The sequence below is a fragment of the Curtobacterium sp. AC273 genome (assembly GCF_979253735.1).
Map to the genome: position 1 here is coordinate 1 of NZ_CEEDDU010000011.1, position 111425 is coordinate 111425.

At 72.1% G+C, this 111425-nt stretch carries 107 protein-coding genes and 30 pseudogenes (1 of these 137 running past the window's edge); 80 read left to right on the forward strand and 57 right to left on the reverse strand.

Translation table 11 applies throughout. From position 1 onward, the window contains the following. Positions 1–170 precede the first annotated feature (170 nt). From ACZ8AI_RS18265 to ACZ8AI_RS18275, 3 genes are all read right to left on the reverse strand, one after another. Complete coding sequence (locus tag ACZ8AI_RS18265; protein WP_464859341.1) at positions 171–299, reverse strand: hypothetical protein; 129 nt, start codon at positions 297–299, stop codon at positions 171–173. Between the two features lie 316 nt (positions 300–615). Then, positions 616–771 carry a hypothetical protein gene (locus tag ACZ8AI_RS18270; RefSeq protein WP_464859342.1) on the reverse strand — a complete coding sequence of 52 codons (156 nt, stop codon included), beginning with the start codon at positions 769–771 and terminating at the stop codon, positions 616–618. 233 nt (positions 772–1004) lie between these two features. Further along, complete coding sequence (locus ACZ8AI_RS18275) at positions 1005–1205, reverse strand: hypothetical protein (protein ID WP_464859343.1); 201 nt, start codon at positions 1203–1205, stop codon at positions 1005–1007. On the opposite strand from ACZ8AI_RS18275, the gene ACZ8AI_RS18280 reads away from it, so the two are divergent. From ACZ8AI_RS18280 to ACZ8AI_RS18320, 9 genes and pseudogenes are all read left to right on the forward strand, one after another. Next, positions 1198–1428, forward strand: coding sequence for a hypothetical protein (locus tag ACZ8AI_RS18280; protein WP_464859344.1), 231 nt, complete (start codon positions 1198–1200; stop codon positions 1426–1428). The genes ACZ8AI_RS18275 and ACZ8AI_RS18280 overlap by 8 nt on opposite strands. Positions 1429–2035: 607 nt before the next feature. Next, positions 2036–2161, forward strand: coding sequence for a hypothetical protein (locus ACZ8AI_RS18285; RefSeq protein ID WP_464859345.1), 126 nt, complete (start codon positions 2036–2038; stop codon positions 2159–2161). Between the two features lie 389 nt (positions 2162–2550). Next, positions 2551–3132: an ABC transporter permease gene (locus ACZ8AI_RS18290; RefSeq protein WP_464859346.1), complete on the forward strand. Its 582-nt coding sequence runs from the start codon at positions 2551–2553 to the stop codon at positions 3130–3132. Beyond that, positions 3054–3917 carry an ABC transporter permease gene (locus ACZ8AI_RS18295; protein ID WP_464859347.1) on the forward strand — a complete coding sequence of 288 codons (864 nt, stop codon included), beginning with the start codon at positions 3054–3056 and terminating at the stop codon, positions 3915–3917. The genes ACZ8AI_RS18290 and ACZ8AI_RS18295 overlap by 79 nt, the downstream gene beginning before the upstream one ends. After that, positions 3917–4855, forward strand: coding sequence for an ABC transporter substrate-binding protein (locus ACZ8AI_RS18300; protein WP_071294076.1), 939 nt, complete (start codon positions 3917–3919; stop codon positions 4853–4855). The genes ACZ8AI_RS18295 and ACZ8AI_RS18300 overlap by 1 nt, the downstream gene beginning before the upstream one ends. An 81-nt stretch (positions 4856–4936) precedes the next feature. Next, complete coding sequence (locus ACZ8AI_RS18305) at positions 4937–5218, forward strand: YrhK family protein (protein ID WP_464859348.1); 282 nt, start codon at positions 4937–4939, stop codon at positions 5216–5218. A 20-nt stretch (positions 5219–5238) separates the two neighbouring features. Beyond that, complete coding sequence (locus tag ACZ8AI_RS18310) at positions 5239–5709, forward strand: CBS domain-containing protein (protein WP_464859349.1); 471 nt, start codon at positions 5239–5241, stop codon at positions 5707–5709. A gap of 2 nt (positions 5710–5711) precedes the next feature. Further along, positions 5712–6683: pseudogene (locus ACZ8AI_RS18315) on the forward strand (sodium:proton antiporter); the annotation flags it as partial. A gap of 61 nt (positions 6684–6744) precedes the next feature. Further along, a pseudogene (locus ACZ8AI_RS18320) lies at positions 6745–6936 on the forward strand (hypothetical protein); the annotation flags it as partial. A 98-nt stretch (positions 6937–7034) separates the two neighbouring features. Here the strand turns inward: ACZ8AI_RS18320 and ACZ8AI_RS18325 are convergent. Both ACZ8AI_RS18325 and ACZ8AI_RS18330 read right to left on the reverse strand, forming a co-directional pair. Beyond that, positions 7035–7556 carry a substrate-binding domain-containing protein gene (locus ACZ8AI_RS18325; RefSeq protein ID WP_464859350.1) on the reverse strand — a complete coding sequence of 174 codons (522 nt, stop codon included), beginning with the start codon at positions 7554–7556 and terminating at the stop codon, positions 7035–7037. Then, positions 7439–8029, reverse strand: coding sequence for a LacI family DNA-binding transcriptional regulator (locus ACZ8AI_RS18330; RefSeq protein ID WP_464859351.1), 591 nt, complete (start codon positions 8027–8029; stop codon positions 7439–7441). Before ACZ8AI_RS18330 ends, ACZ8AI_RS18325 begins: the two co-directional genes overlap by 118 nt. Positions 8030–8315: 286 nt before the next feature. Here ACZ8AI_RS18330 and ACZ8AI_RS18335 point away from each other — a divergent pair, with 286 nt between their 5' ends. The 6 genes and pseudogenes from ACZ8AI_RS18335 (at position 8316) to ACZ8AI_RS18360 (ending at position 11325) form a co-directional block, all read left to right on the forward strand. Beyond that, a complete protein-coding gene (locus ACZ8AI_RS18335; protein WP_464859352.1) occupies positions 8316–8927 on the forward strand; it encodes an alpha-L-fucosidase in 612 nt (203 codons plus the stop codon). Beyond that, on the forward strand, positions 8924–9532 hold the full coding sequence (locus ACZ8AI_RS18340) for an alpha-L-fucosidase (protein WP_464859353.1): 609 nt from the start codon (positions 8924–8926) through the stop codon (positions 9530–9532). The genes ACZ8AI_RS18335 and ACZ8AI_RS18340 overlap by 4 nt, the downstream gene beginning before the upstream one ends. A 131-nt stretch (positions 9533–9663) precedes the next feature. Next, entirely contained in the window at positions 9664–9819 is a 156-nt protein-coding gene (locus ACZ8AI_RS18345; protein WP_464859354.1) for a hypothetical protein, read from the forward strand. A gap of 141 nt (positions 9820–9960) precedes the next feature. Next, a pseudogene (locus tag ACZ8AI_RS18350) lies at positions 9961–10047 on the forward strand (aldo/keto reductase); the annotation flags it as partial. A gap of 55 nt (positions 10048–10102) precedes the next feature. Further along, positions 10103–10915 (forward strand): aldo/keto reductase family protein, encoded by an 813-nt coding sequence (locus ACZ8AI_RS18355; protein WP_464859355.1) that lies wholly within the window; start codon positions 10103–10105, stop codon positions 10913–10915. After that, positions 10912–11325 carry an RbsD/FucU domain-containing protein gene (locus ACZ8AI_RS18360; RefSeq protein WP_464859468.1) on the forward strand — a complete coding sequence of 138 codons (414 nt, stop codon included), beginning with the start codon at positions 10912–10914 and terminating at the stop codon, positions 11323–11325. Before ACZ8AI_RS18355 ends, ACZ8AI_RS18360 begins: the two co-directional genes overlap by 4 nt. A 207-nt stretch (positions 11326–11532) precedes the next feature. Here the strand turns inward: ACZ8AI_RS18360 and ACZ8AI_RS18365 are convergent, their stop codons facing one another. Beyond that, entirely contained in the window at positions 11533–11997 is a 465-nt protein-coding gene (locus ACZ8AI_RS18365; protein WP_464859356.1) for a hypothetical protein, read from the reverse strand. A 559-nt stretch (positions 11998–12556) separates the two neighbouring features. Beyond that, the gene (locus tag ACZ8AI_RS18370; RefSeq protein WP_464859357.1) at positions 12557–12997 is read right to left on the reverse strand and encodes a hypothetical protein; all 441 of its coding nucleotides are present in this window, start codon (positions 12995–12997) and stop codon (positions 12557–12559) included. A 4-nt stretch (positions 12998–13001) separates the two neighbouring features. On the opposite strand from ACZ8AI_RS18370, the gene ACZ8AI_RS18375 reads away from it, so the two are divergent. The 6 genes and pseudogenes from ACZ8AI_RS18375 (at position 13002) to ACZ8AI_RS18400 (ending at position 15607) form a co-directional block, all read left to right on the forward strand. Further along, entirely contained in the window at positions 13002–13424 is a 423-nt protein-coding gene (locus ACZ8AI_RS18375; protein WP_464859358.1) for a hypothetical protein, read from the forward strand. 624 nt (positions 13425–14048) lie between these two features. Further along, positions 14049–14216, forward strand: coding sequence for a helix-turn-helix domain-containing protein (locus ACZ8AI_RS18380; RefSeq protein ID WP_464859359.1), 168 nt, complete (start codon positions 14049–14051; stop codon positions 14214–14216). Beyond that, positions 14213–14803, forward strand: coding sequence for an MmyB family transcriptional regulator (locus tag ACZ8AI_RS18385; RefSeq protein WP_464859360.1), 591 nt, complete (start codon positions 14213–14215; stop codon positions 14801–14803). The genes ACZ8AI_RS18380 and ACZ8AI_RS18385 overlap by 4 nt, the downstream gene beginning before the upstream one ends. A gap of 85 nt (positions 14804–14888) precedes the next feature. Next, positions 14889–15086, forward strand: a complete 198-nt coding sequence (locus tag ACZ8AI_RS18390; RefSeq protein ID WP_464859361.1) for a helix-turn-helix domain-containing protein — start codon at positions 14889–14891, stop codon at positions 15084–15086. Between the two features lie 139 nt (positions 15087–15225). Then, positions 15226–15288: pseudogene (locus tag ACZ8AI_RS18395) on the forward strand (hypothetical protein); the annotation flags it as partial. Between the two features lie 25 nt (positions 15289–15313). After that, on the forward strand, positions 15314–15607 hold the full coding sequence (locus ACZ8AI_RS18400) for a hypothetical protein (protein ID WP_464859362.1): 294 nt from the start codon (positions 15314–15316) through the stop codon (positions 15605–15607). 313 nt (positions 15608–15920) lie between these two features. Here the strand turns inward: ACZ8AI_RS18400 and ACZ8AI_RS18405 are convergent, their stop codons facing one another. From ACZ8AI_RS18405 to ACZ8AI_RS18415, 3 genes are all read right to left on the reverse strand, one after another. After that, on the reverse strand, positions 15921–16223 hold the full coding sequence (locus tag ACZ8AI_RS18405) for a hypothetical protein (RefSeq protein ID WP_464859363.1): 303 nt from the start codon (positions 16221–16223) through the stop codon (positions 15921–15923). Positions 16224–16584: 361 nt separating this feature from the next. Continuing rightward, the gene (locus tag ACZ8AI_RS18410; RefSeq protein WP_464859364.1) at positions 16585–16875 is read right to left on the reverse strand and encodes a hypothetical protein; all 291 of its coding nucleotides are present in this window, start codon (positions 16873–16875) and stop codon (positions 16585–16587) included. Further along, positions 16844–17890, reverse strand: coding sequence for an aquaporin (locus ACZ8AI_RS18415; protein WP_464859365.1), 1047 nt, complete (start codon positions 17888–17890; stop codon positions 16844–16846). The genes ACZ8AI_RS18410 and ACZ8AI_RS18415 overlap by 32 nt, the downstream gene beginning before the upstream one ends. Before the next feature lie 237 nt (positions 17891–18127). Between ACZ8AI_RS18415 and ACZ8AI_RS18420 the strand changes: the two are divergent. The 6 genes and pseudogenes from ACZ8AI_RS18420 to ACZ8AI_RS18445 form a co-directional block, all read left to right on the forward strand. After that, positions 18128–18520 (forward strand): annotated as a pseudogene (locus ACZ8AI_RS18420) (thiamine pyrophosphate-binding protein); the annotation flags it as partial. 28 nt (positions 18521–18548) lie between these two features. Beyond that, complete coding sequence (alsS, locus tag ACZ8AI_RS18425; RefSeq protein ID WP_464859366.1) at positions 18549–19850, forward strand: acetolactate synthase AlsS; 1302 nt, start codon at positions 18549–18551, stop codon at positions 19848–19850. Further along, a pseudogene (locus ACZ8AI_RS18430) lies at positions 19847–20071 on the forward strand (acetolactate decarboxylase); the annotation flags it as partial. The gene alsS and the pseudogene ACZ8AI_RS18430, both read left to right, overlap by 4 nt. 7 nt (positions 20072–20078) lie before the next feature. Next, a pseudogene (locus ACZ8AI_RS18435) lies at positions 20079–20222 on the forward strand (hypothetical protein); the annotation flags it as partial. A gap of 25 nt (positions 20223–20247) precedes the next feature. Beyond that, a pseudogene (locus tag ACZ8AI_RS18440) lies at positions 20248–20598 on the forward strand (acetolactate decarboxylase); the annotation flags it as partial. Beyond that, positions 20595–21071 (forward strand): lipocalin-like domain-containing protein, encoded by a 477-nt coding sequence (locus tag ACZ8AI_RS18445; protein WP_464859367.1) that lies wholly within the window; start codon positions 20595–20597, stop codon positions 21069–21071. The pseudogene ACZ8AI_RS18440 and the gene ACZ8AI_RS18445, both read left to right, overlap by 4 nt. Positions 21072–21081: 10 nt before the next feature. Here the strand turns inward: ACZ8AI_RS18445 and ACZ8AI_RS18450 are convergent, their stop codons facing one another. From ACZ8AI_RS18450 to ACZ8AI_RS18495, 10 genes are all read right to left on the reverse strand, one after another. Beyond that, complete coding sequence (locus tag ACZ8AI_RS18450) at positions 21082–21570, reverse strand: TetR-like C-terminal domain-containing protein (protein ID WP_464859368.1); 489 nt, start codon at positions 21568–21570, stop codon at positions 21082–21084. A 2-nt stretch (positions 21571–21572) separates the two neighbouring features. After that, positions 21573–22499 carry an alpha/beta fold hydrolase gene (locus ACZ8AI_RS18455; RefSeq protein WP_464859369.1) on the reverse strand — a complete coding sequence of 309 codons (927 nt, stop codon included), beginning with the start codon at positions 22497–22499 and terminating at the stop codon, positions 21573–21575. Positions 22500–22564: 65 nt separating this feature from the next. Then, on the reverse strand, positions 22565–23101 hold the full coding sequence (locus ACZ8AI_RS18460) for a pyridoxine/pyridoxamine 5'-phosphate oxidase (protein ID WP_464859370.1): 537 nt from the start codon (positions 23099–23101) through the stop codon (positions 22565–22567). 27 nt (positions 23102–23128) lie between these two features. Next, positions 23129–23929: a creatininase family protein gene (locus ACZ8AI_RS18465; RefSeq protein ID WP_464859371.1), complete on the reverse strand. Its 801-nt coding sequence runs from the start codon at positions 23927–23929 to the stop codon at positions 23129–23131. Continuing rightward, entirely contained in the window at positions 23926–25167 is a 1242-nt protein-coding gene (locus tag ACZ8AI_RS18470) for an FAD-binding oxidoreductase (RefSeq protein WP_464859372.1), read from the reverse strand. Before ACZ8AI_RS18470 ends, ACZ8AI_RS18465 begins: the two co-directional genes overlap by 4 nt. A gap of 224 nt (positions 25168–25391) precedes the next feature. Beyond that, on the reverse strand, positions 25392–26426 hold the full coding sequence (locus ACZ8AI_RS18475; RefSeq protein WP_464859373.1) for a hypothetical protein: 1035 nt from the start codon (positions 26424–26426) through the stop codon (positions 25392–25394). A 219-nt stretch (positions 26427–26645) separates the two neighbouring features. Then, positions 26646–27608: an ABC transporter permease gene (locus ACZ8AI_RS18480; protein ID WP_464859374.1), complete on the reverse strand. Its 963-nt coding sequence runs from the start codon at positions 27606–27608 to the stop codon at positions 26646–26648. Next, positions 27608–28375 (reverse strand): ABC transporter ATP-binding protein, encoded by a 768-nt coding sequence (locus ACZ8AI_RS18485; RefSeq protein WP_071294063.1) that lies wholly within the window; start codon positions 28373–28375, stop codon positions 27608–27610. The genes ACZ8AI_RS18480 and ACZ8AI_RS18485 overlap by 1 nt, the downstream gene beginning before the upstream one ends. Before the next feature lie 35 nt (positions 28376–28410). After that, positions 28411–28785: a hypothetical protein gene (locus tag ACZ8AI_RS18490; protein ID WP_464859375.1), complete on the reverse strand. Its 375-nt coding sequence runs from the start codon at positions 28783–28785 to the stop codon at positions 28411–28413. After that, positions 28686–29420, reverse strand: a complete 735-nt coding sequence (locus ACZ8AI_RS18495) for an amidohydrolase family protein (RefSeq protein WP_464859376.1) — start codon at positions 29418–29420, stop codon at positions 28686–28688. Before ACZ8AI_RS18495 ends, ACZ8AI_RS18490 begins: the two co-directional genes overlap by 100 nt. A 97-nt stretch (positions 29421–29517) precedes the next feature. On the opposite strand from ACZ8AI_RS18495, the gene ACZ8AI_RS18500 reads away from it, so the two are divergent. The 3 genes from ACZ8AI_RS18500 (at position 29518) to ACZ8AI_RS18510 (ending at position 31454) form a co-directional block, all read left to right on the forward strand. After that, entirely contained in the window at positions 29518–29700 is a 183-nt protein-coding gene (locus tag ACZ8AI_RS18500; protein WP_464859377.1) for a hypothetical protein, read from the forward strand. A gap of 162 nt (positions 29701–29862) precedes the next feature. Beyond that, positions 29863–30477 carry a helix-turn-helix domain-containing protein gene (locus ACZ8AI_RS18505; RefSeq protein WP_464859378.1) on the forward strand — a complete coding sequence of 205 codons (615 nt, stop codon included), beginning with the start codon at positions 29863–29865 and terminating at the stop codon, positions 30475–30477. Beyond that, the gene (locus tag ACZ8AI_RS18510; RefSeq protein ID WP_464859379.1) at positions 30474–31454 is read left to right on the forward strand and encodes a PDR/VanB family oxidoreductase; all 981 of its coding nucleotides are present in this window, start codon (positions 30474–30476) and stop codon (positions 31452–31454) included. The genes ACZ8AI_RS18505 and ACZ8AI_RS18510 overlap by 4 nt, the downstream gene beginning before the upstream one ends. A gap of 67 nt (positions 31455–31521) precedes the next feature. On the opposite strand, the gene ACZ8AI_RS18515 is transcribed toward ACZ8AI_RS18510, so the two are convergent. After that, on the reverse strand, positions 31522–32919 hold the full coding sequence (locus ACZ8AI_RS18515; RefSeq protein WP_464859380.1) for an amidohydrolase family protein: 1398 nt from the start codon (positions 32917–32919) through the stop codon (positions 31522–31524). Between the two features lie 122 nt (positions 32920–33041). On the opposite strand from ACZ8AI_RS18515, the gene ACZ8AI_RS18520 reads away from it, so the two are divergent. Continuing rightward, entirely contained in the window at positions 33042–34283 is a 1242-nt protein-coding gene (locus ACZ8AI_RS18520) for an amidohydrolase family protein (protein ID WP_464859381.1), read from the forward strand. A 272-nt stretch (positions 34284–34555) separates the two neighbouring features. Here the strand turns inward: ACZ8AI_RS18520 and ACZ8AI_RS18525 are convergent, their stop codons facing one another. Genes ACZ8AI_RS18525 through ACZ8AI_RS18535 form a run of 3 tightly spaced genes read right to left on the reverse strand, consistent with a single transcriptional unit; the run spans position 34556 to position 39146 of the window. Further along, the gene (locus ACZ8AI_RS18525; protein ID WP_464859382.1) at positions 34556–35554 is read right to left on the reverse strand and encodes an XdhC family protein; all 999 of its coding nucleotides are present in this window, start codon (positions 35552–35554) and stop codon (positions 34556–34558) included. After that, the gene (locus ACZ8AI_RS18530; protein WP_464859383.1) at positions 35554–38331 is read right to left on the reverse strand and encodes a molybdopterin-dependent oxidoreductase; all 2778 of its coding nucleotides are present in this window, start codon (positions 38329–38331) and stop codon (positions 35554–35556) included. The genes ACZ8AI_RS18525 and ACZ8AI_RS18530 overlap by 1 nt, the downstream gene beginning before the upstream one ends. Continuing rightward, positions 38328–39146 carry an FAD binding domain-containing protein gene (locus tag ACZ8AI_RS18535; RefSeq protein ID WP_464859384.1) on the reverse strand — a complete coding sequence of 273 codons (819 nt, stop codon included), beginning with the start codon at positions 39144–39146 and terminating at the stop codon, positions 38328–38330. The genes ACZ8AI_RS18530 and ACZ8AI_RS18535 overlap by 4 nt, the downstream gene beginning before the upstream one ends. Positions 39147–39429: 283 nt before the next feature. On the opposite strand from ACZ8AI_RS18535, the gene pucL reads away from it, so the two are divergent. Next, the gene (gene pucL / locus ACZ8AI_RS18540; RefSeq protein ID WP_464859385.1) at positions 39430–40386 is read left to right on the forward strand and encodes a factor-independent urate hydroxylase; all 957 of its coding nucleotides are present in this window, start codon (positions 39430–39432) and stop codon (positions 40384–40386) included. Then, positions 40383–41000: a nucleotidyltransferase family protein gene (locus ACZ8AI_RS18545; protein ID WP_464859386.1), complete on the forward strand. Its 618-nt coding sequence runs from the start codon at positions 40383–40385 to the stop codon at positions 40998–41000. The genes pucL and ACZ8AI_RS18545 overlap by 4 nt, the downstream gene beginning before the upstream one ends. Here ACZ8AI_RS18545 and ACZ8AI_RS18550 read toward each other — a convergent pair. Both ACZ8AI_RS18550 and ACZ8AI_RS18555 read right to left on the reverse strand, forming a co-directional pair. Next, a complete protein-coding gene (locus ACZ8AI_RS18550; protein WP_464859387.1) occupies positions 40989–41321 on the reverse strand; it encodes a hypothetical protein in 333 nt (110 codons plus the stop codon). The genes ACZ8AI_RS18545 and ACZ8AI_RS18550 overlap by 12 nt on opposite strands. 36 nt (positions 41322–41357) lie before the next feature. After that, on the reverse strand, positions 41358–41960 hold the full coding sequence (locus tag ACZ8AI_RS18555; protein ID WP_464859388.1) for a TetR/AcrR family transcriptional regulator: 603 nt from the start codon (positions 41958–41960) through the stop codon (positions 41358–41360). A 119-nt stretch (positions 41961–42079) separates the two neighbouring features. Between ACZ8AI_RS18555 and ACZ8AI_RS18560 the strand changes: the two are divergent. After that, positions 42080–43026 (forward strand): annotated as a pseudogene (locus ACZ8AI_RS18560) (NADP-dependent oxidoreductase); the annotation flags it as partial. Between the two features lies 1 nt (position 43027). Continuing rightward, positions 43028–43273: a hypothetical protein gene (locus ACZ8AI_RS18565; RefSeq protein ID WP_464859389.1), complete on the forward strand. Its 246-nt coding sequence runs from the start codon at positions 43028–43030 to the stop codon at positions 43271–43273. An 85-nt stretch (positions 43274–43358) separates the two neighbouring features. Here ACZ8AI_RS18565 and ACZ8AI_RS18570 read toward each other — a convergent pair whose 3' ends face one another. Next, entirely contained in the window at positions 43359–44288 is a 930-nt protein-coding gene (locus ACZ8AI_RS18570; protein ID WP_464859390.1) for an NADP-dependent oxidoreductase, read from the reverse strand. Positions 44289–44384: 96 nt separating this feature from the next. On the opposite strand from ACZ8AI_RS18570, the gene ACZ8AI_RS18575 reads away from it, so the two are divergent. The 4 genes from ACZ8AI_RS18575 (at position 44385) to ACZ8AI_RS18590 (ending at position 48313) form a co-directional block, all read left to right on the forward strand. Beyond that, positions 44385–44975, forward strand: a complete 591-nt coding sequence (locus tag ACZ8AI_RS18575; protein ID WP_464859391.1) for a serine hydrolase — start codon at positions 44385–44387, stop codon at positions 44973–44975. A 59-nt stretch (positions 44976–45034) separates the two neighbouring features. Continuing rightward, positions 45035–45289 carry a hypothetical protein gene (locus ACZ8AI_RS18580; RefSeq protein WP_464859392.1) on the forward strand — a complete coding sequence of 85 codons (255 nt, stop codon included), beginning with the start codon at positions 45035–45037 and terminating at the stop codon, positions 45287–45289. Positions 45290–45405: 116 nt separating this feature from the next. Next, positions 45406–47373: a potassium transporter Kup gene (locus ACZ8AI_RS18585; RefSeq protein ID WP_464859393.1), complete on the forward strand. Its 1968-nt coding sequence runs from the start codon at positions 45406–45408 to the stop codon at positions 47371–47373. A gap of 91 nt (positions 47374–47464) precedes the next feature. Beyond that, the gene (locus tag ACZ8AI_RS18590; protein ID WP_464859394.1) at positions 47465–48313 is read left to right on the forward strand and encodes a glycoside hydrolase family 16 protein; all 849 of its coding nucleotides are present in this window, start codon (positions 47465–47467) and stop codon (positions 48311–48313) included. 676 nt (positions 48314–48989) lie between these two features. Here ACZ8AI_RS18590 and ACZ8AI_RS18595 read toward each other — a convergent pair. After that, the gene (locus ACZ8AI_RS18595) at positions 48990–49292 is read right to left on the reverse strand and encodes a hypothetical protein (RefSeq protein WP_464859395.1); all 303 of its coding nucleotides are present in this window, start codon (positions 49290–49292) and stop codon (positions 48990–48992) included. Between ACZ8AI_RS18595 and ACZ8AI_RS18600 the strand changes: the two genes are divergently transcribed. Then, the gene (locus ACZ8AI_RS18600) at positions 49282–49965 is read left to right on the forward strand and encodes a glycoside hydrolase family 16 protein (RefSeq protein ID WP_464859396.1); all 684 of its coding nucleotides are present in this window, start codon (positions 49282–49284) and stop codon (positions 49963–49965) included. The two genes, ACZ8AI_RS18595 and ACZ8AI_RS18600, sit on opposite strands and share 11 nt — an antisense overlap. Before the next feature lie 79 nt (positions 49966–50044). Here the strand turns inward: ACZ8AI_RS18600 and ACZ8AI_RS18605 are convergent, their stop codons facing one another. From ACZ8AI_RS18605 to ACZ8AI_RS18615, 3 genes are all read right to left on the reverse strand, one after another. Then, positions 50045–50923, reverse strand: coding sequence for a DUF808 domain-containing protein (locus ACZ8AI_RS18605; RefSeq protein WP_464859397.1), 879 nt, complete (start codon positions 50921–50923; stop codon positions 50045–50047). A gap of 123 nt (positions 50924–51046) precedes the next feature. Beyond that, entirely contained in the window at positions 51047–51598 is a 552-nt protein-coding gene (locus ACZ8AI_RS18610; RefSeq protein ID WP_464859398.1) for a GNAT family N-acetyltransferase, read from the reverse strand. Beyond that, positions 51598–52035 (reverse strand): VOC family protein, encoded by a 438-nt coding sequence (locus ACZ8AI_RS18615; protein WP_071294043.1) that lies wholly within the window; start codon positions 52033–52035, stop codon positions 51598–51600. Before ACZ8AI_RS18615 ends, ACZ8AI_RS18610 begins: the two co-directional genes overlap by 1 nt. A 51-nt stretch (positions 52036–52086) precedes the next feature. Here ACZ8AI_RS18615 and ACZ8AI_RS18620 point away from each other — a divergent pair, with 51 nt between their 5' ends. After that, positions 52087–52356 (forward strand): hypothetical protein, encoded by a 270-nt coding sequence (locus ACZ8AI_RS18620; protein WP_071294042.1) that lies wholly within the window; start codon positions 52087–52089, stop codon positions 52354–52356. On the opposite strand, the gene ACZ8AI_RS18625 is transcribed toward ACZ8AI_RS18620, so the two are convergent. From ACZ8AI_RS18625 to ACZ8AI_RS18635, 3 genes are read right to left on the reverse strand one after another with little or no spacing between them, the layout of a single operon-like run. After that, positions 52320–52784: a VOC family protein gene (locus ACZ8AI_RS18625; protein ID WP_464859399.1), complete on the reverse strand. Its 465-nt coding sequence runs from the start codon at positions 52782–52784 to the stop codon at positions 52320–52322. The genes ACZ8AI_RS18620 and ACZ8AI_RS18625 overlap by 37 nt on opposite strands. Before the next feature lie 43 nt (positions 52785–52827). Continuing rightward, a complete protein-coding gene (locus ACZ8AI_RS18630) occupies positions 52828–53118 on the reverse strand; it encodes an acyl-CoA-like ligand-binding transcription factor (protein ID WP_464859400.1) in 291 nt (96 codons plus the stop codon). Beyond that, positions 53007–53405, reverse strand: coding sequence for a TetR family transcriptional regulator (locus ACZ8AI_RS18635; protein ID WP_464859401.1), 399 nt, complete (start codon positions 53403–53405; stop codon positions 53007–53009). Before ACZ8AI_RS18635 ends, ACZ8AI_RS18630 begins: the two co-directional genes overlap by 112 nt. Before the next feature lie 68 nt (positions 53406–53473). Here ACZ8AI_RS18635 and ACZ8AI_RS18640 point away from each other — a divergent pair, with 68 nt between their 5' ends. Continuing rightward, entirely contained in the window at positions 53474–54241 is a 768-nt protein-coding gene (locus ACZ8AI_RS18640; protein WP_464859402.1) for an SDR family NAD(P)-dependent oxidoreductase, read from the forward strand. A gap of 29 nt (positions 54242–54270) precedes the next feature. On the opposite strand, the gene ACZ8AI_RS18645 is transcribed toward ACZ8AI_RS18640, so the two are convergent. Next, positions 54271–54837, reverse strand: a complete 567-nt coding sequence (locus tag ACZ8AI_RS18645) for a TetR/AcrR family transcriptional regulator (protein WP_464859403.1) — start codon at positions 54835–54837, stop codon at positions 54271–54273. 94 nt (positions 54838–54931) lie between these two features. Between ACZ8AI_RS18645 and ACZ8AI_RS18650 the strand changes: the two genes are divergently transcribed. Beyond that, positions 54932–55792: an SDR family NAD(P)-dependent oxidoreductase gene (locus tag ACZ8AI_RS18650; RefSeq protein ID WP_464859404.1), complete on the forward strand. Its 861-nt coding sequence runs from the start codon at positions 54932–54934 to the stop codon at positions 55790–55792. A gap of 159 nt (positions 55793–55951) precedes the next feature. On the opposite strand, the gene ACZ8AI_RS18655 is transcribed toward ACZ8AI_RS18650, so the two are convergent. The 4 genes and pseudogenes from ACZ8AI_RS18655 to ACZ8AI_RS18670 form a co-directional block, all read right to left on the reverse strand. Continuing rightward, a complete protein-coding gene (locus ACZ8AI_RS18655) occupies positions 55952–57145 on the reverse strand; it encodes a hypothetical protein (RefSeq protein WP_464859405.1) in 1194 nt (397 codons plus the stop codon). Beyond that, a complete protein-coding gene (locus ACZ8AI_RS18660) occupies positions 57142–57534 on the reverse strand; it encodes a hypothetical protein (RefSeq protein ID WP_464859406.1) in 393 nt (130 codons plus the stop codon). The genes ACZ8AI_RS18655 and ACZ8AI_RS18660 overlap by 4 nt, the downstream gene beginning before the upstream one ends. A gap of 231 nt (positions 57535–57765) precedes the next feature. After that, positions 57766–58356 (reverse strand): TetR/AcrR family transcriptional regulator, encoded by a 591-nt coding sequence (locus tag ACZ8AI_RS18665; RefSeq protein ID WP_464859407.1) that lies wholly within the window; start codon positions 58354–58356, stop codon positions 57766–57768. A 78-nt stretch (positions 58357–58434) separates the two neighbouring features. Continuing rightward, a pseudogene (locus ACZ8AI_RS18670) lies at positions 58435–60610 on the reverse strand (MDR family MFS transporter). Positions 60611–60705: 95 nt separating this feature from the next. Between ACZ8AI_RS18670 and ACZ8AI_RS18675 the strand changes: the two are divergent. From ACZ8AI_RS18675 to ACZ8AI_RS18690, 4 genes and pseudogenes are all read left to right on the forward strand, one after another. After that, a pseudogene (locus ACZ8AI_RS18675) lies at positions 60706–60972 on the forward strand (MarR family transcriptional regulator); the annotation flags it as partial. A 64-nt stretch (positions 60973–61036) separates the two neighbouring features. Beyond that, on the forward strand, positions 61037–61174 hold the full coding sequence (locus ACZ8AI_RS18680; protein ID WP_464859408.1) for a hypothetical protein: 138 nt from the start codon (positions 61037–61039) through the stop codon (positions 61172–61174). A gap of 57 nt (positions 61175–61231) precedes the next feature. Next, positions 61232–63035, forward strand: a pseudogene (locus ACZ8AI_RS18685) (DEAD/DEAH box helicase). A 217-nt stretch (positions 63036–63252) separates the two neighbouring features. Continuing rightward, a complete protein-coding gene (locus tag ACZ8AI_RS18690; protein ID WP_464859409.1) occupies positions 63253–64569 on the forward strand; it encodes a fibronectin type III domain-containing protein in 1317 nt (438 codons plus the stop codon). On the opposite strand, the gene ACZ8AI_RS18695 is transcribed toward ACZ8AI_RS18690, so the two are convergent. Both ACZ8AI_RS18695 and ACZ8AI_RS18700 read right to left on the reverse strand, forming a co-directional pair. Further along, positions 64552–65010 carry a Rossmann-fold NAD(P)-binding domain-containing protein gene (locus tag ACZ8AI_RS18695; protein WP_464859410.1) on the reverse strand — a complete coding sequence of 153 codons (459 nt, stop codon included), beginning with the start codon at positions 65008–65010 and terminating at the stop codon, positions 64552–64554. The genes ACZ8AI_RS18690 and ACZ8AI_RS18695 overlap by 18 nt on opposite strands. Beyond that, on the reverse strand, positions 65007–65561 hold the full coding sequence (locus ACZ8AI_RS18700) for an NAD-binding protein (RefSeq protein WP_464859411.1): 555 nt from the start codon (positions 65559–65561) through the stop codon (positions 65007–65009). Before ACZ8AI_RS18700 ends, ACZ8AI_RS18695 begins: the two co-directional genes overlap by 4 nt. Between ACZ8AI_RS18700 and ACZ8AI_RS18705 the strand changes: the two are divergent. The 5 genes and pseudogenes from ACZ8AI_RS18705 to ACZ8AI_RS18725 form a co-directional block, all read left to right on the forward strand. After that, positions 65560–65826 (forward strand): annotated as a pseudogene (locus ACZ8AI_RS18705) (hypothetical protein); the annotation flags it as partial. The gene ACZ8AI_RS18700 and the pseudogene ACZ8AI_RS18705 sit on opposite strands and share 2 nt — an antisense overlap. Positions 65827–65829: 3 nt before the next feature. Continuing rightward, positions 65830–66441: a TetR/AcrR family transcriptional regulator gene (locus ACZ8AI_RS18710; protein ID WP_464859469.1), complete on the forward strand. Its 612-nt coding sequence runs from the start codon at positions 65830–65832 to the stop codon at positions 66439–66441. Positions 66442–66827: 386 nt separating this feature from the next. Next, positions 66828–68782 (forward strand): annotated as a pseudogene (locus ACZ8AI_RS18715) (glycosyltransferase). Continuing rightward, positions 68779–69192, forward strand: coding sequence for an ATP-binding protein (locus ACZ8AI_RS18720; RefSeq protein ID WP_464859412.1), 414 nt, complete (start codon positions 68779–68781; stop codon positions 69190–69192). The pseudogene ACZ8AI_RS18715 and the gene ACZ8AI_RS18720 overlap by 4 nt, the downstream one beginning before the upstream one ends. After that, positions 69180–71711: an OpgC family protein gene (locus tag ACZ8AI_RS18725; RefSeq protein WP_464859413.1), complete on the forward strand. Its 2532-nt coding sequence runs from the start codon at positions 69180–69182 to the stop codon at positions 71709–71711. The genes ACZ8AI_RS18720 and ACZ8AI_RS18725 overlap by 13 nt, the downstream gene beginning before the upstream one ends. Positions 71712–71788: 77 nt before the next feature. Here ACZ8AI_RS18725 and ACZ8AI_RS18730 read toward each other — a convergent pair whose 3' ends face one another. The 7 genes and pseudogenes from ACZ8AI_RS18730 to ACZ8AI_RS18760 all read right to left on the reverse strand — a co-directional run. Further along, positions 71789–72895: a Gfo/Idh/MocA family protein gene (locus ACZ8AI_RS18730; RefSeq protein ID WP_464859414.1), complete on the reverse strand. Its 1107-nt coding sequence runs from the start codon at positions 72893–72895 to the stop codon at positions 71789–71791. A gap of 5 nt (positions 72896–72900) precedes the next feature. Next, a complete protein-coding gene (locus ACZ8AI_RS18735) occupies positions 72901–73695 on the reverse strand; it encodes a ThuA domain-containing protein (protein ID WP_464859415.1) in 795 nt (264 codons plus the stop codon). 47 nt (positions 73696–73742) lie between these two features. After that, positions 73743–74632: pseudogene (locus ACZ8AI_RS18740) on the reverse strand (carbohydrate ABC transporter permease). Next, positions 74629–75490: pseudogene (locus tag ACZ8AI_RS18745) on the reverse strand (carbohydrate ABC transporter permease). The pseudogenes ACZ8AI_RS18740 and ACZ8AI_RS18745 overlap by 4 nt, the downstream one beginning before the upstream one ends. Positions 75491–75649: 159 nt before the next feature. Next, positions 75650–75805, reverse strand: coding sequence for a hypothetical protein (locus ACZ8AI_RS18750; RefSeq protein ID WP_464859482.1), 156 nt, complete (start codon positions 75803–75805; stop codon positions 75650–75652). 69 nt (positions 75806–75874) lie between these two features. Next, positions 75875–76171 (reverse strand): annotated as a pseudogene (locus tag ACZ8AI_RS18755) (extracellular solute-binding protein); the annotation flags it as partial. Between the two features lie 121 nt (positions 76172–76292). Further along, a pseudogene (locus ACZ8AI_RS18760) lies at positions 76293–77045 on the reverse strand (ABC transporter substrate-binding protein); the annotation flags it as partial. A 7-nt stretch (positions 77046–77052) separates the two neighbouring features. On the opposite strand from ACZ8AI_RS18760, the pseudogene ACZ8AI_RS18765 reads away from it, so the two are divergent. The 9 genes and pseudogenes from ACZ8AI_RS18765 to ACZ8AI_RS18805 form a co-directional block, all read left to right on the forward strand. Next, positions 77053–77127 (forward strand): annotated as a pseudogene (locus ACZ8AI_RS18765) (LacI family DNA-binding transcriptional regulator); the annotation flags it as partial. A 388-nt stretch (positions 77128–77515) separates the two neighbouring features. Further along, positions 77516–78064 carry a substrate-binding domain-containing protein gene (locus ACZ8AI_RS18770; protein ID WP_464859470.1) on the forward strand — a complete coding sequence of 183 codons (549 nt, stop codon included), beginning with the start codon at positions 77516–77518 and terminating at the stop codon, positions 78062–78064. A 258-nt stretch (positions 78065–78322) separates the two neighbouring features. Then, a complete protein-coding gene (locus tag ACZ8AI_RS18775; protein WP_464859416.1) occupies positions 78323–79600 on the forward strand; it encodes an ABC transporter substrate-binding protein in 1278 nt (425 codons plus the stop codon). Next, positions 79597–80568, forward strand: coding sequence for a carbohydrate ABC transporter permease (locus ACZ8AI_RS18780; protein WP_301567034.1), 972 nt, complete (start codon positions 79597–79599; stop codon positions 80566–80568). The genes ACZ8AI_RS18775 and ACZ8AI_RS18780 overlap by 4 nt, the downstream gene beginning before the upstream one ends. Continuing rightward, the gene (locus ACZ8AI_RS18785) at positions 80568–81416 is read left to right on the forward strand and encodes a carbohydrate ABC transporter permease (protein WP_464859417.1); all 849 of its coding nucleotides are present in this window, start codon (positions 80568–80570) and stop codon (positions 81414–81416) included. Before ACZ8AI_RS18780 ends, ACZ8AI_RS18785 begins: the two co-directional genes overlap by 1 nt. A 125-nt stretch (positions 81417–81541) precedes the next feature. Next, on the forward strand, positions 81542–82237 hold the full coding sequence (locus tag ACZ8AI_RS18790) for a SipW-dependent-type signal peptide-containing protein (RefSeq protein WP_464859418.1): 696 nt from the start codon (positions 81542–81544) through the stop codon (positions 82235–82237). Between the two features lie 312 nt (positions 82238–82549). Next, positions 82550–82804, forward strand: a complete 255-nt coding sequence (locus tag ACZ8AI_RS18795) for a hypothetical protein (RefSeq protein WP_464859419.1) — start codon at positions 82550–82552, stop codon at positions 82802–82804. Further along, complete coding sequence (locus tag ACZ8AI_RS18800; RefSeq protein ID WP_464859420.1) at positions 82801–83532, forward strand: hypothetical protein; 732 nt, start codon at positions 82801–82803, stop codon at positions 83530–83532. Before ACZ8AI_RS18795 ends, ACZ8AI_RS18800 begins: the two co-directional genes overlap by 4 nt. Further along, a complete protein-coding gene (locus tag ACZ8AI_RS18805) occupies positions 83529–85337 on the forward strand; it encodes a choice-of-anchor G family protein (RefSeq protein WP_464859421.1) in 1809 nt (602 codons plus the stop codon). Before ACZ8AI_RS18800 ends, ACZ8AI_RS18805 begins: the two co-directional genes overlap by 4 nt. Positions 85338–85368: 31 nt before the next feature. Here ACZ8AI_RS18805 and ACZ8AI_RS18810 read toward each other — a convergent pair whose 3' ends face one another. Together ACZ8AI_RS18810 and ACZ8AI_RS18815 are read right to left on the reverse strand one after the other, a co-directional pair. Next, positions 85369–85524: a hypothetical protein gene (locus ACZ8AI_RS18810; protein WP_175477517.1), complete on the reverse strand. Its 156-nt coding sequence runs from the start codon at positions 85522–85524 to the stop codon at positions 85369–85371. A 159-nt stretch (positions 85525–85683) separates the two neighbouring features. Then, on the reverse strand, positions 85684–86130 hold the full coding sequence (locus ACZ8AI_RS18815) for a MarR family winged helix-turn-helix transcriptional regulator (RefSeq protein WP_139199962.1): 447 nt from the start codon (positions 86128–86130) through the stop codon (positions 85684–85686). 514 nt (positions 86131–86644) lie between these two features. On the opposite strand from ACZ8AI_RS18815, the gene ACZ8AI_RS18820 reads away from it, so the two are divergent. Continuing rightward, positions 86645–87235 carry a helix-turn-helix transcriptional regulator gene (locus tag ACZ8AI_RS18820; RefSeq protein WP_464859422.1) on the forward strand — a complete coding sequence of 197 codons (591 nt, stop codon included), beginning with the start codon at positions 86645–86647 and terminating at the stop codon, positions 87233–87235. A gap of 45 nt (positions 87236–87280) precedes the next feature. Here the strand turns inward: ACZ8AI_RS18820 and ACZ8AI_RS18825 are convergent. Continuing rightward, positions 87281–88319, reverse strand: a pseudogene (locus tag ACZ8AI_RS18825) (LacI family DNA-binding transcriptional regulator). A gap of 147 nt (positions 88320–88466) precedes the next feature. Between ACZ8AI_RS18825 and ACZ8AI_RS18830 the strand changes: the two are divergent. The 4 genes and pseudogenes from ACZ8AI_RS18830 to ACZ8AI_RS18845 all read left to right on the forward strand — a co-directional run bounded on the left by ACZ8AI_RS18830 (position 88467) and on the right by ACZ8AI_RS18845 (position 94187). Then, positions 88467–89768 carry an ABC transporter substrate-binding protein gene (locus ACZ8AI_RS18830; protein ID WP_464859423.1) on the forward strand — a complete coding sequence of 434 codons (1302 nt, stop codon included), beginning with the start codon at positions 88467–88469 and terminating at the stop codon, positions 89766–89768. Positions 89769–89886: 118 nt separating this feature from the next. Further along, on the forward strand, positions 89887–90792 hold the full coding sequence (locus ACZ8AI_RS18835; RefSeq protein WP_464859471.1) for a carbohydrate ABC transporter permease: 906 nt from the start codon (positions 89887–89889) through the stop codon (positions 90790–90792). Next, entirely contained in the window at positions 90792–91673 is an 882-nt protein-coding gene (locus tag ACZ8AI_RS18840) for a carbohydrate ABC transporter permease (protein WP_464859424.1), read from the forward strand. The genes ACZ8AI_RS18835 and ACZ8AI_RS18840 overlap by 1 nt, the downstream gene beginning before the upstream one ends. A gap of 107 nt (positions 91674–91780) precedes the next feature. Next, a pseudogene (locus tag ACZ8AI_RS18845) lies at positions 91781–94187 on the forward strand (beta-xylosidase/alpha-l-arabinosidase). A gap of 85 nt (positions 94188–94272) precedes the next feature. Here ACZ8AI_RS18845 and ACZ8AI_RS18850 read toward each other — a convergent pair. Continuing rightward, a complete protein-coding gene (locus tag ACZ8AI_RS18850; protein ID WP_464859425.1) occupies positions 94273–94521 on the reverse strand; it encodes a hypothetical protein in 249 nt (82 codons plus the stop codon). Positions 94522–94632: 111 nt separating this feature from the next. On the opposite strand from ACZ8AI_RS18850, the gene ACZ8AI_RS18855 reads away from it, so the two are divergent. Continuing rightward, the gene (locus ACZ8AI_RS18855; RefSeq protein WP_464859426.1) at positions 94633–95205 is read left to right on the forward strand and encodes a GAF domain-containing protein; all 573 of its coding nucleotides are present in this window, start codon (positions 94633–94635) and stop codon (positions 95203–95205) included. Continuing rightward, positions 95202–95360, forward strand: coding sequence for an ANTAR domain-containing protein (locus ACZ8AI_RS18860; protein WP_464859427.1), 159 nt, complete (start codon positions 95202–95204; stop codon positions 95358–95360). Before ACZ8AI_RS18855 ends, ACZ8AI_RS18860 begins: the two co-directional genes overlap by 4 nt. Here the strand turns inward: ACZ8AI_RS18860 and ACZ8AI_RS18865 are convergent. Further along, positions 95357–96163 (reverse strand): SDR family NAD(P)-dependent oxidoreductase, encoded by an 807-nt coding sequence (locus ACZ8AI_RS18865; RefSeq protein WP_464859428.1) that lies wholly within the window; start codon positions 96161–96163, stop codon positions 95357–95359. The two genes, ACZ8AI_RS18860 and ACZ8AI_RS18865, sit on opposite strands and share 4 nt — an antisense overlap. 88 nt (positions 96164–96251) lie before the next feature. Between ACZ8AI_RS18865 and ACZ8AI_RS18870 the strand changes: the two genes are divergently transcribed. Both ACZ8AI_RS18870 and ACZ8AI_RS18875 read left to right on the forward strand, forming a co-directional pair. After that, positions 96252–96737, forward strand: a complete 486-nt coding sequence (locus ACZ8AI_RS18870) for a MarR family winged helix-turn-helix transcriptional regulator (protein ID WP_464859429.1) — start codon at positions 96252–96254, stop codon at positions 96735–96737. A gap of 19 nt (positions 96738–96756) precedes the next feature. Further along, entirely contained in the window at positions 96757–97095 is a 339-nt protein-coding gene (locus ACZ8AI_RS18875; RefSeq protein WP_464859430.1) for a hypothetical protein, read from the forward strand. A gap of 106 nt (positions 97096–97201) precedes the next feature. Here the strand turns inward: ACZ8AI_RS18875 and ACZ8AI_RS18880 are convergent, their stop codons facing one another. The 4 genes and pseudogenes from ACZ8AI_RS18880 to xylA form a co-directional block, all read right to left on the reverse strand. Beyond that, positions 97202–98320, reverse strand: coding sequence for a VanZ family protein (locus ACZ8AI_RS18880; protein ID WP_464859431.1), 1119 nt, complete (start codon positions 98318–98320; stop codon positions 97202–97204). 299 nt (positions 98321–98619) lie between these two features. Further along, positions 98620–99607 (reverse strand): annotated as a pseudogene (locus ACZ8AI_RS18885) (acetylxylan esterase). Positions 99608–99721: 114 nt separating this feature from the next. After that, a pseudogene (gene xylB / locus ACZ8AI_RS18890) lies at positions 99722–101195 on the reverse strand (xylulokinase). Next, positions 101182–102376, reverse strand: a pseudogene (xylA, locus tag ACZ8AI_RS18895) (xylose isomerase). The pseudogenes xylB and xylA overlap by 14 nt, the downstream one beginning before the upstream one ends. Positions 102377–102500: 124 nt before the next feature. On the opposite strand from xylA, the pseudogene ACZ8AI_RS18900 reads away from it, so the two are divergent. The 10 genes and pseudogenes from ACZ8AI_RS18900 to glmU form a co-directional block, all read left to right on the forward strand. Further along, positions 102501–103642, forward strand: a pseudogene (locus ACZ8AI_RS18900) (Gfo/Idh/MocA family protein); the annotation flags it as partial. A 9-nt stretch (positions 103643–103651) separates the two neighbouring features. Continuing rightward, a complete protein-coding gene (locus ACZ8AI_RS18905) occupies positions 103652–104359 on the forward strand; it encodes a ThuA domain-containing protein (RefSeq protein ID WP_464859472.1) in 708 nt (235 codons plus the stop codon). Next, entirely contained in the window at positions 104344–105477 is a 1134-nt protein-coding gene (locus tag ACZ8AI_RS18910) for a Gfo/Idh/MocA family protein (RefSeq protein ID WP_464859432.1), read from the forward strand. The genes ACZ8AI_RS18905 and ACZ8AI_RS18910 overlap by 16 nt, the downstream gene beginning before the upstream one ends. After that, positions 105474–106523: a sugar phosphate isomerase/epimerase family protein gene (locus tag ACZ8AI_RS18915; protein ID WP_464859433.1), complete on the forward strand. Its 1050-nt coding sequence runs from the start codon at positions 105474–105476 to the stop codon at positions 106521–106523. The genes ACZ8AI_RS18910 and ACZ8AI_RS18915 overlap by 4 nt, the downstream gene beginning before the upstream one ends. 53 nt (positions 106524–106576) lie before the next feature. Next, positions 106577–106648: pseudogene (locus ACZ8AI_RS18920) on the forward strand (hypothetical protein); the annotation flags it as partial. A 391-nt stretch (positions 106649–107039) separates the two neighbouring features. Beyond that, positions 107040–107627, forward strand: a pseudogene (locus ACZ8AI_RS18925) (ROK family protein); the annotation flags it as partial. A 279-nt stretch (positions 107628–107906) separates the two neighbouring features. Beyond that, a pseudogene (locus tag ACZ8AI_RS18930) lies at positions 107907–108929 on the forward strand (NAD(P)-dependent alcohol dehydrogenase); the annotation flags it as partial. Positions 108930–109211: 282 nt separating this feature from the next. After that, positions 109212–109631 (forward strand): annotated as a pseudogene (locus tag ACZ8AI_RS18935) (MFS transporter); the annotation flags it as partial. Then, complete coding sequence (locus tag ACZ8AI_RS18940; RefSeq protein WP_464859434.1) at positions 109622–110512, forward strand: MFS transporter; 891 nt, start codon at positions 109622–109624, stop codon at positions 110510–110512. The pseudogene ACZ8AI_RS18935 and the gene ACZ8AI_RS18940, both read left to right, overlap by 10 nt. Positions 110513–110736: 224 nt before the next feature. Next, positions 110737–111425, forward strand: a pseudogene (gene glmU, locus ACZ8AI_RS18945) (bifunctional UDP-N-acetylglucosamine diphosphorylase/glucosamine-1-phosphate N-acetyltransferase GlmU); it runs 741 nt beyond the window's last position.

The following is a 111425-nucleotide window of genomic DNA, read 5'->3' on the forward strand; positions in this document are numbered from 1 at the left end:
CCGGCGTTGATGAACTGATCGCCTCCCCTGCGGGAGGACGACCATGGGGATTCCTGCCGACGCGGCGGCGAGGACCGTTCCTGGTCTCCACCCGCGGGTCACGACGACGTCGACACTTCCGGGAGGAGGTCCGCGAGGGCGGAACGCCCGAAGGAGACGCTCGGCGCGTCTCAACTGGGCGCGGAGAGTTGGACCCCGAGGGTGACGACTACGTCGAGATCGAGGGGCGCCAGGCTCGAGATGATGGCGCCGGTGACGAGCCTGGAGCCGCGGAACACCGTTCCGAGCGTGACGAGCACGGTCGGCCGGTCCTGCTCCGTGGGCGAGGCCGAGGCCCCCTGACCGAGGCCGCCGTCGCGGCGCCGGCTCGGCGCGGTACGCCAGCGTCACGGGTCCGGGCTGCCAGCCCTGGGCCTGGAACGAGGCCGGTGCGGGGTCGACGAGGGCGTCGGTGGCCGTGGTAGACCGCGCTCGGCGTACCGCGAGGCTGCGAGGTCGATCATCGGTGCACTGAACTCCGCCGGGGAGTTCCGGGCCGAAGCCGACCATGGCGAAGGGCACGCCCAGGGCCGCCGCGACGATGGGCCCGGACCTGGTCGGCCGCTTCTACGACGATCAGGTCCGGCTGCCGTCACGTGCCGCGGCGACGCTCTCCTCGTAGGCGAGATCGACGTGCGCGCCGGCGAAGAAGTCGGCCACGGTCTGCGGCTGGGGACTGTTGATGGGGTCGGCCCCGGGGTGGTTGACGGCGATCTGGGCGGCGATCGCCATCGGGTCCGGGCCCGCGCCGAGGAATGGCCGACCCCGGGGAGTCTCCGCGTGGATCGGGCCCTCCATCGCGGAGCTGGTGAGGGACCACGGCCGTTGTGCTCCTGGCGTGCTGCTGCCCGGGCGAACGGGACGAGTGGAAGGAGGTGTCCGAAGGCAGGTACCCGTAGAAGCATGATGCGCATGGTGGTTCCTCTCAAATTGATAAGAAGAGACCCTATCACGAATAGCCAACATCAGTACGACGAAACTGCGAAGATCGATAGGATCAGCCATGCCCTCCCGCAGCTACCGATCACCCGTCCGCCAAGACGCCGCACTGCGAACTCGCGGTGCGCCTGCTGGATGCCGCGGAACAGTCCTTCGCCGAGCACGGGCACGCGCGCACGGTCCGGATTGCCGGTGCTCGCGAAGTCCGCGGGGGTGGCGGTGAACACCGTCTACACGAGCGTCGGCGGGAAGCCCGAGCTGGTCCGGGCGATCGTCGATCGCTGTGTCGACCACCCGGTCGTGCAGTCCGCCCTGGCCGACCTCGACGACTCCCTGCCGACCGCGGATCGACTCCTCGTCGACCTGGTCGCGGGGGTGCGGTCGTCGTACGAGGTCACACTGCGGCCTGCGCTGGTCGTCATCGACGCTGCGGGGATGATCCCGGGCTGATCACTGCCCTCGACGCGATGACGGCGCCCTTCCACGCTCGTCTCCGTCATGTGGCGGCTCGGTGGATCGACCCGCTCCGGGTCGTCCGCGGCGGTGGATGCGGTGTTCGAGCGGCTCTGGTTCTTCCTCGGGTACGGCAGCGGGGCACGCTGGCCGCCTTCGCCTGGTCGTGGGAGGAGCGCGAGCGATGGGTTGCCCAGCAGTTGGGGGTCGCGCTCGCGGAACTCCGGCCGGCTCGCTCGCAATGAGGCGCCGATTCGCTTGCGCTGTCGTTCATTGGAGGTACTATCCAATGAATAGCTCGACATTCACTCCATCGGAGTGATGGAGCACACCCGAGGAGCAGTCATGCCCACCAACGAACTCGAGACCGCTTTGACGGTCTTCCGTGTCCTCGAGACCGGGGACCGAGACCTGGCCCACGCCACCGCGGCGCCGAGCTTCACGAACCGCGAAGCGACGGTCGCACCGCTCGCGTGCTCGATCGAGGGCCCTCGCGGACTGCTCGCTTCGAGCGCCTGGATGCGGATCTCGCCTTCGACGGACCTGCGGTTCCCCGTACCTCGACGCCGCGTTCGAGGACGGTGTGGCGTGGGTGCGTCTCCGGATGCAGGGCGTCCACCGCCGACCCTTCGTCCAGTACCGGGACGGTGTCGCCGAGCGAGGTCCTGCCGGCGACCGGTCGGGCATCGACTTCGAACAGATCCACATGCTGCACGTGTCGGGTCAGTGACGCTGCCACGAGGCCGTCAGGGACGACGTGACGATGCTCGGGCAGCTCGGCGCGTTCCCCCGGCTCCGGCGATGGTGTTGCGACTCATCGGCGCGAGACTGAGCGGCAGCGCAGGGCGCGCCGGCCGGGAGGTCGCTGCGGCGGCGGAGGCAGCAGCCGCCTGATCGCCGAAGCCGTCCGGTCAGGACCGCCCTGCACGGTTATCCTGATGGCGAGGCAGCGGTCCTTCAGGACGCACGAACCCCACCCGCGGGCTGTCCGACGAGGATTGGGATGCCGACCTGAACTGGATCTTCGCGAACTTCGGGCTCATCTGAGCCTCACCGTCACCCACACGGCGCTCGCCGCGGTGCCCGTCGTCCTCGGGTTCGTCATCGCGGTCCTGCTGGGTGGCGAACCGCTGGCAGGCGGTCCGGTCGGTCATCGTCGGCGGCGGCAGTCTGCTGTACACGATCCCGTCGTTGCCGCTCTTCGTGATCCTGCCGTACCTGCTCGGCACCCGGATCACGGATCCCGTGAACATCGTCGTCGGGCTCTCCGTCTACGCGGTCGCGATCATGGTGCGGCTGGCGACGGACGCGTTCGCCGCCGTCCCGGCGGACGTCGTCGACTCGGCCACCTCGGTGGGCTTCTCCGCGTGGACGCGGTTCTGGTCGGTCGAGTTCCCGCTGGCCGGTCCCGTCCTGCTCGCAGGCATGCGGGTCGTCTCGGCGAGCACCGTCGCCCTGGTCTCGGTGGGGGCCCTGGTCGGCTCCGCGAACATCGGGTTCCTGTTCACGGACGGCCGACAGCGGCAGTTCCTCGAGGAGATCCTCGTCGGGGTGGTGGCGAGCCTCGTCATCGCACTGGTCTTCGACACCGTCCTGGTGGTCATCGGACGCCTGCTGATGCCGTGGTCGCGTCGGACCTCGCGGCGGGTGCGCCGGTCGCGACGACGAGCGGCGTTGACGACGATCGAGCGGGGAGCCTGACCGTGCAGTACTTCCTCAGCGCCGTCGCGTGGCTCTTCGACCCGGCGAACTACCGCCCCGGACTTCCAGACGCCGCTCCCGATCCAGGACCGGATCGGCGAGCACCTGCTCTACACGTTCATCTCGGTCGCCCTGGCCGCCCTCATCGCGCTCCCACTGGGCCTGTACATCGGTCACACCGGGCGCGGGCGGAGTTTCGTCATCGCCTTCACCGGCTCGATGCGCGCGCGCTGCCGACCCTGGGTCTGCTCGGCACCCTCTTCGTCATCATCGGGATGACCGTGCCGTTCACGCAGACCGCCTTCATCGCGTCCATCATCGCGTTCGTCGTCCTGGCGATCCCCTCGATCCTCGCCGGGGCGTACGCGGGGGTGGAGTCCGTGGACCCGCAGACGGTGGACGCCGCTCGCTCGGTCGGGATGACGGAGCTGCAGATCCTCTTCAAGGTCGAGGTCCTGCTCTCGCTGTCGCTCATCATCGGTGGGATCCGAGCGTCCGTCCTGCAGGTCATCGCGACGGTCGTGATCGCGTCGTACATCTCGCTCGGCGGGCTCGGCGCGATCATCTCGACCGGCATCAGCCTGAACGACAACGACCTCATCCTCGGCGGGGCGCTGCTCGTGACGGTGCTCGCCCTGGTGATCGACGGGCTCTTCGCGCTCGCACAGCGACTCACCCGACGCGGCGGAGCCCGACCGGCCCGCCGCACACGCACAAACGTCCGCGCGCTGCCACTCCGGCGCCGCGCGGTGACGGTCATGCCCGTCGACGAAAGGGACCACTGATGTTCACAGCAGGCACCACAACCCGCATCCTCGCGGGCGCGATGGCGATCGGGGCGATCGTGGCGCTCTCCGGGTGTTCCACCTCTGACCCCACCGGAGCGACCTCGGACAAGGGCGACGGATCGGGCAGCACGCCGATCGTCGTCGGTTCGTTCAACTTCCCGGAGAGCGAGATCCTCGGCAACATGTACGCGCTGGCGCTCAAGGACGCCGGGTTCGAGGTGACGACCAAGTTCAACCTCGGCCCTCGACAGACCACGATCCCCGCGCTCAAGGACGGCTCGATCAACCTCATGCCGGAGTACAACGGCAACCTGCTGTTCTTCTACGACACCAAGGCCAGCGCGAAGACGACCGAGGACGTCGACGCCGCGTTGAAGACCGAGATCCCGAAGGACTTCCAGGTCCTGGAGCCGTCGCCGGCCGAGGACAAGGACGCCTACGTGGTCACCCAGGCGGAGGCGAAGAAGAACGGCCTCGAGTCGATCTCCGACCTGTCGAAGATCGAGCCGTTCACACTCGGCGCCAACCCGCAGTTCGGCACCCTTCCCTACGGCATCCCCGGTCTCAAGTCGACCTACGGCGTCGACAAGGTCACGTTCAAGTCGATCGAGGACTACGGCGGACCGGACACGGTCAAGGCGCTCGTCGACGACACGGTGCAGGTGGCCGACATCTACACGACGTCGCCCGACCTCGTGACGAAGAAGCTGCAGGTGCTGAAGGACCCGAAGAACCTGATCGCGGCGCAGAACATCCTGCCGTTCCTGAACAAGGACATCTACAGCGCCAAGCTCGCCTCGGTGCTGAACAAGATCTCCGCGAAGCTGACGACCGACGACCTCATCGCGCTGCGCAACCGGGTCGAGGGCAGTGAGAAGGCCCAGGCCACGACGGCTGCGAAGGACTGGCTGACCAAGGAGGGGCTGCTGAAGTAGCCCCCGCGACACGTGCCGGCGGGCGCGGCGGCGGGTTCCTCGCCGCCGCGCCGGTCAGGTGCCCGGTGGTTGGATGGATCCGTGGGTCACGGTCAGGACATCGAGTTGCGCGTCGGCCGCGAAGAACTCCGCATCAGGGGTGTCTACGAGACGATCAGCATCGTCAACGACGTGATGGTGGCGCTGTGGTTCGTGATCGGGAGCGTCCTCTTCTTCTCCGACGACACGACCACGGCCGGCACGTGGCTCTTCCTGATCGGCAGCGTGCAGTTGCTCATCCGTCCGGTGATCAGACTCTCGCGCCGCATCCACCTCGGGAGGATCGGCGCCGGCCGTCCGGCTGACTCGTCGCGCGACTTCTGAGCCCGTCCGAAAGGAGTTCCGTGCACGCCTCCGACATCGCCGTGTCGCTGACCGTCGTCGACCGGTCCACCCCGGCCCTCGACGCGATCCGCCTGATCGCCGAACAGGACCTCATCGGACTCGTCGTCGCCGAGGCGGACGGTCATCCGTCCTCGGTCGTGTCGAGCGTCGACCTCACCCGGTTCATGGTGCCGGGGTACCTCCTCGACGACCTGTCCCTGACGAACACCGTCGGGGACACCGGGGTGGACGACCTCGCGCAGACGCTCGACGGACGGACCATCGGGGACCTGGTCGACGACGAGACGGTCGCCGCGCGAGCGGTCCTGGTGGTGCCGCCGGGAGCCGGGCTGGTCGAGATCGCCGCCCGGATGGTGGACGCGAGGACGCAGGTGGCTCTCGTCGACGACCCCGCGCGGGACACGCCGGTGTTCGTGACGCTCCCGGGTCTCCTCGACGCCGTGGTCGAACACTGGGACGCTCACCGGTGACGGTGCAGATCGTCCTGGCGGTCGCGGTCTTCGTCGCCGCGTACGTGTTCATCGCCACCGAGAAGCTCCCGCGCGTGCTCGTCGCACTCGGGGGCGCTGCGGCGATGGTCCTCATCGGTGCGACCGACGACGCGGCGATCTTCTTCTCGGAGGACACCGGGATCGACTGGAACGTCGTCTTCCTGCTCCTCGGGATGATGATCATCGTGGGGATCCTGCGCCAGACCGGGCTCTTCGAGTACCTCGCGATCGGGGCATCGAAGCTCGCCAAGGGCAGACCGTTCCGCATCATGGTCATGCTCATCGTCATCACGGCGGTGCTGTCGGCGTTCCTCGACAACGTGACCACGATCCTCCTGGTCGCACCCGTCTCGTTGCTCGTCGCCCAGCGCCTCGGCAAGTCGCCGGTGCCGTTCCTGCTCGCCGAGGTGTTCGCGTCGAACATCGGCGGCACCGCGACCCTGATCGGCGACCCGCCGAACCTGATCATCGGCAGCCGGGGGGACATCGGGTTCAACGAGTTCCTCACCGAACTCGCACCGATCATCGTGGTCCTCATCGCAGTGCTCGTCGGGCTCTGCCGAGTGCTGTTCCGGTCGACGTTCTCCTACGACGCCGAACGGGCCGAACGGGTGATGGCCCTCGACGAACGCGAGGCGATCCGCGACCCCGGCCTGCTCATCCGGTCGCTGGTCGTCGTCGGTCTCGTCCTCGTGGGGTTCGTCACGTCGACGTTCACGGGTCTGGAACCGGCGCTCGTCGCCCTGCTCGGGGCCGGACTCCTGGTGCTCCTCGCCCGGCTGGAACGCAAGCGGGTCTTCGGGGACGTCGAGTGGGAGACGCTGCTCTTCTTCGCCGGGCTGTTCATCATGGTCGGGTCACTGGTGAACCTCGGCGTCATCGAGGCGATCGGAGAGGCCGCCAAGGGGGCGGTGGGAGACGACTACTTCGGGGCGTCCATCGTGCTGCTGTTCGGGTCTGCGCTGTTCCTCGGGCATCGTCGACAACATCCCCTTCGTCGCGACCCTCGCGCCCTTGACGAACGACATCGTGCAGTCCGGCGGCGCGGATGCACGTCCGCTCTGGTGGGCGTTGGCACTCGGTGCGGATCTCGGCGGCAACCTCACGGCTGTCGGCGCGAGCGCGAACGTCGTCATGATCGGCATCGCGAAGCGCAACGGCCACCACATCTCGTTCTGGGAGTTCACGAAGTACGGGATCGTGGTCACGGCAGTCACCGTCGGTCTCTGCTTCCCGTACCTCTGGCTCGGTACTTCTCCTGATCGGAGTGGGCTGCCGCCCGGACTCCCGCGCCCGGGAGCGCGTCACTCCTCGAGCCGTCGGACCGACGCGCCGGGGATGAGTCGTGCGTCGAGGTACTCGACCTCCGGTGCGGGCCGATCTCCCGCCAGCTCGATGTGGTCGGCGATCCGACGTGCGGCCTGCCTCGCGATCTCGCGGGTCGGCTGCACGATGACGGTCAGTTTCGGGACGAGCGCCTGGGCGAGTTCCCGGCTGTCGAACCCGACCACCGAGATGTCCTGCCCGATGCGAAGACCCGAGTCGTTCACGGCGGTCACCGCGCCGAGGGTGAGTTCGTAGTTCGTCGCGAAGAGCCCGGTCGGCCGCGGCCACGCTGCGAGGAGCTCCTGGGTGGCGCGATGGCCGGCTTCGACCGTCAGTGGTCCGAGGCGCTCCAGTGCCGGATCGACCTCGACCCCCTGGGACGTCAGCGCCCGCTCGAACCCCTCGGTGCGCAGACGCATCGAGGCGATCTCCGGGTCGCCACCGACCAGTCCGATCCGGCGGTGGCCGTGGTCGAGGAGGTGCCGAGCCCTTGAGTGCACCCGCCGCTGCGTTGTCGAGGAAGACACCGTCGGCTCGGACGTCCTCGATGGGCCAGTCCACCATCACCACGGGCACGCGTTCCGCCAGCGCGCAGCGCGGGCACGTCGTGCGGTGGGGTGACCGCGACGATCCCGTCCACCATCCGGTCCATCAGCAGGTCGACCGCGTCGTCGCCCGGGTCAGGGCTGGCCGCCACGATGACGCTGATACCGCGCGGGCGCAGGGCTTCTTCCACGCCCGCGATGATCGTCAGGTGGAAGTCGTTGTCGAGCGCGGGGAGCAGGACGCCGACGGTCCGCGACCGCCGCGATCGCAGCATCCGGGCGTGCTGGTTGGGTCGGAAGTCGAGCGCGTTCGCCGCGGCTTCGATGGCCACTCGGTTCGCGTCGAGGACGTTCCGCCCGTTGTAGTACTTGGAGATCGTGGCGAGCGAGAGCCCGGTGGCCCGCTGGATGTCCTTGTACGTCGCCACAGCCCCGTCTTCTCGCTCGTACGGCCGCGGAGGTCTGCGAGTCGTGCCTGTCAGCCTAACGCAGGGGGATGCGAAACGATTAGCGCCGGTTGATCTCCCATTGACTCCTGGGGTCGGCCTCGTAGCCTTCCTGCACGGCGTAACGTTTCGCTCCAGAACTCGTTCGCTCAGCGACAACTGGTGGCCGCGGTCGGCGCGGGCGCCTTCGGTGGCCGTTGCGGCCCGACGGACGGAGACCCGTGCACCTCGAACCGCTCGACCCCTCGGCGCCCCGGCACCGGTCGAGGTGTCGGACAACCGTTCGGCGCTCGCGATGGTCGACGCCGTCATCGCAGCCGGACCGTACGACGCCACCTGGGACTCGCTCTCCCGGTACCGGGTGCCCCGGTGGTACCGGGACGCCAAGTTCGGCATCTTCCTGCACTGGGGGGCGTTCTCCGTGCCGGCGTTCGGCAACGAGTGGTACCCGCGCACGATGTACCGGCGCGCGGGTACCCGGCGTTCGAGCACCACCTCGCGAGCCTGCTACCGGCACGACCGCTTCGGCTACAAGGACTTCCTCCCGCACTTCCGGATGGAGCGCTTCGATCCGGACGAGTGGGTCGCGCTCTTCAGGCGTGCCGGTGCGCAGTTCGTGGTGCCGGTCGCGGAGCACCACGACGGCTACGCGATGTACGACACCGCACGGTCGCGCTGGAAGGTGTCCGAAGTTGGCCCCGAGCGTGACGTGATGGGAGACCCTCCTGGCGGCGGTCGACCGGTCCTGGTTGGTGTCCGGCGCGTCGACACACCGGGCCGAGCACTGGTTCTTCATGAACGGGGGGAGCGGAGTTCGACTCCGACGTCCGGGACCCTGCGTACGCGGACCTGTACGGCCCGGCACTCCGCAAGGAGATGAACCCTACCGAACGGTTCCTGGAGGACTGGCTCCTGCGCACGGTCGAGATCATCGACGCCTACCGGCCCCAGGTGCTCTACTTCGACACCGGCATCGAGGAACCGTCGTTCGAGCCGTACATCCGACGACTCGCGGCCTACTACTACAACCGGGCGGCGGAGTGGGGGCGCGAGGTCGTAATCAACGCCAAGTGGGACGCATTCCGACCCGGTTCCGCGGTGCTGGACATCGAGCGCGGCACCATGGGCGGTATCCGACCCGACGTCTGGCAGAACGACACATCGGTCTCGCGGACGTCGTGGAGCTGGGTGGACGGGCACGACTACAAGGACGCTTCCGAACTCATCCAGGAGCTCGTCGACGTGGTCGCGAAGAACGGGAACCTGTTCCTGAACATCGGTCCACGCCCCGACGGGACCATCCCCGAGGAAGAGGTCGCCTTGCTGGAGGCCGTCGGCGACTGGTTGCCGTGCATGGCGAGGCGGTCTACGGCTCCAGTCCCTGGGTCGTGTTCGGTGAGGGGCCCACGGCTCCGACTGCCGGGTCGTTCACGGACGCTGCCGCGGTCGCCTACACCGAGGCGGACATCCGCTTCACCCGGATGACCGAAGTCGGTCGACTCACGTGTACGCCATCGGGCTCGTCCGTCCGGAGGACGGCCGCATGCGGATCCGCAGCTTCGGCACGGGCAGCCGGCTCGTCGACCGTCCGATCGTCGACGTGGGGGTCCTGGTCGGTGGCGCCGCCGGAGTGGACCCGCACCGCGGACCACCTCGAGGTCGTGCTGCCCGACTTCGAGCTGGCAGGACCCGGTGGGCAGGTCGTGCGGATCGAGTTGGCGCCGGAGGTCGCGGCCGAGCGCATCGACTTCTTCCACGGCCTGAACATCTAGCCCGACGTCCCGAACCCGACTGAACTGGAGAACCCAGATGATCACCACCGACAGCGTGCCGACCCGGCGACTCTCGAGCGGAGCGGTGATGCCGGCCATCGGGTGGGGACCTTCGGCTCCGACCACTACAGCGCGGCAGACGTGGCGGCCGCGGTCGGCGGCGCGATCCGGGCCGGGTACCGCCTGATCGACTGTGCATCCGTGTACGGCAACGAGGCGGAGGTCGGCGCCGCCCTCCGATCGGCGATCGACGGTGGGGTGCCCCGCGACGACCTCTTCGTCGATGTCGAAGGTCTGGAACGACGCCCACGAACCGGATGCCGCGGTCGCGTCGGTGCGCCGGTCGCTCCGCGATCTCCGTCTCGACGTGCTCGACGCGGTGTTCGTGCACTGGCCGTTCCCGAACCACCACGCACCGTTCGCCGACGCCGCCGACCGCGATCCGGATGCTCGCCCGTACGTCCACGAGGAGTACATGGCACTCTGGCGTGCCCTCGAGGGCCTCGTCGACGAGGGAGTCGTGCGGCACCTCGGGACGTCGAACGTCACCATCCCCAAGCTCACCAGGATCCTCGCCGACGCCCGGATCCCTCCGGCGCTGAACGAGATGGAACTGCACCCGTGCTTCCAGCAGCCCGAGCTCTTCCGGTTCTGTCTCGACCACGACGTCCAGCCGGTGGGCTACTCACCCCTCGGCTCACCGTCGCGACCCGAACGCGACCGCATCGACTCGGACGTGTCCGACATGGAGCACCCCGTCGTGGTGTCGATCGCCCGCGCCCACGGGGTCCACCCCGCGTTGGTCTGCCTGAAGTGGGCTGTCCAGCGCGGACAGGTCCCGATCCCGTTCTCCGTGAAGGAACCGCAGTTCGTCGCCAACCTGCGCGCCGTGACGGAGGACCCGCTCACGCCCGCCGAACTCGAGGCGCTGCGGTCGGCCGAACGGAACAACCGCCTGATCAAGGGGCAGGTGTTCCTGTGGGCGGGTGCCGCCAGCTGGCTCGAGCTGTGGGACGTCGACGGCACGATCCCCAGTCGGGAGGGCTACGCCGCGGATCGCGCGTCCGGACGGGCCACGGCGGAGGCGACGGCATGATCACCGGTCCGCTGGTCCATCCTCCGCTCCTCGAGGCGCTCGCCTCGTCGGGCCACGGTTTCGAGGTGCTCATCGCCGACGGCAACCCCGTACCTGACCGCCGTCGGCCCCGGCGTCCGCCTCATCCACCTGAACCTGCGTCCCGGCCTGCTCGACGTCACATCCGTGCTCGACGCCGTGCTCACCGTCGTGAACATCGAGTCGGCGACCGTCATGCAGACCCCGGAGGGGGTCTCCGCGCCGGTGCAGGACGACTACGCGCGCGGAGGCTGGGCGAGGACGTCCCCGTGGGCAAGGTCGATCGCTTCGCGTTCTACGACCAGGTGCGCGGCCCGGACGTGGGCGTCGTCATCGCCACGGGGGACGAACGGCTGTACGGCAACCTGCTGCTCACCGTCGGACTGCGCTGACCGACGCGACGACCGCGCGGCCCCACTCCTCGGGACGGGTGCGGAGGCGGACTGGAGGCGCGTGGCGGCCCCGCACCCGCGCCTCCAGTCCGCCCCGGACCAGGATCGCGGTGACCCGCCTGGCGGCGGTGAGGAGTGCCTCCTGGGTCGGGGTCTCGCCCGGTCGACGTCCTCTGGTCAGTGATCACCGCGGTCGAGGCGCTCCTGTCAACGCCGCGCGCCACTCGCGGAGAACCCGGTCTCGTTCTCGGCGTCGAGCAGCTGCAGCGCTCGGGCGAAGTCCTCGCGGGCGGAGGACGGGCGGTCCAGTGCCACGAGCGTGTCGCCGCGGTCGCGCAGCCCGAGGGTGTGGCCGAGGTTCCACCCGGTGGCGGACGCCAGCTCGATCGCCTCGTCGGCGGCGTGGAGGATCGGCAGGTCGCCGAGTGTCCGTCGCAGCCGCGCGACGTTGAGCAGCGCCGAGGCGAGCGCGAACCAGGCGACCGAGCCGCCGTCCCGCCGGTGCACTGCACGTGCACGCTCGAGGACACGGTGCCCGGTCTCGAGCGCCGCGTCGTCGTCGCCGACCCGCTCGAGGACGATCGTCACGAGGTTCTCGGCCTGCGCCCGCCCCTGCTCGTCGCCACTCTCCGTGAACGCGGCGACGGCACCGTGGACGATCTCGAGGGGCACCGGGTGCTCCGCCGTCCAGCTGTGACGCCGCCCAGGCCTCGTAGACGAGTGCCCATCCCTCCTGTGTCCGGTCCCCGGCCGCGATCGCTGCGGACCGGGCACGCCTGGCGACGGCGATGGCTGCTCGCTCGTCGCCGCGTTCGCGGGAGCTCGGTACCGCGACGTACCCGAGGTGCACGGCTTCGAGTCGGCGGTCGCCGAGTCGTTGCGCGGACGCTGTGGAGGTCGCGAACAGGTCGCGCCAGTGGCCCCACTGCGACCAGAGGTCGGAGTACCAGTGCAGCGCATCCGCGACGTCGAGCACGATCGTGTCCTCGCCCGCCGCTGCCGCCCCGCGGAACGCGGCCACCAGAGCGGCCACTCACGCTCGATCCAGGCACGTGCGGTGGCGGCGTCCGGGAATCCGCTGCGTCCGTGCCCTGCCGGAGTGGGTCGCGGTCCGGCTCGAACCAGGCGCCGGCACGCTCGAGGAGCGCGAGCAGTCGGCGTCGGAGTCGAGCCGGTGCGCCGCCTCGAGTCCGGACCCGCGGCGCGGGGTGCTGCAGGGCGTAGAGGGTGATCAGGTCGTGCAGCCGGAACCGGTCGCCGCGGAGCGGTTCGAGCAGCCCGAGGTCAGCCAGCGTGTCGAGGCCGTCCTGCGCCGTGTCGACGTCGACGTCCGCCGCCGCGGCCGCGACCCCGGAGTCGAAGTCGTGCCCGTCGGTGACCGCCACCGCTGGAACAGTGCGGCGGTCGCGGCGTCGAGGCCCCGGTACGACAGCTCGAACGCCGCCTCGACCGCGAGGTCACCGGCGACGAGGTCGTGGAGTCGACGCTCCTCGGACCGCAGACCGGCGCTGACGTCCTCCACCGTGCGGTCCGCGTCGGCGGCGACCCGGTTGGCGGCGATGCGGAGGGCGAGCGGGACGTGGTCGCAGAGCCGGGCGAGCTCGACGAGTCGGCGCCGTCGCGCTGGGCGGCCGGGATGATGTCGTGAGCAGCTGCACGCTCTCGTCGACACCGAGGTGCCCGACGGACAGGTGTCCGGCCCCGCTGAGTCCGCTGAGCACCCGACGCGAGGTCACGACGACGTGGCCACGGACATCCGGGGTGACCACGGGCCGGACCTGCGCCTCGGACCCGGCGTTGTCGAGGACCACGAGTGGTTGCCGTTCGGCGGCGACCTCCCGCCAGAGCGCGGCGAGGGCATCGGCGGACTCCGGCATCGTCCCGTCGACCGTCGTGGTCTGTCGCAGCAGGGACCGCAGGACCTCGACGGACGTCAGGGGGTCCTGTCCGAGCCCGTCGAGATGGACGAAGACGACTGCGCGTTCGGTCCGCCGTGCGGCCTCGAGGGCGACGGACGTCTTGCCCGATCCCCGGGGAACCGGACACGAGGACTGTCTGTGGGTCCTGGCCGGTGTCGAGGAGCGCCGCGAGCCGCGTGAGCTCGACGTCGCGGCCGGTGAAGTCGGAGACCGGCAGGGGCGTGACCGTCGCGGGCCCGCCCGGCCGCGGTCTGCTTGCGGGCGCTGTCCCGGACGGCGGCGAGCAACCGGTCGCGTCCCGCCGCGTCGAGGCTGAGTGCCGCCGCCAGGGCGAGGACTGTGTGCCGTCGGGGCACCGTGCCGATCCCCGTTCGATGTCACTGATCGCGCGGGGGCTCACGGCGGATCGATCTGCGAGGACTGGATCGTCAGTCCCTGGTCGAGTCGCGTCCGCCGGACCAGATCGGGCAGGGGGGAGGGTGCCGGGTGTCGGGTGCACGGTCGAAGCCTCCCAGGTGCTCTGTGCGGCCGCCAGCCCCGGTACGACCCGCGTGCTCGGTTTGGCCGCCAGCCCCGGTGCGACCCGCGTGCTCGCGAGGGGGCTTCCGGACACCGCGCCGCCGATTCCGCATGGTCTCCGCATGGCGACACGCCGGAGCCACGCGGTGCAATCAGGGGACCCGGGCCGGACCGGGGAACGACGACGGAGGGGCGCGATGCGGAGCGGAGCGGCGTTCGGCGAGTACCTCTGGAGCCCGACGCGCCCTCGTCCAGCCCGAGCAGGTCGGACTCGACCGCGACCCGATGCGCAAGGTCCCCGGCCTCCGGCGCGCCGAGGTCGCAACGGTCGCCGGCATCAGCGCCGAGTACTACCTCCGGTTGGAGCAGGGGCGCGGCCACGTCCCCTCGGACGCCGTGCTCGTGCACTCGCGCGCGCACTCGTCCTCGACGGCGCGTCGACGGCGTTCATGATCGACCTGGCCCACGGCGAGGTCCGACGGAAGGGCGCCGGCGTCGTGGACGAGTCCGTGCGAGCGCTGCTGGCCGAGTGGCGCCACCTTCCGGTGCTCGTGCGGGATCGGAACCACGACGTGCTCGAGGTGAACCAGCTCGCGGCGGCGCTCGGCGGGGTGCCGAGCGCCGGTCGGGGCAACCTGGTCGTGGACGTCTTCACGGAACGTGCCCGGGAGGCCTGGCACGGCGACTGGGCGGCGACCGCCGAGCGCAGCGTCGCGGCCCTCCGGCTCTCCAGCGACCCGGACGATCCACGGCTGCGGGAGATCGTCGGAACGCTGTCGACCCGCGACGACGACTTCCGGCGCCTCTGGGCGCGGTACGACACGGTGCCGTGGCCGAGCGGGCGCTCCCGCCACGTCGTCGAACCGATCGGCGCCGTCGAACTCGCGTGCCAGGAGTTCGACGTCCCCGGCTCCGGCGTCACCCTGCGCGTCTTCTGGGCGGACCCGGGCTCAGCGGACTCGGCGGCGCTCGCCTACCTGGCCAGCACGGTCGGTGGGCGCGCCGACGTCCGCCGGACCGACGGCGTCCCGTCGGCCTGACCTCGGGGACGAGCGGCGGCCAGCGGGACCGACGGAGCGCCGGTGTCGTTTTGCCGGGCCACGGTCGACGTGCCACCCTCGGTCCATGGCCCCCAGCCCGGAACGGACGTCGGTCGGCGACCTCGTGCGGCGTGCCCGCCTGGCCGCGGGGCTCACGCTCGAGGACCTGGCCGAGCGGGCCGACGTCAGCGCCCGCGCCCTCAGCGACGTCGAGCGCGGGGTGAGCCTGACCCGCGCCGCCGCACGTCGGGGCGGTCGTCGAGGCACTCGCGCTCCCCGATGAAGCCCGCGACGAGCTACTGGCAGCGGCGCGTCCCGTCGAGGACCCGGTCGTACCGGACACCCGCTTCCTGACCACGCCGCCGCCGTCCCTGGGCGACTTCACCGGACGTGACGACGAACTCCGGGCGATCGAGGACCACCTGGCGGCGGTCGGTCCCGGCGCTTCCGTGCTCGTGCACGGCGCACCCGGCATGGGGAAGACGTCGACCGCCCTCGAGGTCGTCCGGCGTGCGGACCGGCAGGCGGTCTTCGTGGACCTCGACGGCCTCGCCGCGCGACCACTCTCCCGCGCCGCAGGTCCTGCAGGCGCTGGTCGCGCAGGTCGGCGGTGCCGCGGCCCCGCGGACGCTCGCCGCGGCGGCCGCCGCGTGGCAGCGTCTCGCCACGGCACACCGACCCGTGGTGCTCCTCGACGATGCGGCGTCGGACGACCAGGTGTCCGCCGTGCTCGTCCCCGAGGGCGCCACCGTGCTGGTGACCTCGCGACGTGCGCTCCCGCTCCACCCGGGATGCGCCGGGTGACCCTCGACCCGCTCGCCGGGCAGGACGGCGTCCGGCTGCTCGAACGCATCGTCCCCGTGGGACAGCGTTCGCGTGGGGAACGTGGACGAGCTCGCGCGACTCTGTGCGCGGAACCCGCTGGCGCTGCGCGTCGCGGGGAACCGGCTGCTCGCCCGGCCCGCCTGGGACGTCGAGGACGCGGTCGTCCGACTCCGGGACGGGGACCGGCGCCGGGGTCTGGTGGCGGGGGACCTGGCGGTCGCGGCGGCGTTCGCGCTCTCGTACGACGGACTCGGCGCGGCGACCGCACGGGTGTTCCGCGCCGTCTCGGTGATCACGAGCGGCGACTTCGACGCCCGAGCTGCGGCTGCCGCTGCGGACGTCCCGGTGCTCGACGCGCAGGACGCCCTCGACGAACTGGTGGACCTCGGTCTCGTCGAGCGTCGTCCAGGACGACCGTCACCGGCTGCACGACCTCATCCGGATCTTCGCCCTGGAACGGCTCCGGCAGGGAGCTGCGGACGCCGAGGCGCTGGCGACGGATCGGCTCCGGTCGTGGTTGCTCATGATGCTCGAGCGTGCCGGGGCGTGGTTCGAGCCCGACCGAGACGGCGGCGAGGCCGGGGGACGACGGCATCGGGCTGCCGGACGCGGAGGCGCGCGCGCGCGTGGATCGAACGCGAGTGGCGCCACTGGTGGTGGGCCTTCAGGCGACCGCGGCTGCCGGAGACGACGCCACGGTGGTCGGCGTCGCCGACTCCCTGCACTGGTTCTCGGACCGCTGGTCGGACTGGGGACGCTGGCGCGACCTGTTCGCGCTGTCGGTCGCCGCCGCTCGGGCGCTCGGCGACGCCCGTCTCGAGGGCGTGCACCTCGGGTACCTCGCGTGGGCCGAGCTGGTCGAGCGAGCCGACGAAGCGGCGGCCGTCCGTGCGGCGCGCGTCGGGACGGGCGGCACGTGCAGCCGGCGACCGATCCGTGCAGGGATGGGCGCTCTTCTACGAGGCGTGGGCCCGCTCGAACGGCGGCGACCACGAGGCGGCCGGGTTCCACTGGCCGAGGCGGCGTCGGTCTTCACCGAGATCGACGACGTGGACGGCCGACGACAGGCGACGCTGCTGCTCGCCGTCGTCGTCGGTCGGCTCGGCGACACCGCCGTCGCCGCAGCGGCGTTCGACGCGATCGAGCGCGACGCGCGGGAGCGATCCGCCGCGGATCCCGACGACCAACTCGCCCGGGTGGACGTCGTGAACGCGCTCAGCCTCCGGACCGATTTCCTGCTCGAGCACGCACAGTGGGCGGCGGCCGTCGTCGAGGCGCGGACCGGACGCACCGCGAAGCAGCGCGACTCGACTGGCGCGTCGGGGAGGCCGTCGCGCTCCGGCGCCGCGGTGACGCGCTCGCCGCCTTGGACGACGCGGTCGGCGCACGCGCTGCGTTCCAGGGCGCGATCGACGCGCTCCGGGGGACCCGGGCGACGTCCGGCCCGAGGTCCTCGACGGTCTCGCCGAGCGCCTCGCCGCAGTGGGCGGGGCGATCGCCGTCCCACCTGACGCGGTCTCGTCCGACGCGGTCGAGCGCCCGTGCGAGGCTCCGACCACCAGGGCGCCCAGCGCGGGGGCCACGAGCGACAGCCACAGCTGCGCGACGGCGGTCAGGCCGCCGAAGACCGCGGTCGATCAGACGCGCCGGGTTGAACGACCCGTTGGACACCGGGATCGCGAGCAACGCGACCGCGGTCAGGGTCAGACCGATCACCAGCGGCGTGACCACGGTGGCGCGGCGGGTCGCGGTGAGCACGACCGCGACGAACGCCCCGGTCGTGATCGCCTCGACGGAGAACGCCGACCAGATCCCGAAGCCGCCCGGCGACAGCGGCCCCCACCCCGTCGACGCGAAGCCGGACGCCGACAGCGCGGCGAACCGTCCGCTCGTGACGGCGACGAGGGCGATCGCACCACCGCCGGCGACGGCACCGACGGCCTGCGCGACGACGTACGGCGGGACGTCCCGCCAGCGGAAGCGTCCGGCGGTCGCCATGCCGACGGTCACCGCGGGGTTGAAGTGCCCACCCGACACCGGGCCGAACACGCTCGCGCCCACGAACACGCTGATGCCGAGCGCCAGGGCCACCCCGACGAACCCCGAACCGAGGTGGACGTCGCGGAACCCGGTGTCGAACAGCGCGGTACCGGCGACCGCCAGCACGAGGAACGCGGTCCCCGCGGCCTCGGCGAGCAGCCGGCGCCCGAGGTCCGTCCGTCGGCGCTCGTCGGTGTCCCTGGTGCTCGTCGGCTCCGCCATGTGTCCGCTCCTCCGTCCGCGGCCGGAACGGCCGCCTGGTCCGAGCGTCCCGATGACGGCCGGTCCCGGGCTTGCGTCGATTGACCCGACCGGCCGTTCCCCCCGTCGGATCGAGTCGCGCTGACGCTCTCCCCGCGCCGGTCGGTCTGCTGCGATGGGCGTCCGGAGCAGCAGGGCACCCGCGTCCGGGCAGCACCGATCCTCGACACGAACCCACCGACGAGAGGCACCCGCACCATGACCGACCAGGCAACCCAGACCGCGGCGACCACTGCGGTGCAGCACCACATCGACCCCCACCGGAGCGCCGACCAGGTCATCGCCGCGCTGACCGAAGCCGGCGTGCAGTACGTCTTCGGGATCCCGGGCGCGAAGGTCGACGCGGTCTTCGACGCGTTCAACGACGGCGGACCGGAGCTCATCGTCTGCCGCCACGAGCAGAACGCGGCGTTCATGGCCGCGGCCGTCGGCCGGCTCACCGGCACCCCCGGCGTGGTGCTCGTCACCTCGGGGCCGGGCACGACCAACCTCGCAACGGGGCTCCTCACCGCCACCACCGAGCAGGACCCGGTCGTCGCGCTCGCCGGCGCGGTCCAGCTGTCCGACCGCCTCAAGCGCACGCACCAGTCGATGGACGCCGCCGCGTTCCTCGACGACGGTGACGAAGTCGACCACGGAGTCCACCGATCCGGACGACGTCCGAGAAGCCGTCGCCAACGCGTTCCGTGCGGCGTCCACCGAGCCCAAGGGCGCCGCCGCCGTGGTCCTGTCGGCCAGCGTGCTGGCTGCGGCGGCGACGCCGCTGCCGTCGGGACGACCCGCGAACCCCACGCCGACGCTCGGACCCGCGCCGGCGGACGAGATCGCCCGCGCCGCCGAGCTGATCCGGAACGCGGAACGGCCGGTGCTCCTCGTCGGGCTCCGCGGCTCCGACCCGGAGAGCGTCCGCGCCCTGCGGGCCGTGATCGCCGACACCGAGCTGCCCGTCGTCGAGACCTTCCAGGCCGCCGGGCTCGTCTCCCGCGAGCTCGAGGACCACTACCTCGGCCGCGTCGGGCTCTTCAAGAACCAGCCGGCCGACCTCGCCCTCAACGAGTCGGACCTGATCATCGCGGTCGGGTACGACGCCGTCGAGTACGACCCGGTGATCTGGAACTCGGAGGTGGACCGCCCCGTCATCCACATCGACACCGTCCCGGCCGCCTACGACCGCCACTACCGTCCGGCGCTCGAGCTGCGCGGCGGCATCGCGGCGACGATCGACGCGCTCCTGCCCGCGGTGTCCGGGCTGACGCTGTCGGACGACGCGAGGAACCGTGCGGCCGAGCACCGCCACCAGCTCGCGGCGATCGACGACCACGCGCGGACGGCGGAGGCCGCACCCGGCCTGGTCGACCCGGCGCGACTGGTCCTGACCCTGCGGGACGTGCTGGACGACGACGCCACCGTCGCGTGCGACATGGGCTCGAACTACATCTTCATGGCGCGCCACTTCCGCGTCTACGAACCGCGGCACCTGCTCTTCTCCAACGGCCAGCAGACGCTCGGCGTCGCACTGCCCTGGGCGATGGCGGCCGCGCTCCTCCGGCCGGGCACGCACATCGTCTCGGTGGCCGGCGACGGCGGGTTCCTCTTCTCCGCGCAGGAGCTCGAGACGGCGAACCGCCTCGGCCTCTCGCTCACCCAGATCATCATGCAGGACAACGCCTACAACATGGTCGCGTTCCAGGAGGAGCTGAAGTACGGCCGGACTTCCGGGATCGAGCTCGGCGACTACGACACCGTCGCCCTCGCCGAGGCCTTCGGTGGGACCGGACGCCGGGTGTCGACGCTCGCCGACTTCGAGACCGCGTTGCGCGCATCGCTCGACGAGCCGGGGATCTCCATCATCGACGTCGCGGTCGACTACAGCCGCAACGCCGACATCGCCGCGCACCTGGATGCGGACTCCATCGAATGACCACGCCATCGCAGCCCACCCACCGGGTGGACGACTCGGACGACTACACCGTGTACCAGACCTCGACGATCTCGGCCCTCCTCGCGGGGGTCTACGACGGGGACGTGACGGTGGCGCAGCTCCTCGAGCACGGTGACTTCGGACTGGGCACCTTCAACCACCTCGACGGCGAGATGGTCGTCGTGGACGGCGTCTGCTACCACCTGCGCGACGACGGCAGCGTGACCGATCGCCGCGGGGACGGACCGCACGCCGTTCGCGGCCGTCACCCGTTTCCACGCCACGACCAGCATCACGATCAGCGAGCCCTGCACCCTCGCCGCGCTGACCGGACGCGTCGACGCGGCGGTGCGCAGCGCGAACGTGCCCCTCGCCGTGCGGATCGACCGGGACCTTCTCCACCATCCGGACCCGGACGGTGGGGGAGCAGCACGAGCCCTACCCGCCGCTCGTCGAAGCGGCCGCCGGGGAAGCGGTCAACACCCTGCACGACGCCACCGGGACGGTCGCCGGCTTCCGGACGCCCCAGTTCGAGCAGGCGATCGCCGTCGCGGGCTACCACCTGCACTTCGTCGACGACGCTCGTCGGCACGGTGGTCACGTGCTCGACCTGGAGGTGCGGTCGGCGCAGGTCCGCATCTCGCCGGTGACCGAGATGCGCCTCGCCGTTCCGGACGACGCCGCGTTCCTCGGCGCGGACATCGACGTCGACCAGATCGGCCAGCAGGAACGGCAGGCAGAGGGATGACGCAGTCGACGGACGACACCACCACCGGCATCACGGTCGCGGACCTGATCGGCTCGTGGACCCTCGTCAGCGCGACGCAGACCTTCGACGACGGCGAGCAGGTGCCGGAGTTCGGGCCGAACGCCGACGGGTACATCATCTACACCGACGACGGCTCCGTCTCCGCGACCCTCGGCGACGCGTCCCGCCCACGAAGCGGCGCCACCGACCCGCAACGGGCGACCGACCCGCAGCTCGCCGCCATGGCGCAGCGGTTCATCGCCTACGCGGGGCCGTTCACGCTCGACGAGCGCACCGGCACGGTGACCCACCACATCGTGACGTCGCTCTTCACCGACTGGCAGGCCGGCGAGCAGCGACGACGGGTCCGGATCGAGAACGGGCTCCTCCACGAGGCGGGGACACCCCGGGAGGCACCGGACGGACGCCGCTTCACCGTCGAGCTGCGCTGGCGCCGCGTCGCGGCCGGATGAGGCCCGCGCCTCACCGTCGCGCGGCGGAGCGGAACCCCCGGTCGAGGAAGTCGACCATCCAGGTGAAGCTCGTGTCGACGTCGGTCCCCATCTGGAACCCGTCGGACGCCTCGAGGGTGGCGAAGCCGTGCAGGACGCTGCGGAGCATCCGGAGCGCGTGCACCTCGTCCGCCGGGTCGAGCGAGTAGGCCCGCAGCACGGCCGCGAACGACGCCATGGTCCGGTCGAGCGCCACGGTCAGCGGGTCGTCCTCGTCGGCCGGCCGGACCCCGGTCGTGGCGTCGTACCGGCCGGGGTGCTGCTGGACGTACCGGCGGACGGTCTGCGCCGCGGCCTCGAGGGCGTCTCGTCCCGCGCGACCCTGCATGGCGTCGCGCAGCTCGTCCCCGAGCTCGGTGGCGGCGAGGACCGCGACGCGTCGGACGAGGTCGGGCAGCCCGTCGACGTGCTTGTAGAGGGACAGGGCCTTCACGCCCAGTCGCTCGGCGACGAGGCTCATGGTCAGCTGCGCGAGCCGATCTCGTCGGCCAGCGCGGCGGCGGCCTCGGTGACGACCGCCGGGTCGAGTCCGGCCCTAGGCACGCTGGTCCCCGGCGACCGTGGGCAGCGTGCGCCCGAGGAAGGGGAGCAGCAGGGCGAGGACCTCGGTCGGCGCCTCGGTGTGCGGGTAGTGGCCGACGCCGTCGAGCACGGCGAGTTCGCCGAGTCCGTCGGGCAGGTCGGCGAGGATGCGCTCGCCCTCGGCACGCGGGTCCGCCCAGTCGGGGTCGGCGCTGCCCTCGACGACGAGGACCGGGCAGCGCACGTCACCGAGGCGTGCGCCGGCGTCGGCGGGGAGGTCTTCGTCATTGCGCGGAGTGCCGCCATCCGCTCGGGCTGCTGGAGTGTGCGCTCGATGCGCCCGCGTTCCTCGGCCCAGTCCGCCGGCTTCGTCGGGATCGCGAGGTCCAGGTAGGCGAGCCAGCCCGGCAGGCTGCCGGTCGTCATGAGCTTGAGGAGCTGCAGCGTCCCCGCGCGGTGGGTGCGGTTGCGGAGCAGGCCGACGAGGTCGAGGGACTGCTTCCGGGTGAACGGTGCGAGTTCGACGATGCCGACGACGTCGTCGGGAGCGGTCGCGGCGGCGATCGTGGCGGCCCCGCCGCTGATGGACTGTCCGACGACGACCGCCGGGCCGCCCAGGTGCCGGACGAGCGCGACGAGGTCGCCGGCGATGTCGGCGCGTTCGTAGCCCGCCCACCCGGTGCTCGAGTCACCCGCTCCGCGGATGTCGACGTTCGTGACGCGGTAGCCCGCGGCGACGAGCTCGGGGACGATGAACCGGTACGCGTGCCGGCTGTCGCCCATCCCGTGGGCGAGGACGACGAGCGGCCCCGTCCCGGTCAGGTCGTACGCGATCGTCCCTGCACCGGTGTCGAAGTGTTCGAGCATGGCTGCCTCCTTGGCTAATGCCTGTAGCCAAAAGCTACACCGCATAGCCAGAAGGTGTCAAGCAGTCAGCCAGGCCAGTGCTCCAGCCGCCAGCCGCCGTCCGCCTCGGGGTCGCGGGAGAACGCCTGGCGGTTGCTCGGCCCCTCGGCGTCGCCCTGCCAGAAGAGCATCCGCACGGGGGTGACCGCGTACCCGGCCCAGGTCTCCGGCGGCTCCAGCTCGGCGCCGCGATCCCGTTCGAACGCCGCCCACCGCTCCCGCCGTCGCACGTCCGGCTCGGCGGCGAGCTCGTGGTCGTTCAGCCACGCGAGCACCTGCAGGTACCGGCTCCGCGCCGCGTACGCCTCGCGGGCCTCGTCCGCGGCGACCTCGACCACGTCGCCGGTCACGACGAGCTGCCGCGCCCGCTCCGGCTGGTGCAGCGTGACGGTCGCACGCGGCACGGCCGTGAGCTCGGCGGCCTTCCGGCTGCGGGTGTCGGTGTGGAAGTGGAACCGCTGCCCGTCGAACCGCGACAGCAGCACGGTCCGCGCGGACGGGTAGCCGTCGAGGCCGATCGTCGACAGTGTCATCGTCGGTGGCGCAGCCTCGGCCCCGTCCAACCAAGCGCCGGCCAGGACAGAGCGGGTTCACCGCGCCGCGACCGGGTCGAACCGCGCGATCTCGTGCAGCGACGCCACCGCCTCGTCGAGGGAGTGCTCCCAGAGCGCCGCCCCGTACGAGGCGGTCGCCCGGCTCGCGTCACCGACGACCCCGGCGTCCCCGAAGTCGTTCGACAACCACCCGAACGACACGGGTCCACCGTTGAACGCGATCTTCGAGAAGGCGGCCAGGTGCTCGGGCACCCAGCGCTCGGCCAGCGTCATGTCGACGAGGTCGGGGCGCAGGTGCAGGATCATCGAGGTCTCCGCGGCTCCGCCGTGGATGCCGAGGCCGAGTTCGTCCGAGTCCTCGCCGTCCGGCGCGGGGATCCGCGCGAGGGTCGGCATGAGGAACGTCTTCAGCCCGTACCGCTTGCGGATCTCGCGGAGCGCGACCTGCAGCAGGGCGACGTTGCCGCCGTGCCCGTTCGCGAACACGAGCGTGCCGGCGCCGGTGAGCGCCACGGCCCGACCGACCTGCACGACGGTGTCGAACATCGTCTCGGTGTCGAGCCACACCGTGCCGGGTGCCCAGCTGTGCTCGTCGGACTTCGTGAACGCGAGCGTGGGGAGCTGCCAGACGTCGAGCCCCTCGGCGGCGGCGCGCTCGACCGCCGCGCCGCCGATGTGGTCGGCGAGCAGGAAGTCGGTCAGGAGCGGCAGGTGCGGCCCGTGGTGCTCGACGGCCCCGGTCGGCTGCACGACGATGGTGTCCGGCCCGAAGCCCGCGGCGACGGCGGGTCCGGACAGCTCCGCGAGCTTGCGGGTGCCGGTGCCCGGCGCGTTCACTTGCCGAACCCCGGCACGGCCGGCTGCGCCGATGCGGTCGACCCGCCCGACTCCACGAGCGACGGGTCGATCACGTGTCCCGGGTTGAGCAGGCCGTCCGGGTCGGTGCGCCGCTTCAGCACGATGAGCTCCTCGACGCCGTGGTCGACGTAGTACTGGTGCGGGCTGTGCACCCGGACGCCCAGGTCGCGGAGCGCCGGGTAGCCGGCGTAGACGTCCTCGGCCCCGGTGTAGGGCGCCGTGAGCATCCCGATCGGGCCGACGTGCGCCGCCTCGATGTGCAGCATCCCGCCCGGGTACACGGCCTCGACCTCGGCGATCCGGTCGATCAACGCCTCGCCGCCGACCTCGACGTGGAAGTACTCGGTGTCCGGGGTGTTCCGCTTCAGCCACCAGATCGGGTGGTTGTACGACAGCATCGACACCTTCGTGGTCTGCTGCAGGCCCTCGCGGACGTCCTCGACGGTGCCGCCCGCCAGGTCGATCAGGTCGCGGGCCTCGTCGAGCGTGACGGCGTCGACGATGCCCCGGAGGCTCGCCCGCCCCGCCACGATCGCGTCGTCCTTCGGCAGGGTCGCGGCGATCTCGGCGCGGTCCGCGCTGACGAGCCGCGGGACCGGGTCCAGCCCGCGCAGGGTCCGGACGGCGGTCAGGGCCTGCTCGAACGTCGGGAACGTCGCGTAGACGGCGCGCCAGTCCTGCAGCGGCTCCAGCCGGACCGTGGCGCGGGCGATCACGCCGGCGGTGCCGTAGGTGTGCACGAACGTCTGGGCTTCCTCGCCCTCGACGTGGAGCAGCTCGGCGGCGCCGGGCAGGGCGATGTCGAGCGCGGTCACGAAGCCCTGCCAGTTCGACCCGTGCGCGATCGACCCGGTGCCGCCGGACCCGCCGGACAGGAACCCGCCGATCGTGGACTGCGCGGTGGACGGGTACATCCAGAGCTGCTGTCCTGCGGCCGCAGCGGCCTGTTCGAGCGCGACCATCGAGGCGCCGGCCTCGGCCGTCACCCAGCCGTCGCCGACCTCGACGACGGCGCGTGCCCGGGACGTGTCGAGCACGAGGCCGCCGTGCAGCGGGATGCCCTGGCCGTAGTTGCCGGTGCCCTTCCCGCGGGTGGTGACGGGCACGCCGTGGCGGACGGCGGCCTGCAGGGTCGCCTGGATCTCGTCCGCGCTCGCCGGCGAGGCGACGAGGTCGGCCAGACCGAGCGGCAGCTGCTCGGTGAGGATGGGGCTCATGGTCGCCTCGTCGACGGAGGCACGTTCACGGGTGCGCTGGTCGGTGCTGACGCCGCGCTCGCCGAGCAGGTCGACGAGCTCGGCGCGGAGCGCCTCGATCGTGGTGGGGGGAGGCGGTGGTGACGGTGGTCATGCTGGCTCCTGTGGGGTGGACTGGTGCGGGACGACGGACTGGAGGCGCGGGGCGGTCTGGCACCGCGCCTCCAGTCCGGTTGTTGGTCGGCTCAGCCGGCCCGGGTCAGGAACCGAGCCCGATCTTCTGGTCCAGGAACTCGTTCGTGAACAGGTCGGAGGCCGTGAGCCCCGACTTCACGTCGCCGCCGGAACCGGAGAAGACCGGGGTCGCCTTCTTGATGAAGTCGGTCATCCGCTGCTCGTCCATGTCGCCGACGTAGCCGTTCGAGCCGTCGGTCGCGATGCCGAGCTTCACCATCTGCTTCGCCGCGAACGCGCCGACCTTCGAGTCGTAGGTCCAGCCGTTGTTGTACTGCTGCACGAGCTTCGTGATGAGGTCGTTCGTCGCGCCGGGGGGACTGCAGGTAGTCGACGTCGGCCTGCTGCATGATCGGGACGAGCTTCTCGAGGCACGGCTTCAGCTTCGACATCTCACCGGAGCGGATCGACATCGTCTCGGGGTAGGGGTTCCAGCCGGTGCTCGAGACGAGCTTGTAGTCGACCTTCTTGCCCCAGGCCGCGACCTGGTTCTGGTAGATGTACGGCTCGGCGGTGGCGAAGCCCTGCTGGGCGTCCTTGCCGCCGGCGGAGACGAACTTCGACGGGGTGCCGTCGTAGCTGCCGTCGAGGACGCTCTTGGGGAGGATGCCGGCCGACTCGAGGTACGACATGTACGAAGCGCCGTTGAAGTAGCGGACGACGCCCTTGTTCTTCTCCAGCTGCTTGCCGAGGTCCTTGATGCTGTCGACGTCCTTGTAGGTCGACGGGTCGTACATGATGACGAAGGGGGACTGGTCGTTCTCGGCGAACACCGCGGTGGTGGGGAGCTTGCCGGAGAACTGCACCGCCTCGTCGGTGGAGACGTAGCCGAGGGTGATCGACTTGTCCTGGTACATCTGCGAGCTGACCTTCGAGTAGCCGATGGCCGGGCCGCCGACACGGATCTCGAGCTTGACGCCGGTGCTCTTGCCGTTCGCGACGAGGTCGCCGGTGACGCTCTTGTCGGAGGCGTTGATCGCCGGGTTCGCGCCGAGCATCTGGTACAGGTGGCCGTGCTCGCCCTCGGGGTTCCAGTCGGTCTGCACGACGACCGTCGCGGGGCAGACGCTCGACAGGTCGACCTTCGGCCCGGTGGCGGTGTTCGAGGTCGCGGCGGTCGTGTCTGGTGGTGCCGGCCGAGCCCGACGCGCAGCCGGTAAGGGCGATGGCGGTGGCGGCGAGGGCGGCGGTGGCGACGCCGATTCGGGTGGTGGTGCGCATGGAGGCTCCGTTCGTGGTGCGGGTCTCGTGGTGCTGGGGTGGGTTCAGGGGTGCGGGTGCGGGTGCGGGTGCGGGCGCTGGGGTGTGGCGGCGGGCGCGGCGCGCTCGCCGCACTCGCCGCACTCGCCACGCGGGGTCAGCCGAAGTCGTGCCAGCGCCCGACGGCGAGGCGTCCGACGAGGCCGAAGACCAGGAAGACGGCGACGCCGTACAGCGAGGCGATGATGATCGTCGCGTAGAGCTCGGGGCCCATCAGGCGCGAGGCCGTCACCTGGATGAGGACGCCCAGCCCGGGGTTGCCCCGCTGGAAGAACTGGTCGCCGACGATCGCGCCGATGACGGACAGCCCGGCCGAGGTGCGCAGCCCGACGAAGATCGACGGCAGCGCCGCGGGGACCTGGAGCTTGACGAGCTGCGCGAGCCGGCCGGAGCGCTGGCAGCTGGAACAGCTCGCGCTGGGCCCGGTCGGCCGACTGCAGCCCGAACAGGGTGTTCGACACCATCGGGAACAGGGCGATCATCACGGTGACGATGACCCGGCTGACGAACTCGTAGCCGAACAGGGCGCCGATCAGCGGCACGAGCGCCAGGATCGGTACGCACCTGCAGCACGACGGCGTACGGGTAGAGCGCGAGTTCTCGAGCCACTTCGCCTGCGCCATCGCCATCGCCCAGACGACGCCGATCACGATCGCGAAGCCGAGGCCGGTGAGCGACACGACCGTGGTCCGGCCGAGTGCCGCCCAGAGGTCGGAGCCGAACGTCGTCGGTGCTCCGTTCATGCCGGTCGGCGCGACGATCGCCTTGAGGACGAGGTGCGGGTACGGCACCAGGAACGCGAGTTCCCGGACGTGGTCGTAGTAGTACGCGACGGCGTACCAGACGGTGACGAGCAGTGCGAACACGACGACGGGCTGCCACCAGGTGACCGAGCGGCGGACGCGTGGTGCGGAACGGCGGGCGGCGGCGCGGGTCGCGCGGGCGTCGGCGACCTGCAGGGTGGCCATCAGCGGTGTCCTTCCCGGAGTGCGTGCGAGACCTCGCCGACGAGCTCGGCGAACTCGGGGGTGAAGCGGATGTCGGGGTCGCGGGGCATCGGGAACGGCACGTCGAACCGGCCGACGATGCTGCCCGGACGGCCGGACATCACGATGACCTCGGTGGAGAGGTACACGGCCTCGGACACCGAGTGGGTGATGAAGAGGCCGGCGAACTGCTGCTCCACGAAGAGCCGGAGGAGTTCGTCGTTGAGGCGTTCACGGGTGATCTCGTCGAGGGCGCCGAACGGCTCGTCGAACAGGAACAGCTGCGGGTCGAGCGTCAGCGACCGGGCGAGGGACACGCGCATCCGCATGCCGCCGGAGAGCTGCTTCGGCAGGTTCGTCTCGAACCCGTTCAGCCCGACCAGGTCGATGGCGTGCTTCGCCTTGGCGGCCCGTTCGGCCTTCGGCACGTGCTGGAGCTCGGCGAGCAGCTCGACGTTGCCCTGCACGGACCGCCACGGCAGGAGCGTGGCGTCCTGGAACACGTAGCCGATCCGGTCCGCGGCGACCCCGGCGGTACCGTCCGAGGCGGTCTCGAGGCCGGACGCGATCCGGAGGAGGGTCGACTTGCCGCAGCCGGACGGACCGACGACGGAGACGAACTGCCCCCGGTCGACGGTGAGGTCCACGCCCTGCAGCGCGATCGTGCCGTTCGGGAAGGTCATCTCGACGTTCCTGAAGTCGAGCAGTGTGTCCGTCGCGGTGACGGGGGACGGTGCGGTGGTGGTCACGACTACCTCGTGTTCTCGTGCATGGGCGTGCGCGGTCAGGGAACGGGGACGGTTGCGGGCTCGGACTCGCGCGCTGGTGCGGCGTGGGTCCGGGCGGGCGCGGCGACGCTGCGCCGCACCTCGGTACGGGCGACGAGGCGCCCGCGGGACAGGACGATGCGGTCGGCCGGGGCGTTCGCCACGGCGTCGGTGATGCTCGTCGCGGCGACGGCGAGCAGGTCGGCGCGTGCACCGGGCACGACGCCGGCGATCGGCAGCCCCATGACGCTGCGGGCGGTGTCGCTCACCATCGCGTACGCCTCCTCGGGCGTCAGGTGCCCGGCCGTGACGAGCAGGGACGCGGTCTCGAAGGCGTCGCTCCGTCCGACCGGGTTGAACGGGTCGCGGACGCTGTCGGCGCCGGCGGCCACCCGGACGCCGGCGTCGAGGAGCGCCCGATCGCCGTCAGCCCGCGCGGCGTCGCCACCGGGTGCTGCCACCCTTGCAGGTAGAGGTTGGTGATCGGCAGGGTGATGACGCCGAGGTCCGCGGCGGCCACGTCGGCGACGACCTCGGCGAGCCGCTCCGGGTGCAGGGTGCCGAGGCGGACGCAGTGCCCGGCGGAGTACTGCCGGTCGCGGGGCCAGTCGCGGACCGACCGGGCGTAGTGGTCGAGGGTGACCGGGCCGTCCAGGCTCTCGTCCGCGTGCAGGTCGACCCCGAGGCCGCGGTCGCGGGCGATGGCGAGCAGTCGGTTGACGTCGGCCGCGGGGTCCTCGGCCAGGTGCGGGGCGCCGCCGACCAGGTCGACGCCGAGGTCGAGGACGGCCGCCACGTGGTCGTCCGGCGCGAGGGGGCCGGCGAGGGCGACGAGCTCGATGTCCATCAGGTCGGCGAGTTCCTCCCGGACGCGCACCAGGGCCTGGGCACCGCGCACGGCGTCCGCGACCGTCGCGGAACCGTGCGCGCTCAGGACGTCGACGTGGCTGCGGACCGCGGTCGTGCCCGCGGCCAGCATCGCGAGTGCCTGGGTGCGGGCGCGGTCGGCGATCTCGTCGACCGACATCGTCGTCGCGTAGTCCGGACCACGCGGCGATCGCCGAACCGAGGTCGCCGAGCGGCGGGTGGATGCGGTCGGCGCTGAGGGCCTTGTCGAGGTGGGCGTGCGGGTCCGCCGGGGCGGTCAGCAGCAGGCGTCCGGCCAGGTCGAGCGTGCTCTCGGCCGGGGCACCGAGGGAGCCCGCCGGCACGACCTCGGTCACGTGTTCGCCGCGGATCGCGACGTCGACGAGCCCGCCGTCGGGCAGCAGGGCGGACCGCAGGAGGGTGATCCGGCGGGGCAGTGACGACTCCATGGGACCCTCTCGATCGTGTGTGACAATGTTGATCGCATCAACATTCACGATGCTAGGTGCGGCGTGTTTCCCACCCGTTTCCAGCCGGTTGCCGACTGTGACGAGCAGTCGCTCCCGGAACGCCCACCGCCCCCAGACCACGAACGGAGCGCGATGCCCACCGACCTCCTCGACGCCGATCGCGTCGTCGACGAACAGGCCCGACGGATCGGCGAACACGTCCGGAGCCGCCGCCGTGCCGCACGGATGACCCTCGTGCAGCTCGCCGACCGCACCGGGTTGTCGCACCCGTTCCTCAGCCAGGTCGAGCGCGGACACTCCCGCGCGAGCATGGTCTCGCTCGAGAAGATCGCCGCGGCGCTCGACACCACGCAGGTCGCGCTCCTGGCCGCCGCAGCACCCGAGCGCGAGGAGCCCGACGACCAGACGCCCGAGGTCATCCGCGCCGGTGAGGGCGCGCGCGGACCGTTCTCCAGCGGTGAGGCGCGGCTGCTCGTGCACGCCGGACCGCACGCCTTCGAACCGCTCGAGTGGGTCGGGGACAACACCGAGCTCGGCGAGTACTTCGAGCACCACGAGGACGAGTTCCTGACGGTGCTCGCCGGCGACGTCCTGCTCGACCTGCGGGGCCGACCGCCGCTGCGGCTCGGACCCGGCGACTCCGCGTACTACCGCGGCGGCACCGGGCACCGGTGGGCGAGTGCCGACGGCAGCCGGTTCCACATGATCGTCGTCAAGGAGTCCCCGCGCACCGGAGCGGCGTCGTGAGTGCCGCGCCGACCACGGCCGACCCGACCGGTGCCGACCTGCGACGCCGCGTCCGCGTCGCCGGTCGGGAGCGCGTGACCGACGACGTCGTGGTGCTCGACCTCGCCGCGCTCGACGGCACGGCGCTGCCGGACTGGGAGCCCGGCGCCCACATCGACCTCGAGGTCGCGCCCGGCACCGAGCGCCAGTACTCCCTCGTCGCGACCACGCCGGACGGGCACTGGCGGATCGCCGTCCTCCGCGAAGCCGCCGGCCGGGGCGGATCGGCCGCGGTGCACGACGGACTCGACGTCGGGGCCGAGACCACGGTCGCCGGCCCGCGGAACCACTTCGGCTTCGATCCCGGTCGCCCGGCGGTGTTCGTCGCGGGCGGGATCGGCATCACACCGATCGCCGCGATGGTCGCTGCCGCGGAACGCGCCGGGACACCGTGGGAGCTGCACTACGGGGGTCGACGGCGGGACCGGATGGCGTTCGCGGACGCGCTCGTCGCCGATCACCCGGACCGGGTCGCGCTCGCCGTCTCCGAGGAGGGCACCCGGCTCGACCTCGACGCGCTGCTCGGGCCGGTCCGCGACGCCGTCGTCTACTGCTGCGGCCCGCGCCGGCTGATGGACGGGGTCGAAGCGGCCACCGCGCACTGGCCGGCCGGGAGCGTCCGGGTCGAGCGCTTCGAGCCCGCGGCGGACGTGGACGCGCCGGGTGAGTCCTTCGAGGTGGAGCTCGCCGTCACCGGCGTCACCGTCACGGTGCCGGCCGACCGGACCCTGCTCGAGGTCGCCGAGGAAGCGGGCGCGTTCGTGCTGTCGTCCTGTCGCGAGGGCACCTGCGGGACGTGCGAGACGCCCGTGCTCGAGGGCGCGGTCGACCACCGCGACACCGTGCTCAGCCCCGAGGAACAGGCCGACGACCGCACCATGATGGTCTGCGTGTCCCGCGCCCGACGCGGCTGCCCGCGCCTGGTCCTGGAACTCTGATCGCGTCGGACGGGAGGCAGTGCGCGCGACGTGCGCACCGCCTCCCGTCCGTCCCGTCCCGGCCCCGCTACGGGCGTTCGGTGTCCTCGAGCGGCGCGCCGGTGAGCGCCGACAGGCGCTCCAGGCCCGCCTCGGCGACCAGCTGCCGTGCGAGCGGCCGTGCCCGCGCGACGGCCTCGTGCACGTCGACCCGGGTGACCTCGCCGTCGGCCAGGCTCAGCTCGCCGTCGACCCAGACGTCCTTGACCTCGCGGCTGCCGGCCACGAACACGACCGCCTGGTAGGGGTCGTGGACGTTCGCCAGGGTCGGGCTCTCGCCGTCGAACACGACCAGGTCCGCGCGCTTGCCGGGCTCGAGCGAGCCGATCGTGTCGTCCATGCGCAGCGCGCGGGCGCCGCCGATCGTCGCCATCTCGAACGCCTCCCGGGCGCTCATCGCAGTGGCCTGCAGGTCGCGGACCCGGGCGAGCAGGGCCGCGGTCTTCATCGCCTGCAGGAAGTCCTGCGAGTCGTTCGACGCCGGCCCGTCCACCCCGATCCCGACCGGCACGCCCAGCGCGCGGAACTCGGCGACCGGCGCGATGCCGCTCGCCAGGATCCCGTTCGCCACCGGGTTGTGGGCGACGCCGACGCCGTTCGTCGCGTACCGCTCGCGGTCCTCGCGGTCGACCCAGACACTGTGTGCGGCGATCACCGGTACCTGGAACATGCCGGTCGCCTCGGCGTGGCCGATCGCCGTCCGGCCGGTCCGCTGTCGTGCCGCGGTGACCTCCTCGCGCACCTCGTGGAAGTGCACGTGCACGCCGTGTCCGCCGGCGACGGCGTAGTCGACGTGCTCCTGCCAGGTGTCGTCGGTGTAGCGGCCGATCGACGAGACGCCGACGCGGAACGAGCTGTACCGGCTGGCGTCGGCGGCTTCGCGGAGGGCCTCGAACTCCTCGAGGATCGGCGTCGCCCCGAAGTCGCGGTCGACGTCACCGGAGCCGAACGACACCACGCCGCGCAGGCCGAGCTCCTCGAGCGCCTGCACCACCCCGGGCGTCGCCGGTTCGTCGGGCATCGGGTCGGCGCAGAACATGTCGTTCGCGGTCGTGACGCCGCTCCGGAGCATCTGGATGCCCTGCAGCATCGTGCCCGCGTACGCCTTCTCGCGAGTCATCACCGGGTTGACGCGGCCGATCAGGGCGGTGAGCCACTCCCAGAGCGTGTACTGCGAGCCGATGCCCGTGATGAGCCCCTCGCTGAAGTGCCCGTGGGTGTTCACGAAGCCGGGCGTGACGACGTCGTACGCGCCGCCGCGCACCGTCGCCTCGGGGTGGGCGGCCGAGAGCTCCGCGAAGGTCCCGACCGCCGCGACGTGGTCGCCGTCGAGCAGGACGGCTCCGTCGCGGATCGCTGCGGGCGTGGCGGAGTCGTCCGGTGCGGCGGTGAGCACCCAGCCGGCGCGGATCAGGGTCTGAGACATGCTGCGACCGTACGGGCCGGGTGTTCCGCGGGGGTTACGGGCGGGTTTCCCGGAAGGCCCCGGCGACCGGACCGGAACGGGCCGTCACGGGCCGGAAACAGCGGGCTGCTAGAAACGCCTGCATGCTGACCGTCACCGGCGCCCGCCGCGTCCTCGTCGAGCCCCGGACCGAGCGCGACGGCGACGTCGTCGTGGACGACGGCAGCGACGTCGCGAGCACCCTCGACGCGTCGGGGTGCGTCGTCACCCCTGGTCTCGTCAACGCGCACCACCACCTGCTGCAGACCGCGTTCCGGACGCTCCCGGGGACCCGTGGCGTGCCGATGGCGGACTGGCTGCCGACGATGGCGCAGGCGTACGCGCGGGTCGGGCACGATCCCGAGCTCTACGGGCTGGCGGCGTCCGCCGGGGCCGCGGAGGGCCTCCTGTCCGGGGTCACGACCATCGCCGACCACCACCTGAACTGGCCTGCCGACGCGACCCCGTCGGACACCGTGGCGCTCGCCGGGGCGACCGTGGGCGCGGTCCGGGCGCTCGGCGGCCGGATCGTCTTCGTCCGTGGGTCGGCCCGCGACGACCCGGACCGCGCCGCCGAGTCTGCGCAGGCGATCGTCGCGGGGCTGCTGCACCCGGACGCCGTCGGCGGCGTCGACCCCGACGGCCGACTGCAGGTCGCGGTCGGACCGGCGGGCGTGCACTCCGACGGCGAGGCCACCTTCCGGGCGCTCGGCGAGGTCGCCGCCCGCCACGGCCTGCGACGACGCACGCAAGCGAACGAGCAGGTCGACACCGCGATCGCACTGGAGCGGTACGGGCGGCGGCCCCTCGACCTGCTCGAGGACTGGGGGTGGCTCGCGCAGGACGTCACGATCGCCCACCTGTGCGACGTGACCGACGACGAGATCACGCGCATCGCCGCGTCCGGTGCGACCGCGACGCACGCGCCGGGCTGCGACGTGCCGATGGGCTGGGGGATCGCGCCCGTCGCGCGCCTGGCCGCTGCCGGGATCACGGTCGGACTCGGCACGAGCGGCGGGGGGAGCAACGACGCCGGCCACCTGCTCGCGGACGGCCGGCTCGCGATGCAGGTCTCCGCGCTCGTCGGGCCGCAGCTGCCGGCTCGGCAGGTGCTCGGGATGATGACCGAGGGATCGGCCGTCGGGCTGGGGCGTCCCGAGCTCGGGCACCTCGGCGCCGGGTCCGCCGGTGACCTGTGCGTGTGGGACGTCTCGGGTGTCGCGGACGCGGGAGTCGACGACGTGGTGGCCGGTCTGCTGTGGGCGTCGCCCGGTCGCCGGCCCCGGCACGTCGTGGTCGGCGGGCGTGTGGTGGTGCGGGACGGGGAGGCTCGTGGCCGCCGATGAGCGCGAGGTGGCGGCCCGGCTCGCCGAGCGGTTGGCGCGGACGCCGGCGGGGTGACGCGGGGCGCGGGCGGCGTTCGATGCGTGCGAACCTTGTGACACGGCACGCGTCGAACGACAAGTGGGATGTCGGAGCATGCGCACGCACCAGATGCATGCGCATGCTCCGACGCGGCACGCGTCGAACGACAGGTGCGACGTCGGAACATGCGCACGCACGCACGCACGCTCGCACGCCCGCACGCGCACACGCACGCACGCAGCCGCGGCAGCGCTCAGCCCGCGACCACGGCTCGCCGGTGCAGGGGCCCTCGCCGCCGGTGAGCGCGCCACCGCCGGCCCCCGTTCCGCACCGCGATCACCTCGGCCATCACCGCGATCGCGATCTCCGCCGGCGTCACCGCACCGATGTCGAGCCCGATCGGGGACCGGAGCCGCCCGAGGTCCGGCGTCCCCAGCGCCCGGAGCTCCTCGAGCCGCCGCTCGTGCGTCGCGCGGGACCCCATCGCGCCGACGTAGCCCGCACCACGCCGCAGTGCGAGGTCGATCACCGCCGCGTCGAACCGGTCGTCGTGGGAGAGCACCACGACCGCGGTGCTCGCGTCGACGGGTGTCTCCGCGAGCACCCGGGTCGGCCATCCGACGACGCGCTGGTCGGCGGCCGGGAAGCGCTCGTCCGTGAGGAACACCGGGCGCGGGTCCACGACGGTGACGGCGTAGCCGAGGACCGCCGCCGCGTTGGTCACCGCAACGGCGAACTCGACGGCACCGACCACGATGCAGCGGGGACGGGTGTCGGCCCGCTCGGTGAAGACCCGTCCGCGGCAGCCCTCCGGCGCGGTGACGACCGTGGCGAGCGTCGCCGGGTCGAGCGAGAGCGCCAGGGACACCGGAGAGCCCGCCTCGGCCCGCCGCAGGGCGTCCACCACCGCGTGGTCGTCCGGCGCGACCCGGTGCACGAGGACCTCGATCCGGCCGCCGCACCGGAGCGCGGGCGCCCACGCGGCATCGGGGTCACCGTCCGGTCCGGTCTCGTCGAACCCGAACCGCTCGAGGACCGCGACGCCGGTGGCGAGCACCTCCTCCGCGGTGCCGTACAGCGATCCCTCGACGCAGCCGCCGGAGATGGTCCCGACGACCTCGCCGCCGGGCAGGACCGCCATCGAGGTCCCGACGCCGCTCGGCGCGCTGCCCTGCATCGAGACGGCCGTCGCGACGACGACGGGGTCGCCCGCGTCGAGCACGGCCAGGAGGCGCGGTGCGAGTTCGAACATCAGGCACCTCCGGCGTCGGTCGCGTCGGCGATCAGGGCCCAGACCCGGTCCCGCGTCATCGGCAGCCGGTACGGACGGAACCCGATCGCGTCCCGCACCGCGTTCGCGACCGCCGGTGCGACGGGGTTGTACGGCGCCTCGCTCATCGACTTCGCCCCGAGGGGCCCGATGGGGTCGTGCGTCCGGGCGAAGAGCACCTCGGTGCGGGGCACGTCGGAGATCTTCGGCACCCGGTAGGAGCGGAAGGCGTCGGTCAGGACCCGACCGGTGTCGTCGAGCAGGACCTCCTCGTACAGGGTCGACCCGATCGCCTGCGCCGACCCGCCCTCGACCTGACCGCGCAGCTGCTCGGGGTTGAGGACCGTCCCGGCGTCGACCGCCTGGACGCTCTGCAGCACCCGGACCTCACCGGTGGGGCGGTGCACGGCGACGCGGGCGCCGTGCACCGTGAACGCCAGCGAGCGGGGCGTGCCGTCGTGGCGTCCGTGCGCGAGCAGCGGCCCGTCGGCGAGCAGCTCGTCGTGCCCGACCAGTTCGTCCCCGATCCGGACGCCCTCGGGGCCGACCGCGATCGCCGGTCCGAGCGGGCCGTCGGCCGTGCGGGGTGTGCGCGCGCCGACGATCGCCATCGCGCGGGCGACCAGGTCGTCTCGGAGCGCCTGCGCCGCGGCGTACAGCGCGCGCCCGGCGACCACGACCCCCGCCGACCCGAACGCGCCGGTGTCGTGCTCGGCGGCGTCGGTGTCGGACTGGTGCACGTCCACGCGGTCGGGCGTGGTGCCGAGCGCGGTCGCGACGAGCTGCGTGTGCACCGTCGTCGTGCCGTTGCCGAACTCGGCCGTGCCGACCCCGATCCGGTAGCGCCCACCGGGCCGGAGCTCCACCGTGGTGTGGGCGTGGTGACCGCGCGGCGGCATCGTCGCGATGGCCGCGAGGGCGATCCCGGTGCCGTACGCCCAGTCCGACGAGTCGTCGAGCTCGGGGCCGTCCATCCGGGGGACCTCGGGGAGCGGGCCGGCGAGGGCGTCCTCGACGAGGTCGAGGCACTGGTCCAGGCCGTAGCTGCCCTCCCACCGTAGGTCGGTCTCCTCGTCGGGGTCGGTGACCACCAGCGGGTCGCCGGGCACGATCACGTTCCGGCGGCGCAGGTCGACCGGGTCGATGCCGAGCTGTCGTGCGAGTTCGTCCATCGCGGACTCGATCGCGAAGACCACCTGCCCGAGGCCGTAGCCGCGGAACGCCCCGGCGGGGAGGTTGTTCGTGTACACCGACTCCGCGTCGACGCGCTTCACCGGGCACCGGTAGACCGCGACGGACTCGCTGACCGAGTGGAACATCACGCCGACGCCGTGGTTGCCGTACGCGCCGGTGTCCATGGTCTGGTCGACGTGCATCGCGGTGAGCGCACCGTCAGCGGTCGCGCCGAGCCGGACCCGCACGCGCATCGGGTGACGCGTCGGCGCGATGGTGAACTCGTCCTGCCGGCTGTACTCGTACTGCACGGTGCGTCCGGTGCGGAGGACCGCCAACGTGACGAGGTCCTCGGTGAGCAGCTCCTGCTTGCCGCCGAACCCGCCACCGACCCGCTTCGCGACCACGCGCACGCGCTCCGGGTCGAGCCCGAAGACGCGCGCGATCTCGTCGCGCACCAGGAACGGCACCTGCGTGGCGGTCCGCAGCACGAGGCGTCCGTCCGCGTCCAGCCGCCCTCGTGTGGCGTGCGTCTCGAGCGCCGCGTGGGAGACACGCCCCGTCGACCAGGTGCCGTCGACGGTCGCGTCGGCGGTGGCGAGGGCGGCGTCGACGTCGCCCGTCGCACCGTGCAGCGCCGCGACGACGTTCCGTTCCGGTTCGGCGATCCGGTGCTCGGCCGTCGACTTCTCGCCGTGCAGCAGGGGAGCGCCCGGCCGTCGTGCCTCGTCCGGGTCGTGCACGCTCGGCAGCACCTCGTACGCGACGCGGACCAGGGCGCACGCCTGCTCGGCGGTGCGGACGCTGTCGGCGACGACGGCCGCGACGCGCTGGCCACGGAAGCGCAGCACGCGGTCGAACACCAGCGTGTCGTCGGGGTCGTCGAGCCGCGACTCGTGCCGGCCCGTCGAGAAGAGCACCCCGGGGTCGTCGTGGTGGGTCAGGACGGCGTGCACCCCGGGCAGTGCCTCCGCCGCCGTCGTGTCGATCGCGGTGATCCGGGCGTGCGGGTGCGGGCTGCCGAGCACGGCGAGGTGCAGCAGCGCCTCGGTGCCGCGCACGTCGAGGGTGTACTCCTCCTGCCCGGTGACGATCCGCCGTGCGGCCGGGGCAGCGACGGAGCGGCCGATCGCCTCCCCGGCGCCTGCGCAGGCGGTGTTCGTCACGCCGTCCAGGGCGTCCTCGATCGCCCGGTACCCGGTGCACCGGCACAGGTTCCCCTTCAGCCGGCGGTGGCGGTCGGCCAGGTCGTCGGGGCCGAGGGTGGACGCGGTCACCACGAAGCCCGCCGTGCAGAACCCGCACTGGAACGCGGCCGCGTCCGCGAAGGCGCGCTGCACGGGGTGTGGGTCCTCCGGGGTGCCGAGCCCGGCGGCGGTGGTCACCGAGCGGCCCTCCAGCCGGTGCGCCGGGGTGATGCAGGAGTGCACCGGGACGCCGTCGACGAGCACCGAGCAGGCCCCGCAGTCACCCGCGTCGCAGCCCTTCTTCACCGAGGTGACGCCGTGCTCGCGCAGCAGCGTGCGGAGGACCTGGCCGGGCTGCGGGTCCACCTCGAACGGGGTCCCGTCCACGTCGATCCTCATGCCGCCACCGCTGTCGTCGAAGCGGCCTCGTCGCGCAGCTCGTGCGCGAAGCGGGTGCTCACGGCACGACGCCACGCGGGGGAGCCGTGCGGGTCGTCGTACCAGTCGTCGTGCGCACCCAGGGCCTCGGCGAGCACCTCGGCGCGGGGCACCGACGGGAACCGGAGCACGAGCGGCCGGGGCGTCGCCGCGGTCACGACGAGCACGAACCCCGCCGACGACCACCGGGCGGTGACGAGCGAGCCGGACCGGCCGTGCGGGCTGAGCGACACCCGGCGGAACCCGGTCGTCGCGGTCAGCGCAGCCTCCGGCACCTCGAACGACCGGATGACCTCGTCGGTGCCGAGGGCGAGCGTCCGGACGCCGAGCACGAGCTCCGCCACCGGGACCCGGCGCTCCCCGCCGTCCGCCGTCCAGACGACCGCGGTCGCGTCGAGCGTGCTCAGCAGCGCGGTCATCGCACCCGCGGGCAACCCCACCGCCACGTTGCCGCCGACGGTCGCGCTGTTCCAGACCTTGAACGAGGCGAGCAGCGCGTTCGCGCACCGGTCGACGAGCGGCCACGCCGTCCACGTCGGTTCCGGACGCAGCCGGAGCAGGGACGCGATCGTGCAGGTCGCCCCGATCGTCAGCGAGCCGGGCGCCCGTTCGACGTCCGGCCAGCCGAGCGCGGTGAGGTCGACGAGTCCGGTCAGGCCGGGCTGCTCCTCGGAGAAGAGCCAGGTACCGCCGGCGAGCGGGCGGTCACCCGCGGTGAGGGCGAGGTCGTCGCGGCGTGCAGGCGTCCGCACGGTGCGGACGGTGACGAGGTCCATGGAAGGGTCCGATCGGAGTGGGCGAGGGGGAGCTGAGGACACGTCCCCGCCGTCGACCGTGCGCGATCATCCCGCGGTTCCACGCCGAGGTCGGACGCGTCGAGCTGCTGGCGCTGCCGCTGCTGTGCACGACGACCTCCTCGGATCGGATCTGGTGTCGGCCACCGTACGGAACGGGTGTTTCAGCGTGGTTACGGGCCGGGAACACTCGGTGACGGCGGTCGCGACAGGCCGTCACCTGCCGGAGACACCACCGAAACAACCGGGTGGAATCCTCCGGGACATGACCGACACGACCACGGGCACCCCCGCGAGCCCGATCTCGACCGCCACGACCGTGCACCTCGGTGCGAACCAGTACGGGAAGGCCGAGGTCCGGCTCGTCCGGGTGACGCGCGACACCCCGCGGCACGAGATCGAGGACCTGACGATCACGACACAGCTGCGGGGCGCGGCGCTCGCCGACTCGTACACCGACGGCGACAACGCCAAGGTCCTCGCCACGGACACCCAGAAGAACACCGTCTACGCCTTCGCCCGCGAGCACGGCGTGCACACGCCGGAGGGCTTCCTGCTCCGCCTCGGTCGGCACTTCACGACCGCGTTCGACTGGTACGAGGGCGCCACCCTCTCCGCCGAACAGCACGCCTGGGAGCGGATCGCGGTGGACGGCAGCGAGCACGACCATGCCTTCGTCCGCGCCGGCCGCGGCACCCGCACCGCGGTCGTGCAGGTCGACGGCGAGGACGTCCACGTGGTCGCGGGCGTCACCGACCTCACCGTCCTCAAGTCGACCGGCAGCGAGTTCCACGGGTTCCCCCGGGACGGGTACACCACGCTCGCCGAGACCGACGACCGCATCCTCGCGACCTCGGTGACGGCCCGCTGGCGGTACACGCCCGAAGCCGTCGCGGCCGGCATCGACTACGACGCGCTGTACGAAGGGGTCCTCGACCGGATGCTCGCCACCTTCGCCGAGCTGCACTCGCTGGCGCTCCAGCAGACGCTCTTCGCGATGGGCCGCGCGGCCATCGAGGCGTTCCCGGAACTCGCCGAGGTCCGCTTCGCGATGCCGAACAAGCACCACTTCCTGGTCGACCTGGCACCGTTCGGCCTCGACAACCCGGGCGAGGTGTTCTACGCCGCCGACCGGCCGTACGGGCTCATCGCCGGCACGGTCGTCCGCGACGGTGTCGCCGAGGCACCGGCGGCCTGGACCGCCGTACCGGGCTTCGTGTGACGGCGGACCGCGCCCGCACCACGGGTCTCCTGCTGGCTGCCGGTGCCGGGACCCGGATGGGGCGGCCGAAGGCCCTCGTCACGGGAGCAGACGGCACCCCGTGGACGGTCCGCGCCGCGTCGACGCTGCTCGCGGGCGGCTGCGACGACGTCGTCGTGGTGCTCGGTGCGCGTGCCGACGAGGCCGCCCTGATGCTGCGCGACCGGCCCGGGGTGCGCACCGTCGTCGCGCCGGACTGGGCGGGCGGCCTCGGCGCGTCGCTCGCCCGAGGGCTGACGGTGCTCGCGACGTCGTCCATCTCGATCGACGCCGCGCTCGTCTCGCTCGTCGACCTGCCGGGGCTGCCGTCGGCAGCGGTGCGACGGGTCCTCGGGGAGCGGGCCGGACGGACCGGCGCCGTGCGGCAGGCCGAGTACGCGGGGCGCCCGGGGCACCCGGTCCTGATCGGCCGAGCGCTCTGGGCGGCCGTGTCCGACCACCTCGACGTGGCCGCAGCCGACCCGTCGACCGCGGACCGTGGCGCGGGCGCCTGGCTGCGGGCCGTCGGCGCCGAGCCCGTGCCGTGCGCCGACCTCTGGGACGGCGCCGACCAGGACCGGGTCTCAGGCCCCTGACTCCGAGAACAGCACCACCAGCGTGGTCACCAGGCCGATCACCACGATCGCCAGGTCGAGCACGGCCAACGTGACGAGCCGTGCACGCCGCGGTCGCACGGCAGCCCGCACGACCACCATCGCCACGAACAGCACGACCACGGCGACGAATGCCGGCCACCCCACGCCCGGCGAGCGGATCGCCATCAGGACCATCACGGCGGCGACGAGCACCGCGGTGACGGCACCCCACACGAGCCAGTTCGACCCGGATGCGGTGCGCAGTGCCGGCTGGTCACCGACACGGGTCGGATCGGTCTGGTGCGGCTGGTGGTCTGACACGGCCCGGACGGTACGCGGACGGCGCTCCCCGGGGTCTCAGCGCCGCAGCACCGCTCGCACCTGCGCCTCGATGTCGCCCATCACCGCGTCGACGTCGGGCGTCGTCGTCGCGGCCATCGCCAGGAACGTCACCGCCGAGACCGCGCGGGCGAGCTGCACGGCGTCGTCGTGCCCGGTCCCGTCACGTTCGATGATCGCGACCAGCTCGGCCTCGGTCTGCGCCACGATGGTCAGTGCAGCGGCGTGGTTCGGCTCGGACGGGTCCCCGAAGACCATCTCCCGCAGGTACGTCCGTCCGTTCTCGACCTGCTCGCGGTTGCAGGCGACCACCGGCCGCACGAGCGCGAGGACCGCGGGGACGGCCGACGTCGACGACCCGGCCGCGGGACGCGCCGCAGCGCGCCCCGCTTCGAGTGCTTCGGCGTAGTGGGCGTTCTGGACGAGCAGCAGCAGCTCGCCCTTGGTCCGGGCGTAGAGGAACAGGGTGCCGGTGCCGATGTCCGCGGCGTCGGCGATCTGCTGCGTCGTGACGTCGTCCACCCCGTGCTCGGCGAAGAGCGTGGCCGCAGCGGCGACGATCCGGTCGAGCTTCTCCTGCTTGTTCCGCTCGCGGCGACCGCCGGTTGTCGATTCGGGCACTCCTGGTCCTTCCGCCTCCGTCGTCGTCCCTCATCCTGCCACCGCCTCTTGACGATCTGGCTGAGTGCACTCAGTATTGAGTATACTCACCAACCGAGACGAACCGAGATCGGACGACCATGCAGGCATTCGTGCTCACCCGCTACCAGCAGCCCCTCGAGCTCCGGGACGTCCCGGAGCCCGTCGTCGGACCCGGCGACGTGCTCGTCCGCGTCGAGGCGGCCGGCCTGAACCAGCTCGACGAGAAGATCCGGCTGGGCGAGTTCAAGGCGATCCTGCCGTACGACCTGCCGCAGGTCCTCGGGCACGACGTCGCCGGCACGGTCGTCAGCGTCGGGGACCACGTCCGCGCGTTCCGACCCGGCGACCGGGTGTACGGACGACCGCGGAAGGACCAGGTCGGCACCTTCGCCGAGCGGGTCGCCGTGGCCGAGCAGGACCTCGCGCCGATCCCCGCCGGCCTGAGCACGGTCGAGGCGGGGTCGCTCCCGCTCGTCGCCCTGACGGCCTGGCAGGCGCTGGTCGAGCGCGGCGACGTCCGCCCCGGGCACCAGGTGCTCGTGCACGCCGGCGCGGGGGGTGTCGGTTCGATCGCGATCCAGCTCGCGAAGCACCTCGGCGCGACGGTCGCGACGACCGCGAGCGCAGCGAACGCCGACTTCGTCCGGTCGCTCGGCGCCGACGTCGTGATCGACTACCGGAACGAGGACTTCGAGGCGCTGCTCGACGGCTACGACCTCGTGCTCGACAGCCTGGGGGGCGACAACCTCGCGAAGTCCCTCCGTGTGCTGCGGCCCGGCGGGCGCGCGATCGGGATCGCCGGCCCGCCGGACCCGGCGTTCGCTCGGGGTGCGGGGCTCAATCCCTCGTACGGCTCGCCGTCGCCGGGCTGAGCCGGAAGGTGCGCTCGCAGGCGGCCGCGCTCGAGGTCGGCTACGAGTTCCTGTTCATGCACGAGAGCGGCGCGCAACTCCGCGAGCTGTCGGCGCTCGTCGAGGCCGGCGCGGTTCGTCCGGTGGTCGGTCGGACCGTCCCCTTCGCCGAGACCGCAGACGCGCTCACCGCTCGTGGGTGGCGCGATCTTCGCGTTCGTCCTGGCCGTGATCGAGCTCATCATCGTCTTCAAGATGCGCGACGGCCGCAACTGGGCCCGCATCGTCCTGCTCGTCCTCGCCATCCTGCAGGTCATCGGTGTCGGCGTCGGCGCGGCCTCCGGTGGCAACGCCTTCGGCTGGATCGGTGCCGTCGCGGTGATCGTCGCGACCGTGCTCATGTTCGTCGGCGGCGCGAACGGCTACTTCCGCCGTCGCTGACGACGTGCTCCCGGGTCGCGACGCGACCCGGTGACCGCCTGGAGGCGCGGTGCCAGCTGGCACCGCGCCTCCAGTCCGTCGTCGGTCACGCGAGCACGACCACCTTGCCGGCGATCCGCCCGGCCTCGGCCTCGGCGTGGAGCGCCGGCAGCTCCGCGAGCGTGATGCGCCTGGTGACCTCGACCGTCAGGTCGTCCGAGTCGACGAGGGCGACGAGCTGGGTGAGGCGCTCCCGGTTCGGCAGGACGAACACGGTCGCAGCACGCACGCCGCGTGCTGCGTCGTCGGGTGTCGCCATGAAGGCGGTGGTGCTCACGACGATCCCGCCGTCGCGCACGGCGGCGACGTCGGCGGCGAACTGCTCCGGGTCGAGTGGCGCGAGGTTGAGCAGGACGTCGACCTGCCCGTCGAGGGCGTCGAGCAGCGCGGTCGTGGTGTGGTCGATCACCTGGTCGGCGCCGGCTGCCCGGACGGCGTCGGCGCTCCGGGGGCTGGCCGTGGCGATCACGGTGGCACCGGCACGCTTCGCGAGCTGGACGGCGTACTTGCCGACGCCGCCGCCGGCGCCGACGATGAGCACCCGCTGCCCGGTCGTCAGGTGCCCGTCGTCGAAGAGTGCCTGCCACGCGGTCAAGGCGACCGAGGGCAGAGCCGCCGCGTCGGCGAGCGGGATGCTGGTCGGGGCCGGGACGAGCGCCTCGACCGGGGCGACGACGGACTCGGCGGCACCGCCGTCGCGCTCCATCGGCAGGAACCCGATCACCTGATCGCCGACCGCGATGCCCTCGACGCCGTCGCCGAGTGCGTCGACCGTGCCGGACACGTCGTACCCGGGCACGTGCGGGAGGCTGATCGGGATCGGCAGGAACCCGCCCCGCATCCCGCCGTCGGCGGTGTTGTAGGCGGACGCCGCGACGCGGATCCGGACCTCGCCGGTACCGGGAGTCGGCTGCTCCACGTCGACGACCTCGAGGACCTCGGGTCCACCGACCCGTCCGAACTGCACTGCCTGCATGACTGCATCCCTTCGTCGTTGCTTCGATTTCGAAGCACTACGGGAACGGTAGCACTGCTTCGAACTCGAAGCAACAGGTGCGAGAGGATGAGGTCCGTGAGACGTGCCCAAGCGATCCTCGACGCCCTCGTCCGCCAGGCCGACGCGACCGGCTTCGCCGCCCGCGGCGTGCACGTGCTGGTCGGCGAGGACACCGCCGAGCACCACTGGACGCCGGACGTCCGGCGCGAGGTCCACTCCGCCGCGAAGGGCGTGTGCGTCCTCGCCACCGGCATCGCCGCCGACGACGGGCTGGTCGACGTCGACGTCCCCGTCGCTCGGTACCTGCCCGAGTTCGTCACCGGCCCCGGCGTCGACGGTGTCACCCTCCGGCACCTCCTCACGATGACGAGCGGCGTCGACATGCCGTGGTCGCCGACCGAGCGGACCGACTGGCCGGACCTCGCCGCCGAGTTCCTCGGGCGGCCCTCCGCGGCCGGGTGTTCCAGTACGCGAACGCGAGCACGTACACCGCGATGCGCGTCCTCGAGACCCGCGTCGGCGACGTCGGGGCGTTCGTGTCGGAGCGGTTGTTCGCCCCGCTCGGCATCGACGGCGTGGAGTGGGAGCGCTGCCCGAACGGGTACGTCGCGGCCGGGGAGGGGATCGCGCTCCGCACCGAGGAACTCGCGCGGATCGGTCGCCTGATCCGTGACCGCGGGGTCGTCGACGGGCAGCGGATCGTGAGCGGTCGGTGGTGCGACGCGATGCACACGGACTGGGTGCGGCGCGAGGGCACCGACCCCGCGTACGACCGCCATGCCATGGCCGGCTGGGGTGGGCCGGGGCGGCTCTGGCGTCTGCACGGGGCGTACGGCCAGATGCTCCTCTTCGACGAGGGCGGCGGCGAGGGCGAGGGCGAGCGCGGCGGAACCGTCGTCACCGTGACCGCCGACGACCACGCCGGCGCCGACGCGTTCGCCGCGTGCGTCGCCGACGAGCTGGCCCGTCGACTGCCCTGACGCACCAGGACGGCCGCGCCGCGCACGCATGTGCGCCACCTGCGAGCGTGAGCCCCCGCCGGTGCGATGATGAGCGGCGGCCGTCGCCCGGACGGCCGGAGACGGAAGTGACGAGCGTGACCGAGACCCGCTCTCAGACACCGACGACCGAGACGACCGACGACGGTCGTCACGGCCCGGGCAAGGGCATCGCCGTCCTGGCCCTCGCCGCCCTCGGCGTGGTGTTCGGCGACATCGGCACGAGCCCGCTGTACGCGCTCCGGACGGTGTTCACGATCGACGACGGTCTGGTCAAGGCGAACCAGGAGGACGTCTACGGCGTCATCTCGATGATGTTCTGGAGCATCACGATCATCGTCTCGATCAAGTACGTCCTCGTGCTCATGCGGGCGGACAACGACGGCGAGGGCGGGGTGATGGCGCTCGCCGCGCTCGCACGCCGGCTGTACGCGAAGCGCCGCGGCGGGGCCACGATCTTCCTCGTCATCGGGATCGTCGGCGTCTCGCTCTTCTACGGCGACTCGGTGATCACGCCCGCCGTCTCGGTGCTGTCCGCGGTCGAGGGGCTCGGCACGGCGGCGCCGTCGGTGGGGCACCTGGTCGTACCGATCGCCGCGGTCATCCTGGTCGTGCTGTTCGCCGCGCAGCGGTTCGGCACCGGCAAGGTCGGCAACCTGTTCGGCCCGGTCATGCTGCTCTGGTTCGTGGTGATCGCCGCCGCCGGCGTGCCGCACATCCTCGCGCACCCCGGGGTCCTGCAGGGCCTCTCCCCGACGTGGGCGATCGCGTTCACGTTCGCCCACCCGTACATCACCTTCGTGGCGATGGGCGCGGTCGTGCTGGTGATCACCGGTGCCGAGGCGCTGTACGCGGACATGGGGCACTTCGGGCGCACCCCGATCCTCCGCGCGTGGTTCTTCGTCGTGTTCCCCGCGCTCGTCCTCAACTACCTCGGGCAGGCGTCGCTCGTGCTGAGCGATCCGTCCGCCGCGAAGGACCCCTTCTTCCTGCTGTTCCCGGACGGCCTGCGCCTGCCGGTGGTGGTGCTCGCGACGCTCGCGACCGTGATCGCGAGCCAGGCGGTCATCTCCAGGGCGTTCTCGCTCACGCGCCAGGCCGTCCAGCTCGGGCTGCTGCCGCCACTGACGATCCGGCAGACGTCACGGCAGGAGAGCGGGCAGATCTACCTGCCGGCCGTCAACCTGCTGCTGTTCATCGGCGTGCTCGCGATCATGCTCGCGTTCCGGTCCTCGGCGAACCTCGCCACCGCGTACGGGGTGTCCGTCACCGGGGCGCTCGTCGTCGACACGCTCCTGCTGCTGCTCGTCGTGCGACCGCTCTGGAGGTGGAAGCCGTGGAAGCTCGTCGTCGCGGCCGTGGCGTTCGGCGGCCTCGAGCTGACGTTCCTCGCCGGCAACCTGTCGAAGATCATCCACGGCGGCTGGGTGCCGCTCCTCATCGCCCTCGCCGTGATCACCGTGATGACCACCTGGCGGCGCGGGCGCGCCTTCGTGCAAGAGGAACGGAAGGAGCGCGAGGGGTCCCTCGCCGACTTCATCGAACGGGTCAACGAGCACCACATCCCGCGCGTGCCCGGCGTCGCGGTGTTCCCGCACCCGAACAAGGAGACCACCCCGCTGGCGCTCCGGGCGAACGTCGAGCACAACCACGTGCTGCACCGCACCGTGCTCATCGTGTCGGTCCTCACCGCCAACGTGCCGCACGTCCCGCACGCGAAGGCGTTCTTCCGCGACGACCTCGGCTACGAGGACGACGGCATCGACCACATCACGGTGAAGTTCGGCTTCTCGGACGACCAGGACCTGCCGAAGGCCCTGCACGCCGCCTGCCTGGCCGAGGTCCTCGACATCGACCCGGACGAGATGCAGCACGCCTCGTACTTCATCTCCCGTGGCGCGCTCCGGCCGACCGCCGGCAACCGCGGCATGGTGTCGTGGCGGAAGAAGCTCTTCGTCGGCCTGGCGCACAACGCCGCCGACCCCGCCGCGCGCTTCGGGCTGCCCGCGCAGCGCACCGTGACGATGGGGAGCGACGTCGAGATCCTGACCCGCACCGAACCATGACGGCCTGACTGCTAACGGCCTGCACCGGACGCCCGATACTGCCTCGCACACGTACCACGTCCAGAGCATCCCCACGCAGGAGGCAGTTCGCATGCGGTCCCCGTTCGTCGTCGTCGCAACCCTCACCGTCGCACTCGTCTCGACGACCGCCCTGGTCGGCGGTGCCCCGGTGTCCGCCCGAGCCGCCACCCTGCCGGCGTCCTCCACGGCCACGGCGAAGATCGCCGAGTCGACCGCCCTCCCTCGTGGGAACGTGACGACGAACGGCCGCACCTGGAAGCAGTCGTACCGGCAGGACTTCACGACGGCGGCGACGCTCGGCACCGTCACGAAGAAGTACCCGGGTCTCGGCACCTACGACGGGTTCTCGGACACGACCGGGCGGGGGCGGTACGCGCCGGCGAAGGTCCTCAGCGTCAAGAACGGCGTGCTCGACTTCGCGCTCCGCACCGAGAAGGGGCAGCCGCTCGTCGCGGCGGTCCTGCCGGACGGGTACGCGCCGCACCGGACCGGACGGGTGTCGATCCGGTACAAGACGACGAAGACGGCGGGCTACAAGTTCTCCACGATCCTGTGGCCGTCGAGCGACAACTGGAACGAGGGTGAGATCGACTGGCCGGAGGCGGACCTCGGTGCACGCCCCCGCCCGGCGTCGGCGGTCCCCGGCAGCTGGTCAGCGCGGACGGGCATGCGGTTCGAGCCCGGCAAGGAGGCCTTCGCGGCGACCGACTCGACCGGCTACCACGTGGCGACGACCGAGTGGGACAAGGGCATCGTCCGCTTCTACTGGGACGGCAAGCTCGTGACGTCCACCACGAAGGCGGTCCCGAAGACGCCCTTCCGCGTGACCTTGCAGGCCGAGACCACCACCAGCGGCGCCAGGATCCCAGCGTCCGCGGTCGGGCACGTCAGCGTCGACTGGGTCGCCGTCTGGAACTGACCCGGCGCTGAGCCCGCGGCGGCGCCGTCCGGACGGGCGTCAGAGCGCCGCGGCCGCCGCGCGGAGTTCGTCGAGCGCTGCCAGGGCGTGTCCCGCGAGGGGGTCGTCGTCGGTCCGCGCCCCCGGCACCCGAGCCTGCTCGCCGACCTCGAGAACGTCACCCCGTGACGGACGGGAGGCGCGGTGCGGAGCCCCGCACGCGCCTCCCGTCCGTCACGGTGTGACCGGCCGCGGGGCGCCGCCGAGAGCGCGGACCAGCTCCTCGTCGCCTCCGAGGTCGAGTGTTCACCTGCGAGTTCTCACGGGTGCGCTCGGCAACATGTCCCCCGGGCACAGCGCGCGGACAGCCGAGCCGGGCGAGTCGCTCGCGAATCGTTGCCGGATCGTGGCCGATCCTTGCGCTTACCCGCAAACGAGGGGTAGACCGATCATTCCCATGCCCGTGCGGATCGACGGGGGATGCGTCGTGAGACGACCCGGATCGAGGCACCCGGAGCTCGACACCTGTCGTCGATCTGTTGAGCAACAGTCGTTGTCAAGTGTCGAGGGGGTCCGACTGGGCGCAACCTGGACAGGGCTGGCGAGGTCGAGAGGTTACGGTTCCGCGTCCGTTCATGCTCGATCAGGAGGCGGTAACGCATGTGGAACCGAACAGCCGCCAGAGACTGGCGGCGGATCACCTCGTTCGTGGTGGCCGCCGGCACCGTCGCGGTGAGCGCCTCGGCATCAGCTCGGCGCACGACCACCAACACCACCACCACGCCGGTGGCGACGCGGGCTGGAGCCCGCCGCAGCCGGCGACCCCCACCCCGACCACCCCCACCTCGGCCCCCACCGAGCCGACCCCGGCGCCGACCGCGTCGGCCCCCATCACGCCGGGTCCGGCACCGACCGGGTCGACCCCGACCCCGACCCCGACGACGCCGGCGAGCCCGGCTGGCAGCACGTCCTCGATGCCGACCGGCAACGTGACCTCCAACGGCCGCACCTGGGTGCAGAGCTACGCCGAGGACTTCACGACCGCGGCGGCCAAGGGCTCCGTGCTGCAGAAGTACCCGGAGATGGACGCCTACGACGGCTACAAGGACACCAGCGGCCAGGGCCTCTACGCCCCGGACAAGGTGCTCAGCGTCGCGAACGGCAACCTGGACTTCGACCTGCACTCCGAGAACGGGCAACCGCTCGTCGCGACGATCCTGCCGGACGGGTACTCCGCGCAGACCACCGGTCGCGTCTCGGTCCGCTACAAGACGACGAAGACCCCGGGCTACAAGTTCGTCGGCATGATGTGGCCGTCGAGCGACGACTGGAACCAGGGCGAGATCGACTGGCCCGAGGCCGACCTCGGCGGGGTTCCCCGTCCGGCGTCCGCGGTGCCCGGCACGTACTCGAACGGTGCGATGCAGTTCGAGCCCGAGTCCGAGCAGTTCGCACCGACGGACTCGACCGGGTACCACGTCGCCACGACCGAGTGGGACAAGGGAGCGGTCCGGTTCTACTGGGACGACAAGCTCGTCGCCACCACGACGAAGGCCGTGCCCACGGCGCCGATGCGCGTGACCCTGCAGGCCGAGACGTCGCTCGGTGGGGGCACCACGCCCGTATCGAGCAAGGGCAGCGTGGACATCGACTGGATCTCCATCTGGAAGTGACCCCGCACCGCGGCGCCCGGACCACCGGTCCGGGCGCCGTGGCGTCCGCCTGACGGGGTGGGTCCGTCCGGCTGACCGGTCAGTGGTGCGCGCGACCGCGCAGCCGCCCGATGCCGAGCACGATCCCGACGACGAGCATCCCGAGCACGACGCCGAAGACCGCCGAGACCGCGGTGTCGACGATCCACGTCACGACCGGTCCGGCCGCCTCGATCGCGTGCTCGATCGCGTGGAGCAGGTCGTACGGGCCGTGCCAGAACGTCTCGGCCAGGTTCGCGATGACGAGGTGCCCACCGACCCACAGCATCGCGACGGTGCCGACGACGCTGATCACCCGGAAGACGGCCGGCATCGCCCGCACGATCCGGGCGCCGGTGCGCCGGGTCCGCCGCACCGGGTGCTTCATCATCTGCAGGCCGATGTCGTCGACCTTCACGAGCAGCCCGACCGCGCCGTAGACCAGCGCCGTCATGCCGAGCCCGATCACCGCGAGCGCACCGACCGTCGGCCAGAACCCGAGGTCCGTGTCGAGGCTCGCGAGCGCGATGAGCATGATCTCGGTGCTGAGGATGAGGTCGGTGCGGATCGCGCCGAACACGAGCTTCGGCTCGGTCGTGGGCTCCGTCGACTCGGCCTCGTGGTGCGTGCCGAACCACTCCAGGACCTTCTCGGCCCCCTCGAAGCACAGGTAGGCGCCACCGAGCACCAGGAGCCACGGCAGCACCCACGGCGCGAACGCGGTGAGCAGCAGCGCGAGCGGGATGATGATGACGAACTTGTTGAACAGGCTGCCGAGCGCGATCCGCCCGACCACCGGCAGCTCCCGCGCCGGCTCGAGCCCCTGCACGTACTGCGGCGTCACGGCGGCGTCGTCGATGACGACCCCCGCGGTCTTGGCGCTGGCCTTGAGGGCGGCGGCGAGGATGTCGTCCACGACCGCGAGCAACCCGACTGACATCCGTCCTCCACTCGTCGCCTGTCCGTCCGTACAGACCAGCGGCTCACAGACTAGGGCCTGGAGGCGCGGTGCCAGGCCGCACCGCGCCTCCAGGCCAGCAGACGGAGACCCCAGAGCCGACGGTCAGAGGTCGAGCCGGTTCCAGACCTGCTCGCCGCGACCGTCGTCCGGTTCCGGGTGCGCCGCGGTCGCGGCGGGGTCGCGGACGAAGCCGAGCCGTCCGGCGACGGCGAACGACGGTGCGTTCCACGCACGGATCGTCGCCCAGAGGCGCGGGTACCCGGCGGAGCGGGCTGCGTCGACGGCGGCGGCGGCTGCCTCGGTGGCGTAGCCGTGGCCGTGTGCAGCCTCGAGGAACTCGTAGGCGAGCTCCGGTTCGGCGGCGGTGGAGCGCCCGACGACCAGCCCGCAGTACCCGAGCGCCGCTCCCGTCCCGCCGAGTCGCACCGGGTGGAGCGGCAGCGGTGTCCCGACCGTCGCGGCGAGGGAGCTGACGGAGCCGGCGGCTGCCTCGGGCGTCGGGCGGCCCGAGGTACGAGGGGTCGGCGGCTCGCCGCGGCCGGCGGCGGACGCGCTCCGCTCGGCGACGAGGTCGGCGTACCACCCCGCGTCGGCCGGCGACCACCCGTCGAGCGTGAGCCGGGCCGTCCGGAGCAGTGGTGGGAGCGCGCGCATCAGTCGAGGCAGAACTCGTTGCCCTCGACGTCCTGCATGACGATGCACGACTCGTTCACCGCGTCGGCGGTCATCCGACGGAACTGCGTGGCACCGAGGGCGACGAGCCGGTCGCTCTCGGCGTCGAGGGCCGCGAGCCGTTCGGCGCCGACCAGGCCGGTGCCCACCCGCACGTCGAGGTGCACCCGGTTCTTCACGACCTTGCCCTCGGGGACGCGCTGGAAGAACAGCCGCGGGCCGACGCCGTCCGGGTCCTGACAGGCGAACGCCGAGCCCTGGTGCTCCGGCGGGAGGGCCTGGTCGAACGCGTCCCACGAGTCGAAGCCGGGCGGCGGCGCGGGCACCACGTAGCCGAGCACCTCGCACCAGAACCGTGCCACCCGCTCCGGGTCCGCACAGTCGAAGGTCACCTGCACCTGCCGCACCGTCGCCGCCATGGCGCCACCATAGGCTGAACGTCGGCGTGGTGTCGTCCGTATGCTCGCGGCATGGCTGACTTCACCGCCGCACAGGCCGCCGTCGTCCGGATCGAACGCGCCGAGGAAGGTCGATGGGACCTCTCGGTGATCAGCGACTCCGGCGTCGCGATGGGGCACGGCGTGTACCTCTTCGACGCCGCGCACGACGACGCCGAGGACGAGCAGGCCGCAGCGGCGGACTTCGTGCAGCAGTACGGCTTCCGGTTCGAGCGCGAGGCCGTCGTCGCCGACGGGCCCGACGCCTACTGGGCGCCGCTGCTGCCGTCCGACGCGCAGTAGGGCTCGCCGCGGGTCACCTGCAGGGCGGACGCCTCGAAGCCGATCAGCCAGGTGACCCCGAAGGCATCGCGGACGATCCCGTCCCAGTCGCCCCACGGCCGCTGCTGCAGGGGGTCGACGACGGTGCCGTCCGACGCGAGGTCGTCGAACCACCGCCGCAGCACGTCCGGTTCGGCGGCGCCGAGCAGCGAGAACAGCACGCCCGAGGCCTGGAACGGGGTCTCGCCGGTCGCCGCGTCGGCCGCGAAGAGCTGCAGTTCGCCGGCGAGCTGCCCGTGCGCGACCGCGTCGGCGGGGCCGTCCGTGCGGGAGAACTCGGCGAAGGTCGCGACGCGGACCTCGCCGCCGAAGACGCCTTGCCAGCGCTCGAGCGCCTGGCGGGCGGTGCCGGCGAACTGGAAGTAGGGCGAGGGCCCGTGCACGTTCATGCGGGGACGATACCGCCGCCGTGGAGGGCGCACCAGGGGTGGCTCAGCCGAGCAGGTCGATCGCTCGGTCGACGGCGTCCGCCGGGCGCCCCTCACCGCCGGACGCCCACCAGGTGAGCGCGGCGTTCGTCGCCGCCGCGAGGGTGCTCGCCCGGACGATCACTGCCAGGTCGTCGACCGAGCCGCCATCCCGCTCCGCGACGAACCGCACGATCGCGTCGGTCAGTGACGTGATCGTGGCGTCCCCGCCGCGCTGCAGGGACGGGTTCGTCCGGATGACGCGGAGCCGGTGCCGGGTGACCTCGACGGTCTCATCCGGGAACGAAGCGCCCACCCGGTACGCGGCGCGGAGGGCGGTCGCCGACGGCTCGTCTGCGGGCCGAGCCCGGAGTGCTCGGTGAAGCGGGTCGCGAACTCGTCGAGGCCGCCCCAGACGAGGGCGGCCTTGCTCGGGAACAGCCGGAACAGCGAGCGCCGGCTGATCCCGGCTGCCGCAGCGACGTCGTCCATCGACACGGAGTCGAAGCCCTGCTCGTCGAACAGCCGCAGCGCGACCAGGGACACCGCGTCGGGGTCGATCGTCCGGGGGCGTCCGGTCGGCCGGTCGCTCGTCGAGCTCATGTGGTCCTTTCGGCACTGAGTGCTATAACCGGGTTGGCGCAGTCCGCGCCGCTCGAGGAGGAGACGACATGACCGACACCACCGCCGGACGGTTCACCGGCAGGACCATCATCGTCACCGGAGCGGGTTCCGGCATCGGACGCGCCACGGCGACGCGCATCGCGAACGAAGGTGGCCGAGTCATCGCGACCGACGTGGTCGCGGAGCGGCTCGACGCCCTGCGTGGCGACCTCGTCGGGCGCGACGGGCTCGACGTCGTGACGGTCGTCGGCGACGTCGCTGCCGCAGAGACGATCGACGCGCTGATCGCCGCAGCGGGGGAGCGCATTGACGGCCTGGCCAACGTCGCCGGCATCATGGACGCCTTCCTGCCGCCGAGCGAGGTGGACGACGCCACCTGGGACCGGGTGTTCAGCGTGAACGTCACCGGCCCGATGCGGCTCACCCGCGCTGTCCTGCCGCTGATGATCGCGGCGGGTCGCGGCTCCGTCGTGAACGTCGCGTCCGAGGCGGCGCTCCGGGGCTCGGCTGCCGGAGCCGCCTACACGGCGTCGAAGCACGCGATCGCCGGGTTCACGAAGAGCGTCGCGTTCTTCCACGGGCCGCAGGGTGTCCGCGCGAACGCCGTCGCGCCGGGTGCGGTGGCGACGAACATCGAGGCGCCGATGCGGAGCGAGTACGCCGCCGGACGCGTCGGTCCGATCATGCAGGTCGCGATCCCGCCGGTCGCCCAGCCCGAGCAGCTCGCCGCCGCGATCACGTGGCTCCTCGGTGACGACTCCGCCAACGTCAACGGTGCCGTGCTGCCGAGTGACGGCGGGTGGTCCGTCGTCTGACGCCGAGTCCGCGCGGAGCGGCCCTCGTCCTACGCCTGCACGACGGCGGCCACCGCGGCCACGACGACGGCGCGGCGCCGGGCCGCCTCGACCTCGTCGGTGAGCCGGGCGTACTCCGGGGTCGATGCGCTCCAGAGGGCGGCGGTGTGGATGACGATGCCGAGGAGCTCCGCCGCGGTGAAGGTCGCGGACAGTCGTCCGGCACCCTGGGCCTCCTCGATCGCCCGGAGCTTGGCCGCGTTGCTCCGGACCACCGCATCGATCGGCTGCTGGGTGTCCCCGCGCTCGAGTCGGTACCACGTCGCCAGTCGCTGCACCCACGGCCGCCGGGCGTAGGAGTCGTGCAGGCGTCCGGCGTAACCGGGCAGGTCGGCGGCGTCGATCGTGACCTCGTCGAGGGTCTCCGCCACCATCGCGTCGAACACCGCGTCGAACAGCCCGTCCTTGCTGCCGAAGTAGTGGTAGATCTGCGCCTTGTTGCTCGCCGCGGCCGCAGCGATCCGGTCGACCCGGGCGCCGGCGATCCCGACCGCGGCGAACTCGTCGCGGGCGGCGGTCAAGAGTCGGGCGCGGGTGGCGTCGGCATCGCGGGGCATGGGCACCTCGTGATGCTATCAACCGAACGGTTGACAAAGAATGGTGGCGGGTGTTCCATGAGCACTGTCAACCAAACAGTCAGTTAGGAACGCCATGTCCGTCTTCCTCGTCACCGGTGCCTCCCGTGGCCTCGGCCGTTCGATCGTCACCAGCGCTCTCGCTGCCGGCCACCAGGTCGTCGCCGGCGTCCGCGACCTCCACGCCCTCGACGACGTCGTGGTGCCCGACGGCGCCGCGCTCGTGCCGGTCGCCCTCGACGTCACCGACCCCGAGGCCGCGCGCGCCGCGGTCAGCACCGCCGTCGAGCGCTTCGGTCGGCTCGACGTGCTCGTCAACAACGCCGGGTACGCGAACCTCGCGGCCATCGAGGACGTCGACCCCGACGACTTCCGCGCACAGGTCGAGACCAACCTGTTCGGCGTCGTCACGCTCAGCCGCGAAGCGGTCCACGTCATGCGCGAGCAGGGCTCGGGCCACATCGTGCAGGTGTCGTCGGTCGGCGGCCGCATGGCGACGCCGGGCCTCGGTGCGTACCAGACCGCGAAGTGGGCGGTCGGCGGGTTCTCGTCGGTCCTCGCGAAGGAGGTCGCCCCCTTCGGCGTCCACGTCACGGTCCTCGAGCCGGGTGGCATGCGGACGGACTGGGCCGGATCGTCGATGCGCGTCGCGCCGGTACGCCCCGAGTACGCGTCCACCGTCGGGGTCTCCGCGCAGATGCACGGCGGGACGAGCATCGGTGCGAGCGACCCGGACCTCGTGGCCGACCTCGTCCGCCAGGTCGTCGCGATGGACGAGCCGCCGCTCCGGCTGCTCGTCGGCCCGGACGCGTTCGAGCACGGCACCGCTGCGGGTCGCGCGCTCCTGGCCGAGGACGAGCGGAACGAGGCGCTCAGCCGGTCGACGCAGGCCGCGGACGCGACACCGGAGCAGTTGGACCCGCTCGCCCGGTCCTGAGCGGGTCGTTCCTTCCCATCGCCCTCGGAGTGGAAAGCGGAATCGGGCGTCGGAGGTCGGAAGTCGTGACCTCTTATGCCCGGATCGCACTGAGGACGCGCGGAACGACCCGGCGCGAGCGTGTCGCGGTGCGCGCCGTTGCGCACCGCGACACGGGTCTCAGCCGCGGTGTCGGCGTCGGGCCGTGCGGATCCCGCGGAACCCGAGGAGAGCCGCGCCGGCCGCGAGCAGCCCGGCGGCCCAACCGATCGGCGTGGAGGTGTCCGCGCCGGTGTAGGCCAGGTGGTCGGCCGCAGCGACGGGGGTCGCGGTGGCGACCGGGTCCACGAGTCCGGAGGAGATCGGCGTCGCCTGGACGACCACCGGGATCGCCGTCACGTCGGTCACCGGCTCGGTCGGGTCCTCGGGCGTCGTCGGGGTCTCCGGGCGGTCGGCGTCTCCGGTGTCGTCGGCGTGGTCGGCGGCGTCGGGTCGGTCGGCGTGGTGGGCGTGGTCGGGGTGGTCGGCGTCGTCGGCGTCGTCGCGGCGGGGATCACCCTCGACCGTGAACTCCGTGCACACGCCGTCGACCGTCACCGAGATGACGTGCGACGAGGCGTGCGGGAACGTGATCGTGAACCCGGAGTCGCCGTGCACGACGACGTCCGAGTCGACGCTCGACCAGACCTCGGCGGTCGCCGACGCGTTGGTCGCGTTGCCGTACGTGTCGCTGGTCCACGGCACGAGAGTGATCGAGCCGCCCTCGTTCACGCGGATCGGTCCGGGCGAGGTCGAGCCGTCCGGTGCGACCCAGGTGTACGAGTCGTCGGACGCGGCGGGGACGTCGTGGACGACGACCCCGAGCTGCAGCGAGGCCGCCGGGGTGACGGTCATCCGCACCCACTGGCTCGCGGTCCCGCAGTCGTTCGTGGCCGTGACGAGCGCCGTGAAGGTGCCCGCGTACGTCGGGGTGCCCCCGAGCACGCCGTCGTGGAACCACAGCCCCTCGGGCAGCTGGACGGAACCGCCCTCGACGGTGGTCAGCGTGTAGGTCGCCCCGTCCGCGTCGTCGGCGGTGAGGTCGGCGCTGAACTCCTCGCCGGCACGGACGGAGGGCAGGACCACGGGCGAGGACTGCGACGACGTCGAGGAGTACGACGGCATCTGGTGCTCGTCGTGTCCGTGACCGTGCGAGCCGGGCTTGCCGTGCCCGTCGGGCTTCGACGACGTCTCGGCCGAGGGCGCGGCGGGCTGCCGGCTCGACGTGGTCGCCGGGGTCTCCTCGGCGGGTGCCGTGGTGGTGGCAGTGGCGACGGGCGTCGCGGCGGCGGTCTCGGTGGCGGGCGTGGTCGACGGGGTCGCGGCCGGCGTCACTGCCGGAGCGGGGGCCGAGCGGCACTGCCGGAGCGGGGGCCGACGGCGCTGCCGGAGCGGGAGCAGCCGGCGACGGCGCGGGTGCAGCTGCGGCGGGCGACGGTGCCGGGGCGGCCGGTGCGGCGACCTCGGCTGCGGCGGCCGTGCTGCTCGACGACGTGTCGGCGGCCGCCACGGAGGTGGACGTCGACGGCGCCGCGGTGGTGGCCATCGCAGGGACGATGCCGAACGCGCTCGACACCAGGACGGTGCCGGTCGCGGCGGTGATGAGTGCTGCGGTGCGACAGCTGGGGCGGTGCTTCATCGGGTCGGACTCCTCGGCGTGCGGACCGGTCGTCACGACCGGGGACCAGCCGTCGGGTACGGCCGGTGATCCGGAGCGTATGCACCTTCGAGCGCCGTGAGAGGAGTCCTGCGCGATGCCGAACGCGACCTGTGGGACCACGCAGCACCGGGGCTTCCCGCAATCCTGCACCGCCGTCCGCAGCGGGCGTTGCGGAGCCGTGACGTGCCTCCAGGCCGGGTGGCACGGAGGGGCTGGCGGGCCGGACGGCGCCCACTCGGAACGACACCGTTGATGTCGCACGGGTCGGCGATGCACCCGCCCGCCGAGCTCCCCGTCAGGCGGAGGCCAGCGCGCCCATCTCCCGCACCACGGCACGCAGCCGCGTCGCGAGCTCGTCGGCTCCCTGGACGGTCTCGCGGTGCGCGACCTCGCTGAGTGCCGACATGACCAGCGCGACCGCCGTGCGCGCCGTCTGCTCGTCGGTGCGGGAGCCGACCGTGCTGAGGAGGGACTGCCGCGACTCGGCCATCCACTGCATGACCATCGGGGCCATCTCGGGTCGGAGCACGAGGAGCTCCTTCATCCGGCGGCGGTCCTGCGACAGCGGGACGGTCCGCGCGACGAGGCCGCACAGGTCGTCGACGAGCCGGCCGTCGGCGTTCGCGAACCACTCCGCGGCGGAGTCGGGGACCTCGACGGTGTCGAGGCCGAGCGCAGCGTGCGCCTTCGAGGTGAAGTAGTTGAAGAACGTCCGCGGCGAGACGTCGGCGTCCGCGCAGATCTGCTCCACCGTGACCCCGTCGAGGCCGTGCGCCGAGACGAGCGTCAGGGCGGCGTCGTGCAGCGCCTGCCGGGTCTGCTGCTTCTTCCGTTCGCGCAGCGTGCACGGCTCCGTCGCCGCGGTCGCTGCCGGTGTCGTGGTCACGAGGACTCCCTGTCTGCGGATCGTGCTGGTGGGTGGGGCGCCCGCCCGGAAAGGGGCACGGACGGACGCCCCGGTCGGTCACCGACGCTGGGTCGGCGTGGAGCCGGTCATCGGCCCGGTGAAGGAACCCGCCTCGGCGGCGGCCAGGCCGGCGGACGCCTCGAGCTGCGCCTCGGCGTCGGGTCCGGCGGAACCGGCGGCGTCGGCGCGCTCCTGCAGAGCGGAGCGCTGGCGGAGCGGCGGCACCCGGAAGAACCAGGTGAGGACGAACGCGAGCAGGATGACGCCGAGACCGACCCAGTAGATCGTCACGGACGAGGCGTTGAAGCCCGCCATGAACGGTCGGGTGAGGCGGCTGTCGGCACCGGTCAGGAACGAGGTGTCGTTCGTGCTCGTCGCGCTGTCGTTCTGCGTGCTGCCGTCGTCGACCTTCTTCGCGAGCTCCGGGGTCAGCTGCTTCACCCAGTACGAGCGCTGCGTGGCGTCGGACCAGTCGACGGACACGGTGTCGCCCTGCACGGAGGCGTGTGCCTTCGTGGCGACGGCGTCGCGTGCCGCGGCCTCGGCTGCCGGGGTGGCGGCGGCGACCTGCTGGTCGATGACGGTCTGTGCGGCCGCTGCCGGAACGGCACCCGCGGCGACCTGCTGCTGGACGGCGGCGGTGACCTGCTCGGTGACCTGCGCCACGGCGGCCTGGTCGGCGGACGCCACGGCGTCGTCGAGCTGCGACTGCACGGTCTTCGTCAGCGGCGTGACGATCGGCGTCCAGATCTTGTCCATCGCGCCCTGGTTCGCCTTCGCGCTCGCGACGGTCGGGTTCAGTGCGGCGTCGAGCGCCGGGCCGAGGTCCTTCTGGTTCGCGGTGGCGTGCAGGATGTTCGCCGGCATCACGGAGAACAGGATGGACAGGAGCACGGCGGTGCCGAGCGTCCCACCGATCTGGCGGAAGAACGTGGCCGACGACGTGGCGACGCCCATGTCCCGGGCCTCGACGGAGCCCTGCGAGGCCAGGGTCAGCGACTGCATGACCGAGCCGAGCCCGAGGCCGATCAGGAACATGCCGATCATCAGGAACCAGAGCGGCTTGTCGATCGTCATGAACGTCAGGACGACGTAGCCGACCGAGACCAGGCCCGTGCCGATGACCGGGAAGATCCGGTAGCGGCCGACCCGGGCGACGATCTGCCCCGAGGTGATCGAGGCGATCATCAGGCCGCCCACGAGGGGGAGTGTCGCGAAGCCGGACTCGGTCGGGGTGAGGCCGACGACGATCTGCAGGTAGAGCGGGATGGTCAGCATGGCGCCGAACATCGCGAAGCCGACGAGGAACCCGATGACGGTCGCCATCGAGAACGTGCCGGACCGGAAGAGCTTGAGCGGGATGATCGCCGCGTCGCCCATCTTCGACTCGACGAGGAGCAGCCCGATCAGGCCGGCGACGCCGATGACGTAGCAGGCGAGGGCGGCGGGGAGCCCCAGCCCCAGGTGCGGCCCTGCTCGGCGACGAGCAGCAGCGGCACGAGGGTGACGATGACGGCGGTGGCGCCCCACCAGTCGACCTTCGGCTTCGTGGCGTCCGCGCCGTGCACCTTCGGCAGGTGCAGGAAGACGATCACCATGATGAGCGCGGCGACGCCGATCGGGACGTTGATGAGGAGCACCCAGCGCCAGCCGGTGATCCACAGGATCTCGGAGGTCCCGGCGAGGAGACCGCCGATCAGCGGGCCGATCACGGAGGAGATGCCGAACACGGCGAGGAAGTAGCCCTGGTACTTGGCGCGCTCACGCGGGGCGAGGATGTCGCCCATGATCGCGAGCGGCAGCGACATCAGTGCACCGGCACCGATGCCCTGCACGGCGCGGAAGCCGGCGAGCATGAGCATCGACGTGGACATCGACGACAGCACGGCGCCGAGGATGAACACGACGATGCCGAAGATGTACAGCGGGCGGCGGCCGAAGATGTCGGAGAGCTTGCCGTAGATCGGCGTCGCGATGGTCGAGGTGATGAGGTACGCCGTGGTGACCCAGGCCTGCTGGTCGAGGCCGTGCAGGTCGTCACCGATCGTCCGGATCGCCGTGCCGAACACCGTCTGCCCGAGGACGACAGGAACATGCCCGCCATCAGCCCGTAGATCACGAGCAGGATCTGGCGGTGGGTCATCAGCGGCTGCTGGCCGGGGGCGCCGGAGGCCGCGGGGGCTTCGGACGAGTGCCGGCCGTGCTGCACCGGAACGGGTGCGGTGGCGGTCATCGAACTCCTTTTTCGTGCTGTGTAACTTTGCAGACTGCGCAACGATACATCCATTGCTTCCAGCAAGCAACTAAATCTGCCCGTACGCTGGCGACGTGACCGATGGACGAGACGCCGCCGAACGGCTCCTGCGCGACCAGCTCGACCGGTTGTGGGTTCGGCAGACCCTGCGGTCGTCGCTCATCGAGTCCCGCGGCGGGCTCGACCCCACCGCCCGCGTGATCCTGCGCGCCGTCGACCACTTCGGCGCCGTCCGCTCGATGGCCATCGCCGACGCCACCGGGCTCTCCCGTCCGGTGATCAGCCGCCGGGTGGCGTCGCTCGTCGAGTCGGGCTACCTCGGCACCGAGCCGGACCCCGCCGACGGCCGCGCCAGCCTGGTGTCGATCGCCCCCCGCCGGACGGAAGCTGCTCGACACCCTCGACGTGGCCGGTGCCGAGGTCTTCGACGACCTCACCCAGGCGTTCGCGACCGAGCGAGCTGCACACCCTCGCCGGACTCCTCGCCCGCCTCAACGACCGCGCCGACACCGTGCTCGGCATCGGTGCGACGGCGCGGAGTGACTCGGCCTGAGTGCCGGACCGTCACTGCTGGCGGCGTATTCGAGATACCGTTTGCGCATGAGCACGGACACCGTTACCACCACCGAGACCGCCGACGAGGGGCCCGTAGTGACCTTCGCCGACCTCGGCCTGAGCGACGCGGTGCTCAAGGCCGTCAAGGACATCGGCTACGAGACGCCCTCCGCCATCCAGGAGGCGACCATCCCGACGCTGCTCGAGGGGCGCGACGTCGTCGGCCTCGCGCAGACCGGAACCGGCAAGACCGCGGCCTTCGCGCTGCCGATCCTGTCCCGCATGGAGGCCGGCGCCAAGGTGCCGCAGGCCCTCGTGCTGTCCCCGACCCGCGAGCTCGCGCTGCAGGTCTGCGAGGCGTTCGAGCAGTTCGCCTCGCACATGAAGCACGTGCACGTCCTGCCCGTCTACGGCGGCCAGGCCTACGGCGTGCAGCTGTCCGCGCTCCGCCGCGGCGTCGACGTCGTGGTCGGCACCCCCGGTCGCATCATGGACCACATCGCCAAGGGCACGCTCGACCTGTCGCAGCTGAAGTACCTCGTGCTCGACGAGGCCGACGAGATGCTCAAGATGGGCTTCGCCGAGGACGTCGAGACGATCCTCGCCGAGACCCCGGACGACAAGCAGGTCGCGCTGTTCTCGGCGACGATGCCGGCCAGATCCGCCGCATCTCGCAGCAGTACCTCAACGACCCGGCCGAGATCACGGTCAAGACCAAGACGAAGACCGCGGCGAACATCACGCAGCGGTACCTCATGGTGTCGTACCCGCAGAAGGTCGACGCGCTCACCCGCATCCTCGAGGTCGAGGACTTCGAGGGCATGATCATCTTCGTCCGCACCAAGAGCGAGACCGAGACCCTCGCCGAGAAGCTCCGTGCCCGCGGAGCGCCGCCGCCGCGATCTCCGGTGACGTCGCCCAGGCGCAGCGCGAGCGGACCGTCAACCAGCTGAAGTCCGGCAAGCTCGACATCCTCGTCGCCACGGACGTCGCCGCCCGCGGCCTCGACGTCGACCGGATCACGCACGTCGTGAACTACGACATCCCCGTCGACATCGAGTCGTACGTGCACCGCATCGGCCGCACCGGTCGTGCCGGCCGCTCGGGCGACTCGATCAGCTTCGTCACCCCGCGCGAGCGCCGCCTGCTGTCCGCGATCGAGCGGCACACCAAGCAGCCGCTCGCGCAGATGCAGCTGCCGACGATCGAGGACGTCAACGAGACGCGCCTGACCCGCTTCGACGACGCCATCACCGCCGCGCTCGAGCAGCACGACCGGATCACCGCGTTCCGCGACATCATCGCGCACTACGTCGACCACCACGACGTGCCCGCCGACGACGTCGCCGCCGCACTGGCGGTCGTGGCGCAGGGTGCGGACCCGCTGCTGCTCGACCCGAAGGCCGACGAGCTGCGGAACCGCGTCGACCGTGACGGCCGCAGCAGCGACCGCCGTGACCGCGACGACGACCGTGGCGGACGCTCCGACCGCGGCGACCGTCCGGACCGTGGCCCGCGCCGCTCGCAGCCGATGACCGCGTACCGCATCGAGGTCGGTCGCCGGCACCGTGTGGAGCCGCGCCAGATCGTCGGTGCGCTCGCGAACGAGGGCGGCCTGCGCCGCGACGACTTCGGCGCGATCCGCATCCAGCCGGACTTCTCGATCGTGGAGCTGCCGGCCGACATGGACGGCGGCGTGCTCGACCGCCTGACCGACACCCGGATCAGCGGCAAGCTCATCGAGATCAAGCCGGACCGCCGTGGCGGCGGTGGCGGCGGACGTCGCTTCGACCGCGACGACCGCGACCGTGACCGCGACGACCGCCCGGAGCGCAAGCCCCGCCGCTGACGCGAGCGGACCGACGCGAGCGACGACCGACCGCTGACGCGAGCGGACGACCGACGGGAGGCGCGGTGCCAGCTGGCACCGCGCCTCCCGTCCGTCGATTGCGGGATGGCGCACGGTGGACCGCACGATCCGCGGCGGAGCCCCCGCAGGGGTGCGGGGGGTGGTGGGATACCCGGAGCCGTGACGCACGAGCCGCGGGAACGAACAGGGGACGCACGTGTACAGAGCCGTAGTCACCGCCGCAGCCGCGGTGGCGCTCGTCATCGGGGGAGTGTCGCCGGCCATGGCAGCTCCCTCGTCGTCGGTGCCGGGTGCACCGACCTCCGTCAAGGTCACCGGAGCCGCCGACAGCGCGACCGTGACGTGGTCCGCCCCGAAGTCGGGCGCGAAGGTCACCGGGTGGCGCGTCGCCGTCACGCCCGCTGAGCGACAGCCCGACAAGGGTGTCGACCGCCTGCCGCCGGTGGCCCGCTCGGATCGGTTCGGCGCGCTGACCCCGCGCACGCAGTACACGTTCAGTGTCCGCGCCGTCGGTGCACGCGGCACCGGTCCGGCCGTCGCAGTGCGGTACACCGCCCCGACCTCGGTGCGGACCGTCCAATCGCTGTTCGCCCTCGACGGCACCGGCGCCGTCGTGCGGTACCCGACGAGCGGCACCGGAGCGCCGAAGACCGTCGCCCCGAACGGCACGGGCTACACGGCGGACGACGTGGGCGACGTGTTCGTGCCCTCGGCCGACCGCACCTCGATCGTGATGTACCCGGCCGACGGCAGCGCTGCCCGGAGGATCGCGAGCGGCCTGCACCTCTCCGCGGACCTCCGCTCGGACGTCGCCGGCAACCTGTACTGGGCCGACTCGGTGTCCGGTGCGGTCACGAAGCTCCCGGTGACGGGCGGCGCGCCCGTCGCGATCATCCCGTCGCACGGGACCGCGTGGGCGGTCGGTCGCGACGGCACCGTCTCGGCGTTCACCCGCGCGGCACCGATGACGACGACCGCCACGGTCGTGAGCGTGGCACCGAACGGCGCGAAGACCACCCGCAGTGTGGAGGAGCCGGGGTACTCGGGCTTTGGTGGACTCCTGGCCGACGGTTCCGGCACGCTCTACTTCGAGTACGGCTCCACCGGCGCGTCCGGTGCCTCGCGCTGGGAGGTCCTGCCCGCGGGCACGTCCACCCTGGTCGCCGGGGTCCCGCGTCTGGCCTTCGAGTACGCGGCGACGAACGACAAGTCGTTCCTGCTCGCCCAGTCCGAGGGTGGTGCGCGGCACCCGCCGATGCGAGCCCGACGGGCTGCCAGGCGGACAAGACGGTCCGGCACCTGTTCTCGCGGGCGCTCGACGGCACGATCGTGGACCGGACGACGAGCGGTGTCACCAGTGAGGGCCGCGGCATGCACGTCGGCGCCGCCGACGTCGCCGGCGACGTGTTCATCGACGTCGCCTCCGGCGCGACCCCCGGGCTCTGGCGCCTGCCGGCCGCGGGTGGCGTCGCGCAGCAGCTCAGCACCGGACAGTTCACGCGCCTGCTGGTGATCTGACCGGAGCACGGGCGGACAGGAGGCGCGGTGCGGGCTCGCGCCGCGCCTCCCGTCCGTGCGGCGTCAGTCCGGCGACCGTGCGGCGGCAGACCTCGTCCCACGGTGTCGGCTCGATGCCGAACCGCGCTCGGCTCGCACGGTCGTCGACGACGTACGGCGCCGTCCACTGGTAGCCCATCTCGGCGAGCTCACGCGTCATCGGCGAGACCAGGCCGAGCGCGCGGAGCACGCCGACGGGCACGCGCCGGACGGTGACCGGCGGCCTGACGGCGGCTGCGAGCATCTCCGTCACGGCCTGCCGCTGTGACCGTGGGGCGTTGGTCGGCACGATCCAGGTGCGACCGTGCGACTCCTGGTCGTCCACGGCCGCGACGAGCGTACGGGCCACGTCGAGCACGTCCGTGAAGCTGTGCGGCAGGTCGGTCCGGCCGATCATCGACACCGCCTTGCCCTGCAGCGCGGCGAGGGGAGCACCCGGGTGACGTGCCCGTTCTCGCCGATCCCGGGGCCGACGTAGTCGGACGCGCGGACCTCGACGGCGCGGAGGCGTCCGGCCTCGTGGGCGGCCAGGGCGTCGGCCCAGAGCCGCGCTCGCAGCACGCCCTTGTGGTCGGTGGCGGCGTCCGGCAGTCCCGGGTGCATCGGTCCGTCGACCGGGCCGTACGGGTAGAGGTTGCCGGTGATCGCGTAGGTCGCGCCGGTGCGCTCGGCGGTGGTGCGGAGCGCGTCCGCCAGGGGCGGCCAGACCCGCTCCCACTGCGTGTAGTCGCCGGGGTTCGCGCAGTTGTGCAGGGCCGCGGCGCCCTCGGTCACCCGGGTGAGCGCCGTCGCGTCCGAGGCGTCGAGTGCGACGTGCTGCACCCCGGTCAGGCCGGTGTCACGACCGGAACGGGTGACGACGGTGACGCGGTCGCCGCGCTCGGCGAGGAGGGCGGCGACGTGCCGGCCCACCGGACCGGCGCCGACGATGACGTGGTGCTGGGACATGGTTTCCTGCTTCCGTGGGCTGACCTCGGTGATCGAGAGCGGTGCTCTCTGGAGTGAGCATGCACCGGTTCGGGTCGAACCGCAAGAGCACTGCTCTCATTTGTGTGCAGTGCTCTCTCGTGGCAGGGTGGGGCCATGGCACCGACAGCGCGCGAGCTCGCACGACAGACCGTGCAGGACGGCATCCTCGCCGCGGCGCGCGCGACGACTGACGGCCGAGGGACCCGCGCAGCTCAGCCTCCGTGCCGTCGCCCGAGACGTCGGACTGGTGTCCTCGGCCGTGTACCGGTACTTCCCGAGTCGCGACGACCTGCTCACCGCGCTCCTCATCGCGGACTACGACGAGCTGGGGGCGGCGGTCGAGGCCGCGGAGACCGCCGCCGGACCGGAACCCGGTCGGCGCTGGGTCGCGGTCTGCCGGGCGATCCGGACGTGGTCGATCACCCACCCGGGCGACTTCGCGCTGCTCTTCGGCTCGCCCGTGCCGGGCTACGTCGCCCCGCGGGAGACGGTCCAGCCGGCGACGCGCACCACGCTGACCATCGTCCGGGTGGTCGCGGACGCGTCCGCGGGTGCCCACGACGCGGCAGGTCCGGATGCAGCTGCCGGGAGGCTCGGATCACCCGTCGCGCCGACGGCGGCTCCGGGGCGGTCGGCCCGTCGGTCGCCGACGGGGTCGCCTCGCTACCAGGCGTTCGGCATCGAGCTGCCGGAAGAGGTCCTCGTCCGGACCCTGATGGCGTGGACCACCGTGTTCGGCACGATCTCGTTCGAGCTCTTCGGGCACTCCGTCGGCTCCGTGTCGGACGGCGCGGCCTGGTTCGACCAGGTCATCGCGCGAGTCGCGGCGGACGCCGGGTTCGCGGCGGTGTTCGACTGAGCGATTCCGTCTGCGGGAGGCTGCTCGTCCGTCCGCGTGGCGTCGCTCGTCCGTCCGCGTGGCGCTGTGGAGGGACGCCGCTCGTCCCCAGATCGGGGCATCCGACTGACGGACCCCACCGACGTGCGGTAGACAGGTCGGGACGCCCTGGTCGGCCCGACGGCCGGAGCGCACGACCGCAGCGTCGGCACCCGGAGCCGACGCCCGGACGGAACCAACCCCTCGGGCGCGCACCGCGGCCGGGGCCCCGGTGATCAGGAGGCACGCTTGCGACGCAGCACGTTCGTCGAGCCCGTGGCCGGAGCCGCTCGGTGACCGCGGTCGACCTCAGCCGCCGCGACCACCGCCGACTCAGCACCGGGACCTCCCGCCGCCGGCTCGTCACCGTGCGGACCGTCGCGCTGCTCGCCTCGCTCGCGGGGATCAACTACGTCGTGTGGCGCTGGGCTGCGTCGGTGAACTGGCACTCGTGGTGGATCGCGGTACCGCTCATCCTCGCCGAGACCTACAGCGTCATCGACTCCCTGCTGTTCGCGTTCGGCGCGTGGCGGCTCCGCGAGCGCGGCGAACCGCCGACGAAGCCGTCGCCGGACGTCACGGTCGACGTCTTCATCACGACCTACAACGAGCCGGTCGAGCTCGTCGTCCGGACCGCGCGGGCGGCGAAGGCGATCACGCACCCGCACGAGACCTGGATCCTCGACGACGGCGACCGTCCCGAGATGCGGGCGGCGGCGAGAGTCCCTCGGCATCGGCGTCATCACCCGCGGTGCCGACTGGGTCGACCGACCGCGTCACGCCAAGGCCGGCAACCTCAACAACGCGCTGCTCGCGACCCAGGGGGAGTTCCTGCTCATCCTCGACGCCGACCAGGTGCCGGACCCGTCCATCCTCGACCGGACGCTCGGGTACTTCAAGGAGCCCCGGATGGCGCTCGTGCAGACGCCGCAGTGGTTCGAGAACGTGCCGGACGCCGACCTGCTGGGCAGCCAGGCGCCGCTCTTCTACGGGCCGATCCAGCAGTCGAAGGACGGCTGGAACGCCGCGTTCTTCTGCGGGTCGAACGCCGTCCTGCGTCGCGAGGCGCTCATGCAGCTCGGGGTCACCCGCTACGTGCGCGAGGTCGAGGCGTCGGTCGCACGCACGATCAAGGACCTCGCGGAAGCTCCTCGCCCGGGCCCGCGAGACCGAGACGGACCCGCGGGTGCTCGGAGCGCTGGACGAGGCCGAGGCCGTCGTCGACCGGGCGCGCGACCAGGTGCAACGCGGCGAACCGCTCGGCGACGTCACGTACGGGTTCCAGCGCGGCATCGACGCGATCGCGTTCCGGTTCGCGGCGTCCGACCTCGAGTCGGTGCGCAACGACCTGCAGGAGCTCGCGGCGATGTCGACCGAGGCGGACACCTTCGCCGGACTCGACGACGCCGCGCTCGACGTGCTCGGGCGTCGCGACGCCTCGCCGGTCGCCGCCATCGAGTCCATCGCGGTCCTCGCCCGCGCGCTCGACGTCAACCGCGACGACGAGGCCCAGCCGATCATGCCGCTGGCCACCATCTCCGTGACCGAGGACATGGCGACCGCGATGCGCCTGCACGGCCTCGGGTGGAAGTCGGCGTACCACGACGAGATCCTCGCGAATGGTCTCGCGCCCGAGGACCTGCCCACCATGCTCGTGCAGCGCCTCCGCTGGGCGCAGGGGACCATGCAGGTGTTCTTCCGCGAGAACCCGCTCGTGCAGAAGGGCCTGTCGTGGGGGCAGCGGCTCATGTACTTCTCGACGATGTGGAGCTACCTGTCCGGGTTCGCCGCGATCGTCTACATCGCCGCACCGGTCCTGTGCCTGTCGTTCGGCGTCGTGCCGGTGCAGGCCTACAGCGTCGACTTCTTCGCCCGCCTCATCCCGTTCCTCGTCCTCAACCAGCTGCTGTTCTGGGTCGTCGCCGCGGGGCGGCCGACGTGGCGCGGGCAGCAGTACTCGTTGGCGCTGTTCCCGGTCTGGATCGAGTCGGTGACGAGCGCGTTCGAGAACGTGTTCCGCGGCAAGCCGCTCGGCTTCCGGGTCACGCCGAAGGTCCGTGACGAGTCCGAGCAGAAGCCGCGGTGGGACCTCGTCCGACCGCAGCTGTACGCGATGGGGGCTCTCGTCGCCGCGCTCGTGCTCATCGGCATCCGCTACCTCACCGGGCAGGCGTCGGGCATCGCCCCGCTGGTGAACACCGCGTGGGTCGTCTTCGACCTGTTCATCTTCAGCATCGTGGTCCGTGCGGTCCTCTACCGCGGCCCCGGACCGGGGACCGTGCAGTCCGAGCACGAGTCGAGCACGGTGGGGAGCCCGCTGTGAGCCCGGCCCGCACCGAGTTCGACGTGCCGGCGACCGTGGAGTCGCTCGACCTCGTGCAGGACCGCTTCGGCGCGTGGTGGGAGACCCTCGGGATCGACGACGTCCGACTCCGGTTCGGCCTCGAGACCGCGGTCACCGAGATCGCCGGGAACATCGTCGAGCACACCCGGCGCACCGACCAGGAGACCGGCAGGCGGTACACCGTCGAACTCGACGTCACCGAGCAGGAGCTCGTGGCCGTGCTCACCGACAACGGGGTGCCAGCCGACGTGGACCTCGCCGCGGTCACGATGGCCGACCCCGACCAGGAGGGCGGGCGTGGCCTCGCCCTCGCGATCGCGGCGCTCGACCGGCTCGAGCACCGGCACGAGGGCGGACGGAACATCTGGACGCTGGCGTGCTCGCGGTGAGGCGACAGGCGGCCCGGGTCGTCGCGTTCCTCGTCGTGGTCGGCACGCTGCTCCTCGGCGGCGCCCTGCCGGCGTCGGCCGCCCAGGCGACCACGGCTGCCACGGCTGCCACGGCTGCGTCCGTGACGCCGCCGGCGGGGAAGGCCTGGTTCGGACCCGACCTCGGCTGGGGCGACGACGCTCCGGACGGCTACGCCGGACGACTCGGTGCGACGCCGTCGATGTACGGCGTCGAGATCGCGTACCCCCTCGACCGCGGTGCGCGCAAGGAGTTCCTCCGCGCCACCCGGGCGGCGGCTGCGCAGGGCGCCGTCCTCGTCGTGAGCCTCGAGCCGGACCGGTCGCTCCGGTCGCTCGACGCCGGGGATGCCCGCGCGGCGAACCGGCTGCTCGAGCAGGTGCACGACCAGTACGACACCCAGGTGCTCGTCCGGTTCGCGCCGCAGATGAACGGCACGTGGGTCCGCTGGGGACAGCAGCCGACGCAGTTCGTCACGGCGTTCCGGACCCTGGCGACGGCGGTGCACGACGGCGACTCGGACGCGCTGATGGTGTGGTCGCCCTCGTACGGCGCCGGCTACCCGTTCGGTGAGTCCGCCGGGCGTCTGCGGGACCTGTCGGCGACCGACGTGGCCAAGCTGGACACGAACGGCGACGAGCAGCTGACCGCGGCCGACGACCCGTACGAGCCGTACTGGCCGGGCGACTCGTCCGTCGACTGGGTCGGCCTGTCGATGTTCTCGTTCGGCAAGGGGAAGGCCACCGAGGCCGCCGGGCGGGACGTCCCGCTCACCCGGAACGACGTCCCCGAGGCGGACGAGGTCGCCGGGCGCTTCGACGAGACCTGGGGCTACGAGCAGCCGCAGCGCGGGACCTTCTACGACCGCTTCGCCGCGGCCGACGACCGGCCGATGCTGCTCGACACCGGCGCCCTGTACGACCACTCGCTCCGCGGTGCCGACGAGCTCGCGGTGAAGCAGGGCTGGTGGCGGCAGGTGATCGCCGCCGTACAGGACCGTCCGCTCGTCCGGGGCGTGACGTTCCTCGAGACCAACCGCCGCGAGCCCGAGGCCGCGGGCCGCGTCGCCGACTGGCGGGACACGGCCGTGCCGGGGATCGCCGGGTCGTTCCGGACGGACCTCGAACGCGCGGACCACTTCGTGTTCGGACCGGTCACCGAGCGCGTGACAGCGCAGGACGGAGCCGCCGCGACCGACCAGCAGTACGACACCGGCGGCGACCAGATGGCGTGGATCGTCTGGTGCGCGGTCGGGCTCGCCGTCGTGTTCCTGCTGAGCGGGCTGTTCGGCCGGCTGCTGCCGAGCTGGCGGTACCCGGACGACGGCAAGCCCGGGCGCGACCTCCGGCTCGACCTGTTCCGCGGGTTCATCATCCTCGCGGTGGTGATCACCCACATCGAGATCGGTGGCCCCTACTCGTACATCACGCTGCACGCCGTGGGGGCGATCACCGGCGCGGAGATGTTCGTGTTCCTGTCCGGCATGGTCCTCGGCATGACGTACCCGTTCGCGATCAAGAAGTTCGGCGAGTGGGCCGCCGCGGTCGGTGCCTGGAAGCGTGCGCGGAAGCAGTACCTCGTCACGCTCGCGGTGATCCTCGTCGTCTTCGCCCTGAGCTTCGTGCCGTTCCTGAACACCGACGCGATCACCACCTTCACCGACCGGGGGACCGGCACCGGTGGCGTCGGGGCCGAGGGACGCGTGTACGACCTCTACCCGAACGCGATGCAGCTGCTGGCGTACCCACCGCCCTGGTACGCGATCCGGCAGTTCCTGCTGCTCGAGATGGGCCCGTGGCCGTTCAACATCATGGGCCTGTTCGTGGTCCTGAGCCTCTTCATCCCCGCGTTCATGTGGGTGATCCGTCGCGGGTTCTGGTGGGCGCTGCTCGTCGTCAGCTGGGCGCTCTACGTCTACCAGGCCGTCAACCCGGAGTTCCGACCGATCAACTCGCAGTTCGAGTCGGTGTTCCCGCTCCTGACGTGGCAGGTGGTGTTCACGCACGGCCTGGTGCTCGGGTACTACCGACGGCAGATCATCGGCGCGCTCACCGGGCGGCTCGGCAAGGTCCTCGTCGGGGTCGGCATCGGCGGGTACGCGCTCTTCCTGGCGTACGTCTGGGCCGCGAACCAGTACGGCTTCACGCCCGTGCCGTTCCCGGCATCGATGTACGACGCGCTGTACAACACGGCGTACCAGCGGGTGGACCTGCAGTGGGGGCGCCTGGTCGACATCGCGTTCTTCGCGATCGTGTCGTACGCGATCCTCACGGTGTTCTGGAAGCCCATCGCGGCGGTCATCGGCTGGCTGTGGATCCCGATCGGTCAGGCGAGTCTCTACGTGTTCGTCTGGCAGGTGTTCTTCGCGCTGGCGATCGCGTCGATCCCGGGGGTCGACTGGTACAACGGCTGGATCGGGTTCGCCGTGCACTCGGCGCTGATCATCCTGGTCTGGTACATGATCCGGCGGAAGTTCCTCTTCTCGGTCATCCCGCGCTGATCGCGCGACCTGCGCCGTGACGGACGGGAGGCGCGGTGCCAGCTGGCACCGCGCCTCCCGTCCGTCATCCGGTGGCGTCAGCCGACCGTGGCCGCGTCCGTCGACCCGGCCGCCAACGCGCCACGGACGGAACCCCACGACGTGAGCCGCTCGCGGATCGCCGGGTCCTGCTCGTGCGCGATGGCCGCGGCGTGTGCCTGTTCGAGCACCTCGTCGATCACGATGCGCCGCCCCGACCGGGCCGAGGCGATCGCCGCGTCCACCATCGTCAGGCTCATCACGTTGCCGTGCACCTCGCCGTCCGGGGTCTCGCCGGAGCGGACCGCGTGCACGAACGAGGCGAGCGACCCGGCGATCTCGCTCCCCACGCTCGGCGCCGCCGCGGGGGTGCCCGGCGTGCCGTCGAGGTCGCTCCACGGGTCGTGGTCGCCGTCCCACAGCGCGGTGCCGCCCGCGCCGGACGCCCGCCAGTCGCCGTTCCAGGACGTCTCCGCGCCGGGCGCGCACCACGAGCCGTCGTAGACGTACCGGACGTCGTCCTCGAACGCGAACACCGCCGCGGCGGCAGCGTCGCCGCGGTACCAGGACCACGACGGGTTCCACGACTCGCAGTAGACCGAGACCGGGTCGCGTTCGAGCACGTACCGGGCGGAGTCGAACGCGTGGATCGCCATGTCGAGCAGCAGGACGTCGTCCATCTCCTCGCGGAAGCCCCCGAAGTGCGGGGCCTTCGCGAAGCGCGTGCTCAGGCCGCCGATCGCCCCGAGGTCGCGGACGTGCTGCCGGAACGCCACGAGCTGGTCGTTGTAGCGGCGCGACTGCGACACCATGAACAGCTTGCCGGTGGCCTCGGCGGCGGCCGCCAGCGACAGCGCCTCGGCGACGGTCTGCGCCGCGGGCTTCTCGCCGAGGACGGGCAGTCCGGCGCGGAGGGCCTCGAGCGTCACCGGGTGGTGGGCGACCGGCACCGTGATGTCGAGGACGGCCTCGGCCCCGGTGTCGGCGATGAGCGCCGACAGGTCCGTGCCGACGGGGATCGAGGGGTCGCCCGCGACGGCGGCCCCGGCCCGGGCAGCGTCGAGGTCGAGGTCGACGATGCCGACGAGTTCGACGTCCGGGTCGGCGGCGACGGTGGCGAGCCAGGCCCGGCCCATCCCGCCGGCGCCGACCTGGACGACGCGCAAGGCCGTCACGCCTGCGCCCCCTCGGCCACCGGAGCGTCGTCGAACGGGCCGCGGTAGTGCTGCCCCTCGAAGTACTCGCCGAGGTCGTAGCGGCGGAGCGTCGGGATCTCCCGCTCGCGCTCCGGCCGCGCCCACTCGGTGGCGTTCGCGATCACCCGGCGGACGTCCTTGTGGTGGTACACGGGGAAGTCCTGGTCGCCGGGGGAGAAGTAGAAGATCTTCCCGAGGCCGCGCCGGTACGTCGTGCCGCTCCGGAACACCTCGCCGCCGGTGAAGCCCGAGATGAAGACGAGCTCGTCGGGGGTGGGGACGTCGAAGTACTCGCCGTACATCTCCTGCTCGGGGATGACGATCGGGTTCGGCACGCCACGGGTGATCGGGTGCTGCGGGTTCACGGTCCAGACGAGTTCCTGGTCGTGCTCGCTGCGCCAGCGGAGCGTGCAGGTGGTGCCCATCAGCTTGCCGAAGATCTTCGACCAGTGGCCGGAGTGCAGGACGACGAGCCCCATGCCGGACAGCACGTGCTTGTGCACCCGGTCCACGACGGCGTCGTCGACGTCCTGGTGGGCGGCGTGCCCCCACCAGGTCAGGACGTCCGTCTCGGCGAGGACCTCGTCGGTCAGGCCGTGCTCCGGTTCCTGCATGGTGGCCGTGCGGACGACGGCGTCCGGCAGGTTCTCGCGGATGCCGTCCGCGATCGCGCCGTGCATGCCGTCGGGGTACCGTTCCGCGACGTGCTGCTCGACCTGCTCGTGGACGTTCTCGCCCCAGACGGTGATGCGGAGCGGGGTGGTGGTCATGGTGTGCCTTTCAGACGGTGGTGTGCGGTGGCGTCGGTCCGGGGCCGTCACTTGACGGCACCGCCGAGGGCACCAGCGGAGATGTACTTCTGCGCGAAGATCAGCAGGACGGCAGCGGGCAGGGACGCCAGCACCGAGGTCGCCATGACGGGCCCCCAGTCGGTGACGTTCGTGCCGATGTAGTTGTAGATGCCGAGCGTGATCGGTCGGACGGCCGGGGTCGACGTCAGGGTCAGCGCGATGAGGAAGTCGCCCCAGGCACCGAGGAACGTGAAGAGCGCCGCGGTGACGATCGCGTTCCGGCTGATCGGGACGACGATCGACACGAAGGCCCGAAGTCGCTGGCGCCGTCGACCAGGGCCGCTTCGACCAGGCTCGGCGGGATCGACTCCATGAAGGCCCGCATCAGCAGGATGGCGAAGGGCACCTGCACCGCGCTGTCGGCCAGGATCAGCCCGATGTAGCTGTTGAGCAGCCCGACGTTGTTGAACAGGGTGTACAGCGCGTTCGCGATCACGATCGCCGGGATCATCTGGGTGATGAGCAGGACGAGCAGGAACACCTTCGTGCCGCGCATCCGGAACCGGGCGAGCCCGTAGGCGGCCGGCGTCGCGACGGCGAGCGTGAGCACGACCGTCCCGAGTCCGATGACCATGCTCGAGACGAAGTTCTGCCCCTGCTGCTGGAACGCCGCCTGGTACCCGGCGAAGGTCGGGCTCCACGGGAACCAGGTCGCGGTGGCGGCACCGGACGTGGCCTGCAGGCTCGTGTTCACCATCCAGTAGACGGGGAACACCATGATCGCCAGGAAGACGATGCCGAGGATCGTGAGGGGGATGCCCTTCACGCTGCCGCGGGGTCGCCGTGGCCGTGCGGCCCGGTCGGTCGTGATCGCGCGGGTGGCGGTCACGGTCTGGTTCGCGATTCCGACGCTCATTCGTCGACCGCCTTCCGGGAGATCGCGATGTAGACCATCGCGAAGACGAACGAGACGACGATGAGCACGTTGCTCACCGCGGCTCCGATGCCGAACTGGAAGTTGACGAACGACTGGTGGTACGCGTTCGTGGCGAGCGTCTGCGTCGAGTTCGCCGGGCCGCCGCCGGTCAGGCCGAGGATGATGTCCACGACCTTCAGCGTGTAGACGACCCCGAGCACGATCACGACGCTGACCACCGACCGGATGCTCGGCCAGGTGATGTACCAGAACGCCTTGAACCCGGTGGCGCCGTCGAGCGCGCCGGCCTCGTATAGCTCCGGCGGCACGGACTGCAAGCCCGCTGTAGAGGATCGTCGTGTTGAACGGGATGCCGAGCCACACGTTGACGCCGATCACCGCGATCAGCGCCAGGCTCGGGCTGACGAGCCACGGCACCGGGGCGATGCCGACGAGCCCGAGCAGCTGGTTCAGGGCACCGCTGTCCTGGTCGAGCAGCCACTTCCACACCGCGCTCGAGGCGATGAGGGGCAGCAGCCACGGCAGCAGGAGCAGCCCGCGCAGGAAGCCGGACAGCGGGAAGTGCCGCCGGAAGAACAGCGCGAGGCTCAGCCCGATGACGAACTGCAGGACGATCGAGCCCGCGGTGAACAGGGCAGTGTTCACGATGCTCGTCGTGAAGACCGAGCTCTGGAACACCGAGATGTAGTTGCCGAGACCCACCCAGGGGGCCTCGCCCGTGAAGAACGTCGCGGTCGTGTAGTCCTGGAAGGACATGATGACGTTCTTGACGACGGGGTAGCCGAAGAAGACGGCGACGAAGATCGCGGCCGGCACCACGAAGAGCCATCGGGTCATGCCGGATCGGAACCGGGCGCGTCGCTGCCCGGGTCGGGGGGTCGTCACGGGCAAGGTCGTCCGTGGTCGTGTCTGTGTCGAGGCGCTCACGCCGGGGTCCTTTCCTCCACGCGGGTGGGAGCCGACCGGTCGGCCGGCTCCCACTGCTCGTGCGACTGACTACTGCTCCTGCGACTGCGCCTGCTTGAGCGCTGCCTCGGGGCTGGCCTTGCCGGTGAGGGCGAGCTGGACGGCGGTGTAGATCTTCGTGGCGGCCTTGGGCCATTCCGGTCCGAGCTCACCGGTGCGGGCGCGAGCCGTCTGCACCGTGGTCACGAAGGACGCGACCTGCGGGTGGTCCTTCGCCCACGCCTCGCCGGCCTCGAGGTTGGTCGGCACGTTGCCGCTCACCTCCGACAGGACCTTCTGCATCTTCTGCGTGTGGAGGCAGCCGACGAACTTGCCGGCGAGCTGCATCTTGTCCTTGTCGCCGGTCTGCGGGACGGTGAACGCCTCGCCGCCGAGCGGTGCGACCGTGGCCTCGCCGGTGCGCGTCGGGATCGGCACGCTGTCGAACTCGAGGCCCTTCTTCTCGTTGAGCGCCGGCAGCTGCCAGGGGCCGTTGAACATCATCGCGGCCTTGCCGGCCAGGAACTGGTTGTTGACGTCCGCCTGGGCCCAGTTGATCGAGCTCTTCGACATCGAGCCGTCGTCCTGCAGGTCCTCGACGAAGCTGCAGCGCCTGGGTGGCGTCCGCGGTGGCGATGTTCTTCTCGTCACCACCGTTCGACCAGAAGAACGGCAGGAACTGCCAGGTGCCCTCGTAGGTGTTGATGTTGCTCATCGCGAAGCCGTAGGTCGAGCCCTTGGTGAGCGTCTTCGCGGCGGTCTTGAGCTCGTCCCACGTCTTGGGCGGCTGGACGCCGGCGTCCGCCAGCAGCTTCTTGTTGTAGTAGAGCGCGATGGAGTTCGTGTTCGACTGCAGGCCGTAGAGCTTGCCCTTGTAGGTGCTCGCCGCCTTCACGCCGGGGACGTCGCCGTCGGCGTCCAGGCCGTACGCCGACAGGTCGGACAGGGCGCCGGACGAGGCGATCTGCTGGACGTCGGGGTTGTCGAGCATGAGCACGTCGGGCAGCGTCTTCGACGATGCCTGCTGCAGCACCTTCGCGATCAGGCCGGCGCCGGCGACGTGGTTGATGTCGAGCTTCGCGCCGATGGTGGCGGCGCACTGCTTGTAGACCGGGTTGTAGTTCGCGTCGTAGTAGTCCTCGATCGTGAGGGTCTTCGAGTCGGTCGAGGCCGAACCGGAGCCGGAGCAGCCGGACAGGACCAGGGGGATCGTGGCGACGACGGCGACGGCGCCGACGAGTGCACGCGTCCGACGCGACGGGGAAGTGAACTTGTGCTTCATTGCAGAGCTCTTCTCTTGACGGATGCTGGGACAGGCACGCATCGACGAGGCCGCTGACGTCATCGTCGCTGTGCTCTTGGGGCGAGAAGCTAACAGAAAGCGCTTCACCTGTAAAGCGCTTTTCTCACACGCTGGGTGCCCGCTGGAAGCTAGGCTGACCGGCATGGCCACGATGCAGCAGGTCGCCGACCGAGCGGGCGTCTCGATCGCCACGGTGTCCTTCGTCGTGAACGGCACGAAGTACGTCACCCCCGCGACGACGGCCCGGGTGACCGCCGCCATGCGCGAGCTCAAGTTCCGCGGCAACGTCGTCGCGCGGGCGCTGGCGAGTCGCCGGACCCGGATCATCGCGCTGCTCTTCCCGACCACCGGCAACCGCTTCAGCCCGACCACCTCGCAGTTCTTCATGAGCGCGGCCAAGCGTGCGTCGGAGCGCGGGTACCACCTCGTGCTCTGGCCCGTCGACCCGGCCGGCGACGACCTCGACGACCTCGTCTCGGGCGGCCTCGTCGACGGCGTCATCCTGATGGAGGTGCGGATGGACGACCCCCGCGTCGCCGCTGCTGACCGACCTCGGCGTCCCCTTCACCCTGATCGGGCGCACCCGCGACAGCAGTGGGCTGCCGTACGTCGACATCGACTTCGAGACCACGATCGAGGACAGCCTCGATCACCTCGAGGTGCTCGGGCACCGTCGGTTCGGCCTGGTCCTCGAGGACCTCGAGGGCACCCCGATGGCCGGCTACGCGCCGCACCTCCGCGTCCACGACACCTTCCGGCAGGCGATGCTCGACCGCGGCACCACCGGGACGATCGTCACCGCGGGGCCGGGCAGCGACGGCGGCCGGAACGCGGCGAGCGACCTGCTCGAGGCGGACCCGGGCGTCAGCGCGGTGCTCGTCATGAAGGACGACTCCGCGGCCGGGCTGCTCGTCGGCCTGCACGCGGCCGGTCGCCGGGTGCCGCAGGACGTCTCGGTGCTCAGCATCGCGTCGTCCGAGGCGAACGCCGACCAGCACTCCCCACGGCTGTCCACGATGGTCGCCCCCGGCCCGGAGCTCGGCACGCGAGCGGCGGACGCGCTCATCGAGCAGCTCGACGGCACGTCCGACGACCTGCCGCACTTCCTCCTGCCCTGCACGCTCCGGACGGCCGAGTCGACGGGTCCCGCCCCGACCCCCTGACGGCCGGGAGGCGCGTGGCGGCCCCGCCCCGCGCCTCCCGTCCGCCCCGTTTCGGGCTGGGCGACAGTTCACGGGCCCGCGAACCCGTGAACTGTCGCTCAGCGCGAAGATCGCGGCACTGCGCGCCCACGCGGCGCTGCGCGCCCACCGGGGCACTCAGCCTCCGTTTGGTTGTGTGGACGCACAGGATCGCAGCACCACACGTCGAGGAGGACGGATGGCAATCGACCGCAGGCTCTTCCTGCTCGGAGGCGCGGGGTGCTGCTGCTCGCCGGCTGCTCCACCCGCCCGGAACGCACCACCGTGGAGAACCGGCCCACGGACCCACCAGAGGGCGAGGTCACCATCAGCTGGTGGGCCGGCCAGGTCGCCTCGAAGGACGGCGGGGACCTGCGGCGGAAGCTCATCGCCGAGTTCCAGAAGGAGCACCCGAACATCCGGGTCCGGATCGTCAGCGCCCCGAGCGACACCGACACGAACCGGACGAGCCTGACGACGCAGATCGCCGCCGGCAGCAGCACGCCGGACGTGTACCTCGGCGACGTCGCCTGGCCCGGGCAGTTCGCGAAGAACAAGCTCGCGACGCCGGTGAACCAGCTCGTCGGCGAGGACTTCTTCGAGCAGTTCCCGGAGGGCCTCCGGCAGGCGGCGAGTGTCGACGGGACGTACTACATGTTCCCGCTCTACATCGACGAGTCGTTCTTCCTGTACCGCAAGGACCTGCTCGCGAAGCACTCCCTGCAGGTGCCGAAGTCGTGGGAGGAAGTACGCGAGACCGCCGCGAAGCTCGTCGACACCGGAGACGTGTCGTACGGGTTCGCGTTCCAGGGCGACGTGTACGAGGGACTGACCTGCAACGTCACCGAGTTCGTCGCCGACGCCGGCGGCTCGCTCCTCAACGACGACCTGACGAAGCCCGAGACCACGAGCTCGGAGACGAAGCGCGCGTTCGAGTTCATGCGCTCCCTCATCACCGACGGGGCGAGCCCGCGGGCGACCCTGACGTACCAGGAGCAGGACACGAACGACGCCTTCTCCGGCGGCCGCGCCGCGTTCCTCCGGAACTGGTCCTGCGCCTGGGGGATCGCGAACGGACCGGACAGCCGGGTCGCCGGCAAGGTCGGACTGGCACCACGGCCGACGTTCGACGGCATGGACGAGCACCACTCGACGATCGGCGGGTGGGGGAACTACATCAACCCGCACACGCAGGAGCCGGCGGCGGCGCTGACCTTCGCGAGCTGGATGTCGAGCGAGACCGCGCAGCAGTTCCTCACCCGCGAGGGCGGGGTCCTGCCGGCCCGGTCCGCGAGCCTCGTCAGCGCGGACGCGAAGTCCCAGAAGCGCCCGACGTACGACACGGCCGCCGGCATCACGCTCGTGCCCCGCCCGACCTCGACGGCGTACTACCCGAAGGTGTCGCAGGGCGTTTACCAGAACGGGAACAGCATCCTCGGCGGCCAGGCCTCGGTGGACGGCGGCACCAGCACGATGGCCTCCGCCATCTCGCTGGCCCTGAAGGGCGAAGCGCTGTGAGCGCCGACACCGCGACGCGGCAGCAGACCAGGCCTGGAGGCGCGGGTCGGGTCGATCCGCCGCCTCGCCTGACCGGGCGGTCGCGTCTCGACCGCATCCGCGCACGGGGTGCGTGGGGCTTCGCGGCCCCGGCGCTCCTGGTCGTGGCGGCGGTCACGATCTTCCCGGTGGTGTACTCGATCGTCCTGAGCTTCGCGGACGTCGAGGTCGGCTACGAGGGCTTCACGATCCAGTCGTTCGGGCTCGACAACTACGCGGCCCTGCTGCAGAGCGCCGACTGGTACCGGGCGCTCGGCTTCACGGTGCTCTACACGGTGGTGACGGTCTCGGTCGAGCTGGTGCTCGGCATGCTCGTCGCCCTGGTGCTCGAGCGGCTCGGGGCCACCCGCGGCTGGATGCTCGCGCTCATGCTCATCCCGTGGTCGCTCGTCACCATCGTGAACGCGCAGCTGTGGAAGTACATCTACGACAGCACGTACGGTGTCGCGACGTGGTTCTTCGGCCTGTTCGGGGACGCCCCGGTGATCCTCGGCGAACCGGTCCCCGCGATTACCGGGCTGATGGTCGCGGACATCTGGAAGACGACGCCGTTCGTCGCGATCATCCTGCTCGCCGGGCTCGTGCAGATCTCCGAGGACCACTACGAGGCCGCCGAGCTCGACGGCGCCAGCACCTGGCAGACGTTCTGGCGCGTGGTGCTGCCGCAGCTCACCCCGACCCTGACGATCGCGGTGCTGTTCCGCATCCTGCAGGCGTTCGGCGTCTTCGACCTGCCGTTCGTGCTGACGAACGGCGGCCCGGGCACCGCCACCCAGTCGCTCGCGATCATGGGCTACAAGGTGCTCTTCCAGGACATCAACATCGGTCCGGGTGCTGCGATCGCGACCTCCACCGCGGTCATCGTGGCGGCCGGGTGTCTGCTGTTCCTCCGGGCCTTCCGGAACCAGGCGAAGGGAGGGGACGACTGATGCCCCGTCAACGTGTGCGCAAGGGCTGGCGCAAGTGGGTCAATACCGTCAACGTCAGCGGTGTCGTCATCGCCGTGCTCACCGCGCTGCCGCTGTACTGGCTGGTGTCGACGTCGCTCAAGCCGGCGTCCGAGATCGGGCAGTCGCCGCCCACCGCGTTCCCGCAGGCGTTCACCTTCGACAACTTCGTGGTGGCCTTCCGCGACAACGCGCTCGGGCAGTACATGGTGAACAGCGTCATCGTGTCGGTGTCCACGACGGTGATCGTGCTCGCGTTGGCGTTCCTCGCCGGGTACGCGCTGGCCGGCCGGTTCATCCGGGGCCGCACGGCGATCATGACCTCGCTGCTGATGCTGTCGGTGTTCCCGGCGATCGCGGTCCTGACGCCGCTGTACCTGCTCGAACGCAACCTGGGGCTGCTCAACTCGTACCCGGGTCTGATCGTGCCGTACGTGGCGTTCAACCTGCCGTTCGCCATCTGGATCATGCGGAACTACCTGGTCGGGATCCCGTCGACGATCGAGGAAGCGTCCGAGATCGACGGCGCGGGAGCCTGGCGGACGGTGCTCAGCGTGATCCTGCCGATGGCGAAGCCCGGGCTCTTCACGGTCGGGGTGTTCACCTTCACCGCGTCGTGGAGCGAGTTCCTGATGGCGCTGACGTTCAACAGCGAGAACTCCTTCCGGACGATCCCGGTGGGCATCGCGCTGTTCGGCACGCAGTTCACGGTGCCCTTCGCGCAGATCTTCGCCGCGAGCGTGGCCGCGACGGTGCCGATCGTGATCCTGGTGCTGGTCTTCCGCCGGTCGATCGTGTCGGGCCTCACCTCGGGGGCTGTCAAGGGGTGACTCCCTTGTTGACCCCTCAGGGTTGATCGACCAGGATCGGGGGAACGTCGCACGCGGACGGTCCGGGACCAACCACCCCGGACCGTCCGCCCACCAGGCGGCGGCACGGATCAGGAGACTCGTCGATGGCCGACACCAGGACCGTCGTGCGCGCCCGGCGGCGCACGAAGGCATTCGCACTCGCAGCCGGAGGTGCCCTCGTCGTGGGCGGCCTCGGCTACACGCTCGCATCGTGGACGGACACCGAGTGGGTGTTCGGCGGCGACGGCTCCGGCGGGGGGGGAGGTGTCGGCACTTCGGGCTTCGAAGTCGAGCAGAACGTCACCGCCCCGTTCGCCGCCGCCGGGTTCACCTCGGACGAGACGAACCCGGGTCAGGCGCTCCGGTTCACGGTCGACGCCCTCGCCCTCTCGCCCGGCACCGCGACCTACGCCCCCGTCGCCCTGCGCACCGCGGCCGACTCGATCGCCGGCGACGTGGCCCTCCGCGCTGCCGTGCCCGCGGACGGCGTCAGCGTGACCGATGCCGACGACACGCTCTGGGACGCGCTCCGGGTGCGGGTCGCCAGCGTGACCGGCACGACGGCGGCGTGCGACGCGAGCGCGTTCGCCACCCCGGCCGACGTGATCGCCGACGGGCCGCTCGGCACCACGGCCGCGACGGCCACCCAGCGGTTGGCGGCCGACGGGGCGTCGACGCAGCGGTACTGCTTCGAGGTGTCGCTGCCGGAGGCGCCGACCCTGCCGGCGGGGACCTCGGTCGACGCCCTGCAGGGACGCACCGCCGCGCCGGCGTGGCAGTTCGCCGCCGAGTCCGACTGACGGCGCGGTGCACGGCACCTCCGCGTCGCCGTCCGGCCCCACGGACGCGGCGCCGCCCCGCCGTCTCGTCGACCGGGTCCGCACGGTCGTCGTGACCGTCGCGGGCGCCGTCGGACTCGCCTGCCTGCTCGGGTGGGGTGGCGATCGCGCTCACCGGACTGTCGTTCGTCGTGGTCACGACCGGTTCGATGGCACCGACGATCCCGGCGGGTGGTCTCGCGATCACCCACGAGGTCCCCGCGTCCGACCTCCGCCAGGGTGACGTCGTCACGGTGCCCCCGACCGGGATCTCCGTTGCCGGTCACCCACCGCGTGGTCGCCGTCGAGCGGGTCCCCGGCGCCGCCGACGCGCGCTCGCTCACCCTCCGCGGGGACGACAACGCGACGGACGACCGCGACCCGTACGTCGTCCGGACGGCCGGCCTCGTCCTCGCACACGCACCCGGGCTCGGCTCGGTGCTCGTGGCGACGACGAGCCCCGTCGCGCGCGGCCTCGGCGTGGCGGTCGTCGGCGGCTTGGTCGCCTGGGCGTTCTGGCCGGAGCGCCGTCGGCAGGACGCGTCGTGAGCCGCCGCCTCGCAGCCCTCGCCGGCCTGGCCGCGCTGGTCGCCGGGTGCGTCGGTCTCGGCACGACCGCGGTGGCGGTGGCGGCGACCGACTGGAGGCCCGTGCCCGAGACCGGCGCACCGGGTCGCCTCGTGCTGTACACCGGTCCGGAGCCGCTCTCCCTGCCCGGGGCCGCCGACGTCACCGAGACGGTGTGGCAGGTCCGGACCGACGTCGAGACCGCGGAGGACGGGCACCCGGAACCGGTCACGCTCGACCTGGAGGTCCGGAAGGACGGTGCCCTCGCCCGCGCACCCGGTGGGCTCCGCGTCGCGGTGTCGTCCTGCGACCGCGAGTGGACGACCACGACCGGTGGTCCCTCGTGTCCGGTCGGCGCCGTCGCCCTGGTGTCGGCGACCCCGGCGGACGACTGGTCGGCGTCGAGCCCCGTGGTGCGGATCCCGGATGCGGACGGCGACGGCACCGTGTACCTGCTCGTCCGGTCGTCCCGCTCCGCGCCCGCGCCCGCCGTCCCGCCCGGAGCCGTCGCCCGCGACGGTCGGCTCGGCATCGGCGTCACGGCGCGGAGCCGCGACGCCGTACCCTCGCCGGCAGAGGCGTCGGCGCTGCCCGCCGTGCTCGCGTTCACCGGCGGCGGGTTCGCCGGACCCGTGCTCGTCGCGGTCGCCGCCGTCCTCGCGGGCACCGCGCTGCGCCTGCGCCGGAACGACCGGGAGGGCCGCGCGTGACACCCCGGTCACGGATCGCCGTCGCGACGGGCATCGTCCTCGCCGCGGTGCTCGTCGCGCCCTCCACCGTCCCGAGCACCGCGTCCTGGACCGACCGCGAGTACGTCGCGGGGGACCTCGGGACGTCGTCCTTCGACTGCGGGACCGACGCCGGGTACACGGCGACGGCGTCGAGCCGGTTCCTCGGCGGCAGCCTGGCCGGTGTCGACCTCGACGCGCTCGCCACCGTGCGTGGTGTCGACGTCGCCAAGACCGGTTCGGCGCCCGCCGCGGTCGAACCGGCCGGGGCGCCGGAGCTCGGCACCGTCCAGCCGTACGCGCAGGCGTTCGGCAACCCGCTCGACGTCGGGCTGCTCGGGGACCTGGTCGGCATCGACCTGACGGGCCTCGGCGTCGGACTGCCGGCGGGCTCCGCGGGCGCCGTCAACCAGGTCGCGACGGTCGCGGGGACCGGCGACGCCGTCGCAGCATCGGGGCTCGTCGCCGACTCCGGCGGGGTGCTCGTCACCGACACGACCCCGACGAGCAACCTGCCGGACCCGGCGTCCATCACCCTCGGTCGGGCGCTGCCGGGCATCGCGGACGTCACCGACGTCGGGCTCGACATCGGTGCCGTCGGTGCGAACGCGCGGCTGGCCGGGTGCGACGCCCTGCAGGAGGACGTGTGGGGCGGCATCGTGCAGCAGACGCTCCGGACGAACCTGCGGGCCGCGGTGCAGCAGGCCGCCGACGCCGGGACCACGGGCGTCGAGCGCGACTACGGGATCGCGAGCCTCGACCTGCGCGTCGGCAGCCCACTGGTCGGTGCGCTCGTCACCGCGGTCGACGACACCGTGGCCCAGCTCGACGCGACGGTGGCCGCCCTCGGCGGGAGCGACGGCGTGCTCGCGCGGACGATCAACCAGGGGATCCTCGGCGTGCTCGGCGGACTCACCGGCAGCCTCGGGCTCGGTACCGTCGGCGGCACCGTCGTCCTCACCGGACCGGACCTCGGCCGAGCGGTGGCACCGCTCCTGACGGAACCGCTGCAGGACCCCGGCGGGACGCTCGCCCTCGACCTCTCCGCCGGCACGATCCGGGTGGACCTCGCCCACCTGCTCGGGGACGACGAGCACGGGCTCAACGACCTGCCGGCGAACCACGAGGTCGTCCTCGACGCCGTCACCCTGAACGCCATCGCGGACCGCCTCGGTCAGGTGGTCGACGCGTGGGCGTCCAAGGTCACCACCGCACTGACGACCGCGCTCGGCACGATCCAGCTGCGGATCGCCATGGCTGCCGACCTCAGCGCCCCACTCCTCGGCGCACGAGTCACGATCGCGAAGCTCTCGGTGGGCGTCGACACCGGCGTGGCCGCCCTCGTGGCGGGACGGACGAAGCTGTCCGTCGGCGTCGACCTGCTCGGGCTGCCGCTCGGCGGGCTGCTCGGGGTCGTCACGGGGCTCGCGACGTCGCTGGTCAACCCGCTGACGCAGGCCGTGGTGGGGACCCTGACGACGCGGTTGTTCGCGGTGGTCGGATCACTCGGCACCACGATCACGACGACCGTGGGAGGTCCGCTCGTGACCGCCCTCGCGACGGTCCTGCGCGGCCTGCCGGGCGTGCTGTCCCTGCGCGTGAACGTACAGGAGGACACCGCTCCGGCAGAGGCGGTCGACGCTCGTGCGTCGACTGGCCGGTACACCGAGACCGCGCTCCGCCTGACGATCGCCGACGGGTTGGCGCCCGGTGGCCTGGCCCGGGTCGACCTCGCCACGGCGACCGTGGGGCCGAACTCGGTGTCCCTGGTGCCGCAGCGGACCTGACGGTCGCGAGCCGGGCCTCCAGGCCGTCAGCTCACCGTCGACGCGGGTCGCGGTCCGTGTCGGTGAAGAAGTCCTCGTACAGGCCGGCACCGTCCTGCAGCTCGCCGAACTTCCAGCGCTTGCGCATCCGGCGGAACGTCTCGATGCGGACCGGGTCGACGCCCTGCTGGGATTCGTAGTTGCCCATGATTCCTCCTCGTCGTCCTGGTGCCCCCGATCGGGGACCTCCGGAGGAGAACGTACGGACGAGAGTGCGGTCCGTCCGGCAAGATAGATAGGGAAGTTACCTAACTGCGCTTGTTGGACAAACGACCCGGAATGCGTCCGAGCCGCCCGTAGCCTGCCGTCAGGGAGTCGGGGCGCCGTGCTCGAGCGCTGTCACGACGCGGTCGATCACCTTGACGTACTTGGCGGTCTCGCGATCAGAGAAGGAGGACAGGAGCTCGTGCAGGTGTTCGTTCGTGCTGTCCATCGCCGAGGCGTACGCGCGCTGGGTCTCCGGCGTCAGCTCGATGAACCGGCTCCGTCCGTCGTCCGGGTTCGGGACGCGGCACAGGTGGCCCGCCCGTTCCAGTCGGTCGACCGTCCCCGTCACCGCCGGTCCGCTCAGCCCCAGGTGCGACGCCAGGTCCTTCACCCGGACCTTCCGCTGGGCCGCCTCGGCACGCGCCACGAACTGCAGGACCGTCAGGTCCGTGCCGGACACGCCGAGTCGCTCGCGCAGCCGACCCCGCAGCGCCCCCATCGCCGCCTCCAGGCGGGTGATGGCAGCCGTCAGGTCGATCTCGCTCACGTGGTCGCCCCCTCGGTGCGGATCGGTTCCGCGCAACGATACGCCGCGCTCACCCCGCCAGCGTATCCAGATAACGAGGGGAATGTCGTGATCCGGACATCCGGGACCGATCGGAGGTCCCCGTGGTGGATCCGCTGATCGACGACACCGACGCATCCGGCGCACCGGCGACGGTTCGGTTCGAGGTCTCCGGCAGCCGTCCCGACGACGCCGTGCGGGACCTCAACGGCCTGTACGGCGGGGACGACTGGGTGGCCCGGCCGACCGACGAGGCCTTCGACTACCGCTACACGGCGCTCGGTGACACCGAGGTGACGATCCGACGCGCGCAGTTCCACGGCTCGCTGCACGGGACCGTCCCGCCCGGTGGCGACTACGTCGTCGCCTGGATCGGTGCCGGTTCTGCCGAGGTCGAGCGCCTGGGGAGCGGTACCCGCTGCCGCTCGAGACGCCCCTGCTGCTGCCGCCCGACCACGCGTACACGTTCTGGACGGCCGACCACGACCACCGACTCGTGCACCTCGACCGCGGGTTCGTCGGGCGGGTCGCCGCGGCCCGGCTCGACGCCGTCGAACAGCCCCTGCGGTTCGACGACCGCCGGATCCCCGATGCCGACGCTGCGCGGCGCTGGCAGGGAGTCCTCACCGCGCTCGCTCGGTCACTGCGGGTCGGTGGGCCGGAGTCGACCGCCTGGCACAGCGCGAAGACGCTGGCTGCCGAGGTCTTCCTCGACGCCTTCCCGCCCCGTCTCGACGACCTGCCGGCCGTGCTCGGCCACCCGCGGAACGGCCGGCTCCGCGCCGCCGTGCAGTACGTCCACGACCACGCCGCCGAACCCGTGACCGTCGCCGAGCTGTCCGAGGCGTCCGGGCTGAGCATCCGGTCCGTGCAGGAGTCCTTCCGGCGGGTGTTCGACGTGTCGCCGCTGACGTACCTGCGGCACGTCCGGCTCGACCACGTCCGCGCGGAGCTGCTCGAGCTCGACCCGCAGGTCGGTGCCGTCGGGGACGTCGCGCGGCGGTGGGGGTTCGCGCACCTCGGACGGTTCTCGGCGTCGTACGCCGAGCGGTTCGGCGAGTACCCGAAGCAGACGCTGCGGCGCTGACCGCGGCCGGTACCGGCCGACGTCCGCCCTGTCGTGGGTGCTGCGTCAGGCGGTGGTCGTGGGTGCCGGGCCCGTGCTCTGCCGCACCCGCAGGGTCGTCGGCAGGCGCACGTGCGCCGAGGCGGGTTCGCCGCGCAGCATCGTGAGCAGCATCTCGACCGCTCGCGACCCGAGCTCGGCGAGCGGCTGGGCGACGGTGGTCAGCGGCGGCGTGGTCGTGGACGCCTGCGGGACGTCGTCGAAGCCGATCACCGACAGGTCCTCCGGCACGCGGAGCCCGAGCGCCGTGGCGGCACGCAGCACCCCGAACGCCGACGAGTCGTTCGCCGCGAACACCGCCGTCGGCCGGTCGGGCAGCGTCAGCAGCTCGTGTGCGACGGCGGCGGACTGGTCCTCCTGGTAGCCGCCGTCCCGGACGAGCCGTTCGTCGACGGTGATGCCGGCGGGCAGCGAGGGCGCGGCGGTACCCGGCCTCGCGCAGCTGGGCGGAGGCGAGGTCGGCGCGACCGTGCACGTGCGCGATCCGGGTGTGCCCGAGGGCGACGAGGTGCTCGACGGCGTCGACGGCCCCGCCCTCGTTGTCGGCGTCGACCGTGGCGTGGCCCTCGGGGCCGGTGTGCGGGTCGATCGCGACGACCGGGATCGACGAGCTGGACAGCGCGGTGGTCGGGGTGACGACGATCGCCCCGTCGATGAGCGTGCCGGACAGGCGGGACAGCGAACGCCGCTCCCACCCGGGCTGGTCGGCGCCGGTCATCAGGCCGGCGTAGGCCAGCAGCTCGTAGCCGGTGCCGGTCGTGGCGCTCGAGATGCCCCGCAGGAGCTCGGTCGAGAACGGTTCGAACTCGGGCACGAGGATGCCGACGACGCCGGTGCGCGAACTCCGGAGACTGCGGGCGACGAGAGAGGTCTCGTAGCCGAGCTCCTCGACGACCTGCTGCACGCGGAGCATCGTCGCGGGGGCGACCCCGTCGCGCTGGTTGATCACCTTCGACACCGTCGGTATCGAGACGCCGGCGGCGCGCGCGACGTCGGAGATGGTCACCCGGCCGGCACCGGGACGCGCTCCGAGTGCCGTGTCCATGTGCACACCGTACCGCTGTGGTCCAACCGAACTTGGTAAAGAAAACGTTATCGATATCGATTGACAACGCTGTGGAGCACCTGGCACGCTCTCCGCAGCGGCAGTCGATGTCGCTGCATGTCAACGACGACACCGAGGAGTTCCACGATGACGAGGAAGATCCGTGCCGCGGCAGCCATCGCGCTGATCGGGGCGACAGCACTGGTGGCCGCAGGCTGCTCGGCGGGCAGCGATGCCGCCGGCGGCGGCGACGGCGGGAAGGTCACGATGACCTTCTGGCACAACTCCACCACCGGACCGGGCAAGGCCTACTGGGCCTCGACGGTCAAGGCGTTCGAGAAGAAGTACCCGGACGTCACCATCAAGACCCAGGCGATCCAGAACGAGGACCTGGACGGCAAGCTCCAGACCGCCCTCAACTCCGGCGACGGACCCGACATCTTCCTGCAGCGAGGCGGCGGCAAGATGGACGCGATGATCGCCGCGGGGCAGCTCATGGACATCTCCGGCTCCATCAGCGCCGACGCGAAGCAGTCCATCAGCGCCGGCACGTTCGCCGGCTACGAGAAGGACGGCAAGACCTACGCCATGCCGGGCGCCGTGCTCCCCGAGGGCATCTGGTACTCGAAGGACCTGTTCCAGAAGGCCGGCATCGAGGGCACCCCGACCACGATGGACGAGCTCAACGACGCCATCACGAAGCTGAAGGCCTCCGGGGTCGACCCGGTTGCCGTCGGCGCGAAGGACGCCTGGCCCGCCGCGCACTGGTACTACAACTTCGCGCTCCGCGAGTGCAGCCAGAAGACGCTCGAGGGTGCCGCGAAGTCGCTGAAGTTCGACAACCCGTGCTGGACCAAGGCGGGCGAGCAGCTCGAGGACTTCAACAAGACGAAGCCCTTCAACAACGGCTTCCTCACCACCGCGGCGCAGCAGGGCGCCGGCAGCTCCGCCGGTCTCCTCGCCAACCACAAGGCCGCCATGGAGCTCATGGGTGCGTGGGACCCGGGCGTGATCGCGTCGCTGACCCCGGACGGCAAGCCGCTGGCCGACCTCGGCTGGTTCCCGTTCCCCACGATCGACGGTGGCAAGGGTGACCCGAAGTCGATGATGGGCGGCGTCGACGGCAACTCCTGCTCGGCGAAGGCCCCGAAGAAGGCCTGCACGGACTTCCTCAACTTCATCGTGCAGAAGGACAACCAGGAGGCGTACTACAAGGCCTTCAACGCGATCCCCGTGAACAAGGACGCGCAGGCCGTCGTCGACGCGGACTACCTGAAGACGGCGCTCGCCGCCTACCAGGAGGCCCCGTTCGTCTCGCAGTACCTCGACACCCTCTACGGCCAGAACGTCGGCAACGCGCTGAACACCAGCGTCGTCGACCTGCTCGCGGGCAAGGGCGACGCGAAGGACATCGTCTCGACCACCAACCAGGCTGCGTCCAAGGGCTGAGCATGACCATCGACACCTCCCTCGGCACGACTCCGACCACCGGGTCGGACACGGCCGCGGGGACGTCTCCGACGGGGAGCGGTGCGCCGCTCCCGCCGGGCGGCGGTCCACGCGCCGCATCGCGGACTGGCGCAAGCGCGTCGAGATCGCCGTCCTCGCCGGACCCGCGGTCATCGTCTTCGTGACGTTCGTGATCCTGCCCGTCGGCATGGCCGCCTACTACGGGTTCTACAAGTGGCAGGGCTACGGCCCGCCGACCGACTTCGTCGGGCTCCAGAACTACGTCATCATCTTCCAGGACAAGGCGTTCCAGTCCGTCCTGATGCACAACGGCTTCATCGTCGTGATGTCGCTGGTCCTGCAGGGGCCCATCGCGATCGTGCTCGCGCTGCTGCTCAACCAGAAGATGCACGGACGCGGCCTGGTCCGCGTGCTCGTCTTCGTGCCGTACGTCATCTCCGAGGTCATCGTCGGCACCGGCTGGAGCCTCATGCTCCAGTCCAACGGCGCCGTGAACGACCTGCTGCAGGGGATGGGGCTCGGCGGGCTCCGCGCCGACTGGCTGTCCAACCCGGACATCGCCATCTGGACGCTCCTCGTGATCATCTCGTGGAAGTACATCGGCTTCGCGGTGATCCTGTTCCTCGCCGGGCTGCAGAGCATCCCCGAGGAGCTCTTCGAGGCCGCGGCGATCGACGGCGCGAGCTACTGGCAGATCCAGCGCCGCATCACGCTGCCGCTGCTCGGACCGACGATCCGCATCTGGGCGTTCCTGTCGATCATCGGGTCGCTCCAGCTGTTCGACCTCGTCTACATCATCTGGGGGCAGTACATCGCCTCGACCGCGGGGACCTCGACGATGGCGACGTACATGGTGGCGAACGGCCGGACCTCCGGCAACTTCGGCTTCGGCAGTGCCGTCGCCGTCGTGATGTTCATCATCTCGCTCGCCGTCGCCCTCATCTACCAGCGCTTCGTGCTCCGCCGGGACACCGCCGGTGCACTCACCGAGAGGAAGAACTGATGGCCACCACGAGCATCGTCGCCCCCGGGCGGCGGGGCGCGCGTGAGCGTCGTTCCAGTGCGGCGCTCGGTCGCGCCAACCCGCTGACCTACGTCGTCGCGATCCTGTTCGTCGCCGCGAACCTCGCCCCGGTGCTCTACATCGTGCTGGGCGGCTTCCGGACGAACTCGCAGATCACCACGAGTCCCGCCGGTCTGCCCGCACCGTTCCAGTTCGGCAACTACGGCTCGGTGCTGTCCAGCGGCATCTTCTGGCAGCAGCTCGGCAACTCGACGATCAGCGCCGTCACCACCACCGCCGGGGTCGTCGTGCTCGGGCTGATGGTGAGCTTCGTGCTCGCCCGCTACCGGTTCGCCGGCCGCGGCGCGCTGTACGCCCTGTTCGCCGCCGGCCTGATGTTCCCGATCACCGTCGCGATCACCCCGCTGTACCTGCTCGTGAAGGACCTCGGTCTCACGAACAGCCTGGCCGGCGTGATCCTGCCGCAGATCGCCTTCGCCCTGCCGACGACCGTCATCATCCTGGTGCCGTTCCTGCGGGCGATCCCGGACGAGCTCGAGGAGGCCGCGTCGATCGACGGCGCCAGCCGGCTCGGGTTCTTCTTCCGGATGATCGTGCCGCTGTCCCTGCCGGGCGTCGTGACCGTCGGGATCCTGGCGTTCATCGCGAGCTGGAACAGCTACATCCTGCCGCTGTTCATCCTCAACAACGAGGGCAGCTACACCCTGCCGCTCGGGGTGCAGGCGTTCTCGTCGCAGTACTCCGTCGACACGGCCAAGGTGCTCGCGTTCACGTCGATGTCGATGATCCCCGCGCTCGTGTTCTTCACGATCTTCCAGCGCCGGATCGTCGGCGGCCTGACCGGGGCGGTGAAGGGGTGACGACGGCGGACGCGACGCGGACCGCCGGAGCCGACCCGCACCTCCCGGCCGAGGCGACGTCGTTGCCGGAACCGGCTGCCGACCGCGTCACCACCCTGCTCGCCGCCATGACCCTCGAGGAGAAGACGGCGCAGCTCGTCGGCTACTGGCTCGACCAGAACGGCGTCGTCGCCCCGATGCAGGGCGAGATGGCCGCCGCGCACGACGGCGGCACCCTCGCCGACATCACCCGGCACGGCATCGGCCAGTTCACCCGCGTGTACGGCACCCGTCCCGTCGAACCCGACGAACGCGCCGCCTGGTTGTGGGCGGAGCAGCGCCGTCTGCAGCGCGAGACCCGGCTCGGGATCCCCGCGCTCGTCCACGAGGAGTGCCTCACCGGGCTCGCCGCGTGGAAGGCCGCGACCTTCCCAACGCCGCTCGCGTGGGGCGCCGCCTTCGACCCCGAGCTGGTGGAGCAGGTCGGCGCCGCCATCGGTTCCTCGATGCGGCAGCTGGGCGTGCACCAGGGCCTCGCGCCCGTCCTCGACGTCATCCGCGACCCGCGCTGGGGCCGGGTCGACGAGTGCATCGGCGAGGACCCGTACCTGGTCGGCACCGTCGGCACCGCGTACGTCCGGGGCCTGCAGAGCGCCGGGGTCGACGCGACGCTGAAGCACTTCCTCGGGTACTCGGCGTCGCAGGCGGGGCGGAACCACGCCCCCGTGCACGCCGGTCCCCGCGAGGTCGCCGACACCTTCCTGCCGCCGTTCGAGATGGCGATCCGCGACGGGGGCGCGCGCAGCGTGATGAACTCCTACGCGGAGATCGACGGGGTGCCCGTCGCCGCGGACGGTGCGCTCCTGACCGACCTGCTCCGGAACCAGCTCGGGTTCGAGGGGACGGTCGTCGCGGACTACTTCTCGGTCGCGTTCCTCGAGGTCATGCACGGTATCGCCGCCGACCGTGGCGAAGCCGCGGCGCTGGCACTGTCGGCGGGGGTGGACGTCGAACTCCCGACCGGTGACGCGTACCTCGCCCCGCTGATCGAGCGGGTCCGTGCGGGACTGGTCGACGAGGCACTCGTGGACCGCGCCGTGCTCCGGGTGCTCCGGCAGAAGGAGCGCCTCGGGCTGCTCGACCCGGACGCTTTCGCCGAGGACGCCCCCACCGGGATCGACCTCGACACGCCCCGGCACCGCGAGCTCGCCCAGCGGCTCGCGGCACGGTCGCTCGTGCTGCTGTCGAACGAGCCGCCCACCGCGTCCGTGGTCGACGGGGACGCGCAGGCCGCCACGGCGGGGTGCCGGCGCCCGCGCCCGTCCTGCCCCTCGCACCCGGCACGTCCGTCGCCCTGATCGGCCCGAACGCCGACCGCGCCGAGGCCCTGCAGGGCTGCTACTCGTTCGCGAACCACGTCCTCGCCTCGCACCCCGACCTGCCCCTCGGCTTCGCGATCCCCACCGTCCGTGAGGCCCTCGAGCAGCCCCTCGGCGCCGCAGCCGTCCGGTTCGCCGTCGGCTGCTCCGTCAGCGGAACCGACCGGTCGGACATCGACGAGGCCGTCGCCGTGGCGCGCGCGTCGGACGTCGCGGTGGTCGTCGTCGGCGACCAGGCCGGACTGTTCGGCCGGGGGACCGTCGGCGAGGGCAACGACACCGCGTCGCTCGACCTGCCCGGCGTGCAGCGCGAGCTGGTCGAGGCGGTCGTCGCCACCGGCACCCCGACCGTCATGGTGCTGCTGACCGGCCGACCGTACGCGATCGGCTGGGCGCTGGACGACGCTCCGGCCGGCTCCGGAGACGTCGCGCGCCGGCGCCCTGCCGCCGTCGTGCAGGCGTTCTTCCCCGGCGAGGGCGGTGGTCCGGCCATCGCCGACCTCCTCACCGGCGCCGCAGCACCGTCCGGTCGCCTGCCCGTCTCCCTGCCGCGTGCGGCCGGGGCGCAGCCGTACACGTACCTGCACCCGCGGCTCGGCGGTCCGTCCGACGTCACCGCCGCCGACTCGACCCCGGTCCGTCCGTTCGGGTTCGGGCTCGGGTACACGTCGTTCGCGTACACCGACCTCGAGGTCGACGAGACGGTCGGCACGGAGGTGCGCGTTCACCGCGACCGTCACCGTCACGAACACCGGGGAGCGCCCGGGGAGGACGTCGTCCAGCTCTACGGCCACGACGTGCACGGGTCGGTCACCAGGCCCTCGTGCAGCTCCTCGGCTACGCGCGCGTCGCCCTCGGGGCGGGGGAGTCGACCCGCGTGCGGTTCGACGTGCCGGTCCAGCGCTTCGCGTTCAGCGGTCGCGACCTGCGTCGCGTCGTCGAGCCGGGAGACGTCGAGGTGTGGGTCGCGTCCCACGCGGCGGCGTCACGGCCTGGAGGCGCGGTGGACTCCGGCGGCATCGTCGCGCACGGCACGGCCTCCGGTCCAGCGCCCGTCCCCGGCTCCGCCACGGACCGCGCCGTGGTCCGCGTGACGGGTCCGGTCCGCGAGGTCGTGGCCGCCGACCGTCGGATCGTCACCTGGGAGCGCATCTGACGCGGTGACCGGGATCCGTGCGGCCCCGGCCTCCAGCAGGAGGCCGAGGGGTCGCATGGTTCCCGGTCCTCGCCGTGCTGGCTCCCTACGGGGTCGGCGCGACGAAGAAGTCGGCGTACGAGGGCCCGCGGGGCTCGACAGGAGCGACGGGTCGGCCACGCGGTGCTCGACGTAGGCCTGCAGGACGGCCGGGTCGGTGAGGCCGGACGCACGGTGTGACCCGGTGCGCGGCTGCTGTCGGGAAGGCCCTGGTACGTGCTGAGCACGGGATGTCCCTTCGTCGTCGAGGTGTCCGGACGGTGACCCGTTCGGGGGTCGTGAAACCGTGCCACACGCTCGTCGATCCGTCCACCAGGACGGCTGCCGCCGTGTACGCATCGCGCGGACGGTGCGGAACACGCACTCCTCCGGCCGCGACCAGCGCGCCCGTCGTACGGTCGGGTGCATGGCGACGAACGGAGCAGACGACGGCCAGGACCGGTTCGACCACCTCACCCGTGCGCTCGGAGCCGTCCTCGACCCGTCGCTCGACGTCATCGACGCGATGGACCGGGTGATCGACGCCTGCGTCCGGTTCACCTCGGAGACCGAGGCCGGGATCGTCCTCGCCGACGCCGACGGCACCCTCCACGTGATCGCCTCGACGAGTGAGCGGTCGAGCGACGCGGAAGAGGCCCAGCTCGGGACGGACGAGGGCCCCTGCCTGGACTGCCACCGGAGCGGGAAGACCATCGACGTGCCGGACGTCTCGACGCACGAGGCGGAGTGGCCGACGTTCGTGCGGACGATGCGGGAGCGCGGCCTCGTCGGGACCTTCGCGGAGCCGATCCGGTTGCGTGCCGCCACGATCGGGTCGCTCTGCGTCTTCGCCGACCACGGCCGAGGGCACGACGATCGCGACGTGGTGCTCCTCCAGCTCCTCGCCGACGCCGCGTCGGCGGCACTCGCACGGCAGCGCGGCACCGGACCCTGCGCACCCTCGACGAGCAGGTGGAGGATGCGATCGAGGCGCGCGTGACGGTCGAGCAGGCGAAGGGAGCGCTCGCCCACCGACGCGGGGTGCGGATCGACGAGGCGTTCCAGCTGATCCGGCGTGCCGGCCAGGGCGCCGGACGGGGGATCCGGGAGGTCGCCGAGGACATCGTCCGACGCGGCGCCGACCTCCGGCTCTAGAGCATGCCCGTCAGGACCCCGCCGTCCGCCCCCCGGAGCGCTGCGCCGTTCGTCGCCGACGACCGCGGGCTCGCCAGCCAGGTGACCAGGTCGGCGATCTCGGACGGCTCGATGAACCGCTCGAGCAACGTGGTGCGGTTCTGCGCGATGACGGCGTCGCGCACGGCGGTCGCGGGGACCGACTGCGCCGCGGCGATCGACTCGATCGTCGCTGCGACCCCGTCCGAGTAGGTCGGGCCGCCGAGGACGCTGTTGACCGTGACCGCCGTGCCGCGGGTGCGCTTCGCGAGGCCGTTCGCGAGCGCGAGCTGTGCGGCCTTCGTCACGCCGTAGTGCACCATGTCCGCCGGCACGTTCACGCCGGACTCGCTGCTGACGAACACGATGCGCCCCCACCCGCGCGCGAGCATCGGGGTGAGGAGGTGTCGCGACAGCCGGACCCCGCTCATCAGGTTGACGTCGAGGTACCGCGCCCAGTCGGCGTCGGTGACGGACTCGAAGTCGGCGAGGCCGAACAGCCCGACGTTGTTCACCAGGACGTCGACCTCGACCCCGTCGTCGTCGAGGCGGGCGAGGAGCCGCTCGACCTCGTCCGGTGCACCGAAGTCCGCCGCGATCCCCGAGACGTCCGCGTCCGGACGCTCCTGCCGGAGTCGGTCGACCGCTGCACCGACCCGCGCCGGGTCCCGCCCGTTCAGCACCACCCGGACACCCTCGGTGGCGAGGGACGCGGCGACCGCGTACCCGATCCCCTGCGTCGACCCGCTGATGAACGCCGTCCTGCCCTGCAGTCCCAGTTCCACGTCTGCTCCTCGTCGTCGTGACTTGCCTAGGCAAGTGACAGTAGTCGTGGTCACTTGCCCAGGCAAGTCATGCTGGTACCCTCGGAGCGTGACGGACACCGACGGACTCACCGATGAGCAGCTCGAGGTCTGGGCCGCGCTCGCCACCCTGTTGGAGCGGCTGCCGACCGCCCTCGACGCGCAGCTGCAGCGGGACAGCGGTGTGACCCACTTCGAACACGGGGTGCTCTTCGCCCTCGACCGGGCGCCGGAGCGGACCCTGCGGATGAGCGTCCTCGCCGGGTACGCCAGCTGCACCCTCTCGCGGCTGTCCCGGGCAGTCACCCGGCTCGAGGCGAAGGGGTGGGTACGGCGCCTCGTCGACCCGGGTGACGGGCGCTTCACCCTGGCCGTGCTCACCGACGACGGCCACGAGCAGGTCGCGCGCTCGACCCCGGCGCATCACGCCCTCGTCCGGAGCCTGGTGTTCGAGTCGCTCTCCGCGGCGCAGGCCCGCCAGCTCGGTGTCGTCAGCCGGCGCATCGCCGAGGCCGTCAGCGACACCCCGGTCTGGACACCGCCGGTCGACCGCTGACCGCCCCGATGATGGTCGCATGGGTGCGGACGCGACACCGATGACGGTCGGCGACCTCTTCGAACGACCACCGACGCAGTTCGGGTTCCGTGGGGATCCCTGGTTGTGGGCGGCGTTGCGCGAGCGACTCGCGCAGACGCCCCTGCCGGCCGACGTGTTCACGCTGCGTCAGCTCGTCCGCGACGCCGTGCAGGACGAGACCGGTGCATCGATCGACGACCGCGCACGCGACAGCGTGTTCGTCGAACGGTTCGCGCACGGCGGCATGTCGTCCGGGCACGTCTCGCTGCCGTGGTGGCGGGAGACCGGCATCCACATCGTCGCCGATCGGTGGGCAGCGGTCACCCGAGGCCGATGAGGGGTGCCGCGCGCGCGGAGCCCCGGCGGACACGGCCGGTGACCTGGTCGGCACCGCCCGCGGGCCTGGAGGCGCTTGGCGGGCCCGCACCGTGCCTCCAAGGCCGTCAGTTGGTCACGTCGGCCGCGCCCTCGCGCCGCGCCGCCTCGTCCGACGCGCGCTCGTCCTGCACACCCAACCGCGCCACCGCGTTCGCGAACCCACGGCGGTCACGGGTCGCGACCAGACCGATGAGCGCCGCGACGGCGAGTGCGAAGGCGAGCAGACCGGACAGGGGGAAGGCGGCGGCGGAGACCGTGGCCCACCCGCCGGAGCCGGCCGCCCACCGCACCAGACGCTGCCACCCGGACGGATGCGGTTCCGGGCGCAGCCGGACGACGGCTTCGCCGAGGGTGCGTCCGGTCGTCAGCACGAGGACCAGCTGGAGGGCCGGCGCGACGAACGGCAGCGTCGCGAGCACGACGCTCGGGAGCGTCGCATCCTGGTCGTGCCCGGCCAGGGCGAAGCCGAGACTCGTGACGGAGACCAGCGCACCGGAGGTCAGCGTGACCGCGAGCAGGTCGCAGAACATGCCGAAGCCCCGACGCCACACCGTCACCGGCCGGGGCATGCCCGCCGTCGAGTCCCCGCGGTGCCGGGTCAGGATCCACAGCACCGGCGAGACGAGGGTGCCGACCAGGGCGCCGAGCGTGTTCGCGAAGAGGTCGTCGACGTCGAACAACCGGTAGGCGCAGGGGTAGAGGAACCAGTCGCCGGTGAGCTGCGTGCACTCGATGAGCAGGGAGACCGCGAAGCCGGCGACCGTCCCGACCACCACGCCGGCGACGAACCGTCCGTGCAGGAAGACGTGCCGGACGAGCATCCCGAGGGGCACGAACAGGACGACGTTGAAGACCACCTGGGCCGCGGCCGGGTTGCCGAGCAGCGACCGTGGGCCGCTCAGCCCGCCCTCCTTCGCGATGTCCCCGACGAAGGCGAACGGCGTGAGCTGCGGGCCCGACGCCGACCGGCAGAGCGCGGCCACTTCACTGGTGTCGGGCAGTGGCAGCAGCGTGTAGGTCACCAGGGCGAGGCTGTAGACCACCGCGAGGAAGGCGAGGACGGCGTTGCCGATGCCGAGGTCCCGCGTCGTCGGTACCTGCAGCGCCGCCCACGGCACCAGGCCGGCGATCGCGATCGCCGAACCGGCGATGAGTGCGAGTACTGCCGGGATCGCCGAGGTCATCCCTCGACCCTACGGACGGCCGGTCGCCGTCGTTCCGGTCAGGACTCCAGCCGCTGGAGACACTGCACGCACATCGGCCAGCCGTGGGTGCTGCGCACGCGCTTGCACCCCTCCGGCAGGTCGGTGCAGTCGTCGAACACGTGGTGCACGCCCGGCGTCGCATCCGTGTGGAACGGTCGCACCTGCATCGGACGCTCCTCCCGCCACGGTGGGCTCCTCACCGAGCCCGTGCACCATCCCTACGCGCCCGACCTGCGATCTGGCGCAACTCCGTCCCGACCGCGCGGACACCGGGGGTGTCAGCCGCGCTCGCGGAGGAACGCGACCTGCCGCTCCCAGTGCCGGAACGCCCCGCCCTCGTGCCCGTTGTACGGGTACACCTCGATCGCCTTGTCCGTCGAGCCGAGTGCGTTGTACGCGGCGAAGGTCGTCCGCGGCGGCACGACGTCGTCCATGAGCGCGACCGAGAAGAGCGCCGGCGCGGTGATGCCGGCGGCGTGGTTCACCCCGTCGAAGTACGCGGCGGTCTCCCACACGGTCTCGGCGGCGTCGCGGTGCACGGACAGGTAGGTCGCGAGCTCGAGGTACGGTCCGCCGACCGCCACCGCGGTGCCGGACTCCCAGGCGCAGAGGAACGCGACGTCGGGCAGCACGGCGGTGATCGGGCCGACGTGCGCCTCGACGAGCGCGGCGGCGGCGATCGCGATCCCGCCGCCCTGGCTGCCGCCGGTCAGGGCGATGCGGTCCGGGTCGACGCCGGGCAGGGTGCGGATGGCGTCGACCAGGCGGACGGCGTCGGTGAAGACGCGGCGGTAGTAGTGGTCGGCGGGGTCGGTGATGCCGCTGGTCATCCAGCCGCCGACGCGCGGAGCGGAGCCGTGCGGGTCCGGGGTGTCGCCGCCGGTGCCCCATCCGCTGCCCTGGCCGCGGGTGTCCATCACGACGTGCACGTACCCGGCGAGGGCCCACGAGACCCGTTCGCCCGGCAGGCCGCGGCCGCCCGTTGTACCCGAGGAACTCGACCACGACCGGCAGGTCACCGGTGGTGCCGACGGGGCGCGTGACCCAGGCGCGGACGGGGTCACCGGCGAAGCCCGGGAAGGTGAGGTCCTCGATGACGAGCCCGGTCACCGGGGTGTCCGCCGGCACCAGGGTCGGGGCGGTGTCCGCTCCGGCAGCGCGGGCGGACGCGATCGTGTCGGCCCAGAAGGCGTCGAAGTCGGCGGGGCGACGGACGTCGGCACGGTGGGTGCGGAGCGCGTCGAGGGGCAGGTCGGTGAACGGCATGGGTGTCCTCCGGGCGAGGTGGATTCGGGCGTGCCGGGTCGATTCGGGCGTACCTGGTCGAGACTTTCGACCAGGTACGCCCGATCCTGCCAGGAACCGGACTGCGGACGAGGCTCAGGCCGCGGCGGCGCGGTACTGCTCGAGGACCGCGGGCTGCGGGTCCGCCGGCACGACCGTCGTGTCGAGGTCCCACTGCGGCAGTGCCCCGGTGAGGACCCAGGCCGCCTGTCGTGCCGCCCCGGCTGCGACGTACTCGCCGGGAGCGGGCAGTTCGACAGCACGGCCGAACACCTGTGCGGCGATGACGCGGACGGCCTCGTTGCGTGCGGCGCCGCCGATGAGCAGCAGCCGCGACACGGTGACACCGGTCGCCTCGACCGCGGCGAGCCCGTCGGCGAGGGCGCAGAGCATCCCCTCGACGGCGGCCCGCGCCAGGTGCGCGCGGTCCGTGGTGTCCGGGGTCATCCCGAGCAGGGACGCGGTCGCGTCCGGTCGGTTCGGCGTCCGTTCCCCGACGAAGTACGGCACGAGCACGAGCCCGTCGGCGCCGGCCGGCGCCGTGAGCGCCAGCTCGCCGAGGGCGTCGTGGTCGACACCGAGCAGCCGTCCGATCACCTCGAGCACGCGGGCCGCGTTGAGCGTCGTGACGATCGGGAGGCGCGACCCGCTCCTCGTCGGCGAAGCCCGCCACGGTCCCGCTCGGGTCACGCACCTCGGCGTCGCTGACCCCGAAGACGGTGCCGCTCGTGCCGAGGGACACCGCGACGTCGCCCGGGCCGAGTCCGAGGCCGAGCGCTGCCCCGGCGTTGTCGCCGAGTCCGGCGCCGACGACGAGCCCCGTCCGGGCGAGCGCGCCGCCCGGCAGCTCGACGTCGGCGGACAGCGTGCCCATCGCCTCGTCCGGTGCGACGACGCGGGGGACGATCACGGCGTCGTCGTCACCCGTCGTCGCGGGACGCATGGGCCGTCCGAGCGCGAGCTCGAACAGCTCCGGGTCGTACTCGCGGCGCACCGGGTCCCAGTAGGCCGTGCCGCTGGCGTCGGACGCGTCCGTCGCCAGCGCGTCGAGGTCGGGGCCGAGCGGGCTCTCGTCCGCCGGGCCGTAGCCGCGGAGCCGCCACGACAGCCAGTCGTGGGGGAGCGCCACGGCCGCGACGCGGGCCGCGTTCTCGGGCTCGGCGTCGCGGAGCCAGCGCAGCTTGGTACCGGTGAACGACGCGACCGGCACCAGTCCCGTCCGGGCGACCCATGCCTCCCGGCCGAGCTCGTCGACCATCTGCGCGGCGGCGTCCGCACTGCGGACGTCGTTCCACAGCAGGGCGTCGCGGACCACGCGGCCGTCGGCGTCGAGCACGACCATGCCGTGCTGCTGTCCGGCGATCGCGACCGCGGCGACGTCGTCGAGGCCGCCGGCGTCCGTCACGGCGGTGCCGAGGGCGTCCCACCAGTGGCGGGGGTCGACGGACGTGCCGTCCGGGTGGGACGCGCGTCCCTCCCGGACGACCGCACCGGTCGCCGCGTCGCGGATCGTGACCTTGCAGGACTGGGTCGACGAGTCGACCCCCGCCACCAGCTCAGCCACGAGCACCCATCAGGTGCTCGATGGCGAGCTGCTGGAGCTTCACGAAGCCGAAGCCCTTGCCGCCGAAGTACGCGTCGGCGTCGAAGTCCTCGTAGGCGGAGCGGTCGGCGAGGAAGGCGTCGTACGACTCGCCCTCGTTGAGCGTCGGCGTCGAGAGCTCGGGGACCTTCGAGGCCTCGAGCGCGGCCTGCACCTCGGGGTCGGCGCGGAACGCCTCGGCGCGCTCCTTGAGCAGGAGGTACATGCGCATGTTCGCCGCGGCGGAGTCCCAGACGCCCGAGATGTCCTCGGTGCGGCTCGGCTTGTAGTCGAAGTGGCGCGGGCCGTCGTACGCCGGGCCACCCTGCGGGGCGCCGTGCTCGAGCAGGTCGACGAGCGAGAACGCGTTCTGCAGGTCGCCGTGACCGAACACGAGGTCCTGGTCGTACTTGATGCCGCGCTGGCCGTTGAGGTCGATGTGGAAGAGCTTGCCCTGGTACAGCGCCTGGGCGATGCCGGCCGTGAAGTTCAGGCCCGCCATCTGCTCGTGGCCGACCTCGGGGTTGATGCCGAACATCTCCGGGCGCTCGAGGGTCTCGGTGAACGCGATGGCGTGGCCGAGGGTCGGCAGGAGGATGTCGCCGCGGGGCTCGTTCGGCTTCGGCTCGATGGCGAACCGGATGCCGTAGCCCTTGTCGGTGACGTACTGGGCGAGGAGGTTCGACGGCCTCGCGGTAGCGCTCGAGCGCGGCCTGCACGTCCTTCGCGCTGTCGTACTCGGCACCCTCGCGGCCGCCCCACATGACGAACGTCGACGCGCCGAGCTCGGCGGCGAGGTCGATGTTGCGGAGCACCTTGCGGAGCGCGAACCGGCGGACCTGCCGGTCGTTCGAGGTGAAGCCGCCGTCCTTGAAGACCGGGGCGGAGAAGAGGTTCGTCGTGACCATCGGCACGATGATCCCGGTCGCCTCGAGCGCGCCCTTGAGGCGGTCGATCTGCTTCTGGCGCTCGGCGTCGGTCGAGCCGAACGCGAAGAGGTCGTCGTCGTGGAAGGTCAGACCGTACGCGCCGAGCTCGTCGAGCTTCTCGACACCCTCGACCACGTCGAGGGCGGGGCGGGTCGGTCCGCCGAAGGGGTCGGAGCCGTTGTAGCCGATGGTCCAGAGACCGAAGGAGAACTTGTCTGCACGGGTGGGCGTCGTTGCCATGGTGGTCACCGTTCGTCGTCGAAACAAAATGTTGCCGCGCCCAACATAAGCGGTAGTGTTGGCTGTGGCAAGGACGTGATCGCAAAGGAGCGAGCGGATGGCACAGGAACGACTGCGGATCGCCATGGTGGGGCACGGCTTCATGGGAGCCGCGCACTCACAGGCATGGCGGACCGCCCCCAGGTTCTTCGACCTCGGGGTCGAGCCCGAGATGGCGGTGATCGTCGGGCGCGACCCGGAACGCACCGAGGCCGCTCGCGTGCAGTACGGCTGGCAGGCGGCGTCGACCGACTGGCGCGCCGTCGTGGCCGACCCGGACATCGACGTCGTCGACATCGTGTCGCCCGGTTCGTCGCACGTCGAGATCGCGATCGCCGCGCTCGAGGCCGGCAAGCACGTCCTGTGCGAGAAGCCGCTCGCCAACACCGTCGAACAGGCCGAGGCGATGACGGCCGCTGCCGCAGCGGCCCGGGCGCACGGGGTCCGCGCCATGGTCGGGTTCAGCTACCGCCGGGTGCCGGCCATCGCCTTCGCCCGACAGCTCGTGCAGGACGGCCGGATCGGCACCGTGCGCCAGGTCCGCGCGCTCTACCTGCAGGACTGGCTCGCCGACGAGGACGGCCCGATGACCTGGCGCCTCGACAAGGAGCTCGCCGGTTCCGGTGCGCTCGGCGACATCGGCGCGCACGCGATCGACCTCGTCGAGCACGTCACCGGCGCCGAGCTCACCCGGGTGTCGGGTCTGCTCGAGACCTTCGTGACCGAGCGCCCCCTGCTCGCCGACGGCGTCGGACTCTCCGGCACGGCGTCGAGTGAGCGAGGGCAGGTCACGGTCGACGACGCCGCGTTCTTCACCGCCCGACTGGGCGGCGGTGCGGCCGACGGCGCGATCGGCACGTTCGAGGCCACGCGCTACGCCACCGGCAGGAAGAACGGCCTGACGCTCGAGATCAGCGGGTCCGAGGGCGCGATCCAGTTCGACCTCGAGTCCATGAACGAACTGCGGTTGTACGAGTCGTCGGCACCCGCGGGGAGCAGGGCTTCCGCCGCATCCTGGTCACCGAACCCGAGCACCCCTACATGGCGGCGTGGTGGCCCACCGGACACCTCATCGGGTACGAGCACACCTTCAGCCACCAGGTGAAGGACTTCGTCGAGGCGATCGTCGCCGGCACCGACCCGTCGCCGTCGTTCGAGGACGGCCTGCACGTGCAGCGGGTGCTCGACGCCGTCGAACGCAGCGCCGCCGACGGCAGCAGCTGGACGGTGACCTTCGTGACCGCCGCCGAAGGCACACGCCAGGCCCTGGTCGTCCGCGGCGGCTGGGACGGCCACCAGCCCGTCGAGACCACCGACCTGTTCGTCCCGTTCCTGCGCGACAACGGGTTCGCGGTCCGGGTGTCGGACTCGACGGCCGTCTACGCCGACGAGTCCGTCATGGCCGAGGTCGACCTGATCGTGCAGGTCGTCACGATGTCCACCATCGCCGACGACGAGTTCGCCGGACTGCAGCGCGCGGTCCTGAACGGCGCCGGGCTCGCCGGCTGGCACGGCGGCATCGCGGACGCGTTCCGGAACACCGCCGACTACCTCCACATGATCGGCGGGCAGTTCGCCCACCACGCCGGCAAGCACCCGTCCGAGCGGATCGGCGAGCAGTCCGACAACTACATCCCGTACACCGTGCACATCACGGACCTCGGGCGGTCGCACCCCATCACGCAGGGCATCGAGGACTTCGACCTCGTCACCGAGCAGTACTGGGTGCTGTCCGACGAGTACAACGACGTGCTGGCCACCACCACGCAGGAGGCGCGGGACTTCGACGCCTGGAACCGCCCCGTCACCGCGCCCGCGATCTGGACGCGGCAGTGGGGCGAGGGACGCGTCTTCGTGTCTGCGCCCGGGCACCGGCTCGAGGTCGTCGAGTCGCAGCCGCTCCGCACCGTCATCGAGAGGGGTCTCCTGTGGGCAGCCCGCTGAAGGTCGGCGTCGTCGGCGTCGGGAACATCAGTCAGCAGTACTTCGAGCACTTCCCGGCACTGCCCGGGCTCGCCCTCACCGCGGTCGCCGACCTCGACGTCGAACGGGCGCAGGCCGTCGGCGCGGCCCAGGGCGTCCGGGGTACGAGCGTCGACGACCTGCTCGCCGCCGACGACGTCGACGTCGTGCTCAACCTGACGATCCCGGCGGCGCACGCCGAGGTCGCCACCCGGGCGCTGCACGCCGGCAAGCACGTCTACGGCGAGAAGCCGCTCGCCCTCGCCACGGCCGAGGCGTCGCCGGTGCTGGCGCTCGCCGCGGAGCGGGGCCTGCGGGTCGGGAGCGCCCCGGACACGGTGCTCGGTACCGGGATCCAGACCGCCCGTGCCGTCCTCGACGAAGGCCGGATCGGCGACCCTGTCGGTGCCGCGGTGTCGTGGAGCGCGCCCGGACACGAACTCTGGCACCCCGCACCCGCGTTCTACTACCAGCCCGGCGGCGGCCCGCTGCTCGACATGGGCCCGTACTACCTGACGAGCCTGGTGCAGTTCTTCGGCCCGGTCGCCCGGGTCAGCGGCAGCGCCACCCGGTCCACCCGGGAGCGCACCATCGCGACCGGCCCGTTCGCCGGCGCGCCCATCCCCGTCGACGTCGACACCCACGTCGTCGCCGTGCTCGAGCACGAGAGCGGCGTGGTCTCCACCGTCACCGTCTCGTTCGAGGTGTGGGCCACCCGGGCACCGCTGTTCGAGGTGCACGGCACCGCGGGCAGCCTCGCCGTGCCGGACCCGAACCGGTTCTCCGACCCGGTGTCGATCGCGACGTCCGACGACCGCGAGTGGCGTGAGCTGCCGGTGAACGCCGGGTACGCCGACGCGGGCCGCGGCTACGGGCTCGCCGACATGGCGCACGCGATCGCGACGGACCGTCCGCACCGCGCCTCCGGCGACCTGGCGTTCCACGTGCTCGAGGTGATGGAGGCGGTCGCGACCGCCGGCCGTGAGCACACCGTGGTCGACGTGCGGTCACGCGTCGACCGACCCGAGCCTCGTGCCCGCCGGGGCCCGACCGGAGTCCTGGTGACCGTGCACACCCGCGAGGAAGGACGACGACGATGACGACGACGGACGGAACCGACGAGACCGAGACGACCCGCGCCTCCAGGCCGGTCACCCTGTTCACCGGCCAGTGGGCCGACCTGCCCTTCGAGGAGGTCGCGCGCCTCGCCGGCGAGTGGGGGTACGACGGGCTGGAGATCGCCTGCTGGGGCGACCACCTCGACGTCCGCCGCGCCGCGACCGACGCGGCCTACGTGGCCGACCGGAAGGCGATCCTCGAGCGCAACGGCCTGCGCGTCTGGACCATCGCGAACCACCTGACCGGCCAGGCCGTCTGCGACGACCCGATCGACCAGCGGCACGAGGACATCCTCGCGCCGCACGTGTGGGGCGACGGCGACCCGGAGGGCGTGCGCCAGCGCGCCGCCGAGGAGCTGCAGTGGACCGCCCGCGCCGCCGCCGCGCTCGGGGTCGACACCGTCACCGGGTTCTCCGGTTCGTCGATCTGGAAGACCGTCGCCGGCTTCCCGCCCGTGCCGCCGAGCATGATCGACGCCGGCTACCAGGACTTCCACGACCGCTGGTCCCCGATCCTCGACGTCTTCGACGAGGTGGGGGTCCGCTTCGCGCTCGAGGTGCACCCGTCCGAGATCGCCTACGACTACTGGACCGCGAAGCGCGCGCTGGAGGTCTTCGCGGACCGTCCGGCGTTCGGGTTCAACTTCGACCCGTCGCACTTCGTCTGGCAGGACCTCGACCCCGCGGCGTTCCTGCTCGACTTCGCGGACCGGGTCTACCACGTGCACTGCAAGGAGTCGGTGAAGCAGCTCGACGGCCGCAACGGACGCCTGGGCAGCCACCTGCCGTGGGGCGACCCCCGCCGCGGGTGGGACTTCGTCACCGCGGGCCACGGCGACGTGCCGTGGGAGCGGGTGTTCCGCGTGCTGAACCACATCGGGTACACCGGGCCGACCAGCGTCGAGTGGGAGGACGCCGGGATGGACCGGCTCGTCGGCGGTCCGGAGGCGCTGGCCTTCGTGCGCCGACTCGGCACGATCGCGCCGCCGGAGGCCTCGTTCGACGCGGCGTTCTCGCGGTCGCGGTGAGCGACGCCCGGGGCCCGGGTAGCCCGGGCAGCGCCGCGCGCGTGCTCCGGCTCGTGCACGAGGCGGGGCCGATCACCCGTGCCGAGGTCACCCGGCGCACCGGGCTGAACCGGTCGACCACGCTCACCCTCGTCGGCGAACTCGTCGACCTGGGCCTGCTGCACGAGGAGCTTCCCGACGGCCGGGTCACCCGGCGCGGGGGTGGGCCGGCCGAGTCCGGTCGTGCGTGCCGCCGCCGACGTGGTCGCCGCGGCGGTCACGGTGGAGATCGACGCCGTGTCCGTGGCGCTCGTGGGACTCGACGGCACGGTCCGCGCACGTCTCGTCGCGCCGCAGGACCGCCCGCCGACCGCGTCCGAGGCCGTCGAGACCGTCGCGGCCCTGCTCGACGGCGTCCGGCACCCGGCGGACGTCGACGACCCGGCCGTCCCCACCGCGACCGGCGCTCCCACCCCGCTCCGGCTCGTCGGCATCGGCGTCGCCGTCCCCGGCACCGTCCGGGTCGAAGACGGCACCGTGCAGTACGCCCCGCACCTCGGCTGGCACGACGAGCCCCTCGCCGGTCCGCTCGCCGCACGCACCGGCCTGCCCGTGCGCGCCGCCAACGACGCCAACCTCGGCGCCTGGGCGGAGCGGCTCGGCGGCAGCGGCCGGGGCGTCGACGACCTGGTCTACCTGAACGGCGGTGCGAGCGGCATCGGTGGCGGCGTCATCACCGGCGGGCGCCCCCTCAGCGGCGCGGACGGCTACGCCGGCGAACTCGGGCACACCTTCGTCGCGGCGAACGGCGTCCGCTGCCACTGCGGTGCGGTCGGGTGCCTCGAGACCGAGGCGTCCCGCGACACCCTGACCGCCGCGACGGGGACCCCGCCCGACGACCTCGAGGCGCTCGCAGCGGCGCTCGCCGAGTGCCGGCCCGAGGTCGAGCGGGTCGTCGACCGTCAGGTCGCCGCGCTCGCCACCGCCCTGCGCAACGCGATCCACACCGTGAACCCCGAGGTCGTCGTGCTCGGAGGATTCCTCGGCGTCCTGCTCGACCACGTCGGGGACCGCATCGTCGACGACGTCCGCGCGCAGTCCATGACGGGCATGACCGACCGCCTCCGGATCGTGCCGGCGGCACTCGGCCGTGACGTCCTGGTGCACGGGGCCGCTGAGATCGCCTTCCGCGACCTGCTGCGCGACCCGGCCTCGGATCGCGGCGGCCGTCCCCGCGACCCTCCCCACGAGCACGACCCTCCCACCACCACCCCCCCCCCCCCCCCCCCCCCCCCCCCCCCCCCCCCCCCCCCCCCCCCCCCCCCCCCCGTCCGGCCGCGCCGCCGCGTCCGGCCCCACCACCACGCCCGGCCGCGCCGCCGCGGCCGAGGAAGCGAGACCCGCATGACCTCCACCCAGCACCAGCGCGTGAGCGTGCTGCTCGGCACCCAGGACCTCACCGTCGAGGACCGCCCCGTCCCCGAGGTCGACCCGGGCGACGTGCTCGTCCGTGTCGCGGCCGTCGGCGTGTGCGGCTCCGACGTGCACTACTACCGACACGGTCGCATCGGGGACTTCGTCGTCGAGGAGCCCTCGTGCTCGGCCACGAGCTCTCCGGCACGATCGAGGCCGTCGGCGACGGCGTCGACCCGTCCCGCGTGGGGGAGCGCGTGGCCATCGAGCCGCAGCGCCCCTGCCACCGCTGCGCGCAGCGCCTGGCCGGCCGCTACAACCTCTGCCCGCACATGCGCTTCTACGCGACGCCGCCGGTCGACGGGGCCTTCACCGAGTTCGTCACCATCGAGGCCGAGTTCGCGCACGTCCTGCCGGACGCCGTCTCGTTCGAGGCCGGCGCGCTCCTGGAGCCGCTGTCCGTCGGCATCGCCGCCGTCCGCAAGGCCGGGATCGTCCCCGGGTCCTCGGTCCTCATCGCCGGCGCCGGCCCGATCGGCATCATCTGCGCGCAGGCCGCGAAGGCGTTCGGGGGCGTCCCGGATCGTCGTGAGCGACCTGGTCGCCGAACGCCGCGAGCGTGCCTTGCAGTACGGGGCGACCGAGGTCGTCGACCCCACCGTCGTGTCGGTCGCGTCCGACATCGTGCCGGTGGACGCGTTCATCGACGCCAGCGGCGCGCCCCGCGCGGTCTCCGACGGCATCAAGGCGGTCGGCCTCGCCGGCGCGGCCGTGCTCGTCGGGCTCGGGAACTCCGAGATGACGCTGCCGGTCGAGCACATCCAGAACCTCGAGGTCACCGTCACCGGCATCTTCCGGTACACGAACACGTGGCCGGTGGCGATCGAGCTGGTCGCCTCGGGGCAGGTCGACCTGGACTCGCTCGTCACAGGGCGCTTCGGCCTCGACGACGTCCGCGAGGCCCTCGAGAGCGACACCGACCCGGCCTCCCTGAAGTCGGTCGTCTACCCCGGCGGGGTCCCGTCCGCCTCGGGGACCAGGACGACGGCCTGGAGGCGCGTGGCGGGCACGCACCGCGCCTCCAGGCCGTCGGACGCTCACCCCTGCCACCCGCCACCGGCGTCGCGCACGCGCCCACCCCGGGCGCGTGCCCCGGAACGGGGCCACCGACGCGACACCCGGACGCGCTACGGTTCGCGCATGACGGCTCCACTCTCGGCCGCGGTGCCGCAGCGCACCGACCGGCGGGCCCTGGTGTCCTGGGCGCTCTGGGACTGGGGGTCCGCAGCGTTCAACGCGGTCGTCACGACCTTCGTCTTCAGCACCTACCTGGCGAGCCGCGCGTTCGTGGACCCGGCCCTCGTCGCCGACACGTCCGCCGCAGGCAGGGCCGTCGTGGACCGCGAACTCGCCCACAACGCGGCCGTCGTCTCGACCGCGCTGACGATCGCCGGCATCGTGGTGGCACTCGTCGCACCCGCCGTCGGCCGACTCGCGGACTCGTCCGGACACCGTCGGCGGTCCGTCCTCATCGCGACCATCGGCATCGCGCTGTCCATCGGCGGGATGGTGTTCGTCGCCCCGAGCCAGCCGTTCCTGCTGCTCGGCGCAGCCCTCCTCGGCATCGGGACCGTGGCGTACGAGATCGCGAGCGTCGGGTACAACGCCATGCTCGGCCAGGTCGCACCGGGGGAGCAGAAGGGGCGGTGTCCGTGATCGGCTGGGCGGCCGGGTACTTCGGCGGGATCGTGCTGCTCGTCGTGCTGCTGGTCCTCTGCATCCAGGACTTCGGCGTCCCCGGCGTGGCCGGGCTCCTGCAGCTCCCCGCGACCGTCGCGTCCGGACAATGGGACGTCCGCGTCGCGATCGGGATCGCCGCCCTGTGGCTCGCGGTGAGCTCGATCCCGCTCTTCGTGACGATCCCCGAGGCCGCACCGGGGCGCACCCGCAGCGGCGGCGTCCTCAGCGCCTACGCCGACCTCGGCCGCGACATCGCACGGCTCTGGCGGGAGCGTCGTGACGTCCTGGCGTTCCTGCTCGCGAGCGCCGTGTTCCGCGACGGCGTCGGCGCGGTGTTCACCTTCGGTGGGATCATCGCCGCCACCGTGTTCGGGTTCAGCCCCTCGCAGGTGATCCTGTTCGCGATCGCGGCCAACGTCGTGGCGGGCGTGGCGACCTTCGTGTCCGGGTGGCTCGACGACCGGTTCGGCTCGCGGGCGCTCATCACGGTGTCGCTCGTCGGCCTCGTCCTCACCGGGCTCGGGGTGTTCCTGATCGGCACGGCGACCTCGGGCTTCTGGATCCTCGGCCTGACCCTGGCGGTGTTCGTCGGGCCCGTGCAGGCGTCGTCCCGCGCGTACCTCAGCCGGCTCGCGACGCCCGGCCGCGAGGGGGAGCTCTTCGGCCTCTACGCCACGACCGGGCGGGCGGCGTCGTTCCTCGCCCCGGCGCTGTTCGGCATCGCGGTGACGATCGGCGGCTCGACCCGGTTCGGGATCATCGGCGTGGTGGTGGTGCTCGTCGCGGGGCTGGTGCTGATGGCGTTCGTGCCGCGGGGGTCGGGCGCGGGGTCGGGCGCGGGGTCGTTCCGCGCATAGGGGGTCGTTTCGCGCGTACCAGGTCGAATCGGGCATAGGAGGTCGTTCTTTCGACCTCCTACGCCCGATTAGGCCTTCCATTCCGCGTGTGATGGGAAGAACCGGTCACCGCTCGGCCTGGAGGCGCGGCTCGTCTCCCCTCCACAGGTGCGGTTCTGCGCACGGTTGCCCACAAGGCCGTGGGTCGCCCGACACCGGGAGGCGCGTGCCGCCAGGATGGACCCATGACCGACCAGCGGATCGCCGTCGTCGTCCTCGCCGCCGGGCAGGGCACGCGCATGAAGTCGTCCACCCCCAAGGTGCTGCACCGCCTCGCCGGCCTGCCGCTCATCGCCCACGTGCTGCGCACGGCGTCCTCCCTCGGCCCGGAGCACGTCGCCGTCGTCGTGCGGCACGAGCGCGAGCGCGTCGCGGCCGAGGTCGTCGAGCGCGCCCCCGACGCGATCGTGGTCGACCAGGACGACGTCCCCGGTACCGGTCGCGCGGTCGAGGTCGCGGTCCAGGCGCTGCCCGCCGACTTCGACGGTGCCGTCGTGGTGCTGTCGGGCGACGTCCCGCTCCTCGACGCCGACTCGCTGCGTCGTCTGGTGGACGCCCACCTCGGCGGATCGCACGCCGTGACCCTCGTCAGCGCCATCGCACCGGACCCGACGGGGCTCGGCCGGATCGTGCGCGGCACCGACGGGGCCTTCGTCGGCGTCGTCGAGCACAAGGACGCCAGCCCCGAGCAGCTCGGCATCACCGAGACGAACGCCGGCATCTACGCCTTCGACGTCGCACCACCTCCGCGCCGTGCTGCCCTCGCTCACCACGGCGAACGCGCAGGGCGAGAAGTACATCACCGACGCGCCGAGCCTCATCGCCGGCCGTGGCGGTCTGGTCGACGTGGTGACGCTGACCGACCCGTGGCTCG

Bases quoted from the DNA above. Each gene is read 5' to 3' on its own strand.
- ACZ8AI_RS18270 (WP_464859342.1), bottom strand. From the start codon at position 771: ATGGCGATCGCCGCCCAGATCGCCGTCAACCACCCCGGGGCCGACCCC.
- ACZ8AI_RS18285 (WP_464859345.1), top strand. From the start codon at position 2,036: ATGCAGGGCGTCCACCGCCGACCCTTCGTCCAGTACCGGGACGGTGTC.
- ACZ8AI_RS18300 (WP_071294076.1), top strand. From the start codon at position 3,917: ATGTTCACAGCAGGCACCACAACCCGCATCCTCGCGGGCGCGATGGCG.
- ACZ8AI_RS18340 (WP_464859353.1), top strand. From the start codon at position 8,924: ATGAACCCTACCGAACGGTTCCTGGAGGACTGGCTCCTGCGCACGGTC.
- ACZ8AI_RS18355 (WP_464859355.1), top strand. From the start codon at position 10,103: ATGTCGAAGGTCTGGAACGACGCCCACGAACCGGATGCCGCGGTCGCG.
- ACZ8AI_RS18360 (WP_464859468.1), top strand. From the start codon at position 10,912: ATGATCACCGGTCCGCTGGTCCATCCTCCGCTCCTCGAGGCGCTCGCC.
- ACZ8AI_RS18380 (WP_464859359.1), top strand. From the start codon at position 14,049: ATGCGCAAGGTCCCCGGCCTCCGGCGCGCCGAGGTCGCAACGGTCGCC.
- ACZ8AI_RS18385 (WP_464859360.1), top strand. From the start codon at position 14,213: ATGATCGACCTGGCCCACGGCGAGGTCCGACGGAAGGGCGCCGGCGTC.
- ACZ8AI_RS18390 (WP_464859361.1), top strand. From the start codon at position 14,889: ATGGCCCCCAGCCCGGAACGGACGTCGGTCGGCGACCTCGTGCGGCGT.
- ACZ8AI_RS18405 (WP_464859363.1), bottom strand. From the start codon at position 16,223: ATGCCGTCGTCCCCCGGCCTCGCCGCCGTCTCGGTCGGGCTCGAACCA.
- ACZ8AI_RS18415 (WP_464859365.1), bottom strand. From the start codon at position 17,890: ATGGCGGAGCCGACGAGCACCAGGGACACCGACGAGCGCCGACGGACG.
- ACZ8AI_RS18445 (WP_464859367.1), top strand. From the start codon at position 20,595: ATGACGCAGTCGACGGACGACACCACCACCGGCATCACGGTCGCGGAC.
- ACZ8AI_RS18450 (WP_464859368.1), bottom strand. From the start codon at position 21,570: ATGAGCCTCGTCGCCGAGCGACTGGGCGTGAAGGCCCTGTCCCTCTAC.
- ACZ8AI_RS18455 (WP_464859369.1), bottom strand. From the start codon at position 22,499: ATGCTCGAACACTTCGACACCGGTGCAGGGACGATCGCGTACGACCTG.
- ACZ8AI_RS18470 (WP_464859372.1), bottom strand. From the start codon at position 25,167: ATGAGCCCCATCCTCACCGAGCAGCTGCCGCTCGGTCTGGCCGACCTC.
- ACZ8AI_RS18480 (WP_464859374.1), bottom strand. From the start codon at position 27,608: ATGGCCACCCTGCAGGTCGCCGACGCCCGCGCGACCCGCGCCGCCGCC.
- ACZ8AI_RS18495 (WP_464859376.1), bottom strand. From the start codon at position 29,420: ATGTCGGTCGACGAGATCGCCGACCGCGCCCGCACCCAGGCACTCGCG.
- ACZ8AI_RS18505 (WP_464859378.1), top strand. From the start codon at position 29,863: ATGCCCACCGACCTCCTCGACGCCGATCGCGTCGTCGACGAACAGGCC.
- ACZ8AI_RS18515 (WP_464859380.1), bottom strand. From the start codon at position 32,919: ATGTCTCAGACCCTGATCCGCGCCGGCTGGGTGCTCACCGCCGCACCG.
- ACZ8AI_RS18520 (WP_464859381.1), top strand. From the start codon at position 33,042: ATGCTGACCGTCACCGGCGCCCGCCGCGTCCTCGTCGAGCCCCGGACC.
- ACZ8AI_RS18525 (WP_464859382.1), bottom strand. From the start codon at position 35,554: ATGTTCGAACTCGCACCGCGCCTCCTGGCCGTGCTCGACGCGGGCGAC.
- ACZ8AI_RS18530 (WP_464859383.1), bottom strand. From the start codon at position 38,331: ATGAGGATCGACGTGGACGGGACCCCGTTCGAGGTGGACCCGCAGCCC.
- ACZ8AI_RS18535 (WP_464859384.1), bottom strand. From the start codon at position 39,146: ATGGACCTCGTCACCGTCCGCACCGTGCGGACGCCTGCACGCCGCGAC.
- pucL (WP_464859385.1), top strand. From the start codon at position 39,430: ATGACCGACACGACCACGGGCACCCCCGCGAGCCCGATCTCGACCGCC.
- ACZ8AI_RS18570 (WP_464859390.1), bottom strand. From the start codon at position 44,288: ATGCAGGCAGTGCAGTTCGGACGGGTCGGTGGACCCGAGGTCCTCGAG.
- ACZ8AI_RS18580 (WP_464859392.1), top strand. From the start codon at position 45,035: ATGCACACGGACTGGGTGCGGCGCGAGGGCACCGACCCCGCGTACGAC.
- ACZ8AI_RS18590 (WP_464859394.1), top strand. From the start codon at position 47,465: ATGCGGTCCCCGTTCGTCGTCGTCGCAACCCTCACCGTCGCACTCGTC.
- ACZ8AI_RS18605 (WP_464859397.1), bottom strand. From the start codon at position 50,923: ATGTCAGTCGGGTTGCTCGCGGTCGTGGACGACATCCTCGCCGCCGCC.
- ACZ8AI_RS18610 (WP_464859398.1), bottom strand. From the start codon at position 51,598: ATGCGCGCGCTCCCACCACTGCTCCGGACGGCCCGGCTCACGCTCGAC.
- ACZ8AI_RS18615 (WP_071294043.1), bottom strand. From the start codon at position 52,035: ATGGCGGCGACGGTGCGGCAGGTGCAGGTGACCTTCGACTGTGCGGAC.
- ACZ8AI_RS18620 (WP_071294042.1), top strand. From the start codon at position 52,087: ATGGCTGACTTCACCGCCGCACAGGCCGCCGTCGTCCGGATCGAACGC.
- ACZ8AI_RS18625 (WP_464859399.1), bottom strand. From the start codon at position 52,784: ATGAACGTGCACGGGCCCTCGCCCTACTTCCAGTTCGCCGGCACCGCC.
- ACZ8AI_RS18635 (WP_464859401.1), bottom strand. From the start codon at position 53,405: ATGAGCTCGACGAGCGACCGGCCGACCGGACGCCCCCGGACGATCGAC.
- ACZ8AI_RS18640 (WP_464859402.1), top strand. From the start codon at position 53,474: ATGACCGACACCACCGCCGGACGGTTCACCGGCAGGACCATCATCGTC.
- ACZ8AI_RS18645 (WP_464859403.1), bottom strand. From the start codon at position 54,837: ATGCCCCGCGATGCCGACGCCACCCGCGCCCGACTCTTGACCGCCGCC.
- ACZ8AI_RS18650 (WP_464859404.1), top strand. From the start codon at position 54,932: ATGTCCGTCTTCCTCGTCACCGGTGCCTCCCGTGGCCTCGGCCGTTCG.
- ACZ8AI_RS18695 (WP_464859410.1), bottom strand. From the start codon at position 65,010: ATGATCGGCCGGACCGACCTGCCGCACAGCTTCACGGACGTGCTCGAC.
- ACZ8AI_RS18700 (WP_464859411.1), bottom strand. From the start codon at position 65,561: ATGTCCCAGCACCACGTCATCGTCGGCGCCGGTCCGGTGGGCCGGCAC.
- ACZ8AI_RS18735 (WP_464859415.1), bottom strand. From the start codon at position 73,695: ATGACCACCACCCCGCTCCGCATCACCGTCTGGGGCGAGAACGTCCAC.
- ACZ8AI_RS18785 (WP_464859417.1), top strand. From the start codon at position 80,568: ATGCCCCGTCAACGTGTGCGCAAGGGCTGGCGCAAGTGGGTCAATACC.
- ACZ8AI_RS18790 (WP_464859418.1), top strand. From the start codon at position 81,542: ATGGCCGACACCAGGACCGTCGTGCGCGCCCGGCGGCGCACGAAGGCA.
- ACZ8AI_RS18810 (WP_175477517.1), bottom strand. From the start codon at position 85,524: ATGGGCAACTACGAATCCCAGCAGGGCGTCGACCCGGTCCGCATCGAG.
- ACZ8AI_RS18830 (WP_464859423.1), top strand. From the start codon at position 88,467: ATGACGAGGAAGATCCGTGCCGCGGCAGCCATCGCGCTGATCGGGGCG.
- ACZ8AI_RS18840 (WP_464859424.1), top strand. From the start codon at position 90,792: ATGGCCACCACGAGCATCGTCGCCCCCGGGCGGCGGGGCGCGCGTGAG.
- ACZ8AI_RS18855 (WP_464859426.1), top strand. From the start codon at position 94,633: ATGGCGACGAACGGAGCAGACGACGGCCAGGACCGGTTCGACCACCTC.
- ACZ8AI_RS18875 (WP_464859430.1), top strand. From the start codon at position 96,757: ATGGGTGCGGACGCGACACCGATGACGGTCGGCGACCTCTTCGAACGA.
- ACZ8AI_RS18880 (WP_464859431.1), bottom strand. From the start codon at position 98,320: ATGACCTCGGCGATCCCGGCAGTACTCGCACTCATCGCCGGTTCGGCG.
- ACZ8AI_RS18915 (WP_464859433.1), top strand. From the start codon at position 105,474: ATGACGACGACGGACGGAACCGACGAGACCGAGACGACCCGCGCCTCC.